Raw genomic sequence first — 115,343 nt, 5'->3', positions numbered from 1 at the left:
AGCCGAGTACGTAGCGGCTTGCTGGACGGCGACCGAGGATCGAATGATTGAAATGATAGGAACGTCAGGCGCAGAGAGCTGGCCCCGCAAATTCGGACAGTAGCTTGAGTGGATTTTCTGCCTGACAGCGGCGAGGATTCTTGCTGCGAATCAGGAGCGAAGATGACGAAGAAGAGCCGCCGGACGCATTCTCCGGCATTCAAGGCGAAGGTTGCTTTGGCTGCGGTCAAAGGCGACAAGACCCTGGCGGAGCTGGCGCAACTGTTTGATGTTCATCCGAACCAGATCACGATCTGGAAAAACCAGCTCCTGGAAGGCGCCGCCGGCGTGTTTGGGCATGACAAGACATCGGCCGAGACGCCGGTCGATTTGAAGGCGTTACATGCCAAGATCGGCGAGCTGGCGTTGGAAAACGATTTTTTGTCCGGCGCGCTCACCAAGGCGGGCCTGCTGAGCGCAAAGCGATGATCGACCGCGGTCATGATCTTTCTATCGTGCGCCAGGCGAAGGTCCTGAAGCTGGCTCGCAGCACGGTCTACTATGAACCTCGGCCAGTTTCGGCCGAGGACCTTGCCTTGATGCGTCGGCTCGATGAGCTGCATCTTGATTATCCCTTCGCGGGAGCGCGTATGCTGCGATCGTTGCTGCGGCGGGAGGGGGTATACGCCGGTCGCCGCCACATCGCGACGCTGATGAAGCGCATGGGGATCGAGGCGGTCTATCGTCGCCCGAACACGAGCAAGCCGGCTCCGGGTCACAAGATCTACCCGTACCTGTTGCGCGGATTGAAGATCGACCGGCCCGACCATGCGTGGGCAATGGACATCACCTACATTCCGATGCGGCGTGGCTTCGTCTATCTCGCGGCGGTCGTCGATGTGTTCAGCCGACGGGTCCTGGCCCATCGCGTCTCGATCACAATGGAGGCGGCCTTCTGCGTCGAAGCGGTCCAGGAGGCGTTGGCGAAGCACGGCAGGCCCGAGATTTTCAACACGGATCAGGGCAGCCAGTTCACCAGCCTCGAGTTCACCGATGTGCTGCTGGACGCGAAGATCGCCATCAGCATGGACGGCAAGGGCGCCTGGCGCGACAACGTGTTTGTCGAGCGGCTCTGGCGCACGGTCAAATACGAAGAAGTTTATCTCCGCGCCTACGACAGCGTGTCCGAGGCGCGAGCGTCAATTGCCAAGTATCTGGCCTTCTACAATCAGGGACGCCCTCACTCGAGCCTTGACGGGCGCACGCCCGACGAGGCTTACTTCGGCACGCAAGCTATGGTGATGGCCGCATGACCGTCGCCGACGATTTTGTCGTCGCTCTGGTCGGGCTACGCCCTCCCGACGCAACGACAAAATCGTAAAGCCCCGCGTTCAGCATAACCCGGCAGGAATCCACTTAAATCCAGCGGGGCGCTGTCCAAACAACCGGGGCCAGCTCTGCGCGACGTAAGGCGAGGGATCGGGCGCGGGAGGTGTCCAGCCGAATTCGTACTCGCTTGCCCGCCACGATCTGGTGGCCTCCGATTGTTGTGTATCGTCGAGCAATCCTGTGAGAGCTTCCAGGGCGACGCCGAACCTGCAATTGACGATCTCGCGGCCCTTCTGCCTGTGGCCTTCCTTGTCGTACATCCGCAATAGACGGTAGCGTTTCAGGCGGCGGCGGGTGTCGTGTTCGATCCTTCCTCCCTCGGAGACCCACACATAATAGAGGAGCACCCAATCGCCGATGCTCCCGTACCTGGTTCTGCGGAGCCGCTTTTCCTGCTGTCCTATATTAATGGTCGTGCCGATCTTGAGGACGCGATGGGATAACGAACCCGCGATGTAGACGTAGCCGGGAGAGTAGAATCTGTCGCGAAAATTGTCTGACCAGTCCATCGGCGTTCTCGGGATTGGGCGTCCGGAACCTACCACAGCTTCCGCGTGCATGTTTAGCCCGCCCGGCACACTCGATTTGGAGGAGATGTTCTCGTCCGACGGCCGTTTCCTTGTTGAAATGCCCGCTTCTTTGACCGTTCGGGAAGCTAACTCTTCATCGCGTCGAATAATGTTGCCGCAGCGGCTGCGAATGAGACCCATGTGAAACCTTCGGCGGCTACACGCTCCCGCAACCGAACGGAGCGAGCCATGACATCCAGCAGACGTACCGAATTCGCAGCCTTCGTGCTCGATCTCCTCGATTTCATGGAGGAGAAGATCAGCGAGGCGCTCGAGACCGAGACCTCGCGCAGGGGCGCGGTGGGCGAGGCCGCCGGCGCCATTCCCGTGCTGCGCGACCGCCTTCGCGAGAACGAGCCGGTGCAGGCTCAGTTCATTCTGGTCTTCGATGAGCAACTTTACGAGCCGCATGCGTCGCGGTGGTGGGGCGCTCTCGCCGGCGTGGATCGTCCTGAGTTCGAGACCCGGGCCGCCGAACTGAAGCGGATGCTCGCCGCGCTGCACGGGGCGGGTCCGTCGTCGCGGGGTTTCGACGCCCGGGGGCCGACTCGGATAGCCTGGCGCCGGACAGGGAAGCTTGGACCATGGCCGCCGAGCCGAAGCCGACGAGACCGGCGAAGAAGAAGCGACGGCGCCGGCCGCGCGAGGAAATCGTCGACTACGTCGTGGAGATCGACGGCTGGGACTGGGGCTATTCGTTCTCGCTCAACATGGAGCGGCAGCCGATCGATCCCTATCATGAATTCCGCCACCTCCAGGTCAAGGGGCGGCTGCTGCGGGCGGCGGGACTGAAGACCGACAGGGCTGAGATCTCGCTGCTGCCTTCGTCCGACCTGGAAGAGGAGCGGCGCAAGGACCTGGAGCCGATCGCGCTCGGCTCGCTCAATGCCACCCAGGATGCCATCCTGGGCAACATCGGTATCCCGTGGGACGCGCTGACGCCGATCCTGCAGATGCTGATCGCCGGCCAGTTCAAGTTCGTCCTGATGCGCGGCACCAGGTTTCGGCATCGTAGCGCCAAGGTGAACAGCCTGCGGCTCGAGACGAAGCTGACCGAAGACGACGTGCCGCTCGAAGAGGAGTCGGCGACCTGACGATCCGCTGCCGTAGCATCCCTTGCGTGCAGACGGCGAAGCCTTCTACTGGACTTGTCCCGGTGTCTGGCTACTTTGTCGCCGATAGCCACGGGATCATAGGAGATTTGTTTTGCGACGTTTCAGTATGTCGATAGCGCTGGTCGGGCTGCTTTTGGCGGCCACGTACGCGCCTTCGCGAGCGGGAGAGCTGGGCCCGGGTTTCGGCGATCTGTGGGACTACTTTTTCAAGGGCGAAGGACCGAAATCTCTCAGCGAAACGCAAGCGGAGAAGGAGGCCCGCTCCCAACGCATCTTCGAACGGCACCAGCAGGAGCGCCTCGACCGCATCGAGCGCAAGCATGGCGAAGAAGCCAGACTGCGCGAGGAGCAGCACATCGCACGCGAAAGGGAGAAGTTCGAAAGAACGCGCCGCGAAAAGGCGGAAGCGAAGACGCGGGAGGAAAATGCCAGAATAGCACGCGAGGGCGAACAAGAGCGCGCGAAATGGCTGAAGGAACGGCAGGCGGAAGATAAGGCTCGCGCGGCCAAGGCGAAGGCCGCCGAAGAGGCTCGCCAGCAGCAGATGGAGGCTGAACAGCGTGAAAAGGAGCGTCAGCAGAAGGCGCAGGCCGACGCCATCGCCAAAGCTGCCGAAGAGGCCAGGAGGGCCGACGAAGCGCGCCGGGCTCAGGAGGCCAGACAGGCCGCCGAAGACGCCAGACGCCAGGCGGCCGCAGACCGTTCGGACCGGGGCGTCGGTCCCGATCACGGCGGCAGAGAATCCAGCGCAGACCGGGGGCTTCAGGAGGGCGTCAACTTCATGGACCGGTTCATCGACTTCTGTCACAGACGCGATTGCTGAAGCCGGCACCCGTGCCGTCTCAAGCGTCCTATGGACTCAACTTGAGAGGGCCCCTTGCCTTCGTGGCAGGATCACAGCGCGCTGAGATCGTCCGGCACTTCGCCGAATTTTCGGATCACCTTGGCGTCGCCGAAGTCGCCGCTCGACGGGTCTCCCGTCCGCGAGAACGCGACCGCGCCCATGACTCCGGGCTTGCGGGACAGGGCCTCGGCGCGCATCACGGCGGCGTTCGCCGAGAGGCACTCCGTCGCCTCGCCGGCGGCAACACCGTCGTCGGCGGCCACGAAGGGCAGGGCGACGTAGTAGGTGACATCCATCGCGGTCACTCCTTGCGGTCGCGCGATCGATCGAACCGGCCTCGCGCATAGCCGGTGGAGACCGACGCTCGAAGAGCCTCGAGCTCGGCCTCGAGAAAACCGTTGGCCACCAGCAGCGCCTTCACCGCCTCCCGGGCGTCCCCGCCACAGGCTTCGATGGCCTGGTCGGCGGCGAGTTCGAGATCGCCCTCGGAGGGTGCGGCGGTGTCGGGTGCAGCGGGCATGTCAAATGTTCCCTTTTTGTTCTCACGGAGTCAAGGGCCAACCGCGGATTCCGGTGGCGGGGCGCCGTCTGTGAGGATGAAATCTCCGGACGGGCAGGAGCCTTGTCGGAACCAGGCTGCCACGTTCGTCTTGAATCCAAGCCGCCCTGAACTGGAGTTCTGCGTACATGGCCCCGCGCGCCAACTGGAAAGGCTTCCTGCGTCTGTCCCGTCACCTGTCCGGTCGCGCTGTATCCGGCGACCTCCGAGAGCGAGAAGATCTCGTTCAACCAGCTCAACCGGCAGACCGGCCACCGCGTCAAGTATCTGAAGGTCGACGCCGACACCGGCGACGAGGTGGCCAACGAGGACATCGTCAAGGGCTACATGCTCGACAAGGACCAGTTCATCGAGGTGACGAAGGAGGAACTCGAGGAGATCGCGCTGGAGTCCACGCGGACCATCGAGATCGACGAGTTCGTCGACAAGGCGGACATCGATCCGCGCTATCTGATTAGGCCGTACTACCTGCGGCCCGACGGCAAGGTCGGGCACGACGCCTTCGCGGTGATCCGCGAGACCATCCGCGAGATGGACAAGGTCGCGATCGGACGGGTGGTGTTGACCAATCGAGAGCACATCATCGCGCTCGAGCCGCGCGATAAGGGCTTGATCGGCACCCTGCTGCGCTATCCCTATGAAGTTCGCGATCCGGCGGAGTATTTCGACGAGATCCAAGATGTCAAAGTGACCAAGGACATGCTCGACCTGGCGAAGCACATCGTGAACCAGAAGGCGGGTACGTTCGACCCTGATAAGTTCGAGGATCACTACGAAAGCGCGCTGGTCGATCTCATCAATCAGAAACGTGCCGGCAAGACCATCCGTCCGAAGGAACGTCCGAAAGGCGAGAACGTCGTCGATCTGATGGAGGCGCTGCGTCGGAGCGTGGGAGGCGCTGGCGCGGAGACGAAAGCTCCGCCGAAGAAGATCGCGAAGAAGTCGCGCAACGCCGCGCCCGGCCAGAAGGAGATGCTGATGCCGATCGCAGGCAAGAAGCCGGCGAAGGAGGCTGCGGCGAAGAAGCCTGCCGTCCGCGCTCATCGAAAATCGGCCTAATCGTCTTCCGAAGCCCTTCCGAACGTAAGCTCGCGTACATACATCCTGCTGCCGCATCTCAACCTGGAATGGACGTTTCGTGCAGTCGGACGAATGGAATGGTCAGGTCGTGAAATTTCTGGAAGCACGGCTGTCGAATGAGCCTGCCTTCAGAAATTCGGTCATCCGCCTGTGGCAGAATCATCTTGCCCACGGGTTGGCGAATGCTCACTTCGTGAAGGAGTTTACGAACGGGAAGCAACAGACGTTCTCGCAACGCCTGTGGGAGATGCTTCTGGGTGCGCATCTGATCGCGCAAGGTTTCGATCTCCACTCGCCGGAGCACGGTCCTGACTTTCGCTTCGAATCTGGCGGGCTGACCATTTGGATTGAAGCCGTCTCGCCGGAGCCGAAGGGCTTACCGCCGGATTGGATGCGTGATCCGAAGCCCGGGGAATTCCAGACCGGGACCGTGCCGCACGATCAGATACTTCTGAGGTGGACCGCGGCGTTCAAGGAAAAGGCAGAGAAGCTCGCCCGATATCGCAAGGACGGCATCGTCAAGGACGGTGAAGCCTACGTAATAGCTATCGGCGGCGCTCAATTGGGGATGATGCCGCTCGATCACGGGATCTCGCGATTGCCGTACGTCGTCGAGGCGGTCCTGCCCGTCGGACCTTTGGCATTCGCGGTCGACCACGACACTGGCAAGATCGGGGATGGTCACGTCTCGGAACGGTTTGCCATTCGCAACGCCAACGGATCTCCCGTGGCCACGACACCGTTCGTGGATCCTGCCTACGCTCACGTCAGTGCCGCAATCGGATTTTCGCGCGATCGAGCGTCCGGACCGAACCTTCCGATGTACGCGGTTCACAATCCTCTTGCACATGCGAAGGTCGTCAGAGGTACGTTCGGGCCTACCGTCAAGGAATGGTGGGGCGTTCCGGTCGGTACGACCGGAGAATTCATGGATCTCGAACATTCGGTCACGCGGGACGTCTAGTCCGTGCCAGGCGCCGGTCACCGAGGCGGGCATTCCGGACAGGTGTCTCCGATGCCGTCGAGGACATCTTTAACGGCATTCTCGGCCTCCCCAGCGGAAAGGCCCTGCGGCGGGTCGGCGCGCGCGACGTCGAACGCCCGATCTCGGGCATGCGGGTCGGCGCGGTCATGCATCCACCCGTGCTCCTCGCATTCGTGGATCACATGGGCTTCCTGCAGCACCGATATCGCCCAACCGCGCAACGTCCTGGACGGTGGTCGTCGCTCTTTCATCGCCAGCACTGGAATGTCTCCTGCCGAGATGAATCCTTCGACGTCGGCCGCGTTCCCGGCGGTTAGCACGGGGCAGGGATTCCGAATTGCCGCGGCAGCGCTTGTCCATATGTTCCGCGACGCGACCGTCGGTCAAACAGTTCGTCGATCATCACTTCGATGAGCATCGGCGCGCGCCGGCCGATAGCCGAGGACTGCGACTGCTTGAGATCGGCGGGAGCGCTGACGCGTGTGGCCTCGAGCCCGAGCGACCGACGTGAAATCGACGGACGGATCCTGAAAGTCTATACCGACGAAGTGGTTGGTGCCATGAAAGTCCTGAAAGCGCTTCTTGATGATCCGGTATGCTTATTCCCTCCACGACGATGTATCGACTTTTATCGTTGTGTCAGCGAGGTCGAAGTCCGCTGGCGTCGTCGCCGGCGCCGAGGTCGTGCAATCGAAGGGAAAGCTTTCCTTGAAATCCACGGGGTCATGTTTGCCGCCGGCCATTAGCGTAACGCTGACCGATCCGGTGAAACGGCATCGGATCCTATCCGCGTCCAACGCCAATATCTCAGGATCGTCGATCAGGACGCCTCCGGTTTCGTATTTTTCTGAGATTTCATCGAGTTCACCGATGCTTTGATTTATGAATGCGCCGGTCGCGGCGCCGCTCAGCGCTCGCGATAAGGCAGTCGCAACACGATCTTTCATCTCGTCGATCGTTTCGAACAAATCGTCGAGCGCGACCAACGCGTTCTCCGCGAATTCTTCGATCTCTTCTTCTGACTTCAATTCAGTCTCTGGTCGGACATGGGTCCGCTTGTTCAGTTCCTGGAAGGCGGGGCCTAGACCCGAGTGAAGCGTTTCGGGTTTGATGCCGAGCTTGTCTTTGAGGAAGGCGTCGGTCAGCCCTCCACGGCAAGTGTACAGCGCACGCTGTCTTCGCGTAGGGCCTTCGACGTTCTCATCCTGCTTGAACCACTGGCAACGCATCACGTCCGCATCGGGTGCCATCAGTTCGAGCACGTGTGTCGTCAATTCGCGAAACGAACTTGCGGATTGGTTGGCGCGCGCGGGATTGTTCTCCTGAGTGAGCACCGCCAGCGCTCCGTCAAGCTGGCGTCTGGAAAAATCGTCAGGGAGGCGGCTTCTGACCTTGTCGATCAGCTCCTGGCTTGGCAACGCTTTGCTCCATCGTGGTCTTGCTTGGGGGCTTGCTGATACGCGAGTAGTGATGCCGGATTGGAGCCTCAACTCGCACGAATCTGGAAGTTTTCGAGACTTTCCCGGATGTCGAACTGAGTTGGCTCGCGCGCCTTATCCGGTGACTTCGCCCATAGGTAGGCGGAGCCTTCATCGAGTTTTACGGATTCCGCTTTAAAGCCGCCGCGCTCAACAAGGGAGACAAGATCATCGGGTGGAATAAGTCCGTAAAAGGAGTACCCGCGAAGAGAGTCCATCAAGAAGCCGTTGTCGTACGGCTTGCAATTGGGAAGCCTCTGCATTCGCGTGAAGTCCGAGTTGCGGTAGAGAGATACAAACAGACAGGAGCAACCCGGCTTCAGTTTTGTTCTCATCAACTGAACGATGCCCATCCTAACGCTTGCGGAAGGAATCACCGAAAGTACGTTGATGCAGAATCCGCGATCGTACTTCCGACTATGGGAAGCGAACTGGTTGACTGTGTATGCGTGGACCTGGTTTGACTTCCTGACGTAGTCGCGGATCGTTGTTGAGCGACCGCGGATCATCTGAGTCCTCGAAAGTTGGACTTCAGAGTCTACAAGCGCGAGTTCGTCGGTGGTCCTCGCAATTGCCCGCTCGTAGCGGAGCTTGCCGCAACCAAAGTCGAAGCTGCTGTGTACCGGCTTTAGCTGGGCGATCAGTTTGTTCAGGTAGGACGAACTCTGAGCCTCCGGTTTGGCCGCGTTTTCGCTTCGGATGACAATGTCTTTCCCGATCTTGTACCTCATTAAATTGCCTCGAATACCTGGCGGTTTGCGGCGTTCGCCTCGGCATCGCCGGCAATCTGCTGTACCTCCGGCTCAACCCTTCGTTCCAGCTTGGCGTAGCGGAAGTGCATGAACAGCAGAAATGCCCACCGAGACCGACCAAAATAGGATGAGTAGCCAGGCGGAAGCCGCGATGGCCGAGAACAAAGCGCAAGCGGTGAGTATGACGAGCCCCTCGAGCGCGACCCAAAAAAGAGTCCAAGACTCCAGCGCGCTTTCAATGTCGTGTTTGTCGACGAGCGCGTTCTCCTTTGTGCTCGAAGCATACTTGTAGAAGGTATCCCGCATCAGATGCGAACGATCTCGTTTGATGTTGGCGACCTGTCGAGCGGTCATCTTGGCACCTGACGTGAGGGCCAAGGGTAGAAGGATGTTCGCGTGATCAAATCGGGCTCGAATTCCGAAGAGATCAGAAAGGAGGTCGTGAAATCTCGTTGTGCGGCTAAACAGCATGGTCGCAAGAGCGATCACGACGTTTGCGACGCTCACCGTGGCCAAATCAACGGAAGTGATCTGCGGCAATTTCGCCAGCGCGGAGAACTCTTTGAGACCGGGTAGCTCCTCCAGGCGCTTGAAGACCCCATCAATCCACGGATCGTACCTAAGTAGAAACGTGCAAATAAGCGCCAACCAGAAGTCCGCGACCGCAATCTTCCAGAGCATTTCTTGGTAGTTCTTCGGGGCTCCGAAGAAAGGCGTCAGAACGCGAAAGAAAGAATCCATTTTTGTCCTGAGGTTGCGGAAACAGATCAATAAACGGGGTAATTGATTCAGTAAGCGTGAAATTGGTCAATTAGCAAGGGGTCGAATTTCCCCCGCTTCCTCTATCGGCCAGCTCAGCATGGGTTAGGTGGCTTCCCTCGCGAAGAACACCAGAGAGGCGAGTGCCCCCTCTCGCATTTTGCGGATTTGGCGCCGCCTGGTTAGGATTCCGGCCGGGAGCAGGGGAAGCAATCGTGGACGCCGAGGGCGCAGCGCTGGGAGCCAAGGGGACCGATTGGACGGCCGAGCAAGTCGCGATCGTGGTCGCCAACTATTTCCTGATGCTCGAGTGGGAGCGGGCCGGCGCCAAGATCAACAAGGCCGACCTGTACAGGAAGCTGGCGCCAGAGATTGGGCGGTCCGAGAAGTCGATCGAATGGAAGCTCCGCAACGTGTCGGCAGTCTTGGAAGAGCTTGGGATCGCCTGGATCCCAGGGCTCCTCCCGGCCCACAATTACCAGGACTCCTTGGTGGAGGCCGTCGAGGCCCAGTTGGAGCAGCATCCTAAGGTCCTGATCGAGCCGGTGTCGGTGAAGCCGCGCTTCACGTCGGGGGGAGGGCCGGTTCTGGTGCCGCCGCCGCCGTTTTTGAATTCGAACCCGCAGGATGATCAGCCGGCGCTGCGGCGCCTGATTGGCAAGTACGACCCGGCGACTAGGGACGAGCTCAACCGCTCGCTAGGGCGAGCCGGCGAGGAGATGGTGTTCGAGTTCGAGTACGACCGGCTTTGCCAGGCCGGTCGCAAAGACCTGGCGAAGGAGATGGACTGGCCTTCCGACCGCGGCGAGGATCACCGGGGCTACGACATCAGGTCCTTCGAGCCGGACAACGGCGAGGAGCGGCTGCTCGAGATCAAGACCACCAACGGGCATGCTCGCACGCGGTTCTGGTTGTCCCGCAACCAGGTTGAGACGGCGGCCCTGAACCCGTCGGCCTACCGCGTCCGGAGGGTTTTCCACTTCCGGAACGGCGCGGAGATGTTCGATATTAAGCCGCCGCTGGATGCCGGCCTGTGGCTGACGCCGGACAAGTACGTGGCCGTGCCGAGGTGAGCGCATTCTCGGTTTGTAGGCGAGATTGGGAATCGAAATTTTCGCCGCGAATCGTTCCCCAGACGACGCCTCTACGGCGGCGAGAAAAACTCGGATTGGCTCAACGAGCTAGGCGTGGGCCGTTTTCCGTCCTTGGTTTCCATTCGTCGCCGACCTTCTCGATGAGGACGAAATGTCGCGATGGGGCTGGAAACTCGGGAAGCTTGACGTTCAGCTTGTCCAGGTACCGGCTTGCACAGCGCTCTGGCGAGATAGCCTTGAAAACTAGGTTCTCGATGGATTTTCCGTTCACCAGGTTGGCCGAGCCAGACAAGACTTCGCACTGCTCGTCGTTCATCCCGATGAAGAACTTGGCATGGAAGTCCTGCTTTTTCGTGTCGGCGGCGACAAGCCTGCTTTCCAGGCCATATTCCTGCAGCACGGCCTTCAACGTCCTGCAGTAGCGATTTGAACGACGTAAACTCTTTGCTCCTTGTGATGAAGGCTGCCTTGTCCGGGTCCAGAAGGCCGAGAAGCCAATTCCAGATATCCATCTTTTCGGTGCGCGCCATCCACTGTCGCTGTGGAAACGGGAAGTGGAGGGCTTGGTTGGCTTGTTTATGGTGTCGGCTCGTGGAACGATTGGGCGTCAAAAACCCGTGTGAAGTGATCCATGAACGACCTTGTCGCCGTTCCGGAATGGACGCAGGTGCGCCAAAAGGGTGGCCTCGATCCGCTTGGCCTGCAGGCGCCGAGTATTCGGCTCTATCAGGCGCTGGTGCCGGGGATCAGTAACGTTACACTTCGGGCGCGCTATTACGGCCTCTATCCGTGGCTGAGCGAGGGATACGCCAGGCAAAATCACGACGCTGATTCCGAGGTCTGGAAGAAGACCGTGCGGCGCACTGAGGCTGCGTACGCGCTGATCGCTGCCAGGTCGAACATCGAGAACGAGCTCCAGGAAACCGGCGTCGCGGGCCTTCGGTGGGCCAGAGATACGCTGCGGGAGCACCAGGGCGGCTCGGTTGAGTTTGCCGCCCACGCCGATCCGGGTGGGGACGGGAAGCCATATCTGAAGCAGGCCTGGGGCGCGTTCGGCGCGGCCTATGAGAGCCAACTTCGCGAGGCTGGGGTGCTGGGGGACGCCGAGGCCCACTCGCTATCGGTGCCGACGGAGGATGTCGGCGATGAGTTTTCCAGGGTCTTCGCGAGAGCGGCCGGAGACCTGGGGCCGAAATTCCTGCGAGTCGTGAGGGCGGGCAAGGCGTCGCTTGCGGCCTTGGACGAGCTTGCGCCACTCTTGCCCTCGCGCATTCACGCGCAAAGTCAGGAGCGAGAGGCCTATGAGCGCATGCTTTTCGCGGAATATCCGGAAGCGACTGAGAACGACCTTTCTCGCCGCAAGACGCTCATTCTGGCACTGCGGCTGACCGAGCGCGTCGGCGGGAAGATCGACGCTCACGACGTTCGTTGGCTCCTCTATGCCGGGCACGACGGTGAGGGCGAGGCCATTCCGATCCCGGAGCCCGAGCTTGAAATGCAACGCCGACGGTGGTGGGCGTATCAGGCCGGCGATCTCGGGCGCATGGCCTATGAAGCGCTGCTCAAGTGGCTGCTCGATACGCTCGAATTGCACCAGTCGGGGCTAACGACCGACCAGCTTATCGAGGCAGGGCTAGAACGGCTCGAGATCTCGCAGGCGGGGTGGCCGAGCACCTGGTCGGGGATCGTCGCCGGGTTACCGAAAGCAAGTCATTGCCTGGCTTCCGATGAACCAACTTCGGAGTTGGCGCTGAATTTCGCCGTCCTGGAGGCAGGGACGGACGAGCATCAGGCTCCGGTGCGCAGTGCGCAAGCCGCGGTCGAGCTACTGGCCGTACTGAGCAGGCAATGCGCCGGCGACCGGAAGTTTTTTGCGGCCCAGCATGGTGGCGATCATCCGGATGCTCCCGGACGTTCTTTTGCCAGCGAACTCGCGTTCCTGGACGATCATGGCGACACACCGATCGCCGATCTCCTCAAGCTCATCTTCAAGAAGCGGATCCTGCAACGCTATCTTTGGGTCGCGATGCGGAAGTTGCAGTACCAGCGCGACTATACATTTCTGGTGGAGACCAACGATGGCAGGCTGCGTCTGCGGGCGAAGGATGGTCCCGTGCCGACCAATCCAAGGCTCGCGCCCGCTCTGACCTTCCTTCGGGATCTCCATCTGGTCGATAAAAGCGGGCTGACGAAGCGCGGCAGCCGGCTCGCGGGTGTCGAATGAAACTCTACGAAGCGTTTCAGGGCACGGGCTTCCACACCACGATCATGACGACGTTCTGCGTCGACTTCGACGCCTTCGAGTCGATCGTGCTGAGCCGTCTTCGGGGCTCGCAATGTCGGAACGTCATGCTTGTGTGCGACGCCAATATGGTAGGCCTCGCACTTGCGGACGGGGCTAATCCGCCGAAGTCAGCGGGCATTAACTACCTGCTCGCCAAGGCCAGGGTCGACGGCGTCTTCCATCCCAAGGTGATCGTCCAGATCGGCAAGAACCGGGGCAGGCTGATCGTAGTTTCCGCGAACGCTACCGCCTCGGGCCTCGCCGGTAACCTCGAGATATCCGCTGCCGTCGAGTGCGATGCGCAGGAAAGCCCGGAGCGCCAGCTCGTCCTTGCCGGCTGGCACTATGCGTTGCGGTTTCTAGATCGCCGGCAGCAGGCGGTCGAGGACAAGCTGCGTTGGGCGCGCGACCGCAGCCCGTGGTTGGCGATCGAGTCGAGCCCCGGTGTCATCGTCCAACTTTCTGATGGAACGAGCGCAGGATTCCTGGTGGCGAATGCGCAAGCCGGATTAGCGAGGCAGTTCGCCGAGCTGGTGGGGAGGCAGCAGCCGATCGACAGATTGGCTGTTCTGTCGCCTTACTGGGACGACGACCTGTCGGCCCTCGATACCCTCCGGTCCTTGCTCCGTCCCAAGAAGACGGTGCTTCTGATCGATGCCGAGGAAAAGGCCTTCCCGGCGGGCGCCGTCCCGCGAAAGGCGCCCATTCAAATTTCCGATCTGCGTGGGTTCAGTCGGACTCATCTGCCGGAAAAAAGCAGCCGCTTCGTCCACGCCAAGATGATCGTCGCCACGATCGGCCGTGTGGATCACGTGATGGAAGGCAGCGCGAACTGCACCTTCGCCGCATTGGGCGCGGTGAATCGGCCCGGCATCAATGCGGAGGCCTGCCTTTACAGACGATTGCCGGCTGGCGTCGTCTTCGATGCGCTGGAACTGGCGCCTCTGTTGAAGGCCAATCGGGCGATCAAGCCGAGCGACATCCCGAAGATGCGGGAGGTCGAGCGCTTGCCTCTGGAGGAGATGGAGGCCCGCGATCCCGGCACTTTCGAGCTGGTCTACGACACGTTGCATTGGTGGCCGTCTACCGATGCGATGAGGGGGGCCTATGATCGCGGCCGTTGCGTGATTGAGCTGCTCGATGCGAAGTGCCGGCCGATCGGCGCGAAGCTGGATCCATTGTCGAATTCGGAGGCGAATCCGAAATTCCGTCTTGCGCAGTGCGAAGCCGCGCCCGTCTTTGCGAGATTTCGCCATCGCGACGGCACGTTGTCCAGCCTCGCGGTGATCGCGCGAGTTCAGGAACTTCAGACGCAGACGAGGGACCCGTTGACCGCCGGCGCCGAGAGGGCGATCCGCGAGCTCGAGATGGACGACGACGAAGGCCTGTGGCTCCTGGACGTCATCCAGCGATTGTCGGTGCCCAAGGCTGAAGGATCGGTGGTGCCGAACGCGGCCCGCCTCGGAGCGCCCAAGAAGCCGGATAAGGCGAGACAGACGGGGCAGCTCGGCTATGACGACTTCATGCGGGGACGTCGCCGCGACATCAAACCGACGGAGGCGGAGCGCAACGCTCTATCCGGCAGCCACGCATCCTTCGTCCGCGCCGCGCTGAATCGCCTGCTCGGACTAGGTTCCTCGACGGAAGGCGCCGGCGAGATCAGCGAGGAGGAGGCCGCCGCCGCGCTCGACACCGGCGACGAGACGGCCGGCGATGCGGATGCGCTTGAGGGGGGCTTCGATCCCCGCGACCCAAAGCAATCGCCGAAGGCCGCGCTCGAATTGGCAAGGAGGCGACGAGAGGCGGATGTCGCTGCGATCGTCGCTGCCGTGGACGATTACACCGAGGACTTGCGTCAGCCGAACCGAAGGTTCGACGAAATCGACGTTCTCCGGCTACGCGCGATGATCATGATCATCGTGGTCGCTGGATGGCCCGGCCCGGGCGATGCATCCTACAAGCCGTCGCATGTCCAGGTGCTGCCCTGCCACCATCCAATCCAGGGGGAGACATGGCCGCGTCAGATCGGTCGCGTGCTGCTTCCGGTGTTCAGCGGTGCCGATCCGGCCTTCGGCCGGCTGGTGTTCGATCGTGGTCACGACAGGCTTACGGACGATCTTCTCGAAACGCTTGCATGCTGCGTATGGTCGGCAAACGCCGCAGCGACCGCAACGAAACTCAATCCGGCTTGCGCCAAGCTTTCGCCGATGCTGGCGGGCCTCGCTGCGAGGATCGCGGCATTCCTCGGGCTGTCCCGGGAGGAAATGTCTGCGCCGGCCTTTGCGGACGTTATCGAAAGCCTGGATCAGCGTTTTGGGAAGCGGCTGCAGATTCCGGCCTTGGCTGGCACGGTCATGGCCAGGCCAAGGGAGCCGGTCTCCGCGGCGTAGTGATCTAGGCCCGCCGTCGGCGCCTCCATGATTGCGGCTCACCGGACGGCCCACCAAGGCGTCTCTTCGATGTCGCGCCAAATGGTGGTGTTCAGCAGAGGGTCGTCGGCTGGAATCTCGTTCTCCGGGGACGTGATGTATCCGAGAAACCAGCCTAACGTCGGATCTTCATGGAGGTCCGCAGGGGAGAAGGCATCGGCCTTGTAGGCGAGTTGCGCGGTATCGTCGATGACGCCGCTCACGATGTAACAGGCCACGACGAGCGCCGAGCAGAAGTATGATCTCTGTTCGAGTTCCTCTTTGGTAAGGACCTTCCCGTAGTCGCGATCGAGAATCCCGAACAACTCCTCTTCTAGCTGTGTCCTTACTTCCCGGAAGGCGCGTATGCCGGCCAAGTCGTACTTGGTGCCGTTCCGAACCAGCGTCTCCGCGAATTCTCTCAACGCCCGCACGCGGCCATCCAGGAACGTGTTCTGACTGCGGAAGACGCCGATGATGTAACCTTCCTTGTCGCTGGTTGATAGCCGTCGAATTTCGACCTTCGGGTATCCCGCCTCGAGCAGTTCGTCGGCTCCGAGATAGATGCCGGCGTGCGTGTAGGGGCTGCCGGTGGTCCTCGAGACCCTTTTCGCGAGCGGATCGGGGTCGATGGCGCGAAATAGCAGGATGTCTCCGGGCAAGAGATCCGGAAAATCCAGGAGCAACCCGCCCAGGTGGGACGGGTGGTTGTCGGCGTCGGCGGTCTCGGGTTTCGTCTTATTCATTTCGGGTACTCCGTTGTTGCTAATGTTCTTGTAGGAGCTCCTGGGGATCCGGATTGCCGCTACCCAAATATATAGGCGAAATCGATTCTTGGCGGTGTCGGCCGGTGATCGTCGGGGGAAACGATGCCTACAGAGGTCGACGGAGAATTCGGGGCCTTCTCTTGACTTGGGTCACTGGGCTGCCCTGAGGGGCGTTAGCGTCGACGGCCGGCGGATTGAACGGCCTAGTATCGGCGAAACCTGCAGTCGCAGCGGCCCGGTATGGTTAACGAAAGATTCTCGCGCAGCGGACGGACGGATGGTTGGGAAAAGGAAGGAGCCGAAACGGGGAAAGCGAACCCCGATCGGGGACAGGGTTCAATTCCTGACGATGATGCATCCGGACGTGATCGCGGACATCAAGCAGGTCGCCATCGACGAGCATCTGGCCGCCTGGGACAGCATGGAGGAGGCGGCAAGGGAATTTCTTAGGCGAAGAAAGCCAAGGAAAAAGGAGACCTAGGTTCCTTTTCCATGCCGTTTCACAAGGTCAGCGACTACCATCGGTAAGCCAAGCGTTCGCTCCGCGAAACTCAGGTCTCGCTTTCCATGGAGGCCAGTTCGTCAGCGACGTGCTTCGAATTCTTCACCCAAACCGGCACGTCTGCCAGGTCCTTGTCCTGCTGCTTGATCGCTTTCAGCAGGCGCATCTCGTCCAATAGATAGAAGAGCAACGCCCGCCGTACGGTGACCACTGATAGACCCTGCTGCATTCCGTACTCCCGAGCGATGGTCGAGCGCTGGGTCGGAGACAGTCTTGGATGCGGTACGAATTCCACTCCGACCATATTTTGCCAGTCGCCGTCGAGTGTGGAAGGTACGGGAGCATGGTCCGGCAGGGAATGCGACGACAGTACACGGGAAAGGGAGAAGTCTATGAACCGCTTCCGAGAGAAATCGAAGGCGCGAACATGGTAACGACCCGAGGCCTTCACGACGGCGTGTGGGCACACGATGCGTTCGCTTGCTTCCGAGCTCGTCATCGATTGATATTTCAGGCGACAACTCGCGCGTAATTCTGTAGCGGCGAGGAGCGCTCTCACGTCGTCGGGTTCGATCCGATGTTCAGGAGTGGACAACACTACCAGGGAGAGGGGGTCGTCGGGTCGCGCGTCCGGAAATCTCGTGCGCCAGAGATCGTCCATGGAGCCGCGCGCGTCGAACACCGGGGTGAACGGTTCGGGGCGCAGATAGGTGCCTGGTCCCAGGCCGCCGGCGGCGGCAGGCCCCGGTTTTCTTTCCGGTGGAGGAGTGGCGGATAAGTAGCGATAGGTCTTTATATCTATTTTTGCTTGTACGTCGGATATGCCAAATTTGGAGGCATGATCGGCGAGTCGCAAAAACCCGAACCATTTCAATCGGTCGTCGACATGCTTGAGACGAGCCCTCAGGGCAGCGCCGCCTCGCAAGGATTCGAGTTCGGATAGTGACTTTACAGACATTCTATATTGAGTTCTAATATTCGAATGATGAGTAATCAAACAGAAACAGATTCGGAGGAAGACGTCGAGATCGCACTCCGCGTACTGAGCCGGGGATTCATCGATCTGCATCAGAGTGTCAGGGCCGGCGAGATCGTCGATCCCTATTCGCTGCCCCAGACCATGGGGGACGGCATGCGCATGCTGTCGAGGCTGTGCGTCAAAGCAGGCGCCGAAGATCTCGGGGATAGCATCCATTCTCTTTCGGACATCGCCCGCCGCCTGCCCGTGGGCGAGTGGGGCATTCCGCAGTTCTGCGCTCCGTTCCGTTTCGCCGAGGCAAAGCTCCTCACCGCTGAACCCGTAGCCCCCACCGAGGAATGCCGTGCGCTGGCCAGCAAAGGCGGGGCGGACGGCATTCTGGAAGGCGTTCATCATCTTCAGCTTCGCGAAATCGTGCAGCGGGTCCGGAGTCAGAGCCGGCTTCAAATCTATTCCGTGCTGCGCGAGCGGATCGTCCGCAGGCCGGTGTACGAGCGCCGGGAGCTGTCCGGCTTCCTCGAAGATGAGGGCATCGTCGCCGCCGACGAGGTCATGCGCCAGTGGTCGGTCGACATTCCGCTCGGCGCGTTGCGGCGCAACGGCTCGTTCGCAATCTGCGGCAACTGCGGCGGTCTTCTCTATCCTCACCGCGACACGAACCGCTTTCCGGATGGCCGATGCAAGATCGGACCCTGCCGGGAGGAAGCGCCATCGTCGACGGCGGGGCAGATCGTCGAAGACGTTGCCGGCTGGCGCGTCTTCAAGGACGACATCCTGGCCTATTGGGTCGGGCCCGGCCTAGCGGAGATCCGCTTGTACGACGAGCTCCGCAGGGGCGGTGTGGACGTGCAGCTCTATCCCCGCGACGATGCCGCCGACGTCGGCCGGACGAGCGAGCTCGGCATCGATGTGAAGAGCTACGCCTGCCCCCGGCTTCTCGGCGACACTTTGTCCGAGCGGCTCGGCGGCCTGACGACCTTCGACGAACGTTACGTCGCCATCCCGGACGCCATCGTGAACCGCCGGCCGGGCTATCTCGAGGATCTGCGCTACGCCTACCGAGGCTCGACCAGTGTCGTGTTCGGAAAGGTTAGCGAAATCGCCGCGAGGATTCTCGGATGAGGGTCGCTCCTGACGGCTTCAGACCGGCGCTGCGCGCCCAGTGGATGGCCTGCGTGATGCACGACATCCTCGGCCTGCGGTCGCTTGCCGGCGCGCCAGCCCTGTTTTCGGGGTATCGCTCGATCGTCACCCATCCCGCCTTGGCGGAGGCGCGCATCGCGCTGCGCAACCTTCGTCTTCTTGGCGTCAATATCGAATCCGAAGCGCACCTCCAGGAAGCGGTGACGGAGGCCCGTGCCTGGGAGGAAGATCACTCGTCCGCGGACGATTACGTCGAGCCGCCGTTCGAGATCTCGACCGATCCAGGTACCGGCTTTGCCCTCCGTGAGCGCGTCCGGCGGGACGATGCGCGTCGCGCCGGCATGCTCGCTTCCTTGTTGGGCGTGCTGCCTCACGACGTCCAAAAGATGCCGTCTGCCGATCACAACCGCCGTTTCCGCTTCCGCGTCGACGGGGACACCGGTCCGGACGTCATCTGCGACACGCGCGAGATCGCGACGCTGCCACCTCCGCCCGCGACCGCTCCGGTAATGCGGCAACGCGCGCCGATCAGTGTAACGATCGCCGAGCTGGAGGCCGTAGCCAGAGAGCTCGACGAGGAGGATGCGCGCGATCCGACGCGGGTGCCGCGCAATTTCTTCACGCGTTTGAGGTCGGAACAGGGGGAAGCCGTCTTTTCGGTGCTTTCAGCGCAAGGGGCGGGGCTCGCGCCGACGGACCGGATCGAACTAGACAACGTCAGCCATATGATCGGCCTTCCAGGCGCCGGCAAGTCGACCTTGATCTTCCTCCTGGTCGTGCTCCTGGCGCGGGAGGGCAGGCGCGTCACGCTGCTCGTTCCGTCGATCGAGTTCGCGCTCGCGCTTGATGCGGACCTCACACGATATTCGGTGCCGACGGCGCTGCTCGTCGGCCAGTCGCCCGATGCGCGCAGACGTCATGCCACACGGCTGGCGGAGCGCATCGCAACGCTCGACAGCGCCGGTTTCGGCCAGACGGCGCCGGGTGCGGAACTGCTAGGGACACGCTGTGCTCTGGCCGGTTTCGTGTCGGTGCCTCCGCCCGGGTTCGACTTCCCGCATGATCGCCCGCCTTGCAGGTCGCTGCGCCAGGCTGCGGTCAACAAGGACGGGAAGGAGGGCAAAGAAGGAAATCGACTGTGTCCGCTCGCCGTCGCCTGCGGACGGCAGCGTTCATCTCGACGGCTCGCCGACGCCACGGCACTCGTCCACATCGGGCACGTGATCTCGACCGAAGTCGTAGCATCGCCGCACTTCCATTCGGAGCGGATGCGGGAGTTCGAGATGCTCGCCCGCACCAGCGACCTCGTCATTATCGACGAGGTCGACGGCGCACAAGCCGCGCTGGACCAGAAGGGCTTCGCCGAGCTCGATCTCTTCGGGTCGTCCGACTCCTACGAATCCATCCTGCTAGACGACGTCTTCGATCCGGTCGCATCGGGCCGCGGCTTCGCGGTGTCGAATTCGATCGAGAACTACACGCTGGCCTCCAACAGGTTCATGCGCCTCAATCGCGGGCTGCGGGCGCACCTGCTCGAGCGCATGGTCGAGGAAGGTGGGGTCCTCTCGCGTTACAAGGATGCCTTCGTCACCGGCAATTCGATCCTCGCCAGCATGTACCTCGACTCCGAGGTCGACGAGGAGGAACACGGCAGCGCTAGGTTCGACCTGATCCGGCGCCTTTTCGAGCAGTTGGTCCGCTCCGTCCTGACGTCGGGCGTCGGAGGCGACGGCGAGGACGAGCTTTCGGATCTCGATCTCGAACGCGTCGCGAGGGATCTCGGCGTCGAACATGCGGCGCTGGTTGCGGCGGCCACGCGCTTCCGCGACGCGCTCTTCGCGCTGCTCAATGCCCGCCTGGTCGAGAGGTTCGCCGAGTATTACGACCAGATGCAGGAGGCATTCTTCGGAATCCTGCCGCCACGCGCGGAGTTGGATCCGCAGGAGGCGCGCATCCTGTTTCGCTTCCTCGTCGAAGTCACGACGGTCGTGCTGCAGTTCCTCGCGCTGGTGCCTGCGCAGTATGCGATGATCGCCGAAGGCGTGCATACTGAGCGCGTGTTCGGGCAGGGCATCTCGCTCGATATGCGCCGCCACCTGCCGGAATCGTTGATCGGGCGGCTGTCGGGCATCCGCTTCTCGTACGAAACCGATGAGCGCGGCAAGCGCAAACTCGCGCTGCAGTACCTGTCCTTCGCAGGCGTGCCCCGGCTTCTGCTGTACCACCTTTCGGAGATGCTGACTGAGGACGACATCAAGGGCCCGGCCGTGCTGCTGGCGTCGGCGACCAGCTACCTGAAGCCAAGTCCGAGCTATCACGTGTCGGTCCGCCCGAACTACGTTCTGCGCCGCGAAGGTGAGCGCGAAGCCTGGCGCGATAGCGTCTACGCCTTCAGGCCCGTCCGCGACCCGGACCGCCCGGGCGAGTTCGTAAGGGTCAGCGGCGCCGGCACCGAGCGCGATCGCAATCACGCTCTGCAGCTTCTTACCGATCAGTGGTTCGGCGGAGCGGATCCCTACGTGCGGCAGTTGCGGGAAGACCAGTTCGATCCGGGCCGCCGGACCGGCATCGTGGTGAATTCCTACGAGCAGGTGCGCTTCATGAAGGCGCACCTGAAGCGGACGTCGCCGTCGGCCCAACGCGTCATCGGCGTGACGTCAGACATCGCCAAGATACCGCTGCAGGAGCGTGCGGAATGGGTCTCCGCCAGCCAGGTCGAGATGCTCGGCACGCGCGACGACTGGGACGCCATCATCTTTCCGATGAAGGCCATCGGTCGCGGCGTGAACATCGTATTCCCTGACGGTGATCGCGTGCGCGACGCGGTCTTGGGTTCGGTCGCGTTTTTCGTCCGACCCCACCCGACCGCCGACAGCCTCGCGTTCACCGGCGGCTTGGCCGGTCAATTGGCCTTGCAGTTCGACCAGAGAGCCATTCCTCCCGGCGCCGATATCCCGCGGCTGGCCCGGGAATGGCGAAGCGCCCGCGACGACGCGCTCGACTCGCTGCGGCGGCTGCTGCGCCGGCCTCAACAGATGAGCCGGCTGGGACCCATGATCCGTCCGTTCGTCGCCGACGGTATGGTCGATCTGCTGCAGACGATCGGTCGCGCCATGCGCAACGGCTGCAAGGCGCGGGTCTTCTTCGTCGACGCATCTTTCGCGATGAATTCGACGCAGAACCGGCGGGACAGCCAACGCTCCAGCATGATCGTCGCGATGCGCGACGTTCTGCAGGAGCTCCTTTCCTCCGCCGACCCGGTCGAACGCGAGATCTATCGGCTTCTCTACGAGCCGTTCCTGCACCCGCTGCGGAGCTGCGCCAACGTGATCTTTCCGGAAATGGATCCCGAATGACCGACGAAGAGAGGCTTTTCGTCCGATCCTACGGGGACCAGAGCATCCTCGAGAGCGCGTTCGTCTGGCGCGGACTGCCTCCGTCGACAAATTCGCCCGTGCCGCCGCTGCGCTTCGGTTGGACCTCGACTACGAGGGATCTACTCAAGCGCATCGCGCGCAAGGCCGTCGAAACGAAGAAGGCCGAGGGGAAGGAGATTCCGTACTCCGACCTGAGGGCTGCGTTGCAGGCGCGGATCGGCGGACTGGTGCTTCTCGACAGCAGGTTTTCGCGGACCGACGAGGCCGCGCTGTTCGCCGCCACCGGCGACGCGACCGAGATCGAAGCCGCGGCGCACCGTTCCGTGGCGGCCTGGGTCCAACTGACGCTTCGGCCCTGGGCGGAAAATCTCGGCACGGACTGCTGTGACATCGATGCCCTTGAAGAGAAGGGGCGGCGTCGCGAGCTTTTCGCCAGACTTCCCTCGCCTCCGGTGCCGGAGCCGGCGAACGTTCCGGATGCTCTGCGATCCGATTTCCGACAATACGCCGACATCCTGCTCGCGATGGTGGCCTCGAGCCTCGAAGGCGTCGAGCTCTTCGAGGGGCGGGGGCCTGTCCACCGAGTTCTGGATCGCGAGTATGGAAATTCGATCGCCTTCGAGACGTGGCCGTCGGCCTTGCCGGGCGGCGACGACCTGTTCTCGATGGTGGCCATCGTCAGCGTCGAGACACGCCCGTCGTCGCGCCTGCCTTTTCTGGTCGTCAAGGCGGCGAAGCGCATCTGGTGCCGCGAATTTCCGCCAGCCAACCGGTTATATGGACGGCGGCGGATTTCGGTCCGCGTACTCGCCAGGAATTCGCCGGCTCGGGCGGTGACCTTCTCGGTCAGATTGGAGCAGGGGCTGCCGAAGACCCAGCTAAACGCCATCGTATACGAAGCAAGCCGCGAGTCCGGAGAATCCTTCGTCGAGGATCTGACGTCGTTGGTCGCATCGCGCGGGCGCGCGCCCGACCTTTTCGTCGGAGTGCCATTCCGGTACGGCTATAGGCCAGAACCGAAGATCGCTCCGGGCGTGACGCTGCAGGACCAGGTCGATCTCTTCCGGAAGGTTCAGGAGCGGATCGGCGCCTTCGGATTTGAGGAGCCTCGGCTCAGGGAAGTTAACGCGAAGATCAAGCGGCCGAATGAATCTCATGATCAGGCGACCCTGCACAACCTGATCAACCATCATTTCGGGCGAGTGGAAGAGCAGGATGTGCCGGCGCGCGTCCAGGAATTGTTCGGCGCTCCAGAGAAGAAGAGGCGGGGCCGCGAAGCTCCCGCTAAGACGGTACCTCTTGAACCGCTGGTGCTGGCGAACCGGGAGCGGCTCGACAAGGCCTTCGGCAATGACGTCCCGATCGATCTGATGTTCGTTTGCCGGCGCGAGGAGGAGGGACGCCTCTTCGCTTCCGTCGTCTCGTTGATCTTCGGAGATCGGGTGAACGTCGTGCGCCACGCGATGCCGGACGGGGTGCACGGCACCCGCCAGCAACTGGACGGCGACGTCAGGAATAGCAGGCTCAGGAGGGCCGCCGCCCGCAGGGAGGCGTGGCTGCCGCTCGCCGAGCGGATTCGCACCGAGTTTCCTGGGGCTCCCGTCATCGTTCAGGCGGCGCTCAAATACGACGGGAAGGACGAAGACGAGGTTAACAAGAGCGTTGGCCGGAACACGCTCACTACGGTCGCCGGCAGCAACGTTCAGTATCTGCTTCCGCCGGCGGCTGGCCATGCCGCCGAATACATGCACCGCATCCAGGCAGCCCTCTACGATCTGCTGTTCGGTCACGCGGGGCTCGGACCGGTCCCGGCGCCCATCGTCGAAGCCGCGTTCGTCGATGCTCCTCGGCCGCGCACGATCGTCGGCATTTCGATCGTGTCGCAGGCCGGCTCCCGGACCGGTCGCCCCGAGGGAGCGACGATCGCGGTCGCGATGAAGACCGACGTCGCCACGGGCCGGATATCCGGGAGGCTCGGATTTCTGCGCAATGGCACGATGGATACGGGGAAGTTCGAAGCGCTTTCGAAGACGCTGGTCGCTGTCGCTGCTTCCGGCATCACCTCTCTCGGAGACAAGCAGCCCGAGCGGCGCTCGAATTTTCTGGCCTTCGTGCGCCGGGTGGTGGACGAGGTCGCAGCCGCAGATCCTAACGCGTTGGTGCTCGTGGATTCCAGCTCCGCCCGGTCTCTGTGGTCCTGGCTTTCCGACGAGAACATCTCCTCGGACATCTATCTCGAGGACGTCGCCGCCTCGCCTCCGTCGACGTGGAAGGGACTGCGCTTCGTTCGCGTCAGAGAAGGGGCCGCCGGGCGGCTTTCCGTCCTGACCGAAAGAAAGTGGACGCCTGTCACGCGCGAGGGTTTGCCGGTCGCCAGCGATCCGATCGAGGAAGTCTACGCCACGGCCGCGGAGCGGTTGATCGAAAGTCTGCCCGAAGGCAACGCGCGGGCGCGCCACTATCTGACTGCTCACGGCTTCGACGTGCGCAATCGCGGAGCTCGGGGCCAGTCCGTCTACCGCAGCAAGTCCGGATTCCAGAAGGTCGGGGCACCGACTCCCGCGAACTCGCCCGTCGGGAAGAAGATCCTGATGCGGCCGGCGCAGGTCAAGCCGTGGGACGTGCCTTCGAGAATTCCCGTCACACTCGAAGTGACGGTGCTGCCGTCGCAGACGGGAGACGAAGACGCCATCGCGGCCTTGGTCGCGGGTCTTCGCAACGGTTACGCCCACACCGGCGACGGCACCTTCTTGCCGGCTCCGCTTTCGTTCAAGTCGAAGATCACCGACTACATGGATCGATACGGTACCGGCGCCGTCGAGGACGAGCCTGAACCGGATCCGGTCGAGGACGGCGACGATCGTCGGGACGAGGACGAAACGGTCGACGTCTCGGCCGACGTGATCGGCTACGCCGAAACGCGGCGCTGGTTCGAAGGCACTGTCGACGTCGACGAGGACGAGCTTCCGGACTTCGAACAGGAGCCTGAAGACCCCGTCGAGTCGAAACCACCGGTCCGCGCGCAAGCCCCGCCCACGATCTTGCGTCTTCCGAAAGCCCAGCCGCCCGCCTTCGCGCCGGTCGCGGACACGTCAATTAAGGCACCAACTATGCTCGAAGCGCCCAAATCAATGCCCGCCGCGGAAAGCCCTAAGCCGGACCAAGCCCCTATGGGATTGGAGGATCTGGTCACGTTGCTGCGCAGCCGGTCGGCGCCGTTGCCGGCGTTCGCGACCGAAGAGTTTCTTTCGAAGGCGATTCACATGGTGCCCCGAGACACGCGGCTCATGCACCAGGATCGCGAGTGGATACGCAAGACGACCGGCTATCCCTGGCCAGAGGAACGTCCCACCGTCGACGACATGCCTCGCCTCTACGAGGAGGCGTTGAGGTATCCCGCGTTCGCAATCGTCTTCCAGCACCAGTTCTTTCCGGACGACAACGGTCGCGGGTTGCCGATGAACCAGATCATCTTGAAGAACAGCGACGCCTGGAAACGGGTGCGGAAGGTGGGGGCCGTCCCGAAGGGCGTGAGTGGAGTGCCCTTTCTGCGCATTCTGCACTGTGTCCAGAACGGATGCGAAAAGGACCCCCAACTCGCCGAGGCCCTCGGTTTGCCGGGGCACGACGCGTGGGGCGCCAGATGCTCGACGGCGACGAACGGACTGGAGAAGCTGGAGGCGGAAGGAGGCGATTGGGCCGAGCTGGCCAAATATCTGCGGGCCGTGTTCGGTCCCTTCCGACAGTTTGGTCCGGACCGGACCATCGGGGAGATCATGGAAGAGGTCGTGATCCCCCAGGCGATGAAGCAGGTGCAGGTCGAAGCGCCTCCAACCGCGGAAGCGATCGAACCGGCAGGCTCCGCGGCCGTGCCCGAGGGGGAAATGCCGGTCGCGCACGAAGCCGCGGCATCCCGCGAGCCCGTCGACGATCTCTCAGCGATTGAAGATGCTTGGCGCTCGGAATGCGACAGGCTGGTGGCATTGACGGGCGCAGTTTCCTCCATCGGACCGCGGGGCGCCGGCGACAGCATCGACGCCATCAAGACAAGCTTGTCCGTCTTGGAAGACCTGAGAGGAAGGGCGGCGCGTCTGGCGCCCGTGAAAGTGTCGACCGTCGAGCTGCACCAGAACCTTCAACGTCTGACGGCCAAGGCAGCCGATGCCCTGAACTCGCTACTCGGCGAGTCGTTGACCGCTCCCCATCTTCTTTCGCGGCTCTTCCGATTGCCGAAGGAGGCGAGCGAGTCCGAACTAGCTGCGGCCGACGCCCTCCGCGTTCATGCCGATGCGGCGATGGCGGAAGCCGACGCGGGGGCGGAGGAGATCAACCGCCTCGAAGCGACGCTTCCCCTGAAGGTCGCTCGGGCTCAGGCCGTCGCCATCGACGAGGATAGGGAGCGGGCGTTGCAGCGCGTGCTCGAGTACGTCGGCGCGGCCATCGATGTCTTCCCGGACGGGACCGATGCCGAGACTTCGTTGCCGACGATTTCGGGCGAAGAACCGGTCGTAGAGGCTATCGAGATTGCTCCTGTTGCCGAAGAACCGCCTGCCGCCCCGGCCCCGGTCCTGCTGCAGCCGGCAGAAGTCGCAGCGCCGGGAGCCATGGAAGACCTCGGCGACGCAGGAATGCTCGATGTGAACGTCGTCGACGAGTTGCCGGCAGCATCGCCGGCACCGGCGGTTGCGATCGATGTAACGGAGGAAGTCGCGGAAGATCCGCTGCTGAAGGAGATTGTGGCGCGTTTGGACGCCCTCTTCGCCGCAGGCGAATTCGGCCTGGCGTACCATCTTCGGCGCTGCGCGAGATCGGTCCTGCCCCCGTCTCCGGAAATCTATACGGAGGATGAGATTCGGCTTGCCGCCGCCGACGGTCGTGCCATGGGGCTTTCCGGCCAGGACGTCCAGTACCTGACCTCTGCCAGAAGCGAGGCTCTGACGATTGCGCAATCTCTCGCCGGCCTCGACGACGATCGGTCGATCGCGCGACTGACGATGTTGCTCGCCGGCGCGATCCCTGCGGCACTCTTCCGTCCGGACGACGGATCTGCCGTGCCGCTGGTCGAGGCGATCACTTCGTTGAAGCCGTTCGAACACCTGCGCGGCGCCTACACGATCGTAGATGAGAATCGACGTTTCAACTTCCCGCTAACGGCGGCGAACCTCATGGCTGTCGAAGCCCACACGCGCGAAAGTTCGTTCGTCAGCGACGCCGTCGCCTCGATAAAGGATACGGTGGCCGGATTGCGATCGACCAAGTTCCGCTTCCAGTATGGCGAGCGGATCAAGGCTGCACTGCTGCAGCCGAAAGGCCCGCTGGGTCGTCTCCTGTCGAACTTGACTGACACGAGCCATGACGTCGCTCGCGAGGTCTCGGAACAACTCCGCAATCGAGAGGAGATCCTGCGGCTCATCGAGACCATCGACACGGACGGCTCGAGCCAGGAGATCGATCTGCAGGCGCGGGAGCGGATTTTCGCAGCGCTCTCCCGGGTCGGTCAGCAGTGTGCCGACCTGGTGAGGGCGCTCGAAGGGTTGGCTACCCTCCGCAAGTCCGCGCAGCGGCTGGATACGGTCAAACGGCTTCGCGATACGGCGCTTGCGGAGATCGATGCAGCGCTGGCGAGGCCGCGCGCGGACGCTCCACACTTGACAGCCGCGGCAGGCTCGCACTCCCTCGACATCCTGCGCTCCGTCCGGGACACGCTGAAGGGACACTCATCTTCGGACCGCAATGTTCCGCCTCTGGCTGTCGGACTCCACACGCCGCTGCTCTGGCTCCCGAACATGACCTGGACCGGCGGCTGGACGCCTTCTCCGTACAACGAAGAGCGGGTCCTGCAGGAAATCATGAACGCGAAGATCCCGCTGAAGGGCAGCGATCCCGGAGCGGCGATCGCGAGCGCGTTCGAAGCACGGCGGGGGGAGTCCGCTTTTGTGCCCGCATACATGCTTGTGAACATCGCGCATTGGTTCGGCGTGAGAGAAGCGACCACGGAAGCCTTGCGAGGCAAGCTGGACGCCGACCGCGAAACAAAGAAGAGCCAAGTCAAGTCGCGGTTGGCGGCAGCCGAGCGCATGATCGAACGTATGCGCCGTATGGCGGTCGGCTCGCTGGATCAGTCGGCCCGACTGAAGGAGGCGCTGTCGACGGTCAATCCGAACAATTTGCCGGCCGAATTGTCGCCTTCCTTCCTGCCTGAGGCCATGGCAGGTGACCGCGTCGAGGACTTCAATTCGGCGTTCGCCAGAATACGGGAAGTCGAGGTCGAAGCGCAGCGGGAATTCGACAAGACGGCCGCGGACTTCGCGGTCCGGATAGCCGTCCTCGACCAAGGAAACAAACTTGACCAGCAGACAGCCGTCGAGCTCCGCAATCTGCTGGAGCGGCGAGAGTTCACCACTCTGGCCGACTGGCTGAACATGCTGCGGACCGGGGCGCCGCGCCGCCAGAATCTACCGAGCGGCACCCTCAACGTGCGTCTGGCCGAATTCAACAGGTTGCTCCCGATGCAGCAACTGTCGGCGGTCGACGTGCTTCAGGCGGCACGAGCCATGGACGAAGGCCGTTCGTACGGTCCGCTCGATTACAGCCATCTGGAAGCCGAACAGAGACAGCAGGCGGCGAACATCGCCCGAAGCCTGTTGCCTGCGCTGAAGCGCCATATCAAGGCGGCCTCCGGTTCGCAGATGAGGGATACGCTCCAAACCGTCGTTTCGCAGTTACTCTTCGAAGTGACGAAGCTCGACCCCGACGAAGTGCTTACCAAGGTTAAGCAGCAGGTCTACGTGTTCGACGCGAAGGTCAAGTTGCCGTCGGTGGATTCCAAGTCTCTGCTGCTCCCGGAGTTCGGCAGCCTCACGCAGGGGTCCTGGCGGATCTGCGTGGCTACCTCGACCACGCCGCAGCCGGCTTTGCTGGACTTGGCAGAAGGCGCTGCGCCCCGCGGTGTTCTTCTGATCTATCTGGGCGTGCTGAACCAGGAGCGGCGCAAGAATCTGCGACTGGAACTGTTCAAGCGCAGGAAATCGATGCTGGTCGTCGACGAGGCTCTCGTCACAGTTGCGCTCGCGGACAAGTCGGACCATCGAAGGGCCGTTCTAGAGATCGCGCAAGGCTACTCCGGTGCCGATCCCTACCGGGACTACAATCGCTCGGCCGTTCCGCCGGAGATGTTCAAAGGCCGCTCGTGGGAGAGGAGCGCCATCGAGCACTCCTTCGGCTCCCATATCGTCTTCGGTGGCCGGCGGCTCGGCAAGACCGCACTATTGCGGCAGATTCACGCCACTCCGCCCGCGAACGCAATCTTCGCGTACGTCGACGTGGACTCCGTGGTGGACGCGTCGAATGCGTTCGAACAGATGTCCCGCCGCATTTCGATCTTCTCCGCGCCTGTCAGGAGCGAGGACGAGTTTATCGCCACGATTACGACCTGGCTCGACCAGGACGAACGGCGTCGACTGCTCCTGCTGATAGACGAGGCAGATAACTTCGTTCGCTCCGAAAGCGAGACCAATTTCCGCTGCATCCGCGCCCTGCTTCGCCTGATGGCCGACACCGGAAACCGTTTCAAGTTTGTTTTGGCAGGCTTACACAACGTCTCGCGCGCTGCGCGTACGGATAACTCTCCGCTCGTTCACATCTCCAACAATCCACTGAAGATCGGGCCGCTGCTGGACGAAGACGTTGACGACGCGGAATTCCTGGTCCGTGGCCCGCTTGCAGCTATGGGCTTCGAGTTCGAGAAGCGGGAGGACGCATGGCGCATCCTGAGCTTCACGAACTACTATCCGGTTCTCATCCAAGTCTTCTGTGAGCAACTGCTCAGGATCATTCACGGTCGCGTCGAACAGACGAACCGTCTGCCAGACCTGATTTCGACCACCCTGGTGGAGCAGGCGCTCGACTCCGCGGACGTCCGGGGCAAGTTGTTCGCGACCTTTGAGAAGACGATCAACTCTATCGAGGGCCGCTACGAACTCCTCACTTACATCCTGGCTGCACGCGAGGTGGTAGACCACGGATCCGGTATGTCCGCCGAAGGCATGACCCCGGCCGAAGTGGCCGAGCGCGCGACCGAATACTGGCCCGCAGCGTTTCCTCGCGGAAGCGAGCCGGTCGAGATCGAATACCTGCTCGAAGAAATGGAGGGGTTCGGGATCGCCCGGCATACGTATTCGGGTGGTTTCGCCCTACGATCGCGCAGCCTGCTCGAGTTGATGGCTTACGATGAAGCCGATCTGACGAGAAAGCTCGAGCAGTACCGCACCAAGCGGCGTCCGGATCGAGTTTTCGATCCGAAAAACAACCGGCGAATTCTCGCGAAGCCGCTTTCCACGGTCGACAGCAGCGGTCATCTGTCGCCTTTGACGAACGGTCAGGAGGCCGACCTCCTTTCGCCGTTCGCGCCCGCTGCGGGGGTGAAGCCCGACGGCTCGCCCATGCCGACGCGCGCTCACGGCATCGGTGTGGTCTTCGGCACCGAGTGCGCCGGCGTACGGTACGTCGAAGCCGCTCTAATGGATGCCGAGCGGACAAGAGACGCCCTGGTCGAGGTCGAGCCGCGCACCTACGAAAGCAAGAAGGTCCTCTTCGATGACGCAAAGCGCCCCTCGCGTTCCGGTCGGCCTCGCGTGCTCGTGGTGTCTTCGAAAACGCAATGGCGTTCCGACTGGATCCTCGAAGCGGAGCGACTCGGACGCGTGCGGAAGGGCGAGGTGAGGATCGTGTTCATCGGCGATCCGGTCCACGCGTCCGCCTGGTCCCAGGACACCGCCGTGCTGAAGCGCATCCAGCCGCAGATCAAGCTCGCCAAGCTACGTCCAGTGACGCGCTCGTATCTCGGATCACGTTTGGAGTCTCTTCAGCTATCCGGCGATCTGGTGGATCGCATCCTCCAGGCCACCGGTGGTTGGTCGGAGACGGTCGGCCCCTTGCTCAAAGCCATATCCGACCATCCTGGCCAGGCATCCGCATTGATCGATGCTGACAAGCAGACGCTGCTGGCGGCACCGGGACTGTACGATCGATTGGGCATCCCGACCGAACTCATCTCGTTCTTCCGCGAACTCGCCCAGTACGCAGATGGGTCGGTGATCACCTACAGGGATTTTCAGCACCTTTGCACGAGCGATGGTCGGAAGATCGCCCCAAGCGTTCTGGCGGTCTATTGCGACGTACTCGGGATCATCTCGTTCTCGCCGGATCAGTCGGGCAATCGCGGCCTTCACAAGGTCGACCTGAACCCGCTGGTCCACGCCGCTCTGCTGCGATCGGAGTGAGGCCATGGAACGCGAAGTCTTGTGGTGGTCGCAGGCCGGGCCGTCGAGTGTTCTCGGCAAGATCGCGCTCGCGGTCTCCCGAAAGGAGCGGGTCGTGTGCATTTCGACGCCGTCTCCCAGGATCTCCGGGTTGACGGCAGCGATCGAACGTAGGCTCCGGACCGAGCTTTCGCTCGACAGCGTGTCAATCAATTTGACGGCCGAGGATCAATCTCAACCGATCGCCCACCTGCTGGCCGGTTTCCTCGACGTCTCGGCTGTCGAAATCGGTGCTGTGGCCGACTTCGCCGTCCATCCGCGACTCGTCGACAGGGTGCTCGTCGTCGACGGTCTCGACCGCACCCAACTGCGTCGCTGGAGCCTGTTTCTGCGCCAACTCATGGCTGAACCAGCGGAGGAGACCGTGGTCGGACCGGTCATAATCGTCCTGTTGCCGACGGAACTCAACAGGGACGACCGGTCGGCGCTATGCGGCCCCGCAAACCTCATCTCGACCCTCGGCATCTGCGATCGGTACGACAGTGCGAGCTACGCTGCCGCGATCGGCGCCCGCCCCGCGCAGGGCCTGACCTCGCGCGTCGGGCATGCGGCGGCGATCGAGGTCGCGGCATGGTCGCGCGAGATGCTGGAAGAAATGGTGAAATGGGACGCGGCGGATCAGATCTCGCCGTTTCCGCTGCTCGAGCGGATCGCGGCAAAGAATAGGTATCCTTTCCCTTGTTGGGAAAACGGCCTGGTCGACTATTGGGACGACGAACCGGCTGCGCATGCGGCGGCGGCCGTGCAACATGGATACGCAGATCACATTCGGCGACGCGTCTGGAGCGCTCAGGCGAGCATTCTGCTGCCGTTCACTCAGCGGATCCTGAGGTCCCTCATCTCGAGGTACCAGCACGTACTTGCCAGGAAGGTCTCTCCCGCAAAGCCCTATATCAGGAAGATCCACGATCACGTAAAGACCATCGAAGACTTCCGGAAACTAGAGTTCTACGACTTGAAGGAGTTCACGAAGGACCTGCTCAGTCCCAACGAAGCCAGTCTGCTGAGCCAAGCGGGTTGGATACGCAATAAGGTCGCTCACTTCGACTTAATCGATCCGGAGGTCGTTTCACGCTTATCCGACTTCTACGAGGCGACGATCGGCGACGTCGACTTCGACATCCCGGGCTGGAACTGGCCGCGCTGCGGACAGAGCATGACGCTCACGGTCGGTCCTTCCGGAGCCGGGAAGTCCACCTGGTCGGCCGCGCAGGGGATCGAGGTGATCTCTTCAGACGAAATCAGAAAGGAACGGAGTCCGGACGGCGAAGTGCCGGGTGCGCAGTCCGAGATATTCCACGAAGTTCGCATGCGCAGCGCGAAGGTCCTCGGCAACGGTCGATCGGTCATCGTCGATGCGATGCACATCGAACCGGATGATCGACTTCGCCAGTTGGCGATAGCCCCCACTGACGTTTCGAAGAAGTACGCGCTCATCGACCGGCCCCTCGCCGACAAGCAGCGGGACGGCGGTTGGAGAGGACAAGAAGGTCTCGTCAACAAGTATCACCGCCTGTTCGCCGACCACGCGGGCGCTGCGCTGGCGGGGGACGGAAGAGGAGACGTCGAGGTCATCGACCTCCGGATGCAACAGAGCGAAGGAAGCACCGGTTAGCTGCAGGTGTCAGGCGAAGGCATTCCCTTGGCTAGTCGTCCGTTCTTTAATCGCGGGCACAGTGTCAACCCCGACAAACAAAAGTGATCCACTGCCGGGTTCATGGTTCTTTCCGCGGTCGTCTCGATGCAGGAGCGCCGCATGATGGCGTTCAAGAGGTGTGGCATCTCGATGTGAAGAGCGCGGTGCATGGAAGCCCGCAGGGACGACTTCGAGATTGCCCACACCTTCGTCCCGGCAGGGACGCTTGTTCCGCCGGAGGCGGATCTGGGTTGGTTTAAGACTTGTTCATGCGGTGCGCATCTCTGCCTGGAATTCGGTGCCATCGGTCCAGATGGCATGGAGGATCACAGCCATTTTGCGAGCGACGGCCACCTTGGCCCTCTTTGCGCCGATGCGTTTGGCCAGCTTGCTGCCCCAGCGCTTGAGCGCAGAACCTCGCCTGACAACGGTCAGCAGGACGTTCGCGGCCTCGAACAAATAAGTCCGCATCTGGTGGTTGCCACGCTTGGAGATGCGGCCAGTACGATCCATCTCACCGGATTGATAACGTCTTGGTGTCAGGCCGAGATAGGCGCCCACGTCGGCGGAATGTTTGAAGCGAGTGGGGTCGTCGATGGTAACGACGAAGGACAGGGCAGTCAGGGGACCGATACCGGGAACGGTCATCATTCGCCGAACAGTTTGGTCGCCTTTTGCCAATGCCATGAGTTGTCGATCGAACTTCTCAATTTGCTCAGTCAAACAGGATTGGGCAAGGAGCAGCGGTGCGAAAATATCTTGCAAATCCGGCGCTTCAGCAAGCACGGCATCGACTTTGCGAGCCAGGTTGGTCGAGCCGGCCTTGCCGAGCACTATTCCCAACCCCTTGCACAGACCGCGCATTTGGTTGTCAATATCTCGCCGCAGATTTACCAGCTTGGTTCGAGCCGCCAGCATCGAACGGGTTTTCCAGCTCTCCGCCCCCTTCACGGCAGCTTCCCGGTACCATCCCATGCGGGCCATTTCAGCCAACCCCTTGGCATCGTTCTGATCCGACTTGTTGATGCGCATCGATAGCGCCGCGTTGGCGTGACGCGCATCAAGGCAAATCACCGGAAAGCCCAGTGCCCTGAGTTGATGCCAGAGCCAATTGGATAGCGAGCCCGTTTCAAAAACGATCCGCTCAGCACTGCCGGCATGACGCCGTAGGAGCTTAGCGATCGCCTCCGGATTGGTCGGCGCACAACCTTCGAATGTCACGCCTCCGGCCTGGTCCAAAACGCAAATGCTGGTTTCTTCCATCGAGATGTCCAGACCAACGTACTGCTTCATAGCGCGGCTCCTCTTCGATTTGCTGACGCCGATCGTACCGATCCTCGTGTTCTCAAGAAGACGTCAGCCGCGATTACGCCATGTGAAGATTGGCTAAGCGCTTGAGCCAGAATCGCATTTGTCGATGTGGACTGTTTTTGGATTGCAAGGTTTTGATGCTTCGAGCCTCGGAACCTTGCAATTTCATTTTCAGGATTCCGTCGAATCGCCAGTCATGATTCCGTGGTCGCGTCGGAGGTGGCGATGCGACCGAAGAAGCACAGGACGACGGGATCGGGCGATCTGTTCCGGGCCAGACTGGACCAGATCATCAATATGAAGCACGAGCTGGTTCAGCTCGCCGGCAAGGTCGATTGGGACTGGATCGACGGCGAGATCGCGCCGCTCTACAGCGAGAACGGTCGGCCGGGCATCGCAACCCGCTTCGTGATCGGGCTGTTGCTGCTCAAGCACATTTACGGCCTGTCCGATGAGGGGGTGTGCGAGCGTTGGGTCCACGACCCGTATTTCCAGTACTTCACCGGCGAAGAGTTCTTTCAGCACGCGTTCCCGCACGAGCGCTCGGACCTGAGCCACTGGCGCAAGCGGCTCGGCGACAAGCTGGAGCTGCTGCTGGCCGAGAGCCTGCGGGTGGCGCACGAGGCCGGCGCGTTACGCGGCCAGGACCTCAAGCGGGTCACGGTCGATACCACCGTGCAGCCGAAGGCCATCACCTTCCCGACCGATGCCAAGCTGCTGCACGCGGCGATCAGGGGGCTCAACCGCCTGGCGAGGAAGCACGGGGTCAGGCTGCGGCAGTCCTATCTTCGCATTGCCAAGACCGCGGCCATGATGGCGGGGCGCTACGCCCATGCCAAGCAATTCAAACGGCATCAGCGGCAGTTGCGCATCCTGCGCAGCCGGTTGGGCCGGATCATCCGCGATATCCGCCGCAAGATCGAAGGTCAGGTCGTGCTCGAGAACGCCTTCGCCCTCCCGCTCGTCCGGGCCTCGCAGATCCGCTCGCAGCAGCAGCGCCAGCGCGGTTTCAAGCTCTATTCCTTCCACGCCCCGGAGGTGGAGTGCATCGGCAAGGGCAAAGCAGCCGCGCCTTACGAGTTCGGTGTCAAAGCCTCTATCGTCACCAACAACCGCCGTGCTCCCGGTGGCCTGTTCGTGCTGCACGCCAGGGCGCTACCCGATAACCCGTACGACGGTCACACCTTGCGGGACGTCATCGACCGCACCGAGACACTCACCGGCTGCGCGATCGAGCGGGCCTATGTCGACAAGGGATACCGCGGCCATGACGCGCAGAACCCGCGCCGCGTCTTCATCTCCGGCCAGAAGCGCGGCGTCTTCGGTGTCATCAAGCGCGAGCTGCGCCGCCGCTCCGCCATCGAACCCATCATCGGACACCTGAAGGCCGATGGTCACCTCGGCCGCTGCTACCTCAAAGGCCGCGCCGGCGATGCGGCCAACGTCATCCTCTCAGCAGTCGGCTACAACTTCCGCCGCATCCTCGCCTGGCTCAGAGAACTCTTGGCCACGTTCCTGGGGCTGCTATGGCGAACGCTCGCCTGTCCACCCCAGCTCAATCCGGCTTCTTAACGGACGACTGGCTATGACGAACGTGCTGGATGAAAAAGACCCCCCTCGCTTTTCTGGCGGCCAAAAATCGACGAAAAAAACGAGGCGAAATTCGTCAGGTGTTTCAGCGGGATGTGAGATCGAGTCGTTTTCAAAACGAAATCGAGTCGTTCTAAAAGGTGAAATCGAGTCGTTTTCAAAGTGTCCGCATACCGCATATCCTCGTTGGTGGGCCCGGCAGGACTCGAACCTGCAACCAGACCGTTATGAGCGGCCGGCTCTAACCGTTGAGCTACAGGCCCCGCCGAGCGGCCGCGCGCGGCAGGCAACGGTGCAACAATGATTCCAGTATATGCGGTGGAAACTCGCTAATTGAGGGAAAGCACAGATCGCGAATCACGCGGTAATTGCTTTCACCGACCGCGCAATTGCTTTCTTTCCGCAGGAAATTGCTTTCTTTCAGAGCCGGATCGCTCCAATTCCAGCTGGTCTCATCGCGATACTTCGGCGCTCCATTGAGTTGGCTTTCAGTGATGCCGGTAACGTAGCCGCCGAGGTTGGTATCGTACTTCAGTGATTGCCAGGGCAACGGGTAATGATCGTCGCCGATGCCGAGGAAGCCGCCGAAGCTCAAAACAGCGTAGGACACTTTCCCGCTGACCTTATCGATCATTACCGGTTCAATGCTGCCGATTTTCTGATTGTCGGCTCCATAAACTGACGTGCCCTCGACCTTGTCACTACCGATCAAGTTGCCCGTTTCGCGTGCTTCTAAAGCCATAATGGGCCTCCTCCACAATGATTGCATAGAAGCAATCAACAGCGCGAGGCTGCGGTTCCTCCGCGGCTATGGGAAATCGACGAAAACCTAATTCGCCGCGACCTGACGCCGGCCCAGCGGGCGAAGCTGATCGCGAAACGGAAGGCGGCTTATGAAGCCGTGCATCCGGAGACACGGAACGGGGCGGCGGGACGCGGCAGGCCAAAGGTTTCTCAAGTTGAGAAAGCTAACCGCTTCACGGTCGATACAGCGGCAAAGGCCGGGCGTTCTGTTGTATCCGTCGCTCGCGACGCGACCCGCGCCAAGGCGCTAGGCCCTGATCTGGACCGCGTCGCCGGGACGTCGCTGAACGAGGCGCGTGGGGAACTACGCAGGCCAAGTGTCGTTCTAGACGCGTGAGGGGCCGAATATCTTGCGCAACAGTCTGACCGACACTCCCGCGATCGAATGAAAGCTTGACAAGTTGGCGTCAGAAAGATCGCGCACGGCGCCAGCTGTATTGATGCCTTCGTCCGAGCATTCCGCAACCGCCGAAGAAGACCGACGTGCTCCAGAGGCGTGTCGTCTGGGATTTGATTGGTGGGCAATGCGTGGTGCTGCGTTTGGCTTATCGCTCCGTCAAGGTCGGCGCGCGGGAGCGCATTGATCCCGGACCGGCACGGACCGGCCAAGAATGATTTGGGACAGCCCTGCGCTCCAATTTAGGATATTCGAATTTAGACGACGCGCGATAGCCGAAGCGTCATATGATCCCCTGATGCAACGGAACCGCCAACTCACGCTCGCGATTGGCTTCTGCTTCGGTTTGACCACTTACGCCATAGTGGCCGCCTTGCAAGGCTGGCCCGCAATCGGCGATCCCCATCACAACGCCGCCGGAGCATTCATTGAGCGCTTCTGCGCGTACGCCTTTTTCGGATCCGGATTGTCATTCTTTCTACCCGGAAGGGTGTTGCGGGTTTGCGCTTTACTCGTCCTCTCCTCGCTCTCAATCGAGCTGTCGCAAGCTCTTCGCCCCGATCGTTATCCGAGCGTGTTTTACGCGGTACAGCAAATCATCGGCGGCATCGTGGGAGCAGTAATCGTACAAATCCTTCTCATGTTCTTGCCGCGTCCTCCATAGCGGTCGCCGATCAGGGCCCATCGCGCGTGCCCAGCAATTCGATCGTCGGGCAGTCTGCCGCGAAAGGGGCCCGTGAATTCCCAATTAGATCAAGCCGCGATCTCGCCGGACGATTAGGCGCCAGGTCGCGGCGATTGTTGCTAGCGCAACGCGCAAGGCAAGAACGAGCAGCGTAATTTGGAGCCAGATCAGTCCGCCAATTTCTCTGAAAACAAATTCGATCCGCGGTCCCCATGGAGACGGTATGGCATCACCTACAGTCTCGATGCCGTGTTGAAGAAGCCGCTGAGCCCCCGTCAGCATTTCAGGGCGTTCGTAAAACGCGCCAACTATCAGCGCCCACGCAAGAACCACAGTGATCGTGCGAAAAGAATGGACCTTTAAGTGATAGCCCCAGCTGGGTCGAGTGCTGCCATCTCGAAGCAGGTTCATCGCATTACCGCCTAGCGTTGGGATCAAACAATTCAGTTCAGCGCACGTTCCGACGGTGGCGACGCCTCGCGTCGCGCATCAATGAGTGAGAATGAGATAGAGGCAAGCAGCGACTAGCAGACCGATCAAGACAGTATTTGCGTTCGCCGAATGCATGTCCGGCACCTTATGCCAAGGACCCCACCCGCCGACGGGCTGAGGGTGATGGGACGACGGGCGAAGCCGCGCGGCTTCTCGCCAAGCCAACCGCGCACCGGCCAAACTATCGCCATAGGTCGAGGTTCCTCGCGGCTCCTTCAAGCAATGACGCCCGGCATTCAGGCCGCGACCGCCAAATACCCGCACCGCTGCCAAGACGCTTCGTTCAAGAGCTACTGCGTCGGCCGGCCGGCCAGCGCCGGTATCCGTCGTACCTGCGCACACTCCCAAGGAACCGGTTTGTATGATCGCTTGAACTTTGAAGGCATCATCTCCAAGCGCGTTGACGCCCCGTACGGATCGGAGCGTACCGAAGCCTGGTGAAGGGTGAAGACCGTCCAGCGCGAGAAATTCCCTGTGGTTGGCTTCATCAAAGATCCCGCCGGGGTCGCCGCGCTCTACCTCGGCAAGCAAGAGGGGAAAGAGCTGCGCTACATGGGCAAGGTCGGGACTGGTTGGAGCCGAACCACGTCGGCCAAAATCCGCAAGGCACTGGATACGGTCGTCAGCCCAAAGCAGAAGCTCACCAAACCGATCAAGAAGCCGAAGGCCACTTGGGTCGAACCGATGTTTTATGCCGAGGTGGAGTACCGGGACATCACGTCGGAAGGGCTCTTGCGCGCCAGCTCTTTTACGGGGCTCTCGAAGGGGACGCGGGGATCCTGAGAGCGTTCTCCCAAAAATCGGCGAAGGCAAAATGCGCAAAGCGTTGGCTAAGCTTGACGACACCGAACGGTATCAGCTGCTCTACTGGCTGATCTTGGCACCGCGCTATGCATGTCGGGTTTAGTAGCGTACTCCGCGCTGTTGGTGATCTGCTCTAAGCATGACCGTACCACGCCGTCTCTCGCGGATCAGCGTTTGGCCTTGGAGAGTTGAGCGGCCGCAGTGTGACCGCGCCGTTCCTTGGCATCGGTGCTGAGGCTCATAAGCGTAGTGACGACCGCTGCAAGTAAGGTGATCCAGCAAAAGGCCAACCTAATGCGGAACAAGCGTTGACCTGTTTCAGCGCCTGGCACCCCTCGAGGTCCAGCCTTTCAGTTGCTCGGCCTCGTTCTCCAACCGTATCCTGGCGGAATTGTTGCGATGATATCGACCTCTTTGTCGGCGGACTAGCGCCACCCCGAGACATACAGTCAACGTCAAGGTCGTCGCCAACAGCAGTACGGATAAGAATTGGCTCACGTCCGCACTCCGCAACCAATGTAAGTGAGCGAGCACGGCGAGCCGATTCGATAAATACAGATCGACTGTCCTAAGGCGCGTTTTCCCCAGGTTGTACATTGATAGATGGGCACCTGCGAGCAGATGGTCAGTGAACGGCCGCAGGCTACTGCAATTCGCAGCACCTGCTGCCTACGCTCCACCGTTCCGCACGATCGGTGCAGCGATCTTCAAGGTCAGCGAGCCGTATCCCATCACAACCGGAGGGCGAGGACGAAAGCGGATGAAGTTTTAGCCTAAATCCCTGTTGCCCAGGGGCGCCGATGTATCGGCCCTTTCAGATCTCCATGAACTTAAGTCCCCCGGAAGCACAACGGGGTCGCCCTCAGCTTGTTTGTTTCGGGTAAGCCCTAGGCCTATAAGTCCAGCCATCACCAGCGCGCTGCCAGCAACAATGAACCAGTGCGGCAATTCTAACGCGAGCATCGCAGCCTCCACCAAAATGAGCTGCCGGAAGCGAGAGCTAGTTACCTTTGACAATTGTATTATTGTCCTCCGGGCAGGCTGTGGCAAGGTCGCCCAGTCGGCGCGCAGGCAACGGAAATGGATGCCGCTATTGTTTCTCGGGCGATTCTGCTGGCGCTGCGGGTTCGGCGGCTGGTGCGCTGCCCCTGAGATCTGCGGCTGCTGTGCAATCGCCAGCCCAGATCTTGGTTCCCCTCACCATGCCGACTAGCTTGCATCCCATTGGAGCCTGCGGCTTGACCTGAACAGGCGGCTTTTTGGCCGCTTTCGGTGGAGCGGTTTGAGCAAACGCGCCAGTTGTAATTAGCAGCGCGATAAGTCCGATTAGTCGCATGGTCCATCCCCTCGACCGTTGAACGCGTTTATCTTCCCTTCGCCTTCAGCGCGAACCGACCGGTTGGTGGTGCCTATCGGTTCATTTTCGATTGGGCCGATCGCGTCGGATGTTCTGGAATTCCTCGGGCCCTTTGACGAGCCGACGCTTGCGGCTCACCTGGTCATCCGGACTGGCTTTGGTGTCTTTGAGCTTGTCGATCGTGTTGCCCGCCATTTCCCGAGCTCGCTCGGACGAGGCTTCGGCGGAGGAGGTAACCTTGGCTGGAACAGATTTGCCCAAGCCGATCTCGACCAGCCGGCGGATGGCTTCGGAGCGAGCTGGTTCATCGTCCTGTGCCCCCGCCCAGGCGTCGATGGCCGCCACCGTGCGTTCAGGCCACCGCGTGCCGATCTGCACGCCCTGACCAGTAGCCGGTCGGCCGCGCTGTTTTTTGGTACCATTTTTTCTTGCTGCTTTCATTTTATTATGGCACCAAAAAATCAGGCTGGCCTTGGCACACACTGCACATGCCGAGGAGAATAGTCCCAGTTACGCTTAGCCATGCGCGATGAATGGGGCTTTCGGATTTTCGTTTGCGTGGCCGGGTCCATACCCGTCATCGTTGTGGCAGTCTTGTTGTTCAAGCTATGAGGCCGCCTCAGTTGACGGCTTCCGCCGGTTCACCCTAGCCGGCCTTTGCAGACCCAGCAACTTGTGGCCAGGGAAGCTGTCACATTACTTTGACAGACGGGTGCCAATTTGGCAGGCGCTGGGATTTCAGAGCCCAGACCGGAATACGTGACGAACGCTGCCGAGCGAATATATTCCGCTTGTGCAGCGTTCAGCATTCTCTCAATTTCGGAGTTCGGCGTGTTTGATGCTGAAATGACCGCGCTGCTCAGGGCGGTGCTCGAGGAAGTTTGCGAGAATATTCCTGTGAGCGAGACGGGCGCCAGAGCGTATGTTGCTTCGAAGCTTCTCGATGCGGCGTCACATGGACAGATCTCAACCGACGCGTTGAAAGCGGCGGGTCGCAAGGCCCTGAACCCACCAACGATGTGGCGCTGATTATCCGCTCCACATCACTCGATCACGTCGTATTCGAACGCGATCACCGATCAAGATCGGATCCTCGAAAGGCCGCCGCCAGCCTGGCTTCATCCGGTGTGCTTCACGCTGTCCGCGATTGCGCGTTCAACTTCTGAGACAAGAACCATCAGGTGATCAGCCAGCTTCGTGAACAGCTCTCGTTTCTTCGGGGCGGGTCGCCAGATCGCGGATGAGAGCGCACTCGGCTGCATCCGTGCGGAGCTTCTCCAACTGAGCCTGCATGTCTTTCATTGTAGCTACTCCGTTCCCGGAGGGGAACCGGCGAACAGAGCGGAGTCCCGAATTTTCCTAGGCTCAAGTCGCCGGACGGACGCAGTCCGAGCACCTCCAACGGCCCCGACCCCACGCCCCCTTAAAAGCCCCCAAGGTCGGGGCCGTTTTTTAAGTCGCAAACGCGAGTTGCCCGCTAGCGGGCCTCATCCACCGATGCTGTGGTTCTTGGCGTGCAGCCTGGTCCGATTCCGGTTATCTGCTCGACATAATCGTCGATCGCGTCGATCAGTGGACCGACGTAGCGGTTCCTGACTCGAGCCACTCCTTCAACGAAGTGAACCTGATCGTCTCTTAGCAGACCTAAGGATTTTGCCAGCGCAACCTTTCCGATGGGGCCTCCGATATTGAGTCCGGAAACAAAGGACCGAAAGCCTTCGAGTCAGGAGAGGCGGGGATTGCGAGCGCTGCCGACAAAATCCCGAAAGCTGGCCTAGGAACGAGCAGAAATGAGATCATTCAGCATCGGCTCGATCACGGCATAGGCCCTCACCACGGCGATGAAGTCTGGCTCTTGAGCTATTGATGATATCTTGCCGGTGGGGATTTCTAAGTACTGTTCGGCAGCCGTGACGCTCTCGCGCACGCGATCAAGGTAATTGTCCCACCACGCATCGACCTGCTTCGATTCATGTTGGCTCAGCCGCAAAGATAGGAGCCGACTTCTCTGACTCTGCCATAAGTGATAATACCTATATCCCTCAGCCAATCCTTTCCAGATCGGCCAGGCACTTTTCGAGGTTGCCCTTGGCTTCGTTCAAGAGCCTTCTCGTTTCGCCCAGCCGCTTGAAGTCAGGTTTCACCGGTCCGGCACTCACCGCGCTTAGGTGGTGGCAGACAGTCGTGAGATCGTTCGACATGTCCTCGAGAACGAAAGCTATATTCTCGAGCGGCACCAGTTCCGAAAAAAAGGTCTTGGATACGGTGTCGTCCTGGCCGGTGGGTCCGTCGAACTTCACCTCGACGAGCGGGACTAGGACGTCTTGATTGTCACGCGCAGCTCTGCCCATACTCATAACCAGCGAGCTGAATGTCGTCGAAACGTAGGTGAGCCGGTCGACCAGAGCGCTTCCGTACAACATGACCGCGTCGGGATCGCTTTGCGGCTCATCTACGTTCAAAGCACCAAGATCTTCATTCGACATGTTCGGTCTCCTCTCCGTGCAGATGCAGCATCCCCACGGGGACTGAGGCGGGCTTGGGACTGCTCGCACCCTCGATAGTGTAGGAGCCGTGAGCTTCGGCCTTTTTTGTCTGCACGACCGTGACGGAAAACCCTTGGTAGGAATTTTTCGTCCTCGCCTTCATGTATCCGGGCGCGGCAGGTGCCGGCCCATGAAAATGGAGCAGATAGTCCTCCATCGCGCGTCGGACGCCGACGGTGCTCGCGTTCAGCGTCCCGGCTGTGTTGGAGTGCAACGAGCCATGCGTTGCCAAATCAAAAAAGCTACGAAGAACAGTGTCTGCATTCGCCGTTACGTGCAGCGGGTGGGCGGCTGGGGGAAATTTGTCTCGCCCCAGATGGGTTGGTCGGCCCCGCTCCTTCGCCTCGCGCTTTTCGCGCCTTTCCAGCTCGAGCAAGCCGTCACGCGTCAGGGCAAAGTGAGCGAATTTGCCCTGTGTTGTTCGTTCCACAAAGCGCGCATTCGTCATGAGACGAAGGATGCGGCTGAGATTGGCATCTCTTAGAGACAACCTCTTGGCGATGGCCGCCTTCTCCATCTGACCCGACGGTGTGTCGCGGAGCAACCGAAGTATTGCGACCACGTGCTGGCGATGCATGACCTCGCTCGGACGTGCGAGCTTGGAGGTGTTTATCGACATCTGCAAAAGATCGTAGAATGCTCTGAAGCGCTCCGCGTAGGCAGCATTCCTTGGCCCGAGCGTCGCGCTCATCCGTCGCAAAATATCGAACCATTCCCGTAACTCTGGGTCACGCCGGCGGCTCTCCAGGGCGTTCCAAACCCATGCTCCCAGAGTTGCATAGAGACGCTCCAGGCTTTGCTCGGACCCCTCCTTAAGGAATTCCGAAACAACGCGCCTGGCCTCATTCGCCGTCGCCTCGCCCGTCTCTATCTTTTCCAGTGCTACGTCCGACATGGGCTAGCCCTACATCACAACCGTTAAGAACATTTTACAACGCTTTACTCTGATTTTAGTCCCCGAATCTAGGTGTCAAGGGCACCATTTGTAGGCAGCCCAAACGGTTTTTTGGGCGAGTTCCTCAGCCGAAACTGAGTTCGGTACCTTCAATAATGGTAAAATAATACCTAATCGAAGATCGTTGAGGGCCGTTTGCGTTGGATGTTGCACCACGAAGCTCCGGGTGCCGAACCTCACCTCGACTTGAGCGGCGGTGGTCTGATGGCCCTGCATTGTGCGGTCGTTGCCCATCGAAGGAACCAGCATCACATCGACGTCGAGCTCGGTGAAGGGCGTCTCGCACACATCACAAAAATCCAGGCAAATGGCGATCCCGACTAAAGCGCCTTCGGTAGCAAGGACGCAGACCCGGTCGCCCGCGGCGATGTTTTCCGTTCCCCAACTATCGTCGGCGTACGGGGCGATCTTGTCGTAGATCAGGCGTTCCTCACCATAGCCGTCGTAGATCCGGGCCCGGTTCACGATCCCATGGTCGGTTGCCTCGTGCCAGGTTCCAGGAATCAGAATTTCGGGAGCTTCGCGTTCGTCTGCGACGTCACGGTTTCGAATGAGCTTGACGATGCTCTCGCGCAATTCCGGCGAGACGGTCAGCTCAGGCCACACGACTGCGATGCAGTTCTCCTTCAGAGCCTGAGTGATCTGCTCTGAAATGGCGTCACCGGCTGACGGCGCCTCTATACCGGCGATCCTGAAACGCTTATCGCCTCCTTGAGATGTAAACTCTGGCTTGAGCTCCAATGCCTTGAACAGGCAAGCGCCCATCTTCCATTTGCTCGCGTCCGGCGCTGCACTATGCAATGTGCGAGTATCCACGACCTGGACCGGGTAGCCCTGTATCAGTGAGGGCAGGATCCGATGAAACAGCAGGCCCCGCTTCGAATAGGCTTGCAGCCTTCGAGCCGGACGCAATGCACTCGCGCCCTGCCGCGGGATGAACCAGCATCCAAGCTGCTTGAGGTGCCACTCACTCGGCGCGATCGGCCACTGAGACCGTCGCTCAGCAAGCACCCGGTCGATCTCCCGTATGAGGCCGCCCATTCTCAACGCCGCCAGTTCGGGGGTCTCATCGGACAGCGTCCATGAGAGATGGCCGTCTCCTATTGAGCCGGTGAAGCTCTCCCGTGCCTCCTCGATTCGCTTCTCTGTAAGATTTCGATAGGCCTTGTGCACGCTTCCTGGAGCATTCCGAAACAGCGTATCAAGCTCGATCAGAGCTTTCCTGAGATCATCCCGGCTGGCATTCGTGATGAGCTCCTGACGCTCGGCAAGCTCCCGCGCCTCCTTCTTCCAGGCATCAAAGGCTGACGTTTCGGCTCGGCTATCCACGGGCCCAGGCAAAAGTTTTCGTCCAAATGACACGAGTAATATGTTCCATCGATAGGCGTGCGCCGACCAATTTGCAATCGACTCTGTTCGTTGCTCACACTTCTCCACCCGTGCCGAGCGGCCATGCCAAACAGGCTTCGGGAGAAGTGCACAGCCGCAGAGGAAAAGCTGCGCGAAGCCTGGCTAGGACAACGAAAAGCTGCATTGTGGTTACGATGCTATTGACGAACCAATGCGGACTGTTTTTCAATCTGGGCGGGAGATCCGCGCGTGCTGAGCGACGCGGACGGGGGCGGTCATATGTGGAATTTCAGCCGAGCCGCGGCTTGCGTTGGTATTTGCCTCGCCATGGGCGGGTGTACCAGTCTGTATTATATTCATGATCCGCAGACAGGCGTGATCACGGCCGGTGAGCTGCCGTATTTCCTCAAGTCGATCCGATGTGAGGTCGTGACCTTCTACCAGATCGAACGGGAGAGGCGGAAGGAATACCTGAAAATCTACAAGTCACGCCCTGAAGAGGCCTTCGACAGGTACGCTCATTTCGACATCGACCCGTTCCTGTATGGCACCTTTTTCCTGGAGTTGAAGGTGACCGATACGGGCGGGCTCGGATCCGGTACAGCGTTCGGTTACAAGCGGATTCTGAGCGCGACCAGTAGTGAGATCACCCATGTGGGTCCCACTGCTTCAGCACAGGACACCTATGACCTGATCTGGTCATTCCTGATGAAGCAGAACGCCCAGCTTGCGTCCGATACGACGCCGGCGGCGGAACCGGCAACGTATGAGCGCGGCTGCTATCATGGGACGGCTACGGATCTGATCGAGCTGGAAGGACTCGCCGAGAACAAGTACCCGGACCGCGCCGCCTATAAGCGCATCATTGTCGATGCGTCCAAGCCACTGGCGGCTTGGTTGCGGGACAACGCTATTCTCATCGCCGCTAACAATCTCACGCCGGCCATGCCTTCGGAGAGCGCGGAGCCGGCGCAGATGACTTACACGTTTTCGATCCAGGTTACCGGCGGCGTCGAGGCAAAGTACTCCCTCACGTCGTCGCGTTGGACGCCTGCTGCAGTTCAGGCGTCTGCCTCCGCTCAGCAGTTCAGTAATCTCGGAATCTACATCAACGGTCCGAACGCGGTGCTTGCCAACGGAGCCAAATCCGGGTCCGCCGGCTACGCGGCGAAGACGCCGCCGCTTGGATCAAAGGACAATCCAATTTACACAGCTCCCTCGCCGGGAGGAGAGAAGTCGCAGGAATTCCCGGGAGGCGCCGGACGCCGTACGGGCGGCGGACCCCGGACAAATGGTTTCATCGTGGCGCCGGTGCCTGTGTTCCCGCCGACCCCAACCCCGACGCATTAGGACAATGATTCGCCTCTGGTTACCCAGACTCGTTCTGCTGCTCGCGCTCTTGATCTCTTGGGGCGCGAATGCTCAGCCTGCGCTTCCTTCGGGCGTGTCCGAAATGGAGCTGTACGGCACGGTCATTCGCGGCTCGAAATGGGAGATCAAGGAAATCCCCGTCTGCTGGGAGAATCTGCAGCCGAAGGATCAAAAGTATGCCGACCTGGTTCGAAAAGCGGTTGCGGAGACTTGGGAGACTGCGGCGCAAGGCGGCGTGTGGTTTTCAAAGACGTGGGCCGCCTGCACCGAGGGCGCGCCCGGTGTGCACGTGCGGGTCGCTGACGAGGGCGCTCACACCGACCTCGTCGGCAAGTATCTCGACCGCAAGCCATCTGGCATGACTCTCAATTTCAGTTTCAATCATTGGAGCAAAGGCTGTCGCGATAAACGCGAGTTCTGCATCCGTGCGGTTGCGGTCCACGAATTCGGACATGCGCTTGGCTTCACGCATGAACAGAACCGCGACGATTCGCCGGAGCAGTGCCGCAACGAGAAAGCGTCCGGCTCAGTCGGCGATTATAAAGTCACCAAATACGACCCCAACTCCATCATGAACTATTGTAATCCAGCATGGAACGGAAACGGACAACTCAGCCCCCTCGATATCGCCGCTGTCAGAACATTCTATCCTTCCTGACATTTGGCCTGCCTCTATTCCTCTGCCCACCGGCGCAAGCGGACCGCGCGGCGGTGCAGATTGCTGCGCGGTACAACGTCAGGACGGTTCACGTCCAGTATGTTGGCGTCCTGTACAACGACAAGCAGGAGGTCGGCGGCGGCTCCGGGCTGCTCATCGGCGACAGCCTCGTGCTGACTAACAGCCACGTGGTCGGACGCGAGGAGAACTACAAGAGCTTCGAAGTCAATGCTCGTCTCGGATCGCGCAATGCGAACCCGATCAAAGTCACCGCGATTCATCGCGATGACGCCAGGGACCTGGCGCTCCTCGAATTGTCGCAGTCCGCCGGCAACAGCGGCGGTGCCTCGCGTTGCCCGATGCCGGTGATCGATGACAACCAGCAAGCCCCAATGGGGACTCAGCTGTATCTGCTCGGCTATCCCCTTGATCTGGATCTCAGCATATCGAGCGGTCTGATAAGCAACCAGGCCAGCCCCAACGGTCGCTGGCAGACCGACACGGTCATGAACGTCGGCAACAGCGGTGGACCCGCATTCAACGAGTTCGGCGCACTGCTAGGGATTGCGGTCGGCGGCATTATCAAGTGGAACGATGCGCAGGTTTCTGGCGTCAACTTCATCATTCCAGCCACTGTCATTACCGCAAGCCCGCTCTACAGCATGATCACGGCCATTCCCCAACCCTCTGTTTGCTGGACGAAGTGGGTCGACACGACGATTTCGTTTGAGAACTGGAGCAGGCTGAATTCCACGCACGTGCAGACGCAAGCCAACGCCGGCGTGAAAATCCCCGAAATTCTTGCCGGAGCGATTCACACTCTTCTGCCGGAGGACCGGCGACTGATCGTGAACGTTCCGGTATCGCAACTCGTCGAGCCAAAGCAGATTGAGCGGTCGTTTACGGTGGACAAGACCAAGGACGATCACCCAGTCGTGTTTGCAGAGCACTCGGCCGATTACGCTGAGACCTTCGCGGCTGAACCCGGGTACCGAATCACGGGGTGCTCATGGCACGTGGAGACCGCCAATGGTGCCGGCAATATTGCTTGCGCGATAAACGACGCCGGGGCGCAGGCTCGTTTCACCTACAAGCTCACCAGCGGACCTGCCGTCGACAGGTACCGCGGATGGCTGGGCGCGACTGTCAATCTTTCCCAGATTCTAGCTAAATAGGTGCCGGATCGATGGTCGTGCTCGCCCTGCCAACTCACGCTTCGAACCGGTTAGATCGGCTCCGCCACGCGTTCCAGCACGTTCGGACAGGGCTCGTTATCTTGTTCTGCGCGCTCGCCACCGGTTGCGCCCACCAAGGTCCGGTCTCACAGCCTGCCAAGCCGCATGTCCACAAAGCTCCGCAGAAACATGGGAGCGCGTTCAAGAGATTCGGCTATCGCTATGGCCCCGGGTATTACCATCATGTCCGTCACTATCATGGCTATCGGCCGTGGCGACCGACAACGGGTGAGGCGAGCCAGGAGGCGCCGCCTGACAAGAGCACCACCGGTGCCGAGGTTGTGGTCAACAAGTCGGCTATCAAGGGTCTGGTGCCGGTCTACTTCGCCACGAATCGCGTGGTGATGGGCGGGCCTGGTCTCGAATTGAGCCAGATATCCTATGCTCGTTCTGCCACCAACACCTTTGGTTACGTGACGGTCAGTATTCCCGTCGTTCACAGGATGGGCGAAGTGGAGACGCCGAAGATGAGCTGGTTTGGGCTACGCAAGGAGGCGGAAGACGACAGAAAGCATTTCCGAATCCAGAAGCTATATCATCTCTCTCGCGAAGAGTTCGCTTCCGCTATTGCAAATCCTGCCGACAGCATGATGCTCTTTGTGCATGGCTACAACGTCGGCTTTTCCGACGCTGCATTCAAGGCAGCGCAACTTGCGTTCGACGCGAACTACAAAGGTCGCGTCATGATGTATTCCTGGCCGTCCAAGGGCGGGCTGTTCGATTATGACTACGATCGCGAAAGCGCACTCTATGCGCCGGATGGCTTGTTCGATCTCCTGCAGCTCATCAAGAAGGAAGCGAGGGTTTCTAGAATCATTGTGATTGCGCACAGCTTGGGCAGCGAGGTGGTATTGGGAGCCTTGCAGCAAGCCGCGCTGAGCCAGACGACGCTAGGCATTACCGAGCTGATTTTTGCGGCGCCGGATGTTGATCGCGACCTTTATCTGGAGAGAGCTAACCAAATCAAATCAGCAGCAGGTGCGGTCACCCTATACGCCTCCTCGGCAGATCTCGCCTTGCTCGCCTCCATGAAGAAAGCGCAATCCACCTCGCGAATGGGGTTCGTGACCCAGAGCGGGCCAACTCTCGTGCCAGGTATCGAAACGATCGATGTTTCCGCCGTCGGAAGCGACATGTTTGCTCTGAACCACAGTACGTTTTCAACGAGCCGCGCGGTCCTTGATGATATCGGTCGGATTATTTCTTCTACCGCGCACCTTAAGCCCCCTCAGCGGACGCCGACTTTGCGTTCGATACCGGACGAGCTCAACACGACATACTGGATGTATCCTTATTGAGAATCGTGCGTGGACGATTGCCGCAAATGGCGATCCAGGCCGCATGTCGTTCGGGGATTCCCTATTTCCATCGTCCTTTTACCGCGAAACGGCGAACTCAGGCGTCGCGCCGAAAAGAGGCTTGTTGCTGAAAATGGCGGGAATGTTGCTTCGCATTTGAATAATGGTCGATGGCTGACCAAATGAGGTAGGGCCGCGGCTACGGCTCCACGTCACCGCGACCGAGCGGTGCTCCCGTGCTCATATCGCGCCATTGTCGCAAGGCGACCTCCACTCAATGTATGCGTTGTTGAGTTCAGGCCGCTGGAAACGACGCCGACCTGGCGATGAGGAACAGTTGTTTGCGCTTCCCATTACGCCGCTCGGCGAAGTTCACGGCCGTCCCACTGGTGACGACCCCATCAGCCCCGATGTGACAATTATCTGGAACATGGCGTCGCCGGGCTATTGGTCATCCTTGTGTTTCGGCATGGAACAGGGCCAGCGCCGATTGACAATTGGCCGCGTCGAAATAGGCGATGCGGCGTTCAAGCGGATTCAAAACGCTTATGTCTTGGATGCCGCGTTCGAGGTCTCAGGCGATCTATTTGAGCGTATGATCAGGCGATACCAGGTGGCTCAACGCTCATGGCGCAGTATATCTATTCGACCGCCGCGAACACCGGGAAGCGTTGCCAGGCGCTTGGTGGCGCCAAGAACCACATGATCGTGATGTCCGATGCCGATATGGATCAGGCGGTCGATGCGCTGATGGGCGCCGCTTATGGCTCCGCCGGCGAACGGCTGCATGGCGATCTCGGTCGCCGTGCCGGTCGGCGAGGCGACCGCGGATATGCTTATCTTCGCGCTCCAACCCAAGGTTCGAGGCCTGAAGGTCGGACCGGGTACCGACCGCGAAGCGGAGATGGGGCCACTAGTCACGAAGCGGCATCAGGAGAAAGCGAAGCTACATAGATGCCGCCGTCGCCGACGACACAAAGTTGTTGGTCGACGGACGCAAGTTCAGGATGCAAGGCTATGAGAGTGGGCGGCGCTGCGCGTGAATTCGCCCGTCAGATCAAAGTCGGAATGGTCGGCATCAATGCTCCAATTCCGGTGCCAATGACCTTTCACCCCTTCGGAAGGATGGTAAGTCGATCTTCGGCGACCAAATGAAGACGGTCACCAGCCGGAACTGGGCCGAATTCGTCATGCCGACCATGTCGTCACGGGCGCCCTGATACGCGTTTGTCTCTTCTCCCGCACTGCGAGGGCCATGAGCCCCGGCTCTTTTTTGTATGCCTTTTCGATGCAGCTGCTGGGACTCATCGAGGTCCGGCCTAAAGGAACCGGAGCGCCTTACGCCTGCCGTTGGCGCAACCGGACCTCGGCCTGCGTCACGTGACTTACCGGCGCGTCCGGGGATCTGTTTTGACGCAGATGGCCGCAGTTTCCTCCGACGGGAATGGCTTGCGGACGCCGGGAGCAGTCGCGGTCGGGCCAGCGGAGTCGCGCGTTCTCGCCGCAAGGGAGCAATCTCAGGGAACGACAGCTCTCAAATCGATCCTTCCGGCTTCCATAGCCGCGTGATCATTCCTTGCAAAGTGCGATTGACGCCGTCGGCCGCGTCGATACCGAAGCACTTGCGTGTCAGACCCTTGATCCGGGTTGAATCTGATTGTGACAGAGTTCCCGGACATGGATTTGATGCCGGAGATGCATCACGCGAAGCGTGGCGGCGGACCAATTCAAATGTCAGTCAAGAGGTGCCGGCGCCGGCCGGGATGGCGACCTTCAGCGGCGTGCGCCGGTTCGCGTGCAGTGGCGTAACTGGTCATCAGCGCACCGACGGTCCCGCCGTGTCGGTCACGCGTCATTTCAGGGCGTCACAGCCTAGGCTACGATTCGGACAGGGAGTGCGGAATAACCGTGCACGAAGTTCGATGCAACGCGCTCCGGCTCGCCAACGATTTCGACCTCGACGTGTTTATTCAGTATCTCCTCCCAGAGCACTTTCAGCTGCAGCTGCGCAAGATGTCGGCCCAGGCAACGATGGATGCCATAACCGAACGACAGATGTTGGCGCACGTTCTTGCGATCAATCGCAAATTTGTTAGCGTCCTCGATGACCTCATCGTCTCGGTTGCCAGAGATGTACCACATCACGACCTTGTCGCCTCGCCTGATTTGTTTTCCTCCCATGATGATGTCCGCGGTGGCGTTGCGGCGCATATGTGCGATGGGCGTTTGGTATCGAATAATCTCGGACACAGCGCTCGACACCAAGGCGGGGTTATCCCGTAACTTTCGTAGCTCGGATGGGTGCTGGTTCATGAACAGCAGGCCTCCGGTGATCGAATTCCGTGTGGTGTCGTTGCCGCCCACGATCAGTAGAATGAGATTGCCAAGAAACTCACGTGGCTCCATATGCCGTGTTTCGGACGAGTGAGCCATCATTGAAATGAGATCAAGTCGTGGCTCGGCATTTATCCGCTCCCGCCAAAGCCGCGTAAAATAGTCCAAACACTCGGACAGGATTGCGCTTCGCTTGTCCCAGCTGTCGATCGCCTGGCCAACTGTAGGCGCTGCAACGGCGACGTCCGACCAGTACGTCAGGAGGCGGCGATCCTCGAACGGAAAGTCGAAAAGCGTGGCCAGCATCTGCGTCGTCAACTCGATGGAGACCATGTCGACCCAGTTGAAGGCATCATTGCGCGGCAAGCCATCAAGGATCGTTCTGACGCGACTGCGGATCAATCCTTCGAGTTTCTCCAGATTGTCCGGTGCGACTATCGGACTTACGGTGTTGCGCTGCGCGGCATGTTGGGGCGGACCCATCTTGATGAAACTCGGAGTCCAATGTTCCTCCGGCACGTCAAGCATCGTGACACCTTGCTCTGACGAGAATATTTTATGATTTGTATCGACGGCCACGATATCGCGGTATTTCGTTATCGACCAAAATGGACCGTATGGGCTGTCTTGACAGTAGTGAACGGGATCTTCCCTTCGCAGCCGCTCGAAGCAAGGCCATAAGCTGTCATCTTGAAATCGTCTAGGTTCGCTTACATCCAATTTGCTCAACGGGATGCCGCGCGAATCGTCATCCCTGCGCACGTCAAAGAGCCTTTTCATGATCGTGTCCTTTGGTCTTCCTCTTTGGTGAGCACATGATCTCGACAGGTTCGCAACCGCATGGATTGCGTGCCGAGTGCTTCAGTTGGGAACAGCGTCTCGCCGAAGCGGCAAAGAATATTCAAAAAACTGAGCGGCCCCCCCTACCAGTTCCGGCTGGAGCGAGATCGCCACTACTTTGTCTATGCGAGCAGAATGCCGCCAGATGAGTCGGCCGCGTCTGTTTGCGGAGTACTCGCTTGTCAAGCCGCCCTTCAATTGTGTTTCCTCGTCCAGCTTCCACCGAACGCTCCACCAGCCGGATGGGGCGCTCGCGCCGCAGCCGGTGAAGGTCGTGGAGACGGCGCGAACCTGGCTGGGCACTGGACCGTGGTTGACCGGTGCCCCGATGGGGTCGCGGTCCTCCGAGGTCGCGCAGCGCCTGATGATGATGGTTGGCCGGGGCCCCAGCGTTTGCCGTGGCGTGCGGACGAGCCGGCCTCAGCCGATTGTCCAGCCCGCCATAACCACGTCCCAGCAGGATAGCGCCGGGACGTGGAGCATCGGTGCCGGTATCTCGTCAAATATGATCAGACCGGTTTTGCTTGGCCCCAGTCGAACAATGTTGCATCGATCCAGATGGTCGATCGAGAATGACGTCGATCGACCGGGCGAAGGCGCCTTCGCATTATTCATGCCGACCCGCTTGGCGAGCCTTATCGGCCTTGAGCTAGAGCCATTTCTGGCAAGCCGAAGAGTTGCCGCGTCGAACGACTGCGCCGGGCATAAGACCGGCAAAGTCGATACCGAAGAAGGTCAGAGCACCCGCAGCGGAGCGCACGCGGATCGGACTTGGTCTTCTCCTCGAACTGTGGCCTTCAAAAAGATTTCGGCTGTGACTCACCTCGTGCGATCATTCTGGTCGTCGCATCCGCTTGCTTCGGTTCGTATGGCGGCGGACGGCTTCCCGCGAAGCAATCTTCGTGCTGTCACCGGCGTCGACGATTGGGTCGTTCCGACGCATTCCCTGTTGCGGATAGGATTGTCTGCGATCGCAGATGGCGACGGATCGTGACGTTGCAGCCAGATCGTGAAGTCTAAGCCGCCGGATGACGCTGGCACAGTCCTTGCTCTTGAGATGCAGCAACCCTGGTGAAACTGAATTCATTCCCGCTGCAGCGGACTTAATGATGACCGACAGTCCACCGAAAAAAAAGCAAAGGCAGAGTTCCCCGGGCCAGCTCTCTGAGGACGAAGAACTCATTTCGAATTTCGCGGGCGCACTCGAGAGGCTGTATCCGGGGAGGTATCTCGATTATCCGCGAGCTCTTCGCAGGTTCAGCGAGTGGCTCAGTACCTCCAAAAAGAAGCCTATCACTGGCCGAATCGACGACGATGGGCTGACAGATGACGCTCAGCTGTTCAAACAGGAAACCGAAAGCAACATGATCAGCGGTGTACTGACGATGCTTCGGAGACTATCCCGTGCGCAAGCAGTTATGGGCGCAGGCGCAGGCGATTCGCAGCGGGTCGCCGGTACATCGTCGTCCGCCGGGGCTCAGTCGTCCCCAGCCCCCGATGGTCTTGAGGCGTTGCCGGCGGGCGGGCTTGATTTTGATCTGAATGCAGCCATGCCGGACGATTGGCTCATGTCCCACTTCGCAAGCGAAGCCTGGCACGCCGGTCGTGCCAACAGGTCGGTTGCGGAGTCATTGCGTGAACTGCGGCGCTTCAGCCATTGGCGTCTTCGAACCGGGAAGCCGGCAATGGCCAGTCAACTTGGCCTGCTCGCTGAGGATGCGAAAAGTTATGCGGCGAGTGAAAAAGTTGATCCCGACGCCTTTGCTATCCTCAAGAGGGCGTTGAAAGCGCTGCGGGAAGTCGTAGACGCAGAACCGCCGACTCAGAGCCCGGGGGGCACCGGCGTCTGGAGAAAGGCAGAGCATGCTGATGACAATGATCTCTTTCTCAGATTCAAAGCAGCAACAGACTTGAATCTGGATTCGCGTACCCCCGGTCTGTACGCAAGGAAACTTCGGGGGTTCAGTGACTGGCTCTATCACCAGAAAAAGCAGTCTGTGTCTCGTAGACTTTACTCCGATGAGCTGATGGAGGAGGCCAAACAGTACGAAGTTTTATTCAACAGAATGGCATGCACCGCGCTGAGGAAGCTTCGCGACTGGCTCCGTGGGCAACCGGGTTCGTCCGCCGTGGTTGGCGCACCGCTGGGCGGCCCGGAGCGAGTGCCCGCCCAGTCGCGAGCGGAACTGCTGTCCTCGGCTTTCGGCGGCAGAAGGGCCGTGGTGGACTATGGATATGCTGTCGGTATGGGCTGGCTGCACGGACGCCAACCGGCCCCAATGACGCTGATCGCCGAAATGCTGAAAAATGGCGAACTGCCGACGCCGTTCCAGTCAACAAACTTGTACATCCACGGTCAGCTCTACACGGCGAACTTGGTGTTTGGAATGGGGGGAGCGGCCCTAAGCAGTCCAGGAAGTGGTGGCGTCATCATGCTTATCCCGCAAATCGGGCCGGACCCCCGCGGGGTAGCGGGGGGGCGCATTGAACCCTTCCGGCGCTCTGCCGCAGGAGCATCGTCATCTGCCTGGGCTGGGGAGTCGTCCTCCACATACAGTGTTTCAGCGGCGCGCCACGGGCTCGGGGATTTCGGATTGATCGTCGGACCGGATTGGGATCACAGCCGGTGGGACAACGGCGGCCAGCAGATCCCTGATTATATGATCGCCGAACTGAACAATGGGGGCGAACTGCCGAGCCCACACCGGCCGACGACTGAATTCTACATCCATGGTGAGCGCTATACAGCTGAGTTGAGAGACGCGCAGAGGGATCCGAACAGGATCTTTGGCTCTCAGCGACGCTATGTCGTTTATCTGGTCCATCACTCGGATCGGCCCGGAACGGAGCTGCGTCTCGGTCGTTGATCGCGATCTTGAATGCGACCTCCATCTTGAGCAGGATAGGTTCCATGCCACCCTTCACCTTGGGCTGGATTTGAAACCGCGCGCGCGAATCCCATCAAGTTTCCTATCGCAAAGACACTTTCAGCTCGAGAGGTTGAGCCGGAAATAGCGCGCCGCCGGAAATCGTCGCATAACGGGTAGATGCGGCCAACTGGTCACCACGCGGTCGGCTATCAGTTTGATTGAGGTGGCTGGACATGCGCAATCGCACATTGATCTTCGCGCCCTCTCGGCGCTTTTCCTTCAGCGTCTGGAGAGAGGTTCACGTGTCGGCACCGCTGCCGCTCTAGACGCGCCAACACGCGTGCCGTCTTGCCCCCATCCAAACGCCCGTAGCCGTCGAGCTGCTGCACCACCGCGTCGTTCTTCTGTTCTACGAAAGCACCTGATTGTTCTCCTCGAGGCGCGGGACCGAGACACCTCGATCTTCTGCGCCCGGCATCCCGAACAACGAGGTCGTCCATGACGCGCTGTCGTTATCAAAATCGGTCCAGTGTGGCGAACATCAACCGCAAACGCAGCGGCAGGCTTCTCGGAACGTAGCTTCGAGGCTGAACGAAGCAATGTTCCTCGCTCAAAGCCTGGAGGGAATGAAGCGCGCCAGGCCGATTGGCATGAGGAAGGCAAAGTCATTCTCGCGCAATACATCCCCAGCGCCGCTATTGGAGCGGACACTGTGTACATTCGGTGCCTGCCGTGCACGGCCCAATTGAGCCAACGAGCAGGGTGATGGGAACCGTTGTCGGAGTGTTGGCGATCTCATGCTTGTCCCGCCAAATCGGCCCCCGCGCGCGGCGGCGGGCGGGCGTACCGCATACTTCCCGAGACCGCAGCCGCCATCGACAATGGCGGGCGGCCAATTGATCACTCACCTTACTTAAGTCAAATGCGCGGTGATGGCCAACGCGCCTGCCGAGCGACGTCTGACATGAGGTGCGCCAACGATGGAGCAGTAAACCTTGCACCAGATGCAGGTGCATGGCCCTTTACCTGAGAGAAAGTCTGCAGGAGGCCAATGCTTGAGCCAGCCACCAGACACCAACTTCTGTCATGTCGGGCTTGCGACATGCCGTCGGGGCCATGACACGTCCGATTGAGCAAAAGGTTTGACAAACCAAGCTATCGCACTTGGCACAAGGCTTGAAAGGGGGTGAAGGAGGAATGATCTGAAGTTGCACCTCAAGGAATGGTAGCGGTGGCTTACAAAATTGGTGCCTTTCACTTTGCTTTATGCGGCGGATGGCAAATTGGCTGTCCCAATGCCGCGATCCGTTGCAGTGCACGCTCGTGCATGGTTTTGTGTCCGTGATCAACGACTGGATCGCGGCTCGCGCCAACATCGATGCGCGCGCGCAGCTGGGCGCTGCGCCAGTGCCGGGCCCAGCACCTGCCGGCAGCAATATTCGTGAGGCGGCCGAATTCGAACGGCTCGAAGGCGAGGTGCGGCGCATGGACGTCGATGGGCCTGTTGCGGTTGATTGGCGGACAGTCAACGCGCTGTCGCTCGACATCCTGTCGAAGCAGTCAAAGGACATTTTGGTCTCCTGTTGGGCGACCTACGGCCTGTTTCGCACCGAAGGCTATCAGGGTCTCGCCGTCGGATTGGGCGTTCTGCGCGGCATGGTGAACGCGCATTGGGAAGGGCTGTTTCCGCCGATCAAGCGGCAACGTGCGCGGGTCGGCGCGGTCGATTGGCTCGTTGGTCGCATTGGGCCGGCATTGGCCGAGAATGCGCCGACTGACGCTGATTATCCGGCCGTGCTCGCCGCCTATGATGCCCTTGATGATCTCTCTCGCCAGCTCAGTCAGAATCTCATCGACGAGCAGGTTGCTTTGGAAGACTTGCTCAGGGCACTGAAACCGCATTACGAACAAGCCAAGCGCGCTATCGACGCCGCAGCACAGAGCGCGGCTGAGGCGGCCCAAGCTGCCGAGCAGACCGCTGCCGCGCCGGTGGACTCCACTGCGCCGGCCGAGGCTGCTGAACCGGCAGCGCCGGGTGAAGTTGTCTCGGTTGGCGCCGATGGCGACTGGGCCGGCTTGATCGACCGTTTGCCCGATATGCTGCGGCAAGCGGCGGCCGCCCGGCGCGTAACGTCGCCGGCAGACCCGAAAGTCTATCTGATCAATCGCCTTGGCTCGTGGATGCGCTTTGACGAAGTGCCGCCCGATAACGGGGGGCGCACGACGATATTTCCCCCCGCCGATCAAATTTCTGCATTGGAGGCAAAGGTTGCAGCCGGTCAGCACGCCGACGTCGTGAATATGGCCGAGGACATCGCCTGGACGCATCCGTGCTGGCTCGACGCTCACCGGCATGCCGCGAATGCTCTGGAGCAAATGGGGCCCTTGCTTGAGCCGGCGGCCAGGGCGGTGCACGCGGCGATCGCCTTGCTGGTGAGATGTTATCCGCGGATCCTGGGGTGCCATTTCAACGACGGCCGCCCTTTCGCTGACGAGGAAACGCGTGCCTGGGCCGTGGCGGAAGCAGACCGATCGATCGCCCCTGATCCTGTCGAAGCAATGGTTGCCGAGGCACACAGACTCATCGGCGCTGGACAGCCGCAGGCCGCATTCGAGAAGCTGTCGGATGCGTTAGATGGGGAGCGGTGCGAACGTGGCCGGTTCGTCGGCCGGCTTGCGCAAGCACGTTTTTGCATCGAGACCGGCTTCGTCACAACAGCCATTCCGCTGCTGGACCACCTGGATCAGGTTGTCGCCGAGCAAAAGCTTGAAAGCTGGGAGCCGGCGCTAGCGCTCGATGCTGCCGAATTGCGCTATCGAGCGATCACCCATCCGGAGGCACCACAGATCGTTGACGAGCCGCCTCGTCGCGCCGCGCTTGAACAGATAAGACGGCGCGTCGCACGCATCGATATCGCTCGCGCCAGCCAACTCGGCCGCAGCTGATTTGCAGGGGAATCTCATATGGCACAGGATAGCACCATTGCTCCCAAAGAGCGCATCAATATCCGATTCAAACCCGCAACCGGCAACCTCAAGGAGGATGTCGAATTGCCGCTGAAGTTATTGGTGTTGGCCGACTTCACCGGGCGAGCCGATGACCGGCCGATCGAGCAGCGTCAGCTCGTCAACATCGACAAGGACAATTTTGGCGAGGTTGTCAAAAGCCAGGAGCTGAGCCTGGATATCTGCGCCGAGAACAAACTCGACGAACAGCCAGGGGCCGGCAAATTGTCCGTTTCGCTGCATTTTGAGAGTTTGAAGGACTTTGATCCCGATCGTGTCGCACAACAAATCCCAGAACTGCGCATGTTGACCGAACTGCGCGCCGCGCTGGTCGCCCTGAAGAGCCCGCTCGGCAATGTGCCGGGTTTCCGCAAAGCCATCCAGAACGTGCTAGAAGACCACGGCGCCCGGCCGCAGCTCTTGAGCGAACTCACCAACACGTCCGAGTGAGCTGCAACGAGGTTTTTAGAGGAGCCAGGACGCTATGGCGGATACAAGCACGCAGCCATCGGCCGGAGTCGTCGCCACGACCACCGAGGTTTCGCTGCTGGATCAGATTCTCGTCCATACCAAGATTACCCCGTACGACGAGGGGTACGACCTCGCCCGCCGCGGTGTCGCAGCTTTCATCGCCGAGCTGATCAAGCCGGATAGGGCCAGTGAGCAAGTCAACAACGCCCTGATCGATCGGATGATCGCGGAGATCGACCGCAAAATCTCGGCGCAGCTCGACGCGGTCCTCCACACGGACGAATTCCAGCAGGTCGAGTCGGCCTGGCGCGGGCTTAAGTTCCTGGTCGACCGCACCGATTTCCGTCAGAACATCAAGGTGGAAATTCTCAGCGTCAGCAAGGACGAGCTGCTCATCGATTTCGAGGACAGCCCGGAGATCGTCAAGTGCGGCCTGTACAAACATGTTTACGCCGCAGAGTTCGGCCAGTTCGGAGGTGAGCCGGTCGCTGCCATGATATCAGCCTATGAGTTTGGCAGTGGTAGTCAAGACGTCAAGCTCATGCGCTATATGAGCGCGATGGCCGCCATGGCGCATGCGCCGGTCATCGCCTCCGCTTCGCCCGAAATGTTCGGCGTCGAACGGCACGAGGAGATCGCGGGTCTCAAGGACCTGCAATCCATCTTCGAGGGGCCGAAATACGCCAAGTGGAACTCGTTTCGGGAAAGCGAGGACGCTCGCTACTTCGGATTGACGTTACCGCGCTTCCTGCTGCGCTTGCCCTATGGTCCGGAGACGGTCCCGGTCAAAGCTTTCGACTATCAGGAAACCTCGAATGGTGAAACCAGTAACTATCTGTGGGGCAATGCGGCCTTTGCTTTCGCAACGCGCCTGACCGAAAGCTTCGCAAAGTATCGCTGGTGTCCGAACATCATCGGCCCGCAATCGGGCGGAGCGGTCGAAAACCTCAATCTACACACCTATGAAGCAATGGGGCAGTTGCAGAGCAAGGTCCCGACGGAGGTTCTCATCTCTGACCGGCGCGAGTTCGAACTCGCCGAACAAGGCTTCATTGCGTTGACCATGCGCAAGGGCTCGGACAATGCCGCCTTCTTCTCGGCAAATTCTGTTCAGAGGCCGAAATATTTCGGAAACACCCAAGAAGGCAAAGCCGCTGAGCTCAACTACAAGCTTGGCACCCAGCTGCCCTACATGTTCATGATCAATCGGTTCGCTCACTATATCAAGGTGCTGCAGCGCGAAAACATCGGCTCGTGGAAGAGCAGGGAAGAGCTTCAGAGCGAGCTTAACGACTGGATTCGTCAGTATGTCGCCGATCAGGAGAATCCGTCGGCAGAGGTTCGCTCCCGGCGACCCTTGCGCAAGGCGGAGATCACCGTTCAAGACGTCGAAGGCGAACCGGGCTGGTATCGCGTCGGTCTATCCCTCGTTCCACACTTGAAGTACATGGGCGCGGATTTTGCCTTGTCGTTGAAGGGTAAACTCGACAAGCAATAATGGTGTATGCAATGTTCGACCGCAGTCTCATGGAGCGCTTGGCAGACGCAGCAGCGACCATGGTCCCGTCGCAGAGTTCGTTCGATCGTTTCCGGACGAGCGTTCTGGAAAATCTGCGCCGGGTTCTGAACTCGCACCAGGGCTGCTGCGAAATAAGGCCTGACTTCGGCATGCCCGATCTCAACGACGCGATCGGGCAGGGGGCCGACGCGGTGGGCGCGGTCGCGCGTTCGATCAAGCAGCAGATCGAGATGTTTGAGCCGCGCTTGGGCAATGTTTCGATCCGGTTTCATGCCGATCGCCATAATCCGCTGCAACTGACGTTCCATGTCAACGCGACGCTCAATCATAACGACCGGGTGCGGTCGGTCTCCTTCGACGCGATCTTCGAAGAGCGCGTACGCGTGAAAGGCTGAAGCGGTGGCCCTCAATCCCTACTACGAGGATGAGCTGTCATATTTGCGCGAGCTCGGCTGTGACTTCGCGGCAGCCAATCCGAAGCTTGCGCCGTTTCTCGGCCGTGAGGCCACTGATCCCGACGTGGAACGGTTGTTGGAAGGTTTTGCCTTCCTTGTAGCGCGACTGCGCCAGAAGCTCGACGACGAGTTTCCCGAGTTCGTCCATGGCCTGTTACGGATGGTATGGCCGCACTACCTTCAGCCCCTGCCGCCCATCACAACGCTCTCCTTTGCTCTGAGCCAATCGGCGAGCGCCGCGAGCCTGAACGTTCCGGCCGGCACGAGAGTTCGCTCGCGTCCGATTGAGGGAACGAATTGTACGTTCGTCACCTGCTATTCCGTTAATGTGCTACCGCTGGAGATCAATGACGTTCAGCTCGAGAACCGGACGAGTTCGGCTCGCCTGACCTTGGATATCAAAGCAACCGGCCAGCAAAACCTCTCATGTCTTCAGAACGGCCGGCTACGTCTCTTCTTCTCAACCGAGCGAGAGCCACAAGTCGGGCGCTATCTATTGACTTGGCTGTGCCATCACGTCAGGCATGCAACAGTCACCGTGGCAGATCGGCAGGTCGCAGCAATCGGGTCAGCACAGATCGCGCCAAAAGGATGGAGGGACGACGAGGCAGTTTTGCCCTGGCCCCATAATGGCTTTGCCGGGTTCCGAATCATTCAGGAGTACCTGAGTTATCCTTCGAAATTTCTCTACGTCGAACTGTCTGGTCTCGAGCCCATTGGAACCCATGCGGAGACGGAGTGCAGGCTTAGCTTCGAGTTTCAACGCCCATTCCCAGCGCAATTGCGGTTGGGCAAAGGCCAGATTCGCTTGAACTGCACGCCGGCCATCAACGTCTTCAGCCACGAGGCCTCGCCGATCCGTCTGGAGCGGACAAAGACCGAATACCGCGTGCTTGCCTCCGGAGGGCCGAACTTCAGCATCCGTTCCGTCGATGGCGTGACCGGCTACGTGCAAGGCCGCCCCGAACGTGTCGAGTACGAGGCATTTGACCTGTTACGCCACGATCTGCCCGGTGCCGAGCCCAGCCGCGCCTATTTTCGCGAGCGTATCCGGCCCGCGGTGGTGGGCCGGGGCATCGACCACTATGTAAGTTTCGTTGATCGTCTCGACATCGGCCAGCATCCGCCGATCGATGTCGCATCCCTGCAGTTAACCTGCTCCAACGGGCCCATCGCCGACCGGTTGCCAGTCGGTGCAGTCGATTTGCCGACCTCCGACACGCCTCGGTCGGTCACGTTCTCCAATATAACGACGGTCGTTGCAGAGGTGCCACCACCGATTGATGATGGTCTGTTACGGCGGCTGACGGCCAATCTGGCGCGCAATTATGGCTCCTTAGTCAACGTAGACACGCTGCGGACCATTATTGCCTGCTACGATTTCCGTGCGGTCTACGACGTTCAGGCGCGCCGCCGCCTAGAGCTGTTGCTCGAGGGCCTTGACCGGTTCATGACCACCGACACTGATCACGTCTTGCGCGGCGCGCCGATCCGGATGCGCAACATCGAACTGGCCGTGGTCGACAGCAAGATTGGCGGTGAGGGAGAATTGTTCCTGTTGGGCTCGGTACTGGATGCCTTCTTCGCGACTTTCGCCGGCATCAATATGCTGCACCGGTTCTCCGTCCGCAGCACGGAAAGTAACGCACATTACACATGGCCAGCGAGAAGCGGATCGATCACTCCGTTCTGACCGCGCCCGAAGATCTCAATGAGCTCGCGTCTTGCGGGTTCCTCTCGCTCGCCGCGCTCCTGGAACGGCGTTTCAGCAATGCTCCCCCAATCGGATCCACCGTCGATCCCGAGCGCGAGGCGGTTCGCTTTCGCGCGGCGCCGATGCTCGGCTTTCCCGCTGAGGAGATTGCAGAAGTCAGGCAGGTCAACGCGGCTGCGGAGCGGGTGGAGGTGTACGTCAATTTCCTGGGGCTGCACGGCCCATCGTCGCCGCTGCCACCCTTCTACACCGAACGTATCATACACGCCGACGGCACAGGATCGCTCGGCGATTTTTTCGATTTTTTCAATCACCGCCTGATTAGCCTGCTGTTGCGAATTTGGCGGTACTATCGCCACCATCTGCGGTTTGAGGAGGGCGGAACCGACGCGATTTCGGTGTTAACCAGCGCGCTTTTCGGGCTCATGCCAGGAGATAACACTGCCGATGAACGGGAATGGCGGGCGCGGCTGCTGCCCCATGCAGGTGTCCTTGCATTGTGCAGCCGGTCGGCGCCGCTCGTGGCCGGCCTGATTTCCAGCCATCTCAAAATTCCCGCCCTTGTCGAGGAATTCATTTGGCGCGAGATCGATATTCCACCGGAAGCTCAGTGGCGCCTAGGTCGGCCCGGCCTTCAACTTGGCATTGACACCCTTGCTGGCGAAACCATGCCGGACGTAGCGGGCAAATTCCGGATTTGCCTCGGGCCACTCAACCAGCAGCAGTTTCGGTCCGTGCTCCCCGGCCGCGAGGCTCACCGCATCCTTTGTCGTCTTGTTAATGTCATCTTGCGCGAGCCGCTGGCGTACGATCTCCAATTACAACTGGCGCCCGGAGAGATCCCCGAATGGACTCTTGGCGAAGGAGAATTGGGCTGGACGACATCGATCGGGCTGCCGGAGGGAGCCGGGAGCTCAGTTCTATTGTGATTGGATCGAGATTCGCGTCTGTTCTTGAGGCCGGAGGGCGCTCGATCTAGTCGAAGCACCCCATCGGCGGTTGAGCCAGATCATGATACTTCACGAGTTCACGGCTCATTCAAATTCTCGGCCCGATTGCGTCATCACTTCCGGCAAGCAGAAGTTTGCGCCCTGGATAGAAGCCGCGTGGCTGCAGCGCCGGTCGAAGCAAAGATTCGCGTCGACGCTGACGTCTCGAACGATCTCACTACTGTACGCCTTCACTTGTGAGGCAAGTGGAGGTTATAGTGCTGGTCATAGCGTGGTCGCCGGTCCAGCGCTCCGACGCCGGATCATTTGAGGTGGACCGCCTGAAGACCAGCTGCCTTCAATTTCAGCCAATCCCTTCACGGGACCTTGGGAAGGACGTAGCCAATGTCGCCATCGCGCTCTGCAAGCGCTCAGCCATCATCGGCCTTCGGCAATCTTGAGCGAGCTGCGCCTCCCAGTTTGAGCGCCGCTTCGAGCAACTTGGATCTGCCATCCCAGTTGTCATACCCCGCGGTCGACATAAAGGCCACCGTGCCGGCGCAAGACTTCACACATGCAGAAGACTTCACACATATTGTCGGCTTGGCATGGGACCATAGTTGCCGATCGGCGCCCGATGCTCTGATCGGCTCACTGGCCAAAAAAGGCTGCCTGCCGGCGACACCGCTCCGGCCGCAGACACATTTTTACATCCACGGTCGGCCTTGGACGCCGAAGCTCGGGCAAGGGACAACGGAGCCGACCCCAAACAATCCGCGAGGACTTAACGTTACGCTCGTTCCTGGACATGGACCTCAATCTCGCGAGCCCGCAGGGGCGCACATCGAAGGCGATCCGAAATATGTCCCGGAAGGAGAGCTATCTTCAAGGACCAGGGCTGCGACGTCTGCGATGCCGACGAAGGAGGCCAAAGGCTGCGGAATGTGGTCGTGTCTTAAATCGGGGGTTGGCAAAGTCCTCCGAGGGAGTCATCGCGAGAAATCGTCCGGTCGTCTGGATCAACGGGATGGACAGGCCTCGGGATCCGCCGTCCCAGCGCGGCCTCCGCTGGTGCTCCTCGGCACGGATTGGCTGGAGGACCAGCATATCGCGGCGGATTACAGAATCCGGGAGCGGGAGTTGCATAGGAACAATCCGGATTTGGCTGCCCGCACGCGGTTCGTGTGGCCCGCGCAAGCTCTTGTGCTGCGCTTGGCCGGAGACGAGGACACCTTGCGGGGGATCGTCAACGACGAGGATGGTAACGATACCGCCGACTTCCTGTTCCTGCCAATAAACAATGCCCGTCCTGATTGCCGCGGCGATCATTGGTCGCTTCTGTTCGTTGATCGCAGCAACCGGGAAAGCCCGATTGCCTATCACTACGATTCCTACAAGAACCACAACGCGACCTCTGCAGCACAGCTCTCAGACCGGCTGCACGCCAGCCTGGAGCGCCCGCGCATGAAGCAGCAAAAGAACAGTTATGATTGCGGCGTCTTTATGCTGGATGCCACGCGGAAACTGGTTGACCGATTGGAGCAAACACAGCAGATCGATGCCGAACTGCTGAACCTTGACGAACTCGTCGCCGATCGGAAGGCACTCAAGCACCGGCTCAGGAAGATACCCTTGTAACGCCGAACAGGATGACAGCTCGGGCCGATGGAGCTGACTGGAGCGGCTCTTTCCCGCACCAAGACCGGCCAGAATAGTCGCCAGCCGCTGATCGTGCAGCTTCACCAATCAGCGCACGGACGACTGGCCAGGTACGAGGACATGAACGACGTGGGTACGGCTCGCGTATGATCCCGCTCCGCGCTTGATCGCGTTTTGCCGGGCTGTGACGCATAATATCGCACCCACCAGCTGACCGGACGCTTAGAGACCGTGCGAGATCTTGACCCAGGGAGCGACATGTCCGCCCCGGCAAACCCAATTGCGCGCGGTCGTGATGGGCGCGGATCGCCTCTCCGTCATACCTGGGCTCAGCCGAGGACAGCGCATTCCTACGCGACCGAGGCCGGCACCCGGCGACAGTTCTAGCTCCGTCGCAAAGCGAATTTCGCAGTCGTTGAGGAGCGCCGGCGCTTAGTTGCTTGGTCCGATGCCGTTTCGTTGCGCTAGTTGAGGCCAGGTCCCGCGAATCTCCTTGCTCGGAACAGCGGAAGTCGCGATGCACGGACTGGCGATCGCGCCGACAAAAATAAGCAAATATGGGGACGCGATCATAAAAACGCCTTTGCGCTAAGCGCTGTTGCACCGTCTTTTTAATTGCGGCGATAGCAAGTAACGTTCCGCCTCGAAACTGCGCCGATTTGGTCGGTGGAACGCGCTCAAGTCCTTTGACGAGAACTTCTCGAGCACATGACTGCTTGCCGAACGCTCCCTTGTGCTCAGCTGTACTGCCAACGAAATCTACGCCACCCACAATGCTTGGCTAGATCAAGCGCCGACGCGTGACGTATTGACACAATCCAGAGGTCGCCGAGCTGGTGATGAGTGAGCTCTGCAAGGATGGACGACGTTTGCGGGATGAAGCCGAGAACGTCATGAATTGGACCACGTCGACGCTTGTCCGGTTTCTGACAACAGCGCCGCTTTTGTTAAGTTGAGGACTCCTGCCGTCATCTGTCGAGCCTCAATTTAAAAACATACTCAGTAGCTTAAGCCTTTGGCATACCCGTTGCTATTGAGATGCAACAACCTGCGTGGGTGGCTGGTGGACGTTGATGCGTAAGACGAGCGATACTCTCCTTTACTTGGCCCCTGTGCCTCGTTGCGGAGAAAAAAGGCCAGCACGCCCTCTAATGCGCTTTGAGTCGCACGGAAAAGGCGTCTTCACTTTGCATCAGGCGTCTCAGCCAGCCGATCGGCTTCGCAAAGGTGCGGAACGGGCAGCAATGCGCCGCTGCAGGCACCTCTAGTGCGACGCTTGGATACTGACGCTGCTGATGAGCAAGGCTGAAAGGTGTGAGATGCATCTCATACTCGGAATTCTCGGCGAGAAGGCCGAATCATTGGGCCAGAACGCAAGGAAGGCGTTTGGACCGGAAGGTGGATCCGTGGGACGCGGGCTCGGCTGCAAGTGGCACCTTCCAGATCCAACCAACATGCTGTCAGCACGCCACGCATCGATCGCATTCAATGGCATCGGCTTCACGATCACCGATACGAGCACCAATGGCGTTTATATCAACACTGTGGACGCGCCGCTGGGTCGCGGAAACACAGCGCCGTTAGCCGATGGCGATACACTTTACATGGCCGGCTACATCATCTCAGTCATGATCGAGAACGATCCTGCCGAGGAACGGCAACGGCTCGGGGTGGCCGGCTCGAATGCCGAGCGCCTCGGCGGCACAATGCAGGCGCTGCCCTCGTCTTCACTCGTGAAGGAGCGCCCTAATGTACCTCTTCCGGGCGTTCGACCATTGACCAGAGATGCCGATCTTCGACACGACCCGCTGATGGCGATCGTCGGGCGACAGTCCTCTTATTCGCAAGCACAAGTGGGACCCCAGGCCATCGCTTCACCACAGGCACCCCATCCGTCGTGCTTTCCTAAAGACGTTATATTCGGCAACGAGGCGGGCTCAGTTGATCCGAATTTGCTGACGGATCTTCCTCGGCGACTGTCGAGCGCAAGCACCACGGAGAAGCCGTCCTCGTATGCGCTGTTGGGCGAAAAAGAGCCCCCACTTGTCGCATCATCCCATCGGCCGATACGCTCGGATGGTGGTGGTGCGCCGTTGAGTGGCCGTCCTGCGCCAACTATTCCTGATGACCTCGACCTTACCGGTCTGCTGCCGGAAAAAATTTCGCGCGGAGTGTCGCCGCGGCCATCGACGCCCCGCTTCGAGGCGCCGAACGAGACGATCCAGGTCGCGCATGACCCGCTCGGTCCCGCTCTGACCAATGATCTCTGGACGCTGCGAGGTCTCGGCAGATTGGCGTCACGACCCGGGGAATACGAGCTTGATCGCTTGGCAGGCCCGAAGGAGCCTGCCGCGCTGCGACCGGTTGGCGCTGCGGAGGTTGGCAGCGGGGTAACCATCGAAGCTCCGCTTTTGCCCGTGGCCTCTCCGCCTGATGCAGACGAACTGCAGGCGTTCTGGAACGTCCTCGGGTTCAATTCGAGCCTTGTGCTGCCAACGCAGCGCCGCGAGTTCTTTGCCGAACTGGCTCGCGCGCTCGCCGAAATGGCGAACGGCCTTCATTCGATACTAGCGGCATGGACCATGGTCAAGAATGAGTGCCAGATCGAGACGACGCGGATACGCGCTGATAACGACAATGCATTCAAGTTCATGAAGAGCAATCATGACGCACTGCGCGAGGCGCTGGCGACCGATCACGGAGTCCTGCGGCTTTCCCGGTCGGTGCGCGAAGGCTTTGATGACATCAAGGCGCATGAGGTTGCGGCCATAGCGGCGATGCGCGGGGCGGTCGGCAATGTGCTAACGCGTATGAGTCCCCAGCGCATCGAGAGCGACGGCGCAAATAACGGGCGTTTCGGCCCCCGCGTCGACAAGACCAAGCTATGGGACCGATTTGTTGAACTGCACGCATCGATGGTCAATGACATTGATCGGACCGCGCGCGCCTATATCGCGGAAGAGTTTACCCGAAGCTACGAGTCGCAGCACTCGACGTGTAACGAGGATGAAGGGAAGCCGACTGATGGTGGCGCCGCGAAACAAATTTCATCGGTTGGCCGTCGTTAGCGGAGCGTTGCTCGTGGTCACCGCCACGGTCAGTTGTTCGATTGATAAGAGCATGAAGACGACGCCAATCAAATTCGTGATCCAAGCCGACAATCTCGTCAATCCAAATGCGCGCGGCACGCCGTCGCCGGTTGTCGTTCGTATCTATGAGCTGAAGTCGGCGACCAATTTCACCCAAGCGCAGTTCTTCGAACTGTTTGATAATGACGCCAAACGCCTCGGTCCCGACCTGGTGGCTAAGCGCGAGATCGCGCTGACGCCCGGCGCCAAAGAGGCTTTCGAGCGCAACACGCCGGTTGAGACACGCTACATCGGTGTGATCGCCGGTTTCCGCATGGGCGACGAAGCGCAATGGCGCTCGACTGCCGAAATCAAACCCGACCGCGACAACACGATTCTGGTGAAACTTACGGCGCAGGCGGTCAACATTGAGGAGGAGGCCAGCCATAACTGGTGGAAGATCCTTTGACGACGCCTGTCATGATGGTGGCGGCGCGCCGGGCAGACGCAACCTATAGGAAATCAACGAACAGGCGACCAATACGATGTCCGTTGCAAGCAAACCGATCTGGTCAGAAGGCATGTTGGTGCGGCCGCAGCACTTGCAGCAATACGACCGCTGGGTTGAGCAATTGGTCGAGAACCGCGTTGGCGGTCTGGTCGGTTACGGCTGGGGTATTCGAAAATGTGCCTTTGATCGTCACCTGCTGACGCTTGGACAACTCGCCGTTACCGAACTTGAGGCCATCATGCCCGACGGTACGGCGCTTCGTTTGCCGGAATATGCCCGGCTTCCCGGAGCACGAGTGCCTCCGCCGGGGGCGAAGAACCTGCTGGTCAAGATAGCCCTTGGCACCGATAGGAGCAGCGGTAGCGACCTCTCTTCGGGGGAAGCGCCTGCGCGCCGCCATGCTCAGGAGGTCCTGCAGGTCCGGAATGTGACGGCCCCGCAGAAGCCTGCCGTCGATATTAGTGTTGCTGCGCTGATGCCGCACCTCGTTTTTGAAGGCGAGGAGCAGTGCGATCTCATCACGCTGCCTATCGGTCGTATCCTGGACGTCGATCCGGCCGGCGCGATCACATTGTCCGACAGCTACATCCCGCCGGCCATCGACATCCACGCGGTCCAGCCGCTAATCCTGCTGTTGAACGAGATCAGATCGCTGTTACGGACGCGCGCTGAGGCGCTTTCCGCGCGCGCCGATCCGGCGCGCTCGACCGCAGACGCAGCGGGACTGGTGGATCTTTTGACGTTATCCATCGTGAACGGCGCCGAAGCCGTTTTCGACCACTTCGCAACAACAGTTGGGCATCATCCTGAAACACTCTTCCGCGCACTGCTTGGCCTCGCAGGACAGCTGTCGAGCTTCGTCGATGATCGCCGCAAGCCACAAGATATGCATTCTTATCGACATGAGGATCTCGAGAGCGGCTTCGCGTCTTTAGCTGAGAGGTTGCGCAAGATCTTATCCGTCGTGATACAGAGCGCCGCTATATCGCTCCCGTTGCAGGATCGAGGGTATGGCATCATGACCGGCGTCATTACCGATCGCACATTGTTCCAGGACTCTCGCTTCGTTCTCCTCGCTGTGGCAAGCGTACCGACCGAGACGTTACGGAACCAGCTTCCAGCGCAGATGAAAGTAGGCTCGGTCGAGCAGATTCGCGATCTCGTCAACCTTCAGCTCCCGGGTATCCCCATCCGCGCCCTGGCCGTGGCGCCTCGCGAGGTGCCCTACATCCAGAATGCCGTCTATTTCGAGTTAGACCAGTCGGTGGAGCTGTGGCGCATCCTGCCGCGCGCGGCCGCCTTTGCTTTCCACGTCAGCGGTGACTACTCGAATCTGCATCTCGAATTCTGGGCCATCCGCGGGAAACGTGCGTGACAGGACCGAAAGACACGGATGAGCCGACAGTCCTTGGACGCAGACCTGCCGGTCCGACCCGTAACGATCACCGCGGGCAATTTTCCGCCGACGTTCCACCGAAGGTCGCCGCCCCGACGCTCGCTTACGCGCCGGCTACAGCATCGAAACCAGGCGAACTGCGGGCAACCCACCATACCGAAATCGTAGCGCACGGTCTCTTCGAGCCAAGGGCAGCGGAAGACACCTTGGTCGCGGCCGCTGCACCGCTCCTTTTGCTCGTCTCACAGCTTCGCTCCGTCAACGATGCCGATATAGGCGCGCTGCGGCGCGGGATTGTCGAGCATATCCGTGGCTTCGAGGAACGTGCCGCTAAAGCTCAAGCCGGCGGCGGCGATGTGAGAGCCGCCCGTTACGTGATGTGCGCGCTGATCGACGAGGCCGTGATGACCACGCGCTGGGGCGGTGAAAGCAACTGGAGTGACAATAGCCTGCTCAACCAGTTTTATAACGAGACTTGGGGCGGCGAGAAGGTCTTTCAGATGCTCGATCACGTCCAGGCGGAGCCAGCCAAATATCTCGCGTTGCTTAAGCTCATTAATATCTGCTTGTTGATGGGCTTCGAAGGCAAATATCGCGTGGTGGAAGGCGGCCGGGAACGGCTTGAAGACTTGCGCTCCGAGGTTCAGCGCCTTTTGCGGGAACATACGACCGCAGCGCCCACCGAACTATCGAGCCAATGGCGCGGCCTCAGCGTGCGCATGGGCGTGCGTAGTTACCTGCCGTTGTGGATCGTCTTCGCCGCCGCCGCTATTGTGGTGCTCATCGGCTATGGCTTGTTTCGGTGGCGTCTCTCGGGCGAACTTGCACCCGTCGAACACTTGCTCGACCTGATCGGCCGCTCCGCGCCGCACTAAAAGGAGGAGGTGCAGATGTTCGGCGCCCAATTCGCGGCAGTCTTCTCGGCTCGAGGCTTCATCACGCTGATCGGCTTGCTGGCGATCGGCATGCTCGTCTGGTTCGGGGGGCCTTATCTCGAGCTGTTCGGTCGATATCCGTTCTATTCGGTCACCGCTCGCGCCGCCACAATCGCTGGTCTCTTCGGGGCGGTGGTTGTCGTGATCTTTGTCCGATACTGGCTGGCGCGCCGCGCCAATCGCCGCGTCATCAAGTCACTGATGGAGAGCGAAGGCCTCATGGTGGCCTCCAACGATCGCCGCCTTGAGGAGATCGAACTGATCCGCAGCCGCTTCGAGGACGCGCTGAAGGTCCTGCGCGATACGGTGTTCGCCGGAAAGCGCGGACCAAGCTATCTGTTCGAGCTGCCCTGGTACATCATCATTGGTCCGCCGGGCGCCGGCAAGACAACGATCCTGCGCAATTCGGGCCTCGAATTTCCGCTGGCCGAACGGCTCGGCGTCGACCCGGTCGCGGGCGTCGGCGGCACGAGAAACTGCGACTGGTGGTTCACCGACGAAGCAGTCCTTATCGACACGGCAAGCCGTTATACGACGCAGGATAAGGATGCCGAGGTCGATCGCGCGGCTTGGAACGGCTTTCTCGATCTTCTCGCGACGCATCGGCGCCAGCGGCCGATCAATGGCGTCTTGGTCGCCATCAGCCTGACCGATCTCTTGCTGTGCGAGGAAGACCGGCGGCGGCGGCTCGTCGGTTCAGTTCGTTCGCGGATACAGGAGCTACTGAAGAAGTTTAGCATGCGCATTCCAGTCTATGTTCTGGTAACGAAATGCGATCTGGTACCTGGCTTCACCGAATACTTTGACGATCTCGACCATGAAGGCCGGGCACAGGTGTGGGGGAAAACCTTTGCCCTCGAGGGGCCGGGCGATCACATTAGTGACGTCGTAACGCTTGAGATCCAGGAGCTTGCTGAGCGGCTCGAGACCGAATTGGCCTTTCGCATGCAGGAGGAACGCAATCTTAGCCGCCGCGCAATCATGTATGCATTTCCTAAAGAATTCTGGAGCATCCGGACAGCAATCACCGGCTTCGTGAGCGAGGTGTTCCGGACGAGCCGATTCGAAGTGCCGCCGATGCTGCGCGGCGTCTACTTTACCAGCGGTACGCAGGAAGGGACGCCAATCGACGGGGTGAGCGGCGCAATCAGGTGGAATTTCGGTCTGCACTCCGCGCAGCGCTTGTCGTCAATTGGATCGGTGAAGACGTTCTTCATCAAGCGGTTGCTAACCGACGTGATCTTCGCTGAGCAGGGACTGGTCGGCCGCAATGCCAGAATCGAGCGTAAGCTCGCGCTGGTGCACGGCTGCGGCTATATCGCGGCCGTTACGCTGGCGGTGGCTGCATTGACCCAGTGCTACGGTGCCTTCACCCGAAGCGAAGTGCGCATTGCGGAAACCCGAATGGCCGCGCAGACGATGCAGGCCCACCTCCAGGAAATCCGCGCCCCCCTGGACCTGAAGAACCTCTTGCCGATCCTGAATGCCGCGCGCCGGCTGCCTCAGGCTGCCGGCGAGGGTAGTTGGTATGCTTGGCTTGAAGGCCTTGGCTCCCCGTCGCTCGCGCCGGCTGCGCAAGCGGCCTATGATCACATTCTGGTCGACCGTCTGCTGCCGGTTTTCGCCGGCAGGCTTGCAGTCCGCATCGAAGCATTATTGCGTACGGGTGACGACAGTTTCCCGGACCAGGCCAAGGACGTGTTCCGCACATATTTGATGCTGAGCAATCCAAGGCATTTCGACCGCGGCAAAGTCGAGCAGGCTGCGCGCACTGAAGTGGCACTCGCGTTCGCGCTCGATACGACATCAGCGGGCGAACTGAGGGAGCATTTTTCACGCTTGATTGAGTTGTTGCCGAAGCCGATCACGAATGACCAGAGATTCGTCGTTGAGGTTGGTTCGCGCCTGACGGAGCGTCCTCTCGTCGATCAGGTCTATGCCCGTCTGTTGCGCGAAGCAGCGCAGGAGACGCGGCTCCGCGCGATCGATCTGGTCAGTCTGCTGGGTTCCGGCGAGCTTGAGATGCGTGCTTCGCAGATTGTCGGTCCCGCCACTGTCCGGCAGGAGCCTGCCTATTTGAGCAATCGTGCGATAATCCCTGGCATCTTCACGCGCGACGGGTTCCTCGATTTCCTGCTGCACCGCCTGCCGCTCATCGTCCGAGAAGAGCAAAGCGACGACTGGGTCCTTGCCGGTAGCCCGTTTGACCCAACCGACGCACAGCAGGTCGTGCTCAAGGTCATTGACCGGTATGTTACTGATTATATCCGCATTTGGACAAACGTCCTAAGCAGTATTCGCGTCGTCAAGTTCGGCGACATGGAGCGCGGCTCAGCGGTCCTGCGCGGACTTGCCGGCTCGCAAAGCACGCTGCTGCAGATCATTTCCCTGGTCCGTGACAACACTTACCTGCCACCCCCCGGACAGCAGAGCTCAGGCGAGACCGGCGGTACCGCGGCCACCGCGTTCTCGGCGGCATTCGGCGATACGCCTTGGCCAGGAACGCGGATCACCGAAGCATTCCGACCTCTGTCTCAATTGGCCACAGCCGGATCCTCGGGACAGCCGGCCAGCATGGATCACATCCGCGATCTTTTCGGCGGCCTCTATGCGACAATGGTCAACATCGCGACAGCGCCGGATCCCGGCCGAGCCGCATTTCAGCTCGTCCAGCGGCATGTCAAAGACCCAAGCAACGATGCTTTCGGCGCCTTGCGCGCCGATTCGGCGCTGCGGCCGGACCTGGTCCGCACCACCATGAACGACATCACGTTCTCGACATGGAGCATCTTGCTCGACCAGGCGCACGACTACGTAAATGCTGTTTGGAAGCGCGAAGTGGTCCCGGTCTGCGAGGCTGTGATCTTCCAGCGCTATCCGGTGTATGCGACGGCGACGGAGGATATAACACTGAAGGATTTCAGCGATTTCTTCCGACCCGGCGGCGTTCTCGATGACTTTTTTCGAAAATACCTGTCGCCGCTGGTGGTCGAAGGACGGAACGGGCTTGCGCTCGCGACCATCGATGGGGCGACGGCGCCGATCCTGGCCGATGCTCTAGCCCAATTTCAGCGCGCGAGGGAGATGAGGAAGGCGTTTTTCAGCGGCGCAGGCTCCGCGCCCGCGATGAAGTTCAGCGTCAAGCCTGTCTATCTCGCCTCCAAACTGCTGCACGCGACGTTCGTCATGGATGGCAAGGAAATCGTCTATCGTCATGAGGCGCCACGTGCCTACGAGCTCGAATGGCCGACTCGATCCGATGCAAGCACGGCCTCCGTCACACTCGCCGCCGTGGATGGAACCGAGGAGAAGATTGAGAGATCGGGCCCTTGGGCGCTGTTCCGACTCGTGGATGCCTCGCGGCTGTCCTCGCGCGGCGCCTCCGATCGGTTCACCATCACGATCGGCAGACCTGACCGGCCGAAGGTGACCTACGAGCTGCGCGCGGAAAGCGTAAGCAATCCGTTCAGCTTGAGTGTCCTTCGTTCGTTCCGATGCCCGAATAACCTATGATAGCGTGCGCCGTGAGACCTCTTTCTAGAACTGTCGGGAAGAATGCGTCGGTGGCCGAGCTGGTCGACGCTCTGATCGCCCCAGTCCCGTATTGCCGTCTCGTGCAGGAGACAACCGACGATACCAATACGATTGTCGACCGCGTGGATGGGGCTGCACTGTGAGTCCGGTACCCTTGGGATGCGTGCTCGGCGGTCGTTTCGACCTGGTAGAGGTGATTAGCGAGGGTGGCACCAGTACCGTCTATCGTGCGATCGATCGGATCGGCCTATGGGCGCGTGAGCAAAATCCTGAAGTAGCGGTGAAGGTGATCCAACCACATTCGAAGATGCGTCAGAAATTAGTCCAGCTGCTGCATCGTGAGGCGCGCCTTGCACGCAACTTCCTGCACCGAAATTTGGTGCAGGTCTACGATTCCGATTACGACGGCAAGTACCACTACCTGGTCATGGAGCTCTTAAAGGGCCGTTCCCTGGCGCAGATCCTGGCCGATCGTCAGCGACTGCCGCTGTCACCGTCTGTATCCTTTCAGATCGTTCGCGCGGCCGGGCAGGGGCTCGCCCACATGCATTGTCTAGGTATCGTCCACGGCGACCTCAAGCCAAGCAACATCTTCATAACCTCGACGGGCGAAATCAAAATACTGGATTTTGGGACAGCTTTCATGCTTGACGTTTCGCCGCAACACGACGGAGCCACGGCCATGCTTGATCAGATCGGCCTCCTGACACCGGCTTATGCTTCGCCAGAGATGCTGATGGGTGAGGCTCGAGCGGAAAGCGACGATGTCTATTCGCTCGCTGTGGTAGCCTATTTGGCCCTGACCGGCGCGCACCCATATGCGCAGCAGCCAGCCAATGAGGCACTCAAGGCGAGGCTCACACCAGCACCGCCGCTGACCATTTCACCAGCGCAATGGCGGGTGCTCGCTTCAGGCCTTGCCCTCAACCGCCGCGACCGTATCGAGACCGTCGGCGAGTTCGTCCAGCGTCTCGGCCGCCCACCTTGGTTCTACCGGCTGTTCGGCCAGCGCGCACTGCCGTCGTAGAAACGAGTAGGCGCACCTAAAGCGACATTTCTCGATAGACAGCAGACTAAGGTCGAATGCGCGCTCATGGACAGCAGACAGGATCTCTCTCTTTGAGTGTTCGTCGAACCACTCACGAGCGACACTTCTCCACTCCACTCATCATTGTTTTCACCGCAGCTCGGGTCCCTCTCAAAGAAGTCGTTCACAATGCCTTGCAGATCTCTCAAATCTAATTTCCGGTCCCCCTTCGGCCTGTAGGGTTCACGGCGTATGTAAGTATGGCATCGGGATCTCCTGGGTCGGCAGAAGCCCGAACTCTTCCAGGACGCCGATCAGTTCGGGGCCGGCCACTCCGTTGCCGTGGCGGGCCAATGCGGACTCTCTCTTCGATATCGTGCAAATCAGGTCGCTCGTAACGTATCGCTGAATCGCTTACCGCGGGTACTGTTTCTCCTATCCACCTCATAGCGCCGCGCCTTGATAGGGGCCGGGCCCCTGGTTGGAGCCACCGCTGTTGCCACTGCTGCTGCCGCCCTTGCAATCCGGTGGTAACGACGATGTCCCACCTCCATCGAAACCCGTTAAACGGCGTAAATTCAGCGGTGGCCGAAGTGGCGGCGGTAATCGGATTCAACAAGAATGCGTCGATCGCAGATGAAGAAAGGTCTCATGCCGAGGGCTCACCGGGGTGAAAGCTTGTCCGCGTCTGGCAGCCGACAGGCGGTGTCATGTTCAGAACACCTGCCGTCGTTTGCCCAACCTGAACGTTTTCAAAACCTAATTTAATGGCTTAGATGAGGAGGACGCCATTGGCACGACCATTGCTATTGGGATGCAGCGACCCTGGTTGGCTGGGTGCATTGGAAGTCCTTCCCTTGAAGCTGCGAGCCTCGTTTTGAGAGAGAATCCCAACACATCGTCCACCGTACCTGAGAGCGCACGAAGAGATCTTCCTTTTCGACCCGTGCTGGCAAGCAAGGCTGAAGGATGCACCTCATGCTCGGTGTCCTCGGAGAGAACGATGGACACCTGGGCTGCAATGCAAGACAGGCGTTCGCTGCCAACAGGCGGCTACTTGAGACGCGGATCTAGTTGCCAGTCGCAACTTCCAGACAGAAACAATCCGCCACGCGCTGATCGCATTGTTCTGTGTCGGCTTCACGATCCTCGACGCGAGCACCAATGGCCCCTACATCAACGTTATGACGCACCGTTGGGAAGCGGCATCCCGGCGCGGTTAGCAGATCACGATGCAACGTGGCACTGGAAATCTCGCATCGGCGCCGCCACCCACTGTTTCGCCAGCACAATGTCTCGTGCTCGCTTCAAGGCTTACCCTCAATCGGGCGACCGCGTCGAGACTATCGGTGCGTGCGTCCAGCGCCTCGGTCGCCCGTACAGGCTTTACCGTTTCTGCGGAAGGCCCATGCCGCTGTCGTAAAACGAGTAAGGGAATGAGATATCATTTGAGCATTGAATGCTTCGGTATCGCACGGCTCGCGGTCGACCTCTCTCTCTCCGCCGCACTGGTGGCAAACGTGTTCGCACTGCCAAACTGTGACTTGGTGTAGCGATGGCCGACGACTCCAATCTCAGTATTAGCCTGGACATTCACAGCAAGCCCGATATTGAGCTCGACGTGCAAGGGTTCGAGGGCACAGAGTGCATTTCCATGCCGTTCAGTTATGTGATTTACGCGACCACGTCGAGCGATGTCGATACCAGCTATTTGATTGGTGAATGCGCCAAGCTGACCGTCAAAACCAGATGCGGGCGATGGATTGCCTCGGGCCTCTGTGCCCAGGTCGAGGAACTGGACCCGACGGTAACTGAACTACGGGTGCTCCAGTTCGTTCTGCGCCCGCGCTTTGCCGTCGCAGACCTCTCCGTCGCAAGCCGCATTTATGGCCCTGGTCAACCGATGGGTGTCGATGACATCGTCAAGGAGCAGCTGAGCAAGGCGTGCATCAGCATCCCCACCGAATACAATCTTGATCGCTACCCCAAGAAAAATTACGTCGTGCAGTACAATGAAAGTGATTTGACCTTCATTTCGCGCCTTTGCGAACGGAACGGAATTTTCTATTTCTTCAAGCAGGAAGATGGCGGTGAGATCGTCGTCTTTGGCGACAAGAATCTGGCCTTTCCCAAGGTCGAGTTCGGCGCCAACTCGGTGATTCTTTACGCGCACCAGCGCGACCGCCATCTGCCGCGGGGTGTTCACGAAAGCGCCGTTCTGTCATTCCGGCAGCGCCGGGTTCTCTCCACAGGGACCATTGCCTTCCGAGATTACGACGAAACCGTGGCTTCCGTCGTGTCCGCCGATCAACCTGTTGGACAAGGTAGCGGCTTTCTGGGCAGGGCCTCGCGATTCGGCGGCCATTTTACTAGCGAAGCAGAAGCGAACACGCTGGCCCGAATCCGTGCCGAGCAAGTCTGCGCCGGCCAGACAATGTACATCGCGCACAGTGACGCGCCACAGGTACGCGCTGGCGTCATTTATAAGTTGCAGGGTCATCCCCGTTTTGACGGTGAATATCTCGTCGTCGCCGCGGATCACTCGGCCTATCGCCCCGCGTCGACCGGGTTCCAAGCGTTTGGCCAGCACGGGCGAGCCTACCAAAACATGGTCCACTGCATCCGGTCGGACGTGCCTTACCGTCCGGTCGCTATGACGCCTGTGCCTTCGGGCCTCGGCCTCCATACGGCCACGGTCGACGGAGAAGCGTGGAACGGGCGGGCCGAGATCGACGACCAGGGGCGCTATAAGCTGCAGTTTGCGTTCGTCGACAACCAGGCGAAGGGCCGTGGTAGCCACTACGTGCGCAAGCTCGAGCCTTATGTAGGTCCGAATCAGACCGGCATGCATTGTCCATTAGTTCCAGGAACGGAAGTTGCGGTCGCCTACTTCAACGACGACATTGACCGACCGGTGATAGTCGGAGGGGTTCACAATCCTGCGATGAAGGGGGGAGTGACCTCGCAGGCGCACTTGTTCAATCGTATCAAAGCGCAGTCTGGGGCCTTGTTCGAGATTTACGACGGGCCTGCGTGACTATCTCACCCTATAACGCCTCATGACTGTCTGGAGGCCCGCAACTCACGAGATCGACCCGCTGTTGGAAGCGGTTGCTAACACGGCGCGGGCGAGCATCCTGCCGGCAGCGTCGATCAACATACCGCCGCCGTCGGCGGATGGCGTTCGTTCGCAACGGCTTCGTGACGGACGAGAATTGCGCCTCAAATTATCCTCGCAATACCTGGAGCAAGGACAACGAGGGTCTTGCACGGTGCTCGTCTACACGCTGCAGGGCAACGCCGTTGTTGATGACTGCATGGGTTACAGTGTGACGGCCCAAGCTGTGCTCGACGTTGCCACGCGTGCCTTTCTCAATGTCGAGTGTCGGTTGGTGCCAGTCGGCCCTGCTGTGCCGTGACAGATCACTACCCGACGGGGGGCGAAATCATCGCTTGATTCTGTCGGTGCGCGGAAATCTACGCACTGTCGTTGACCGTCAGATCCGGAAGGCCGGCACTAGCAGGCAGCGGATGCATACGGCTTTTGGCACGAATGTTGCGATACAGATCGTGCTGGTTGCGCCAGCGTATCACAAGGACCGAGAAACGAAAATGTCACTTGAATCCTATATGACGATCAAGGGGAAGAAGCAGGGCGACATCTCCAAAGATGCCTCCAAGCCGGACAGCATCGGGCAAGTCGCCAAGGGCGACTCTGGTAAGCAAGCGAAGATCACGGTCGTCGCATTCACCAGCGGTATTGCCGTTCCGTGCGACGTGACGAGCGGTATCGCCACCGGCGCTCGCAACCACAAGCCAGTGCTCTTCACCAAGTTCTTCGATCGCGCCTCGCCACTGCTGTGGCAGGCGCTGGCCACCAACGAAGTGCTCGAAGAGGTACTCTGCGAGTTCTACCGCACCGATCCCGGAGGCATGCCGCAGCCGCAGAACTTCTTCAAAATCACATGGAAGAATGCGACCTTAATTGAAGGCAAAGCGTATGTGCCGCTGACGATTAACCCTCAGAACAGCTTCTATCAGAACATGGAAGACTGGTCGTTCACCTACAAGGAAGTAAGGTGGGAGCACGTTCCCGGCAGCACCAGCGGCGAGGATAAATGGTGAAGCGGCCACGGCCTTTATGATACCGCCGTTCTGCGATTCCAACCCGTCACCTTTGATCTTGGAAAGACAAGCCGAGGACGCTGACTTGGTCCCAGACATTGTCGGGGTATATCGGCGCACATTGACGCTGGCGTCGCAGGACTGGCGGCGGCCATGCCGGGCGTGCTGAGCGGCCGCTGGAACCTCGAAAAGTCAACGCTCTTCAAACAGGCGTCTCTCGACAGATTGGCGGTCAAGCTCCGTCAGCTGGGCCTCCGGTGGCGATTGATGCGACCGCATAGCTTGACAGGTTCTGAAGGGTTGCTGGATGAGAGCGGACGTAGCAACCGCGCTTTCCGATCTCGCTGCCAAGATGAAAGCACGGGTGGAAAAATGGGCGCCCGCCTTTGAGCGCTCGGTCATCCAGCGCCTCGGTTACTTGCTTGATTTCGTCAAACACAGCCAGCCGGCCGAAGGATTCCACCCTCATCCGTAAAACGAAAAAACTGCTGCCCTGGGTCGAGTTCGATCCATCCAGACGTGCAGGCTAGATCCAAAACGCACCCGAACGTGACACGCGCTGGAACGCTCTGTCCGCCGCCGCCGGAGACGATCAATTTGGCCTGCCATGAACATCGTCGCGTGGAGCCAACACGCGCCAAGGCCGGCAGATCGAGACTACATCGCGAGCGCTCGTCGAAACCTTCAACGATGGCCATTTCAAGAAAGAGATAAGGTTCGGTTGAGGAGCGCCGTGCTGCAGGCTGCGGATGGGGCACGCCCCTCGGAGCGATACGGCCTCGGCTCACCTATTCGCATGAAGGTCGAGAATCGCCACGCACGAACGCGCCGCTTATGACAGCGACAAAAACGTTCGTCCGAGGTCAAAAATCCGTCGTTCAACGGCAAGGCGGAGTAATGGCACTCGATAGTTTCGCGGCCTCGACAAGGTTTTCGGGAGCTGCAACCGCGGCTTCAAACGACCTTGCGACCTGGGTGCCTGGCGAGGCGTGCTAGCACGTCGGCTCCGAACCATGTCTCCAACTCGGGACGAGCAGCCACGGCCTGTGCGCTGGCTTCGGATGGATCGCCCGAGAAGACCAAGATGCCGCGCGCATCTGGAAATTGCAGGCAATAGTGGTCGATGTCGTCTACGGCGTGGCTCGGTGCGGCCAGCAACATACCAGCGCACAAAATATGACCTCCGACGCGCACCTCATGAAGGGTCTACGTGATCCGGTCCACTGAGCCGCCGCGGTATAACACGCAAACCAAAACCTTCCGGAACTGCTCGTGGGTGCGCGCCGCTCAATCAATCATTGGTGCGCGCAGCAATGCCTCCAGTCGTCGCCGTCCTTCATCGATCACTCCAGCCCAGTCACCGTGCCGTTCCTGCACGACGACTTCGAATGAGGGGTACCACAATGGCTTTCCGCCGGCCTGGGCCCAATACCACGGATAGCCGCGCGGCACGAAGACCACGCCGGGGACGCCGAGCGCCCCGGCGACATGGATGGCGAAGCTGTCGGGCCCGACCACTGCATCGAGATTGGCGACTGCCGCGATCAGTTCCGCAGGGCACTCGATATGCGCACCAGCATCGATCGGACGGTTCCATCGCTTCATGTCATGCCGTTGCACGTCGGTCATCAAACTGACGGGCGTAACGGAGCGAGGAACCGCAGCTGCGATCTGCTCCATCGATAGGCCGAGAGCGCCGCCCTCCCATACGATTCCCACCAAAGGCCTTGCGAACGTGGCCAGGGCATCCCGCCATCCGGCGAAGAGCTTGGCCTCGGGTCGCAGATAGGGAATGCCATCGGCAACGTTCCCGGCGTTGGTCGGCAGAATGCCCAATAACGCTTGCAGGGGCGTGGCTGAGAGCTGAGGCCTCGGCTCGTCAGGAATGATCTGCTCGGCCAGGCCGGTAAGAAGAGCCTGGTAACGTGGCTCTGCGACGACGTGCACATTTTGTTGGCTGGACAGCCGACGCAAATGACGAACGAGCACTATGAATTCGAGGGCGTCCGTCGTCGGCGGCACGACTATGCGCCTAACCTGCGCCAAGTCGACGGGCTTGGGCGTCGGGAAGCGGCCAAGCGTCAATTCAAGGGTGGCCTCCAGAGCCTTCGCCGATTCGTCGTTAGGTCGCGTGCGCGCGAGGTGGCTGGCAAGCTTGAGAGCTTCATCAAAGCGGCCGACGAATTGCAGAATACTTGCCAAAGCAAGCGCCGCGGAGGGGAGCGTTTTGCGCGCGCGAACGAACTGTGTGAGCTCCGCAATTGCCCGATCCTCCTCGCCGGCGGCAATCATGACGCGGGCCAGGATTTCGCGGGCGCCAAGGTGCATCGGCGCATAGGCGAGCAACCTCCGGCAGGTGGTCTCCGCTTCCGCCCAAAGCCCCTTCGCCGCGCGGCAATAAGCCAGATGCGAGAGCCCGGCTATGTCGAGCGGCGCGCGCAGATGCGCGCGTTCCGCAACGTTGAGCGCTTCGTCGAAGTTGCCGCGATCAAGCAAGAGCACCGACAAATTGCGCAGCGTATCGGGATCGTTCGGGGCAACCTCCAGGGCACGAAGCAGGGCGGTCTCGGCCGACGAGTAATGGCGTAAGGCGAGATCAATGGTGCCGAGTTGAAGGAGGGCGCGCGGGTTGCCTGGCTCGTCTTGGACAACCGCCTCTGTAATCGCGCGGGCTTCCGCAACATCGCCGCGACTTTCCAGGGCGTGAGCCAGCGCGAGCTTGATCTCCTGGTTGCGCGGGGCGAGCCCCGCTGCGCGCTTGAGGCAAGTAACCGCCTCATCAAGGCGGCCGAGCATTTCATGGGCGATACCGAGGTTAGTAGCAAGGCCCGCGTGATCGGGATAACCGCTTGCAGCCTCCGCCAGCTGCTCGAACGCTAATTCAGTGCGATGTCGCGCAAGCGCTAGTGTAGCCTTTGCATTGAGCGTATCGGGATCGTTTGTGGCGACCACCTCCTCCAGCAGCGCCTCCGCTTCCTCGAGACGGCCGCTCGCAATAAATTCCTGCGCCGTTCTAAGCCGGTCTTGCCGGGTCGGAGCCGGCATGCCAGTGGTCAGCATGCGCGCTATGCAACCGTCACGCGTTTGCCGTCGAGGCGGAGATCTTCGCTCACCGAGATGACTTTGCTGTGAGCCATCTCGGAGGCGATGCCGGTGACCCTAACGGCTTGGGTTTGGGCCTGCAACGAGTCGATGCGTTCGATAACCGCGATGCGCTCGACTGCCTTTACCGTAAGCGAATCGGCGCTCGCTTCCTGGATGCGCGCCAAGCAACGGAAATGGTCCGCGATCAAAGTGTAGAGCTTGCCGATCCAGGTGCTTTTGTCCGCGAGCACGGCCAACAGCTTAGCCTGCAGATCGATGCTATCGGCACGCAAGGAAATGCGCCGGCGCGCGGCGATAGTGATAGTCTCGCCCTCGATCGACATGTTGCGATCCCCCGGTAGGCCGATCATGCCCCAACTGGAGCCCGTTCGCTCGAGCACGGTCACGACGAAGGTTTGCTCCGCCTCGCTGAAGAGCAGCACCGCGTCCTGTGGAATAGGCCGGACCAGGCAGCCAACGGCCACCGTCGCCGTGTGACGAGCGCCGGCGACTTCGACCACCACCGTCGCGCCATCGTCGCTGACTGACACAACACGGGCGGTGTGATGTCCAGGTCCAAGCAAGCGCTCGGTCATCGCCAAGATTTCGTTTGCGGCACGGAACGTCATAGTCATCTTTCCCTCCGGCCAGCTATACGAAGATTACTGACTTCTTTTGTATGACTTCCTCATTGCCGGTGCTGGACATGATGTCCGCTACTCGGCTCACAAGCTCGTGCCTTTCGGTGTTCACCTTTCCGCTTCTCAATTCTTCTTGTGATACGGACACGCTGGTCTTGCAGAGCTTGCTGTCGCGGCCGACCGACTTCAAGTCGTCAACGGGCGCGAGCTTGAAATCGCTTCTCCTGAGAATCTTGGTGTCACTATCAGCCGATTTGTAGTTGCGTCCTAAGACAGACTTCGCCGAATTGCCGTTCACTTGCTTGATGCCGTTTCCTTTGACGATATCGAGCTTGTTGCCGATCGTTACAGAGTTCATATCACTGAAATTGATTGAACATTCGCGGGATACCTTGAACGTCAAGGATTCTCCGAAGTGCATGCACAGGTTACGGGCCATAGTCAGCGTGGTGGCTGCGCCTCTCATGCAGGTGTATTTAGTCCCTTGGAAGAACTCGGTGGTGTTACCCATCGTCTGCCTTTCCGAGTCGCCGCCGTTGGTTTCCGACTTGGAGCCTTTATTGATTATCTTGAAGCGGTTCGAAGCCGTCAGGGTGATATCGGCGAACGTCCCGTTAGCGCCAGCAGTGAGTGATAGGCCATTTTCGGCGGAGATATCACAAGTGCCTTTCGGGACCATATGTTGGGAGTTGCCGTTCGTCACTTCCGTCGTCTGACCGCGACCGATTTTCATCAGCGCAACACCTTCGACATTGGCCTGGAAGTCCTTATTGGTGAAGGCAAGTATACCGGCATTGTCGGTTTCACGCTTACTGGTGACAGCAGGGTCTTCGTTAATGACCGCGGTGAGTCCAGTGACAATGTTTGCCTCTTCGCTCGAATAAGAGCCGAGGCGCAAATAGGTTGACTTCGTCAGCGGAGAGACCAGTGTTTCTGGAACGACTAGTCGCGTGTAGGCATCTGGCACAGTGGGCTCCTCAATCGTATCAGTCTATCGGCATCTTAGCGCAGCGCCATCAAGCGGGTTTGCGAGGGCGATATCGAAACTCCGAGCACATTCGGGCTGGCACCGTTCTGCTTGGTCGGCATCCCCATCTTGGTTGCCGGCGACCCGCCGATCGATAAATTGTCCGATCCGGCCTTGGCGCGGCCGGGACCCATGACAAGGCCAGACACGACGCCGAGGGCCACACCCGCGTTGTCACCCATCGATATCGCGCGCTCGGTCGTCATGTTGTGTGCAGGCATACACATGATAAAACAGCGAGACTGTGTGGGAATGGCCGTCATGTTCATGGTGGTGTTTGGGTAGGGAACGGGCACGAGGGCCGGACCGGTTGGCGTGTTGCAAACGTCGGGAAAGCCGTGATCCGCCGCCGGCATTGGGCCATTTGCATTGATGAAGGGCATCGTCTAGCTCGCTCCGTTGAAGGGGATGACGCGGCTTGCATCATAGAGTTCGGCGACAGCGCGTTCAGGCACGGTTTGCAGGGCGCGACCATCCTGTGCCACGAACAGGCTGCCTTCGGTCGACGCGCAATGAAAGTCAGTGCGCAGAAAGCGCGAGCCGGAAAAGTCGCTGCCATTGACCTTGGCATGGTGCATTAGTGCATAGGACATGTCGGCCCCGGCAAACGAGGCGGACTTGGCAGATGCACGCGTGAAAACGGCCATCCCCATTGTTGTGCCCGAGAGATCGCAGCCGTCGAGGCGCGCGTCTGCGAAGACGCATTGACTCAAATTGGCATTGCGCAGTGTTGCCGATCTCAGGTCAGCCCCGACAAATAGTGTGTTCGGTGCGACCGCGCTCGAGAGGTCGGCGCCGATGAGACTCGCGCCCGCCAGAATCGAGCTAGAGAGGTCGACGCCGGACAGGTTTGTGCGATCCAGCTTGGCACCGCTCAGGTTCGCTCGGGCAAGCATCAGGCCCCTGAGGTCCCGGTCCGACAGATCGCATTCGGAGAAAAGGATCGTGTCGCAACGCATTCCAGCGAACCGCGCACTGCGCAGATCGGCCTGTGTAATGGCGGCATTCGTAAGCGTGGCGCCATCGAACACGATATTGGAAAGCTCGCAATCCATAATGGCGCTTTGAGATATGGTGGCGCCGCGCAGGATGGTGTGGGTCAAGATGCAGCGCATCGCTGTCGTTTGGGTGAAGCGCGCCTCGCTGAAGTTGCTATGGCCGAAATCCGATGACGTGAACGTCGACTGGGCGAAGCGTGCTCGTCGCGAGTCGGAGGAGTCAGCGCGGCAACTGACGAAGGTGCATTCTTCAAAGCAAGCGTCTGCGAAGGAAGCGCCGCTGAAGTCGCAGTCCTGAAACATCATGCCACTCAAGGAGCCCCGCGCGAAGCTGCTGTTGCGAAAGGAAGAGCTCAGCACAACGCCATCGTTTAGGCTCAGTCCAGATAACTTCCCGCCATCGAGGTTGGCTTCACGTACCGGGAAACTATGGGCGATCGACTGCAGTAGCAGATCAATTGACATGGCGCGTGACCATCAGGACGGTGCGGTCAATGTTGGCGTTACTCAAATCGGCGGCGACCAAGGAAGCATCCATCAGGTCAGCACCATAGAGATTTGCATGGCGCAGACTGGCGCCGTTCAGGTCGGTGTGATTGAGATGGGCCTCCAGCAGATTGGCGGCATAAAAATCGGTTCCGCGCAGATCGTTGCCAGTGATTACCGCACCTTTCAGCGATGTCATTCGAAAGGTCGCGTGCGAAAGATCCGACTTGCCGAAATAGACGCCGTTGAGCCGAGCCATGGAGAAATCGGCGCCCCTGAGATCGGCAGCCTGAAAGGAGAGCGCCTCGGCGCTGCTGCGGCCGAAGCGGGCGTCGCGCAGATCAATGTCGCCGATGAAGCTGACTTGGTCGAATTGCGAGCTGCTGAAGTCGAGTTGCGGCGCTGCGACCCTAAGAAAGGAGGTTTGTTCCAGTCGCGCGCCGGCAAAGTCCGCGCCGGACAGCGATAGATCCATGAACTGCCCCCGCTGGAGGCTGGCGTTCTCCCAAACACTATTATCGAGGGTGGCTTGGATAAAGCAGCATTGATGCAGCTGTGCAGAGCGGAAGGTTGCCCCGATCATCGGCACCTGCAAAATCTGCAGCTCGATGAGACGCGCCTGGTCGAAGGATGCGCCCGCCATGCGCGCGCCGAGAAGATTGTTGCGCACAAGCAGGCTGCCGGCGAAGCGCGTTCCGCGGCAGTCGGCTTCACCAAAGTTGGCTTCGGTGAGGTCGGTCGCGCTTAGATCCGCGTTGACGAGCTCCGCGCCGGACAGTGCGGCTTTCCTTAGTTTAGCGCCAGCGAAATTGGTCCCGTTCAGCTTCGCGCGTTCAAGAAAGGCGCCGGAGAAGTCCGCGTTCGCGAATGGCCGCCCGGAGAGGTCGGCGCCGGCCAGATCGTGACCGGCAACCGTGCCGCCGCGCCGGAATTCCTCTTCCACCACATCCCCCAATGCGCGCGCGACGGCGGGCGCCAGCATCGTTTCAGGCCTGAGCGGCTTGGGTGATGCGAGCCTCGCCGCGGCTATGCCGGCTGCCAACTGGCCTTCCGCTTTGTCGATCTCGGTCTGCAGGACCGTGAATGCGTCCTGAGATTCCTTTTTGGCCGTGGCCATCACCGCTTCGGGCCCACATGCGATTACAGGATGATGGGGGGCGCTCAAGGCTTCGAACGGCGGGCAGTCGTCGGTGGTAAGCGAGGGGAGGGTCCTTCTGAGCGCCGCCTCAGCTTCGGCGAGGACCGTGCGCGCGCGTTCTGTGACGTCAGGCGGTGTGACGGGGCTGTCGATCTGCGCCAGTATCTCGTCAATGGTCAGGCTCGGCGCCTCTGGCGCGACGCACTGCGCTGCTTCCGGCAGTACAGGCATCGGAATGTCCGGAAGTGAAAAGGCGTCGTCCGATATGGCGTTACGTATCGGCTCCAGCGGTCGTCCAGCCGGCAGGTCAAAAAAACGAGCATGTGCAAGTTCGAATTGCATTTGCTCGTCCAGCGGTTGCGTTGCCTTGCCAAGGAGTTCGGCCCGCCAGTTTTTCGCCTGCGCGAGCTTGTCTTCGAAATGGCCCAGGAGAGGCGAACCAGCATCCGGCAACAGCTCAGAGAATGGCGGAGCTTGCTCAAACATTGCGTCGATCGATTGCGCGGCGTCCATGCTGTCGATCGCGGCAAGCACGGCGTCGATATCGCTTGATTCTGCGTTTCCGCTGGCAATCTTCTCATAGGCTGCGCGCAAGGGCCCATATTGAGCAGAGAGCCTTTCGACGTCGGATTCAGCCTTGGCCTGTACTGTCTCTAAAGCATCGAGTATCTCGGCCAAATCGATCTCTCCACTCTCGAGCTCCTCCGGCAACAGTTCCGGAATGGTCGACGGTTCAATCGGCGGTATCTCGATCGTGGGACGCTGCAAAGGCGGAAGGTCAATGCGCGCAAGTTCTTGATCGATCGTCCAGCGCATGGAGGCGAGCTGCCGCCCTGCGCGCTCGTCGGCCAATTCGCGCCGCCGCGCTGCGCGGTGCTCGCGTTCAGCGGCCGAAAGTTCTGGGGCGAGTTGATGTTCGGAAAAGGCATAGCGTGCGGCCGTCGCTCGGTCGAGTCGCAGCTGCCGGACGTTAAGGTAATGATCCAATGGACGCGCAAGCTCGCTCTGTCGCTCGTAGGCGACCATAATGTCGCCGACGTCGCTGCCATCTAATTCCTGCACGGCGATCGCGGTACGATAGATCATAACGCCGCGGCGGGCGCCGGCAAATAGCCACAGCGTATCGATTCGCGTCGGCAGTTCTGTGACCCCACGCGACAGATCACGCCAGCCGATAAAGCAGCGCACGCGTAAGGCCGGCAGGCAGCCTTCGATCAATGGATGTTCCTCGGAGAAGTTCTGTAGCGCGTAGGGTTCTCCGCCAGAGATAAAGCCTGCCATGCGCTGGTCCAGCGGCGCAAACATGAAAAGCCGCGGATCGGCGTCGCTCGCCAAAGCGGGGGCGAACGATTGCTGCCACGCAGCGTCATAGGTTCCCGCGTATTGCAGGCGCTTCCTGTCATCCAGCGCCATTGGTCCGAAACTTGCGGGCGGTGCGCTTGCGTCGATGAACTGAATCGCATGCTCAGGACTCTCCACATTGGGTAGGGCCACCAGCTCGCCAGCCATGCTGCGGCGAAGAGCCTCGTGGCCGGCGCCGACTGGGTTCGCTGCGTAGCCGGGGCCGCCGAACGCGCGTTGCCGCGTTAGCGGCATTTGCCGGAAAGGTTGAACGGCTGTCGGTCGCCAGCCGGCGGCTGTCATCTGCCAATAGCGATCGCCCGTCACCAAAAGGTGCTTCTGCATCGGTCCGATCGTCCAGCCCAACATCAAGCGCTCTGTCGGCCGCCCCTGAGGCGCCGCGGCATGTCCACCGATGAGCACTTCCGCTTCCGGCTTAGGCATTCCTATGTCGAGAGGGGTCCCGGACGGAAGCTCTTTTGCGGCCATGACCCAAAGGTCTTGCTCGCCTTCCAGACGGTCCGCGCCCGGGTGGGCGAGGTCGAACATCGCGAAGGCGGAAATGATGAGGCTTGCCCCGGGAGGACGACGCTCGCACTTGGACAGCAGACTCAGTGTGCGTGGCTTTATGAGGATGGGCATCTGACCCGTTGAGGCAGTTTTCGCGTCTTAGTCGTATTACTCGGGCGTGGCGGACTTGCGGTCCGCCTGCGCGGACGCGCTCTTGTGTCAATACCAGATTAGGTGGGCATGAAGATCAGCCACACTGCTGTACATAGCCGATCCGCGCTGGTGGTCGCCGACCACGCGTCCAAAACCGCGATGTGATTGACCTGCCAAAGTTCGCAAAGTAGCTAAGCCTTATTGCAGAGCCACCAGTAGCGTGGTTGCGGTCGCAAGGGCGAGATGTGATGCTTGGCCTGACGTACCACAATTACCGCAGGCAGAACGGCTCCATAGACGATATCCGCAAACCCGTCGAGGCTCGCTCCCATCTCTGCGACATCTGGATCGCGACTCTTCGTACGACCTGCCACAAACCCGTCGAGGTGGTCGACCACAGATAGCTCGAGGAGCTCGGAGAGAACAAGGAATAGGCTGGTGGAGGAAAAGAGAAGGCCTGTGATTGTTGTGGCGTTCGCTGGATCCCAAAGGTATTTTAGCATTGGACTCTCACCTAGTCTGCAAATTGCGTCTCGACGCGTTGACGTTCATTAAATTGCGTCTGGGCGTAGACGTTCATTCGGTCCCTGAAAATGCGCTCCGCAATTTGCAGATCCTCAGCACTATCAATTTCGTACCATCTGAGGCCATCGCATCGCGCCGCTGCGAGCTGTAGACCTCGTTTTTGTATCAGATAACCGAAAAGTTCTTCGGTGTAGGTCTGCCTAGCTCCGGCGGCGATGATATCGTCCAGCGCCGGAACGATCGTTGCCTTGAGTGTCGGCGCCGAAAGACGTAGTAGGTTCATCGTCTTGAATAGCTTTGGGCCATCCGCAACAAGATTTGACGCGGTTTGCTTCAATCGAAAGCCTGAGATGAGGCCGTTCTGCGACAACAGAACGGCTGACCCTTCCATTGAAACGTCGAAGGGGACGACTGCAGCCACGTCGGTCCCCGGGCAACTTATCAAGTAGCGCAACACATCCTCTTCGAAAAAGACGTCGCCCTCGAGAAGAAAGCAGTCTCCGGAGAGAAGAGCGTCGCGCGCCAGCCACAAAGAATAGGCGCTTCCGGTGCGGTCAAAAACAGTCGACTCGACATATTTGATTCTGAGCGCGCCAAAGCGGCTGCCGCAGGCATACTGAATGGCGTCTTTGCGGTAACCCACGACGATCGTCACCTCTTCCACGCCGACAATTTCCAGGTTGCGCAGAGCGTTGTGAAGAATCGAAGTGCCATTGACCTCGATGAGCGGCTTCGGCCTCAGATCTGTCAGAGGACGCAGGCGAGAGCCGCAGCCAGCGGCGAGAATGACGGCGTTCTTGGGAGCATCGGTCACCATTTAGTTCCTTTTCGTCGCTCCGCTAAGGTGAAACACCGACGAGTGTCTTCGGCCGCAACGTATGCTTGCTGAAGCGAAATCAAGCCTGCCGGAGCCTTGAAAATCAACTCCAAGGGTGAAGGCAGACAAATGGTCCTCGTCGGTCCTTTTCCAAAGAGGAGGGAGGCCATGGATCCGGTACCTCGAGCTGCTGCCCAGATGGAAAAATGCGAATTTCGGCCGAGTGAGGCGTGCTACGGCCATCTAAGGACATCTCGGTGCAACGAAAGCCATTTGAGATTGAAGTCGCACCTGGCCAGCTAGCAGGAAGTCCAGGACGGTGAGTCTTCGGCAACGAATATGCTCCTGTGTCGACGAAACCCTATTTGCGCAATTCAGCCTCGGGCCGCAGATATAACGCTTCCGCACGGGCGAGTTCGTCGTACTTCAAAAGTTCGAAGACTTCGTCGAGAGTAGCGATATTCGGCTCAACGCTCGCGGTGCTTTCCTCAGCGATGATGCGACGGCAGACTTGCCGCATTGCCGCTATTGCCGCTCGCATGGAGTGGTTGGCCCAGATCACCGTGGCGATGCGGGCTTTACGGTATACAGAGATCGGCGTTCGGTAGTATTTCGTCGGAACGATCACGACGGGCAATCTGTTCTGCCAAGCGCGCGCGAACGAAAGGATTTCGTCCGCAGTGCTCCTTCGCGAATGAATGAGGATCGCGTCGGCTCCCGCGTCGGCGTAGGCGTGAGCGCGCAAAAGTGCTTCGTCCATCTCATACCCAGCGATCAACGCCTCGATCCTTGCCACCAGAACCAAGTCGTCTGCGACCGTATCCTTCACTGCCCGGAGGCGGCCCGAGAATTCGTCAATATCGGCGAGGGGGTGCCGATCCCCAACAAACGAGTTCATCTTCGGAAAACAGCTGTCCTCCAGTGCGACGCCGGCAGCGCCGCGCTGGAGGAGCTTGCGCGCCAGCAGGCGAGCATTGTTGAAATTCCCGAAGCCTCCGTCGCCGTCAACCAGGACAGGAAGTTGGCTCGAATCAACGATCCGCTCAACGGCGTCGACAAGCTGGCTCCACGATGCTTCGTTCGCGTCGCGATAACCTAGAGAACAGGCAATCGACAGACCGGACGCCCAGAGCCCCTTGAATCCTGAGCACTGGGCGATTGTGGCGGATAGGCCGTCATGCGCCTCCATCAGAAACGAGAGCTCGCCATTCGAGCAGACCTGGGCACGAAGCATTTCGACAGGCGACGGCCGAGTGCATTGATGACCTGAGTTGGGCCGAGCGGATTGTGGTTTCATACAGAAGTCCTGGGAGGCCGGCCTTCGATTGGCGCAAACCGCACTGCTCATACCTTTTTGCTGTGATGCCGATCAATGACCAGCGTTGGTAGGTGATTGGGACGTAAAAGCTTGCATGATCGCCTTAGGATGGACGCCGAACGCCGGGCTGTTGTGATGGGTGGATCCGAGCCGACCCGCTTGAAAGGAAAGCTTTGGTGCAAATGAAGGATCTCGGCTCGCAAGCCGGGTGTTACGGCCCCTTCACAGAGCATTCACTCCTTGCGGGAGGACGCTTGGCGAAAAGGTGATATCCAGCTCACACAGATGTTGAGAAAATATCGACTGCTACGGTTGCCGTAGTCACTGCTGTTGCGTTTTCGACATATGTCGCAATCCCGTCGATAGGGCTGCACTTGGGTGGCAGTCTCCGCTGAAGTGAACCGGAAATCTCCCAAGATCTTGTCCTGCCGCGAGAGTTTGCGATGCACTGATTGGTATGGCGTTTGCTGATCTCATTCCACGTCCTCTCTGCTCCAGGAGAAACTCATGGCGGATGTGCAAGAGATTGTTTTGTCGGCGCGCGAAAGACAGTGCTTACGATGGGTCGAGGAGGGGAAGTCATCCTGGGCCATCGGAGTCATCCTGAAAGTGAGCGAGAACACCGTCAACTTTCATGTCAAAAATGCAATGCGAAAGCTGGAAACGACCACCCGTATCCAATGCGTCGTCAAGGCGCGGCGTCTGCGTCTTATTGAGTAACGGCCGCCATTCCGTTGCCGCTGATGCAGATCTAGCGAAATATAAGGGGCGACTATGGGGTGCTCCGGCGGAATGCGAAGCGAATTACGCGACCGCAGCTGTATAGCCATAATACAGGCGCTGTCGTGCTTTTATTTGGTCGCCGATCCTCAATGCGGGCGCCGCGAACCACTAGGCAAGGTGAGATCATCGACGCATAACGCTCTTGAAAGCTTGACGGCCGGTCGGAGCCCAGTGTCAACGTTGTGATCAATTGCGAGAATTGGTCGGTGACATCAATGGAACGATGGAACGCATCGCTGCGGATGAGATGGCGTTCGTTGGAGACCTGGCTTGCCTTTCAAATGCCACCGGAGTGCAAGCCTTGGGCATAAAGATGCCATTTGGGCGGCTGAGATTGATCGTCTGTGCGCTCCGACATCGTTCTTGCATCCCCCCGGGCCCTGTGATCCGACCAGCAAGTTCTGCTGGATGTCCAGCGTGGTCCGACAGCTGAGGCGGATGGGAATCGCAGTACAATCGTGTTCCACTGAATATCAGGCTGCGGTCGGCGTTCGACTCCTCAGGTGCTGTCAATGGGATGACGGTCCTGCTGCCGACCGCTTTAGCCGTACAAAAGGATACGCCGTTGCGGCCCAATTGGCGGGCGAGCTGGCGGTGAGGAAGACATGTGGCGAGGAGGGTGAACCTGCTCGGCTTTGCGGAATACCGCGATGAGGGAGAAAAGATGCTTGCCGCTCCGGGCGATGTGGTGGTCATCCAGCGAGGCGCGCTGCGCTCGGTCCTGATGCGCTGTCCGGACGGATGCGGTGAAACGCTCGTTGTGAATCTCGATCCATTTGTAGGAAGTCTTGGAGACTGGATATGCGGACCAACAAGCCAACGCTCTATCCGTCGTTTTGGCGAGACGGAGGATGCGGTAGTCATTTTATAATCTGGCGCGGCCAGCTCCTGTGGTGTGACCGCTTTGAAGAAGGTAAGTCGAGCCGAACTTCGACCTCGTCGCGCTCGGGCGGCGCGTTCTGAAGTCGCTGCGAAGGCGCGAACTGCGTAGCGCCGAGGAGATCGCTGCTGAAATCGACGAGATTGCATGGGAAGTCTGAAGGGCAGGACAGATGCTCCTGCGACGCAAATTGGCTATTTGTGGATCTGGTACACAGAAGGATTGGTTCGCTCTGGCGTAGGCTAGTACCCACTTTTCTTAGAACGTGAGTCGTGATTCAAGGTGTCGGGATGATACCCGAAGCAAGAGAAGTCCGCCTTTCGAAGATAGATCGCAAGGTGCTCGAGGCGTGTTGTCGCTCACCGGTGACGTTGCAGCGCGATTTGAAGCGGGCGCGGATAGTTCTTTTGGCGGCGGACGGGCGTAGCACCCGGTCGATTGCCAAGGAAGTTGGGGTCCAACCGCGGATTGTCAGCCTTTGGCGGCATCGCTATCCCGACCAAGGCCTTGAAGGGCTGCAAGACAAGCCGCGGCCTGGCAAGCAGCCGCTCTATACGAAGACGACCGACAAGCGGATTCTGAAGCTGCTGGATAAGCCGCCCCCGCAAGGGTTTGCGCGCTGGACCGGCCCTCTGCTGGCCAAGGCGCTAGGCGATGTTGACGTCCAATATGTCTGGCGGTTCCTGCGCAGCCACAAGATTGACCTCGCGGCTCGCAAGTCCTGGTGTGAGAGCAACGACCCGAACTTTACGGCCAAAGGTGCCGATGTTGTTGGCCTTTACGTCGCCCCACCTGCGAAGGCCGTTGTGCTATGCGTGGACGAGAAGCCCTCGATCCAGGCCTTGGAGCGAGCGCAGGGTTATCTGAAGCTGCCCAATGGCCGCGCCTTGACCGGTCAGAGCCACGATTACAAGCGGCATGGCACCACAACATTGTTTGCGGCGCTCGAAGTCGCCACCGGAAAGATCATCGCAACGCATTCAAAACGCCGTCGCCGCGTCGAGTTTCTCGACTTCATGAACAGCCTCACCGCCGCCTTTCCGAACCGCCAGCTACACGTCATCCTCGACAACCTCAACACCCACAAGAAGAACGAGGACTGGCTGAAGGCCCACCCCAACGTGCAATTTCATTTCACGCCGACAAGCGCGTCCTGGCTGAATCAGGTTGAGGTATGGTTTTCGATCTTGCAGGGGCAGTCACTTAGCGCCACCTCCTTTACAAGCCTCAAGCAGATTCAGGAACACATCGATGCCTACGGCAACGCGTACAACTACAAAGCCGAGCCCTTCGTCTGGACCAAGAAAAAAGTCCGTCAACGCCACTTCAAAGATCGCCGTATCACTCAGCTCTGATTCCGGATACTAGGCCCGCTACAAGGACAAGTCGTTGTTTAAATCCGCCGGCGGTTCCCCGGCTTTCCAGCATACCGAGTTGACGAAATGTGGATGTCGCGCTCAGTACCTTTCCGACTTCTTGCGCCCATCCAGCGATCCTGCTCGAGCGGAACGCGGGACCGGTTGTCCAGCGTGCCCCTTAATCGCCCGACCGCATCGCGTGGCTGACCGATGACCCGTCCGCGTTGCGACAATCGCAAGCTGACCAACCCGGGTATCGCCGGCGATCGGTTACCCACCGCCAGCTACACGGCGCAAGGGGAACGATTGATTCGTGACGGTGTGGCCTTTCCCAGGGGGAATTGCCTCAACTTCGCGTCACAAGAACCGAGAGGACGCAGAACGCCAGTCGCTAGCTCGCCTGTTCTTCGCCGAGAGTGCGGACTGATGAGGAGGCATAGGCAGCTGAGACGAGCTTGTAGCAACAGCATGCCTTTTCTTCGAGCGATTTGGAGTTGTCGATCTGCAAGACCCCGCGCATCTTGCGAATCAGCCCTTGCTCCTCGAAGCGGATCAAGGTTTCGGTCACCCCGGCGCGGCGCAGTCCCAGCACTGAGGAAAGGTAATCGTGGGTGACTGGCAGCACGCGGGCGTCAACAGCTTCACTAGCAAGACAAATCCAGCTCGCAAGGCGCTGCTCACGATGGTGCCGAACCCCGCACAATCCTGTCTGGACGCACTGAAATGTCAGCGCTTGCACGTACTCAAACAGATGGTCTCTGATCTCGGGATGCACCTTCATGATCCGACGAAGATCCTCGACGCGAATTCTGTGCGCGCTTCCAGGGAAGACGACGACAGATTGATGGGTTGAAAGATGTCCTCCCCACAAGAAAGAAGTGCCGACCACGCCCCGATAGCCTATGACTGCCGTTTCGAGCATACTGCCCGCGGCAACAACTCTGAGCGAGACGAGGCCGCTCTCTACAAAATAGACGTGCTCGACCGGCCTTTTTGGCTCTTGCAGAACCATCCGTTCTTTCAAGACGACCGGCTCGAGGCACTCCCCTATTGCCACAAGCTGTTGGATAGGAAGACGCGCCAAGATTACGTTCTTCACAAACGGCCGCTTCGCGGGACGCACCGGAAAAGAACGCTGATGCTCCTGTCGTGTGCCGGGCAGCTGCTTGAGAGCACGATCTTGAGAGCAGTCAAACACTTCGAGGACGGCGGGCACGCGGTCGGTCATGGTCCCTCCCCTGGCAGGAGGCTTTTGCTAGCCTGCGCCTGACCGTAACGAGAACGTGATTACGACTATAGCACCCTTTTCATCTTGATTGATGCAACGAGCAACTCAGCGGCGCCCAAATCCCGCGTTGATGGGCCTGTCTTCGACGAATTTCGACCAAGCGAATAAAGGCGCTCGCGCCTCAACGCGCCCCATTCTTGCTTTTGCACCTTGTCGCCAGCGATACGATGATGGCGTCCACGACATTGCCGTATGACCGGGCTCTATGTGCGTCTTCTCTTGCTATGCTGATTGCGATCCCAAAAAGCCCCCGGAGAGTGGAACGGTCAGGTCAACACCTCGATTGCGGGCGCGAGACGATCGCACGTATCGGTGCAATCAATCGTCTGGGGGAAGCTCAACCGGAACAGCAAATCCAACCTTTACGCGATCCAATATGACCATGCTCTTGAAGCCTTTGATGTCGCGAGTTTCGTAGAAGAAGCGCCGCGTGAACTCCTCGTACTCCTCCACGGACCGCGCGGTAATGTACAGGACGAAGTCGGCATCGCCCGTGACGTAAAAGCCGTTGACGACGTCGATTGATGATTTGATGGCTTTTTTAAACCTATCGATGATATCGGCGCTTTCCCGCTCCAAGGTCACCAGTGCAAGCACTTGAATAGGTCGTCCGACCGCCCTCGGCGATACAACCGACACGTCGGCCTGGATGATGCCCTCCGAGCGGAGCCTCTTTAACCGTCGTTGGCATGCGGTAGGAGAAAGCCCGGCCATCTCGCCAATCACATCTGAAGTCAGACGGTTATTCTTTTGCACGATCTCAAGAATGCGGGCATCTATCCGGTCGTACTGCATAGCCCACCTCCAGCCTGAGATGAATTTCGCCGCCAGATGACCACTCCGCGCAGGAAACCATCGAGGGTGAAAAATACGAGGAAATCTTCCGTGACAAAGGCCCAACTTGGATGGGTTTTGATCAAAGTAGGGATGAGGGGCCTTGCCGTCGGCATTCTGCGGCGCGGCAGGGAGCGAAGCCGCAAAGCCGGCCTATCGGATGAGATCCGGGCCTTCGTTTTCGACAAAGATGTGAACCAAAGCGGAGCCGAAACGCGATCGAGCCTTTTGTGCGTCGCCGCCTAAGACGACAACGCTCTGCGTGCACTCATCAAGTCGATGAAGCCAAACGTGGTCTTGCCTTAATCCGACATCTCGTCGCCTCATCCGCCACGACCGCCTCGAAGTCCTGGATGGATGCAGCAATCCGACCATTTTGCTCGACCGGTCAGCTTCTCGAAAGCTAGACCTGCCATCCTGACGTGGTGGAGACATCTCGGGGCTGATCTGCGACTGCATCGAACGGAAACATCGTCAAACGGAGTTACGTGATGGTTCGAATCCATGACACGCTCGACACCGCAACGTTGGATTCCAGCAGCACATCAGGCGCGACCCAGCAAGATGAAACCATAGGCCATGCGGCCTTTGACCAGCACCTGGACGAGAGACCGCAAGAGCAACAAGCTAGTGCAGGTCCTTCCGATCCTAGTGTATCGGACGAGGTGGAGGATCGCCTTGATGCCGTCAACCAGCAATCCGATTTGAAGCTTGTCGTCATTTCGAACCGCGTTGCACCCTTCGACCCCAATAAACCCAGACCGGCGGGCTCGCCGCGGCCCTCGAGCCGGTGGTGGAACGTTCCGGCGCGGTTTGGATAGGCTCTTCGGAGACCCGCGGCGACGGGATCGATCGGCCCCTGCCACTGGTGCCGACTGGTGCAGGCCACGTCGCCAGGCTCGATCTGCCGGTCGCGGACCATCCTGGCTACTTTCGGGGTTATTCGAATTCAACGCTGTGGCCAGCATTGCACTCCCTGCCGGACCGGATGTCGGGCTCGGACGAGGATTATGGCAGCTATCGAAGGATCAACGACTTCATCGCGCGCGCGGCTTTCGACGTACGAGATCGGGACGCATTCTGGGTGCATGATTATCATCTACTCCCGCTTGGGGCCGATCTGCATGACCTGGGCATTGAGCGGCCAACCGGCTTTTCCTCCATACGCCGTGGCCCACACCCGACATGATAGAGTGCGTACCCAACCATCGCGAACTGATGAAATCGATGCTGAAGTACGATCTCCTCGGCTTTCAGACGAACCGGGATCTGAACAATTTCCTGGCCTGCCTTCGAACCCATTTCGCGCTGGAGGGCAAGGATGGCATTGTGACCAAAGAACGTGGCCAAACGCGACTTCAAAAGTTCCCAATCGGTATCGATCCCGAGCAGTTCGCAGAGTATCTTGCGCAAGACCTCTCTCCCGCAGAGCAAGAAAAAGTCTCGTCACTATTGCAAAACTTCCAAGGCGCCAAGTTTGCCATCGGCGTAGACCGGCTCGACTACACGAAAGGCATCGATAAACGGGTCGAAGCGTTCAATCAGCTTTTAACGAAGGAGCCGCAGAGCATCTCGCTGTTGCAAATCGACCCGTCCTCACGCGCCGACGTCGAAGAGTACCAAAAATATAGAGACGACGTGCAGACCGCTATCAACCAGGTCAATACCGAGCATGGCACAGACGAGTGGAGCCCGATCCACTACAAGAACGATTCGTTCAGCCAGGCTGCGCTCGCACGTCTCTACCGCGCGGCGCATGTCGGCGTCGTGACACCGGAACGGGAACAATGCAGCCAACGCGTCGTTCCGTACCCGTAAACGGCGCTTCGGCAGTGTCTTCTTGGTAGTGTCTCAGACGTGTTCAGAGTGATGAGCCTGCGCGTCATTAAGCGCTTGCGCAGAAGGGTAAACGCATCGATCCGCGGTGTGAAAAACCTTAATCCGTAGTCAGTCCTCCGAAGGAGTCTCGACTGGTACGGCAAAGCCCGCTTTTATACGATCCAACACGACCATCGTCTTGAAGCCTTTTATGTCAGGGTTCACATAGAAAAATTTCCGAGTGAACTCCTCATAATCCTCCATGGTGCGGGCGGTAACGTAAAGGACAAAGTCCGCATCGCCGGTGACGTAGAAGCCGTTGACGACTTCAACTGACGATCTAACGGCCTTCTTGAATTTGTCGATTATATCGGCACGTTCCCGCTCCAGACTTACAAGCACAAGCATTTGAATAAGTCTGCCTACCGCCTTCGGCGAAACTATCGAGATATCGGCCTCGATGATGCGTTCAGAACGGAGCCTCTTTAGTCGCCGCTGACACGCTGTGGCAGAAAGCCCGACCAGCTCGCCGACTGCTTCGGACGTGAGACGGTTGTCTTTTTGCACGATCTCGAGGATGCGGGCATCTATCCGATCGTACTGCATAACCGGAACCCACCTGAGGTGAATTTAACCGCGAAATGGCCTCGGGCGCAGGAATTCGTCCAAGACTATCCCAGATTCAGGGATGTTTTCAACAAATGAACGGGAGGCTCTCCGGGAAAGACGAGGGCCATGAGTAGCCACGATGAACGCCGGCGCAACGGAGTAGGTGAGATCAGTCAACTCTTGCGCGACGCTGCGAGCGGCGCCCTCATCGCCCCGGGCGTTCGCCACATTCTCGACGGCTCGGTTGCGGCAAGCTCAAGGGCGCACACTGTGCGCAGCACGATCGGAGAGCCGCCATGCCAAGTGTCAGCGCAAAGTGCCTTTACTCCCAGGCGACGATCGGTTGTTCCAAATCGCTAACGCGGGTTGCGCTCCCAGCCAGAATCTCGCGGAACTGACAGATTAGGGCCGCTGTCGGGCGTAGATCAGGCTCCCCCGATGATGAAAGGGGATCACGCGCCGCTCGCTTTCGGGAATGGTGACGAAGTCGAAGGCGTCCTCACGTTCGATTGTATGAAGCGCAATGTGGAGGACGGAGGCGACCTCATGCGGGTTCGGCGCCATAGCGGCGCTATCAGCAACCCATACGACAACGGGCGTGATCAGATAGCCGGAGCGTGTCGGATAATCGTCGAGCATGCCGAGCACTGCATCACCCGCAAGCCCCAACCCGAGCTCCTCCTCAAGTTCTCGCCGTGCCGCCTCGACCGGCGTCTTGCCTTCGTCGCAGCGTCCGCCGGGCAGAGCTCACTGGCCGCGATGCGAGCGCAATCTTGACGCGCGCAATGTGAGGAGAAAGGCGATGTCGTGGCCCTCGCCAGAGGCGGTCAGCACGATTGCCACCGCTGTACGCGTGAGTCGGTTCGGTCCTGCACTCTGCGGCAGGCGCCTGAAGCTCGCGCACGCCGCCGCGATATTCCGTCTGGTAACATCGTCGAACGATTTCATATTGCACTGCGCTTTCCAATCAAGAGCGCAAATTCGATATCTTTTGTTCTTGCCGAGAGACGGCGAACCGCGTCGTGAGCGCGCTGAAAACAAACGATTTCTCGCATGACCGTCAGGAATAGTGCAGCGAATTTGAATGGTAAGCCTGAGCAGCGGCTGCGACTCTCGCTTCATCGGTGCATCGACGGACCTTTCACACGCAATCACGGTCTTGTCTTGCGTTGCGCTAAGTGACGCGGACCTAGTCCGCAATCGCTGCTCAGCGTAGGACTCCGCGGCGTGCTCATCGCCTTCGACTTTGCGTACCGCTCTCGCAATATACTGAGCCGTCGGGCGACGGCATTTTCGCTTCTCTCGAGTAGAATGGAAATCCGCTTTGCGGTTTCACGATTCGAAGCGAGCTTGAGAAGGCGTTTGTCGTCTTCTTTGCTCCATGGTCGGGATCGGTTCCTGAGCATACTTCAGTCAAATAGCTATCTGTTGAACCAGCTTTGCCAACCGGGGGCAGCGCTCTTAAGGCGAAACTTTCTGGATTACCACGACATCAAACATCCTCACGCCGAACCGTGTGTTTCGTGTGGGATTGCCTTGTACTCGTCGTTGGCGTAGGCGATCGCATCGTGAGCAACGCGTTGGAATCGGCGGATTGCATCGACCCCTTCTGCTATCGGCATGATGCTGAAGCACTCGGTACCGTTGTCCCGAATCTTATGAAGAGGCGATCCGTTTTTTAGCTTATAGAAGAAGTCCATAGGCGGATTTCGTGCGTTTCGAGGTGAGATTCTGGCGCCTGTTCCAAGCCAGGAATGTCTCGCAGCCAGGCTTTGTTGGTCTTCCGTGGTATCGTTCGCCCTAAATTGCGCCGTTCGAGATGTTCGTCACCTCCTGCTGTGAGCTGCAGGCCTGGTGGCGATCACCATCCCGAAGCTTTCGCACTCCTCGCAAAGAAGGGCGCCACGTCCCTGTGATGGCCAAGATCACAAGCGGACGGCCCGCAGCAGACCGGGCAAATCGAACACTTCTGGATGGCCCCCTCGAGCCTGGCTAGGCTCGCGCTGATGTGATCGACTATCATTCGTTTGCCTTAGCGGTTGGCGGATCCTTTTGTAAACGCGAGCCAGCTAGATTAGCGGTCTCCGACGCGCCAATCCGCGCCGTGAAGGCGCGTCATCTCGCGATGAGCGCGTTTGATAAAGGCGCGCTCGAACCAAAGGCCAGCACCGAATGACGCGGCGAGCGCGAGGATGCAGGCGAAATAAGTATTCAGGAAATCCCAGCTAGCGCTGCCGGCTGTGACTGCGAGGAAAGTTCCTACCATGACAGTATTGCGAATGCTTCTGACCATGTTGGTCCTGTGTAATTAGCAGGCCCAACTTTAGCATTACAGTCACGGCGATTATCGGCGCAAAGCAGCTGTCTCCTGCCGTCTTTCTGCTCAATCGGCTTTATGGTGAGCGAAGGTCCACTTGCGAACAGGTGGTCAGGTGGCAGGTAGTTGCGCCGACGAGCAGTATGCGCCTCGACCCGTGATAGTTACGCGCGCATGCCGCTTGTCTCGGGACCGACGTAAATTCAGCAGGAGGTGTGACTAGGAACTGTTCTCGGTTGGGACAGGCGCACTCAAAGTAGGGCATTTGCCCCGCTTCGAACGTTTACAGCGGCGCAAGAGCAGAGCGCATGGCGTGATCGTATCCATTTCCATAATTACCGCCATAATGGCTTTAACCGTCTTCAGGGCCATGCCAGCGAAACTCCGAGGCATAGCACGAGTCCGCATGATCATAGCCACGGTCTGCGATGGCGGACGTTAGTTGTTGGTTTCATGCATGGGACGGCTGGCTCTGCGGCACTGCCTGTTCTGGTCTCTCGAGCCCCCGAGCCATCGGACGGATTGCTCTACGTGCTTCCGTTCAGGCGAGCTTCAATGATTGGCCGTCTTGTCTTCAGTGATTGCGGCTCCGTTGGTCGTCAACAAGCCCCCTCAATTGCGTCAACCGCACCTTGCAGTTATCGACCTGCAAGCAGCGTCATGCCGGCGCCTCGCGCAAAGCGCGGACAGAGCTGGCACGCGCAGCGTCGCGAGGATGGCGGGAGGTGATGGGGCAGGAGCTTTTTCAGTCTTGCGTCAGCCCGAAGTCGCTCGCCAGGAACTGATCTTGTGTCCACTGCCTCAGCGCATCATCGTTGAGTGTCGAGTTGACTAGGGCATTCCACTTGTTACCTGCCTCTTTCCATTTCGTTTTCCGGTCCGGAAGGTCCCGCAGTAGCCGGAATGCGCTCGTTGCAATCTTGCTTGCCTCTTTACCTTCAGCAGCCTCGCGGATCACGTCCTTGAACATCTGCTCCGGAAAAATCCAGCCAGCGCTCGTGAAGCGGTCGGCAAACAGGTATTCGAATGAGGCCCGAAACGTGACGGCAGCTAAAGCATCCTCGTGTTCCGTGCCTGCACTACGCACGTCAAACCATTGCAGCAGCCTTCGAACAGCGGCAGCGGGAACAACCTGGCGATCACCGAGGGTCAGAGATACGAACATGTACGCGATGTCCGATTGAAGTTCTTTGTCCAGGGACACATACCAATCTTTGATCGCCTGAATAGGTGACATGAAAATGATCTCGAGAAAAGCCTGGGAGATAGCGGGTGCGCGATGTCGTATTCTTGTTCACGTACTACCACGGCTCTCAATGCAGCTTGATGGTCTCGTGAGATCCGTGCCTGACGCACCGCTCCGTCTTTGCCGTGCTGCATCGATGGTGGTGTCTCCGCAACCCGATCGCGCCTCGTTTGTCGCTGCAAAGCAACGGGCTCTGAACAGAGAAGATGAAGGCGGGAAAGAGGTGGTAAGTCCGACGGATGAAAACATTTCGAGCGGTTGTCCTCGCATCCGAGGGCGAAATCTTCTGACGATAGGTCTAATTTGCGCCACGGAGGACGGCGCCAAGGCACGCGCTGAGGATCTCTCCGAAGACGACCCTGTAGAACTTTGGGATAGCCAGCGCAGAGTAGCGCGCTTCGAATCGAAGTATTAGCCAAGTGTCTGCAACCGTCGCCACGGAATTGCCGAAAGCTATTGCTCGGGAACTGGATCGGTAAGGCGCTGGTCGGCCTGCCGCTCCAGCTGTTCTATGAGGCCGGAGAATAGGCCGAAATCCGGGCGCCGGCGCGGCTCAGCAAGTCGCGCCATTTGGGATGCAAACCTCGCGAGAGCGATTTTCAAATCTAAGTAGCTGCATTGCGAGAAGATCGAAAACTACCATATACGCGTGAATATATCCGCGCCCTTCAGCCTGCTAAGCTTACCTTTCTTATCAACGTAGAGCAGCGTCCAAGACGTTGGGATCTGAGACCCCTTAATTTTTCCAACCCAGCGGGTAAAGGAATTGCACTGGGAAAAAGTAACAACAAAATACAAGCCGGTCGGGCTAAGGGATCCCGATGCAGGATACGGGATGCCCTGGCACGCAAATCCTTGAGCATGGTTTGTGAAAATCCCTTGTATTGTCCCGCTATTGGCGGACCAAATATACAGTTCCGAACCTCGTTCATTTTTCCAGTATGAGGGAGCAGAAAGCCCTTGGGCCATGGCCTCAGCGGACAACAACAGGGATTGGACGAGCAGCAAAAGTCCCAAAAGTCTCTTCATATCGAAGCCCCAAAAGAGTCGCTTAAAGATCATGTAATTTTGTACAACTTGAGGTGACGTGCGCGGCTCTTATCTCGCATTCGTCAATGGAATCCGGCGCATATCCGCCAAGTCGCGTTGGATTGCGGCGCCTCGCACTCTCTCTTGCCCCCGATGCCGTTACCCGCGCATCAAATCCTACCCGTCAGCCGACGGCATGATGCACATGAGTGCATGGTTGATATGGGCGGCGCGGCGTTCAAGTGGGCAAAAGGCGGTTCAGGAGGTGCGAGATACGGCACAACTTCACCGCACCGTCTAGTGGCGATGAAGTCGGTGCGTAATTTTTCGAGCTTCGTACCACAGGCCTTTCGCGTTGCAGAACCGCATCTCAAAAGTTTCTGCAAGTGGCGTCGACACCAGCGAGCTTTTGGTCGTTCCCCACGCTGTCGGTGTCTGCTTGGCAACCAGTGTCGGGAAGCGGACATGGTGCTGCAGCCGGAGCAGCTGAAACTTGCGGCTCTTTAGCCGGCACGCTGTTTGCAGTGAGTGGTCCACAACATGGCGCAAGCTGCGCTATGTCATACGTTGCGTGCTTTCCGCCGCTGCTGCTTGACGCGCCAGGCGTGCGAGCGTGCCCGGCGATCTCATCGGGAGAAAGTCCATGAATACACCACCACTCTTCTCCGCGGTGTTGCCTTCGACTGCCAGCGCCACGTCCACGGCGCTTTCACAGGAGCGAACGACCTTGGCAACGACGAATGATCCATTCCTCTGGCTCGAGGACATCGAAGGACAAGGCGCATTGGCTTGGGCTCGCGCCGAGAACGAGAAGACGCTCAGGGTGCTACAGTCAGATCCTCGCTATCGGCACTTCTACGAACAGGCGCTCTCCATCCTGCAGGCCAAGGATCGGATCCCATATGTTTCATTGGAGCGGCGCGGTTTGGAGAATTTCTGGCAAGACGAGAACCAGGTGCGCGGCGTCTGGCGGCGCACCACGCTCGAGAGCTATCGTAGCCAAGACCCACAGTGGGAGACCATCCTCGACGTGGACGCCTTGGCCGTCACCGAGAACAGGAATTGGATTTTTCAAGGTGGCAGCTGCCTTCCGCCTGAAGGGCGTCTCTGCCTGATTAGTCTTTCCGATGGCGGCAAGGATGCCGCGTCCATACGAGAGTTCGACTGCGACGCCAAGACCTTCGTTGCGGACGGCTTTTATCTCCCAGAGGACAAGCAGCACGTGAGCTGGGTCGATGGTGACACACTCCTTGTTGCACGGGACTGGGGCGAGGGGACTTTGACACAGGCCGGCTACCCCTTTGTCGTGAAGGAGCTCAAACGCGCTCAGCCGCTCAGTGAGGCTCGCGAGATCTTTCGTGGCGAGCCCACCGACGTTGGGACGCAGCCCTTCGTGCTTCGTGACAGCGAGGGTCATATTCATGCGACCGGCGCGGCCCGCGGGATCAGCTCTTTCGAGTCCGAGTATGTGGTCTTCCGCCCCGATGGGCCCGTCAAGCTCAATCTGCCGAAGAAGGCCGCGATGATCGGAATAGTGGGTGATCGCCTGCTTGTGAAGCTTGATGAAGAATGGACGCCGCCCGGCGATATCAGCTTCGCCGCCGGATCGCTGATTTCTTATGACCTGGCTGAATGGAAACAGGACCCGCGGCGCGCCAAAGCCTCGCTTGTTTTCCAACCAGGGCCCCGCCAGGCCCTGAGCAGGGTAGGCGCCACAAAGAATTTGTTGATCATGACGATCCTCGAGAACGTTCAGAGCAGAGCGTTCGTTTGTAAGTACGATCAGGGAGCTTGGTCGGCGACGCCGATCCCGCTGCCGGAATATACAAATGTCAGCCTGTCAACCGTCTCCGATGAAGCGGACCAGGCCATGTTCGCTGTCTCGAGCTATCTCAGACCAACGTCAGTCTGGTATTTTGATGCCGAAGGCAAAAACCTCGAGGAATTGAAGAAGACACCTTCTGCCTTCGATGCGTCCAACCATGTCGTGGAGCAGCTCGAAGCCACTTCGCGTGATGGCACGTCAATTCCCTATTTTCTGGTGCGGCCGAAGAACGCAAGGTTTGACGGCACAATCCCGACACTTCTCTATGGCTATGGCGGGTTCCAGATTCCGCTTTTGCCCTCTTATCTGGGACCGGTGGGGCGGCTATGGCTCGAACAGGGCAATGCCTGGGTCGTTGCGAACCTGCGCGGGGGCGGCGAGTTTGGCCCACAATGGCATCAAGCGGCCCAGGCGGCAACGAAGCAGACGACCTGGGATGATTTCATTGCCGTTGCCGAGGACCTGATCCGCCGGAAAATCACAAGTCCGCGCCGGCTAGGCGCGATTGGCGGCAGCCAGGGCGGCCTGCTCGTTGGCGCCGCAATCACCCAACGTCCCGAGCTCTTCAACGCGGCGATCATCCAGGTGCCGCTGTTTGACATGCTTCGATACACCAAACTGGGCGCGGGCGCCTCCTGGATCGGCGAGTACGGTGACCCCGCGATTGCCGAGCAGCGTGCCTGGATCGAAGGCTACTCGCCCTACCAGAAGCTGATGGCGGGCAAGACCTATCCCGCTCCCTTAATTCTTACCTCCACCAAGGACGACCGCGTGCATCCAGCGCACGGCCGCAAGGCTGCCGCGAAGCTCGACGCGCTGGGCCAGCCTTACTTCTATTACGAAAACATCGATGGGGGACACAGCGCCGCGGCCAATCTCATGGAATATGCGCGTCAACTGGCCCTTGAATACACCTATGCATCGAAGCGGCTGTGTTCTGAGTAAATTCTGTGGACGGCTGATCGAAGCAGATAAAATAGAGACCATTGTTATCTCAACGTCTTCACGTTGCTCAGCTGAATTCATCGAACCCAAGGCGAGAGAGCTGACGAGCCGCCGGCGGGCGCGATGAAGCTCGTAAGATGCGCAAGTTAACCGGTTTGAACAGCCTCCACCGGTGGCGAGCGAGTTTCCTGGCTTCCCAAACGCAACATGAGGAGGGGGCGGTATGTTGCAAGATGCGCTTGCCTGAGGATTGTCTCGGCAGACCCCTGTTCGTCCGACATGGCCCGGCGTGCGGCTGACGTCCAAAAGCGTACGGCTAAAGTGCAGCCCTGCGACTGTCTTCGTGCTTGAGTCTCGTAGCTTCAATGCATGGCAGGGATTGATGATCCTGCTCCAGGCCGCGCGAAGGAGTTCACGGCCGCCCTGTTGTTCAACGTCGATCAATCCCATCCGCTCTAGCTTGGCTCCGGATGAGCGCGGCGTGTTCGAGGCTCTGCAATACTTCTGTAAGATAGCGCGCGACGAGTGAAGCGAAGGTCAAAACGTCATCCAGATCCTGAAGCCTCGAAGCGAAGTGTCGTCGACGTGAGGGCGCTTTCTGTCGTTTGCACAATGCGGCGGTAGCCAGAGCCACCGACAAAAAAAGAGCAGGTGACCAGCGCAGCGACGCCGGGCGACTCTTGCCGCCCATCTTGATTGCCGGGAAACTCTTCGCTAGATCACAAGGGTTCACTAAGGAGATGCCGCCGTGGCAATGGGTATTGTGAAGTGGTTCAATTCGACCAAGGGTTTTGGATTCATCAGGCCTGAGGACGGAGGTCCCGATGTCTTTGTGCACATCAGTGCCGTCGAAAAGGCCGGTTGCATCACCCTCGAAGAGGGGGCCCGGGTAAGTTATCAGCTCAAGGCCGGGCGTTCGGGCAAGATGTCAGCTGAGGATCTCCGGGTTGGCTGATCCGGTTCGCCTCCGGAAACTGATCTCTGCAAGGCGTGTTCTCGCACCTGTCCGGCGATGCCTTGTCAGGGCGCGCCGGGCGTTTGACCGTCTCTTCCTGCCATGAGGCTGTCTCGCAAACCGCACAGCCCTCGGAGGCACGGCACGTGTCTTCCAGCTGACGTTTCCTGAAAGTGCTGGCCGGCGACCCCGCCAGGCGGGCTTCCGTTGCGGAAGTCCGACGGGCCGTGGAGATCCTGATGAACAGCGCCATGACTGGGCCGACGCATGAAGCGGCTGCCGCCGCGCGCCGGATCTTAAAATCTTTTCGGCGAAGTGTGTCTTCCCGATGCTCTCGGCTGGGAAATTACAGAAGTGGGGCGGCAATTCCTCTTGCGCTCGAAAAGGCCGTCGCGGATCAAAGAGAGCTGCCTCGATCAATCATAGATCCCTCGTCCGGCGACGTCGCTGCGCAAGCGGTCACGGATGCGGCAAAATCAATTATTCCTCCCGCAGTCGCCCTCAGAGGCCGCGAAGACGGCGCAGGAAAGGCGGACCCAGTCGACGTACAGCATGAAGGGTGTCTTCGATTGTTATCGCACGCCGAGGTGCGCGTCGCTTGACCTTGGTAAGAAAGATATCGTTCTTGCGCAGCATCGATCAAATTTGCGGTTGTTGATGGGTTCGGAATGATTATCAATTTTTCGGCCGGCGAAAGTGCCTGCGTAATCCATCGCTAGATAACGCTGTGATCCGATGTAGCCCATGTCACTGTGCTGTGCGTGCGAGGCATCATAGGGAAGGGACGTAGCTTGACGGGCCGGCTCTTCATCGCCCCTTGCTGAATGGTTCACGGCAGATCGTTCCGCCGAACGTGTCAAACGCTATCCGGAACTGCCTCCCGCATCGCCTCATTAAAAATGTTACCGGACAACTTCCCTGTCGTGCCTGGGGCGGAGCTGCCGAATCGGCAGGAAAGATCAGCATGCGCGCAAAGCGCGAGATCACATCAGCGCTGGCGGAACGTTACCGGGCGTGCCGCGGCGCCGGACCTACGGTGCTTCCATTCGGGTTGGAGGACGCCGACGGCGGGCAGGCGTTTCATGGTCATCCGGGTCATCAAGCAGTTTTTCCGCAATCACATAGATCGTCGGGAGTGTGATCGACAATCCATTGGAGCCCGGCCCTCCCTGTTGCCCCGCCTGGGATTCTGAATCTCGCCGTGCTCGTGCGCGGAATCGATGGAGGCGCAGGCGGGCAAGGCGTCCGAGGTGGTGATGGCGGCCATGCCAGAAACGGAAAAGAAGGCGCAACTGGTCCGTTTGATCGCCACGACGGACCCGGGCTTGCAGGAGATGGTGGCACTGCGGGCCGAGGAGGGCGTGGCGGCAACGGCGGTGCCGGTGCGACACTCGTATTCGTATCGCTTAAGCGGGGAACTGATACGTTCAGCTACGCTCGCGTCAACAACCAGGGTGGTTCGGGTGGGACTGCCGGTCGAGGTGGAGCGCCGGGCATTCCCAAAGGCGGCGGCTCCGGCGCGCGTCGAAATTTTTAAACGCACAGAGCAGGGCCGCCTAAGCGGCCGGCCGCCGTCCGCTGCGCGGCCAGTTGCGCCACCAGCTTGTCGGGCAGGGCCCTGCCGGGCTCGCCCTCGGACGCCTCCGGCTCGGCCTCTCGTCGCTGGGAAATGGGGCGCCTCATCCTCCTTGCGCATGAACCCGTGCTCCAGCCCTACGCCACCCTCATAGCCGAGCGACGCGAACGCACCGCCCGCCGCCATATCTGCCGGGTCGTAGACCGGTTCATCCTCAAGGCGTCCATCTCCGCCTCCAATTGATTGAAGCGAACCTGCATCGCCCTGCAGGCGCCGGGGCCGCCCCTTAGTTGTTTCGTACGCGCGCGGAACGCGTGCGGCTTCGATCCAAATGCTTAGCATGCTGCGGAAATGCCGTTTGAGGCTTCCAATTTCCTTCACAATCTTGTCGCGGGTGTGCGCAACCGTTGTTAACTTTGGGACGATAATAACTCGATCGTTGACGATATCATTTCGGATATGCGGAAGTTGCGGCTTCTTCAGGTTCTGCATCACGCATGAAGGCAACAGCCAGCCCGATGCCGATAAGACCAATTAGGATCGATGCCGCAGCCAGGGACGTGACGCCGCTAGTCTCGACAAGGATGCCGCCGAGAAAAGCCCCAATGGCGATCCCCGCGAAGGTGGTCGAGCTGTTCATTGCCAGCACCAGCTTCGACCTATCTCCGGCCAGACCGAGAAGCCGGTGGTGGATCGGGACCAGATACATGTAACTCACGTTACCCCAAAAGAAGGCGATGAGCACGGTGAGGGCGCCATGCTGTCCGAACGCAACCAAACCTACGAGCAGGATGAGTTGTGCGCCTACAACCGCGATGAGAACTTTATACGGGCCAAAACGGTCAGTCAGAACGCCGCACGCAGCGTTTCCCGTCACGGCTCCGAAACCGTAGGCAAAGAGTGCGGCTGAGAGCAGCGGCACCCCGGCAAGCAGAGAACCGATGATGAAGACGCTCACATAGGAGTAAACGATGAACTCGGAAACGACGATGAATAGCGTCACGGAAAGGATACCGTAGATGGTCTTGGAGAGGCCTTTCGAGATTGGGCCGTCTCCGCGCTCCGGCGCCTTGGTAGCTATTCCGGACATCATCGGGGCGAAGATTATCAATGCGAGAAGCCCGGCAATGACGACGAAACCGAATGAGAAGCGCCAGCCGATAGCATCTGCGATCCAGCTTGTGGCAGGAACGCCCGCAACCTGTGAAACAGTCATGCCGCCAAAGATGAGAGACAACGCGAACCCTTTGCGGGCTGGCGGCAGGAGCTCCACGGCCAGCGCGGTAGCCGACGGGGTGAACATCGCCGCGCCGTAGGCCGAAATGACGCGGCCTGCAGCTAGGGTTAGGAAGTTCGGAGCGATCGCGCAGATCAGGTTACCGATGATGAAGATCGAAACGGACAGAATCTGAACATTATGGCCGCTCATGGCCTTGAACATCCAGGCATTCAGCGGCGCGAAGACGGCGTAGCAGAGCGCGTAAATCGAGATCAGCCGACCCGCCGCGCCGGTTGAAATCGCAAAATCACGCGAGATTACATCGAGCGCTCCAATGATGACAAACGTGTCCAGGCCGATAGCGAACGCAGCGATCGTCAGAGCAGCAATGACAAGTTTCGTTCGCGCGTCAGGAGGGGGTGAGGTCATGACGGTGCTCGTTCATGTTGTAGTGATATGTTCAAGGCAGCACGCCATGCAGCTCAGGATAGAGGCTGGCGATGATCGTACCTGAGTAGCGGGGACGTGGGCCGTATAGCAGCCACGTCGTCACCACCTCACCGATTTTCTGCAGATCTCGAGCTTGTGGGATGTTCGAGCGCCGCTCTGCTGTAAGCAACCCCCGCATCATACACGCCTTCAAGGAGTTTTTTCCCGCCAACCGGCTTTGTTGTTTCGAAATTCAGCTTATTCCATGCCTTTGGGTCGATATACCCCACCGTCGGCTCGGGGAGTCCCCAGCGTCCGAGGCTCCTTCCGGGCGCGGCATATCTTCTGGCAAGCTCTGTGATTTCTGGCTCTTGTGGATGCGGCGTGAGCTGAAGTGCATCAAGGTAGTCCGGATCATGAAGGGTTCTCAAGACTGACACCACCTCGTCTGCGACGTTTTCAGAGGGCGAGACAAATTGGACGCCGGATGAGCCCTCCAATCCGGTCCGGATCTCGTGGAGTCGATCCTCCACTTCCCTTGAGGGCTTAATCGTTCCCGCCGCATTGGCGATAAGGCCCCAGGGCTCGATGGCGCCGGAGTCATGTGTACGGTTAGCCAGGCCACGGAGCTTTCCGTCTTCTCCGCTCTCCAGCCGATGTGAAACCCATGCTTTCATAGAAGTGTTGCAGTTACGGCGAGTTCGTCGGTGAGTTGATGGCCAGCTACACATTTCGCTACACGACGAGGCCACGATGCTGCCGCTTATCTGCTGTCTTCCTCATTGAACACGGTACCTCGGATTGCGCGCTTCAGCTATCTTTGCCCTCGCTGACGCGATCTTATCGCTACGGTCGCGTTCGCATCATCGGGGCCATGACTAGCGTTAGCACGTTCTCACACACCAACGCACCGCTCAAAAATGGTGAGAGCATTCTGGCGGACGCCGGCAAGATCTTCTCTTTATTGAGCGCTGCCATACTGAGCACTGCTATGGACGTGGTTGCGGCTCTGGCTGTCTTGTTCAAGACGTCGGTGGTTTCAGGCGCGACAACAGGGACGCCTGCAACCAGGTGCTGCGGGAAAGTCTACATCGTTTCTTCATAAAACCGTTCAAGCGGCATTGGCTGCTTGGAGATGTGATGATACCACTTGTGACCATGATGCTCGTTCGGCACCCGATCCAGGTGTTCAGATGAACTTGCCCGCGCTGTTTGCCGCGCTCGATGTCGCTTCCGCTTTGTCATTGGCAAATGCTACAAGCGCCATCGGGCGGTCGAGTTCTTGAAGTTACTCAAAGAGATCGACGCTCAAATCCCTGAGGGGTTCGCTGTCCATATCGTCATGGACATGTGTGGACGCCCCCGTTGGTGCAAGAAGAATCTTTCGAAGAGTGCGGAGCGTGGTCGGGTGCTGACATGTGTCCGGCCTTTTGTTGCGGCTGTCACATGCCGCTGGCCCGTATGGGAGTTCGCGGAACGGGTCCAATTCAACTTCGCGTGCTCGAGGCGCGTATCCATGATCTGGTTTTCCCATTCCTGTCTCGTGACCGTGCGCCATACTCTCCGGTTGACCTTCTCACACTATCACGGTCCCTGCCGCGGAACTACTTCGCCGCAGCCGGAGCCCGATAGGTTCCGCCTCTCGCCATCAATGCCCAGACGATGCGCGCCATCTTGTTAGCGAGGGCGACGATCACCAGCATGGGCGGCTTGAGGGCAAGCATGCGCGCAAGCCAAGGATCCGCTGTCGAGCCTTTGCGCATTGCCCAGCGCACGGCCGCGCTCGCGCCGATGATCAGCAGTCGTCGTAGGGTTCGTTCGCCCATTCGTGACGTCTTGCCGAGCTTCTGCTTGCCTCCGGTGGAGCGCTGCAGCGGGGTAAGCCCCAGCCATGCCGCAAAGTCGCGTCCCCTCTTGAAGGCCTGGGCTGTCGGCGCCAGGGCAACGAGCGCCGTAGCCGTGATCGGCCCAATTCCTGGGATCGTCATTAGCCGCTTCGCTTCGGCATCCTCCTTGGCGCGGCGGGCGAGCTCTCGGTCGAGCAGCGCCACCTTCTCGTTCAGGGATCGCAACTGCTCGACGAGCAGCCGTAGGATCGGTCTAGCCAACTCAGGAATGTCGGTATCATGGCCGATGATCGCGGAAACGAGTTTGGCAACATGGAAGGGACCTTGCGCCGCTACCACCCCAAATTCGGTCAGATGGCCGCGGAGCGCATTGATGGTTTGGGTGCGCTGACGCACCAGGAGGTCGCGGGCGCGGAACACAATGGCCGCGGCCTGTTGCTCCTCGCTCTTCACCGCCACGAAACGCATCGTCGGCCGCTGGGCGGCTTCGCAGATTGCTTCCGCATCCGCGGCATCATTCTTCTGCCGCTTTACGAAAGGCTTTACATAGTCTGGCGCAATGAGTCGCACCGCATGCCCTAATCTCCCGATCTCGCGCCCCCAGTAGTGGCTGCTGGCGCAGGCCTCCATGGCGACCGTGCACGTCGGCTGCGCGGCAAGACATTTAAGCACCTGCTCCCGGCGCAGCTTCTTGCGGAAGAGCACCGTTCCTGATCCATCCGCGCCGTGCATCTGGAACACATTCTTCGCCAGATCCAACCCGATTATGCTAACTTCCGACATAGACGCCTCCGTTCAAGTGATAGTCAACGATACCACTTTGGCACAGCGATGCCGTGAGGGGGCGTCCACCCCATCAACTAGCCACCCACAAGACACCCAAGATCAAAGCGTGGCTCGCTCGCCGGCCGCACTAATGTCCACTTCACGCCGACTTCCGCGTCATGGATCAATCAGATCGCCGGATCGGGGTCGACTTCACACGCGAAATGGAAAAGCTTTGGTTACATCCCAGCCGTTGTGTCGGGATTCCCACCCCGTTCGTCGTCGACCGTGACGGCCGCATCGCCTTTGTCGGTTTGACGATGCAACTCGATGACGCTCTACCCAAAGTTCTGACCGGCAGCTGGCGCACCAGCGATGAAGCTAAAGCCGCCGAGACACAGCGGATCGCCCGAGACAAGCGCATAAGGGGCGAAACGGCGCGCAAGAGCTGATACCACGCATCGTGATCCCGGTTTGGATCCGCCACTGGTCCGTCCGCGCCACGTTTGTGCTCAACAGGTTTTATCGGGCCAACGGCGGCCGAGCCGTCCCTACCCGCAGCCTTACCGCCAAGTACGGCGGCTTGCGCGACGAGAACGGCTCGGTAACCATGGCTTGATCGACCAGGCGGGCAAGGTCGCAATTGCGTCGCGCCTCACATCCGATCCTTCACGGCCTCGCTCCTGCATTCGCCAGGAGCACTCTTCTCTGAAGAGATTCGAGCTATCAATAATGTGACGAACTTGCGTTCCAGATGACTAGCTAGCACTACTTTGGGTGCGCCGGGAGACCGGCAAGGAATAGATGGTGGAAGTCCATTGCGATGAAGGTGTAGCGAACCACATCGGCCCCGAGCCGTGCGCAGGCGTCCGCGAGGGTGTCGGCGAAGCGTCGGTAGGGGAGCATGCAGGCCAGCCATTGAGCCGCGAAACAGTGTTATCTCGGGAGCCGACGCTGTCCAAAGAGCGGAAGGCAATATGGGCGAGTGCGCAAACGCGAGCACCCGTCCAACCCGGCGTGGTCGTAGACCCTGGCATGTATGGAAGCTCCTTGTACGGGAACCGGGATATCTCCGGGTCGGCCATCTTCCTTCTCGGAGGAGATGGTCCGCAGCGGGAAGGCGAGGAGCTGTAGCCGCTGATGCACGACACGGAGAAGTCTGACTCTGGCATAGTAGCTGAGAAGCCAACGAACAAAGCCGGATTACTGGCGGCGGAGTGGGCGGAGCCAAGGCCGGGGACCAAGGGAAACGCGGAACAGCAGCGCATGCACCGGACACAGGGCCGTGCTCGCATGACCCAGTCGCTGGACCGCGTA

The 115,343-nt window shown here is 59.8% G+C and carries 85 protein-coding genes, 1 tRNA gene and 6 pseudogenes (1 of these 92 cut by a window edge); 53 read left to right on the top strand and 39 right to left on the bottom strand.

The genetic code is table 11. The features are described from left to right. Window positions 1–162: 162 nt before the first annotated feature. A protein-coding gene (locus tag ACVWW6_RS44785; protein WP_456679960.1) for an IS3-like element ISRj2 family transposase occupies window positions 163–1,292 on the top strand; the annotation gives its coding sequence in 2 pieces (ribosomal slippage) (window positions 163–415 and window positions 415–1,292; 1,131 coding nt in all). Window positions 1,293–1,370: 78 nt separating this feature from the next. Here the strand turns inward: ACVWW6_RS44785 and ACVWW6_RS44780 are convergent. Beyond that, the gene (locus ACVWW6_RS44780; RefSeq protein ID WP_456683062.1) at window positions 1,371–2,441 is read right to left on the bottom strand and encodes a hypothetical protein; all 1,071 of its coding nucleotides are present in this window, start codon (window positions 2,439–2,441) and stop codon (window positions 1,371–1,373) included. A gap of 80 nt (window positions 2,442–2,521) precedes the next feature. Here ACVWW6_RS44780 and ACVWW6_RS44775 point away from each other — a divergent pair, with 80 nt between their 5' ends. Together ACVWW6_RS44775 and ACVWW6_RS44770 are read left to right on the top strand one after the other, a co-directional pair. Next, window positions 2,522–3,031 (top strand): hypothetical protein, encoded by a 510-nt coding sequence (locus ACVWW6_RS44775; RefSeq protein WP_456683061.1) that lies wholly within the window; start codon window positions 2,522–2,524, stop codon window positions 3,029–3,031. Between the two features lie 112 nt (window positions 3,032–3,143). Continuing rightward, window positions 3,144–3,875 (top strand): hypothetical protein, encoded by a 732-nt coding sequence (locus tag ACVWW6_RS44770; RefSeq protein ID WP_456683060.1) that lies wholly within the window; start codon window positions 3,144–3,146, stop codon window positions 3,873–3,875. 71 nt (window positions 3,876–3,946) lie between these two features. Here the strand turns inward: ACVWW6_RS44770 and ACVWW6_RS44765 are convergent, their stop codons facing one another. Further along, window positions 3,947–4,192 (bottom strand): hypothetical protein, encoded by a 246-nt coding sequence (locus ACVWW6_RS44765; RefSeq protein ID WP_456683059.1) that lies wholly within the window; start codon window positions 4,190–4,192, stop codon window positions 3,947–3,949. Between the two features lie 5 nt (window positions 4,193–4,197). After that, window positions 4,198–4,416, bottom strand: coding sequence for a hypothetical protein (locus ACVWW6_RS44760; RefSeq protein ID WP_456683058.1), 219 nt, complete (start codon window positions 4,414–4,416; stop codon window positions 4,198–4,200). 167 nt (window positions 4,417–4,583) lie between these two features. Here ACVWW6_RS44760 and ku point away from each other — a divergent pair. Further along, window positions 4,584–5,514 (top strand): annotated as a pseudogene (ku, locus tag ACVWW6_RS44755) (non-homologous end joining protein Ku). A 79-nt stretch (window positions 5,515–5,593) separates the two neighbouring features. Further along, entirely contained in the window at window positions 5,594–6,499 is a 906-nt protein-coding gene (locus ACVWW6_RS44750; protein ID WP_456683057.1) for a hypothetical protein, read from the top strand. Window positions 6,500–6,516: 17 nt separating this feature from the next. Here ACVWW6_RS44750 and ACVWW6_RS44745 read toward each other — a convergent pair whose 3' ends face one another. The 4 genes from ACVWW6_RS44745 to ACVWW6_RS44730 all read right to left on the bottom strand — a co-directional run bounded on the left by ACVWW6_RS44745 (window position 6,517) and on the right by ACVWW6_RS44730 (window position 9,491). After that, window positions 6,517–6,780 (bottom strand): hypothetical protein, encoded by a 264-nt coding sequence (locus ACVWW6_RS44745; protein WP_456683056.1) that lies wholly within the window; start codon window positions 6,778–6,780, stop codon window positions 6,517–6,519. 339 nt (window positions 6,781–7,119) lie between these two features. Next, a complete protein-coding gene (locus ACVWW6_RS44740; protein WP_456683055.1) occupies window positions 7,120–7,938 on the bottom strand; it encodes a pPIWI-associating nuclease domain-containing protein in 819 nt (272 codons plus the stop codon). A gap of 68 nt (window positions 7,939–8,006) precedes the next feature. Then, on the bottom strand, window positions 8,007–8,729 hold the full coding sequence (locus ACVWW6_RS44735) for a hypothetical protein (RefSeq protein ID WP_456683054.1): 723 nt from the start codon (window positions 8,727–8,729) through the stop codon (window positions 8,007–8,009). A gap of 72 nt (window positions 8,730–8,801) precedes the next feature. Continuing rightward, on the bottom strand, window positions 8,802–9,491 hold the full coding sequence (locus ACVWW6_RS44730) for a hypothetical protein (RefSeq protein WP_456683053.1): 690 nt from the start codon (window positions 9,489–9,491) through the stop codon (window positions 8,802–8,804). Window positions 9,492–9,724: 233 nt separating this feature from the next. On the opposite strand from ACVWW6_RS44730, the gene ACVWW6_RS44725 reads away from it, so the two are divergent. Then, window positions 9,725–10,582: a DUF3883 domain-containing protein gene (locus ACVWW6_RS44725; protein WP_456683052.1), complete on the top strand. Its 858-nt coding sequence runs from the start codon at window positions 9,725–9,727 to the stop codon at window positions 10,580–10,582. Between the two features lie 100 nt (window positions 10,583–10,682). Here ACVWW6_RS44725 and ACVWW6_RS44720 read toward each other — a convergent pair whose 3' ends face one another. Further along, window positions 10,683–11,003: a hypothetical protein gene (locus ACVWW6_RS44720; RefSeq protein ID WP_456683051.1), complete on the bottom strand. Its 321-nt coding sequence runs from the start codon at window positions 11,001–11,003 to the stop codon at window positions 10,683–10,685. 231 nt (window positions 11,004–11,234) lie between these two features. On the opposite strand from ACVWW6_RS44720, the gene ACVWW6_RS44715 reads away from it, so the two are divergent. Further along, a complete protein-coding gene (locus ACVWW6_RS44715; protein ID WP_456683050.1) occupies window positions 11,235–12,827 on the top strand; it encodes a hypothetical protein in 1,593 nt (530 codons plus the stop codon). Next, a complete protein-coding gene (locus ACVWW6_RS44710; protein ID WP_456683049.1) occupies window positions 12,824–15,277 on the top strand; it encodes a hypothetical protein in 2,454 nt (817 codons plus the stop codon). Before ACVWW6_RS44715 ends, ACVWW6_RS44710 begins: the two co-directional genes overlap by 4 nt. 38 nt (window positions 15,278–15,315) lie before the next feature. Here the strand turns inward: ACVWW6_RS44710 and ACVWW6_RS44705 are convergent, their stop codons facing one another. Further along, the gene (locus ACVWW6_RS44705) at window positions 15,316–16,041 is read right to left on the bottom strand and encodes a hypothetical protein (protein WP_456683048.1); all 726 of its coding nucleotides are present in this window, start codon (window positions 16,039–16,041) and stop codon (window positions 15,316–15,318) included. Window positions 16,042–16,411: 370 nt separating this feature from the next. On the opposite strand from ACVWW6_RS44705, the gene ACVWW6_RS44700 reads away from it, so the two are divergent. Further along, a complete protein-coding gene (locus ACVWW6_RS44700) occupies window positions 16,412–16,543 on the top strand; it encodes a hypothetical protein (RefSeq protein WP_456683047.1) in 132 nt (43 codons plus the stop codon). Window positions 16,544–16,613: 70 nt separating this feature from the next. Here ACVWW6_RS44700 and ACVWW6_RS44695 read toward each other — a convergent pair whose 3' ends face one another. Continuing rightward, window positions 16,614–17,522 carry a WYL domain-containing protein gene (locus tag ACVWW6_RS44695; protein WP_456683046.1) on the bottom strand — a complete coding sequence of 303 codons (909 nt, stop codon included), beginning with the start codon at window positions 17,520–17,522 and terminating at the stop codon, window positions 16,614–16,616. 27 nt (window positions 17,523–17,549) lie between these two features. Between ACVWW6_RS44695 and ACVWW6_RS44690 the strand changes: the two genes are divergently transcribed. The 4 genes from ACVWW6_RS44690 to ACVWW6_RS44675 are packed head-to-tail and all read left to right on the top strand — an operon-like array spanning window position 17,550 to window position 32,998. Continuing rightward, window positions 17,550–18,665 (top strand): restriction endonuclease-related protein, encoded by a 1,116-nt coding sequence (locus ACVWW6_RS44690; RefSeq protein ID WP_456683045.1) that lies wholly within the window; start codon window positions 17,550–17,552, stop codon window positions 18,663–18,665. Continuing rightward, window positions 18,662–22,042, top strand: coding sequence for a hypothetical protein (locus ACVWW6_RS44685; RefSeq protein ID WP_456683044.1), 3,381 nt, complete (start codon window positions 18,662–18,664; stop codon window positions 22,040–22,042). Before ACVWW6_RS44690 ends, ACVWW6_RS44685 begins: the two co-directional genes overlap by 4 nt. Beyond that, the gene (locus ACVWW6_RS44680; protein WP_456683043.1) at window positions 22,039–31,344 is read left to right on the top strand and encodes an RNaseH domain-containing protein; all 9,306 of its coding nucleotides are present in this window, start codon (window positions 22,039–22,041) and stop codon (window positions 31,342–31,344) included. Before ACVWW6_RS44685 ends, ACVWW6_RS44680 begins: the two co-directional genes overlap by 4 nt. Before the next feature lie 4 nt (window positions 31,345–31,348). Continuing rightward, window positions 31,349–32,998: an AAA family ATPase gene (locus ACVWW6_RS44675; RefSeq protein WP_456683042.1), complete on the top strand. Its 1,650-nt coding sequence runs from the start codon at window positions 31,349–31,351 to the stop codon at window positions 32,996–32,998. 288 nt (window positions 32,999–33,286) lie between these two features. Here the strand turns inward: ACVWW6_RS44675 and ACVWW6_RS44670 are convergent, their stop codons facing one another. Beyond that, window positions 33,287–34,312 (bottom strand): IS110 family RNA-guided transposase, encoded by a 1,026-nt coding sequence (locus ACVWW6_RS44670; RefSeq protein WP_271612171.1) that lies wholly within the window; start codon window positions 34,310–34,312, stop codon window positions 33,287–33,289. A gap of 243 nt (window positions 34,313–34,555) precedes the next feature. Here ACVWW6_RS44670 and ACVWW6_RS44665 point away from each other — a divergent pair, with 243 nt between their 5' ends. After that, window positions 34,556–35,902 carry an IS5 family transposase gene (locus ACVWW6_RS44665; RefSeq protein WP_456683041.1) on the top strand — a complete coding sequence of 449 codons (1,347 nt, stop codon included), beginning with the start codon at window positions 34,556–34,558 and terminating at the stop codon, window positions 35,900–35,902. A gap of 205 nt (window positions 35,903–36,107) precedes the next feature. Here ACVWW6_RS44665 and ACVWW6_RS44660 read toward each other — a convergent pair. Further along, window positions 36,108–36,183 (bottom strand) — tRNA-Ile (locus ACVWW6_RS44660). Between the two features lie 161 nt (window positions 36,184–36,344). After that, window positions 36,345–36,662, bottom strand: a pseudogene (locus ACVWW6_RS44655) (PRC-barrel domain-containing protein); the annotation flags it as partial. 757 nt (window positions 36,663–37,419) lie between these two features. On the opposite strand from ACVWW6_RS44655, the gene ACVWW6_RS44650 reads away from it, so the two are divergent. Next, window positions 37,420–37,785 (top strand): VanZ family protein, encoded by a 366-nt coding sequence (locus ACVWW6_RS44650; RefSeq protein WP_456683040.1) that lies wholly within the window; start codon window positions 37,420–37,422, stop codon window positions 37,783–37,785. Between the two features lie 84 nt (window positions 37,786–37,869). Here the strand turns inward: ACVWW6_RS44650 and ACVWW6_RS44645 are convergent, their stop codons facing one another. After that, on the bottom strand, window positions 37,870–38,217 hold the full coding sequence (locus tag ACVWW6_RS44645) for a hypothetical protein (protein ID WP_456683039.1): 348 nt from the start codon (window positions 38,215–38,217) through the stop codon (window positions 37,870–37,872). Window positions 38,218–38,742: 525 nt separating this feature from the next. Here ACVWW6_RS44645 and ACVWW6_RS44640 point away from each other — a divergent pair. Continuing rightward, window positions 38,743–39,081, top strand: a complete 339-nt coding sequence (locus tag ACVWW6_RS44640; RefSeq protein WP_456683038.1) for an ATP dependent DNA ligase — start codon at window positions 38,743–38,745, stop codon at window positions 39,079–39,081. A 1,438-nt stretch (window positions 39,082–40,519) separates the two neighbouring features. Here the strand turns inward: ACVWW6_RS44640 and ACVWW6_RS44635 are convergent. Beyond that, complete coding sequence (locus tag ACVWW6_RS44635; protein ID WP_456683037.1) at window positions 40,520–40,900, bottom strand: hypothetical protein; 381 nt, start codon at window positions 40,898–40,900, stop codon at window positions 40,520–40,522. Between the two features lie 390 nt (window positions 40,901–41,290). Between ACVWW6_RS44635 and ACVWW6_RS44630 the strand changes: the two genes are divergently transcribed. After that, window positions 41,291–41,488 carry a hypothetical protein gene (locus tag ACVWW6_RS44630; RefSeq protein WP_456683036.1) on the top strand — a complete coding sequence of 66 codons (198 nt, stop codon included), beginning with the start codon at window positions 41,291–41,293 and terminating at the stop codon, window positions 41,486–41,488. 89 nt (window positions 41,489–41,577) lie between these two features. Here ACVWW6_RS44630 and ACVWW6_RS44625 read toward each other — a convergent pair. From ACVWW6_RS44625 to ACVWW6_RS44605, 5 genes and pseudogenes are all read right to left on the bottom strand, one after another. Further along, window positions 41,578–41,761, bottom strand: a pseudogene (locus ACVWW6_RS44625) (hypothetical protein). 472 nt (window positions 41,762–42,233) lie between these two features. Further along, a complete protein-coding gene (locus ACVWW6_RS44620; protein ID WP_456683035.1) occupies window positions 42,234–42,449 on the bottom strand; it encodes a hypothetical protein in 216 nt (71 codons plus the stop codon). A 52-nt stretch (window positions 42,450–42,501) separates the two neighbouring features. Then, on the bottom strand, window positions 42,502–42,945 hold the full coding sequence (locus ACVWW6_RS44615) for a hypothetical protein (RefSeq protein WP_143279422.1): 444 nt from the start codon (window positions 42,943–42,945) through the stop codon (window positions 42,502–42,504). Then, entirely contained in the window at window positions 42,935–43,900 is a 966-nt protein-coding gene (locus ACVWW6_RS44610; RefSeq protein ID WP_097669901.1) for a helix-turn-helix domain-containing protein, read from the bottom strand. Before ACVWW6_RS44610 ends, ACVWW6_RS44615 begins: the two co-directional genes overlap by 11 nt. A gap of 75 nt (window positions 43,901–43,975) precedes the next feature. Continuing rightward, window positions 43,976–45,289: a hypothetical protein gene (locus tag ACVWW6_RS44605; RefSeq protein ID WP_456683034.1), complete on the bottom strand. Its 1,314-nt coding sequence runs from the start codon at window positions 45,287–45,289 to the stop codon at window positions 43,976–43,978. A gap of 270 nt (window positions 45,290–45,559) precedes the next feature. Here ACVWW6_RS44605 and ACVWW6_RS44600 point away from each other — a divergent pair, with 270 nt between their 5' ends. From ACVWW6_RS44600 to ACVWW6_RS44580, 5 genes and pseudogenes are all read left to right on the top strand, one after another. Further along, window positions 45,560–46,660 (top strand): hypothetical protein, encoded by a 1,101-nt coding sequence (locus tag ACVWW6_RS44600; RefSeq protein WP_456683033.1) that lies wholly within the window; start codon window positions 45,560–45,562, stop codon window positions 46,658–46,660. A gap of 4 nt (window positions 46,661–46,664) precedes the next feature. After that, a complete protein-coding gene (locus ACVWW6_RS44595) occupies window positions 46,665–47,339 on the top strand; it encodes a M12 family metallopeptidase (protein WP_456683032.1) in 675 nt (224 codons plus the stop codon). Between the two features lie 53 nt (window positions 47,340–47,392). After that, window positions 47,393–48,514, top strand: a complete 1,122-nt coding sequence (locus ACVWW6_RS44590) for a S1 family peptidase (protein ID WP_456683031.1) — start codon at window positions 47,393–47,395, stop codon at window positions 48,512–48,514. Between the two features lie 11 nt (window positions 48,515–48,525). After that, a complete protein-coding gene (locus tag ACVWW6_RS44585) occupies window positions 48,526–49,872 on the top strand; it encodes an alpha/beta hydrolase (protein ID WP_456683030.1) in 1,347 nt (448 codons plus the stop codon). Between the two features lie 615 nt (window positions 49,873–50,487). Then, window positions 50,488–51,092, top strand: a pseudogene (locus ACVWW6_RS44580) (aldehyde dehydrogenase family protein); the annotation flags it as partial. A 652-nt stretch (window positions 51,093–51,744) separates the two neighbouring features. Here ACVWW6_RS44580 and ACVWW6_RS44575 read toward each other — a convergent pair. Next, a complete protein-coding gene (locus tag ACVWW6_RS44575) occupies window positions 51,745–52,986 on the bottom strand; it encodes a cytochrome P450 (RefSeq protein WP_271566340.1) in 1,242 nt (413 codons plus the stop codon). A gap of 601 nt (window positions 52,987–53,587) precedes the next feature. Here ACVWW6_RS44575 and ACVWW6_RS44570 point away from each other — a divergent pair. From ACVWW6_RS44570 to ACVWW6_RS44480, 19 genes are all read left to right on the top strand, one after another. After that, the gene (locus ACVWW6_RS44570; RefSeq protein WP_456683029.1) at window positions 53,588–54,040 is read left to right on the top strand and encodes a hypothetical protein; all 453 of its coding nucleotides are present in this window, start codon (window positions 53,588–53,590) and stop codon (window positions 54,038–54,040) included. Between the two features lie 112 nt (window positions 54,041–54,152). Then, window positions 54,153–55,913, top strand: coding sequence for a hypothetical protein (locus tag ACVWW6_RS44565; protein WP_456683028.1), 1,761 nt, complete (start codon window positions 54,153–54,155; stop codon window positions 55,911–55,913). 1,278 nt (window positions 55,914–57,191) lie between these two features. Continuing rightward, the gene (gene tssA / locus ACVWW6_RS44560) at window positions 57,192–58,862 is read left to right on the top strand and encodes a type VI secretion system protein TssA (protein ID WP_456683027.1); all 1,671 of its coding nucleotides are present in this window, start codon (window positions 57,192–57,194) and stop codon (window positions 58,860–58,862) included. 18 nt (window positions 58,863–58,880) lie between these two features. After that, entirely contained in the window at window positions 58,881–59,372 is a 492-nt protein-coding gene (gene tssB, locus ACVWW6_RS44555; RefSeq protein ID WP_456683026.1) for a type VI secretion system contractile sheath small subunit, read from the top strand. Between the two features lie 34 nt (window positions 59,373–59,406). Further along, complete coding sequence (gene tssC, locus ACVWW6_RS44550) at window positions 59,407–60,891, top strand: type VI secretion system contractile sheath large subunit (RefSeq protein ID WP_456683025.1); 1,485 nt, start codon at window positions 59,407–59,409, stop codon at window positions 60,889–60,891. An 11-nt stretch (window positions 60,892–60,902) separates the two neighbouring features. Continuing rightward, window positions 60,903–61,307 (top strand): type VI secretion system baseplate subunit TssE, encoded by a 405-nt coding sequence (gene tssE / locus ACVWW6_RS44545; RefSeq protein ID WP_456683024.1) that lies wholly within the window; start codon window positions 60,903–60,905, stop codon window positions 61,305–61,307. 4 nt (window positions 61,308–61,311) lie between these two features. After that, window positions 61,312–63,060, top strand: a complete 1,749-nt coding sequence (tssF, locus tag ACVWW6_RS44540; protein WP_456683023.1) for a type VI secretion system baseplate subunit TssF — start codon at window positions 61,312–61,314, stop codon at window positions 63,058–63,060. After that, window positions 63,024–64,010 (top strand): type VI secretion system baseplate subunit TssG, encoded by a 987-nt coding sequence (gene tssG, locus ACVWW6_RS44535; protein WP_456683022.1) that lies wholly within the window; start codon window positions 63,024–63,026, stop codon window positions 64,008–64,010. The genes tssF and tssG overlap by 37 nt, the downstream gene beginning before the upstream one ends. Before the next feature lie 1,071 nt (window positions 64,011–65,081). Further along, on the top strand, window positions 65,082–65,648 hold the full coding sequence (locus tag ACVWW6_RS44530) for a Ulp1 family isopeptidase (protein ID WP_456683021.1): 567 nt from the start codon (window positions 65,082–65,084) through the stop codon (window positions 65,646–65,648). Window positions 65,649–66,964: 1,316 nt separating this feature from the next. Then, window positions 66,965–68,737 (top strand): type VI secretion system-associated FHA domain protein, encoded by a 1,773-nt coding sequence (locus ACVWW6_RS44525; RefSeq protein ID WP_456683020.1) that lies wholly within the window; start codon window positions 66,965–66,967, stop codon window positions 68,735–68,737. Window positions 68,738–68,750: 13 nt separating this feature from the next. After that, complete coding sequence (gene tssJ / locus ACVWW6_RS44520) at window positions 68,751–69,206, top strand: type VI secretion system lipoprotein TssJ (protein ID WP_271566348.1); 456 nt, start codon at window positions 68,751–68,753, stop codon at window positions 69,204–69,206. A 76-nt stretch (window positions 69,207–69,282) separates the two neighbouring features. Next, entirely contained in the window at window positions 69,283–70,623 is a 1,341-nt protein-coding gene (tssK, locus tag ACVWW6_RS44515; protein ID WP_456683019.1) for a type VI secretion system baseplate subunit TssK, read from the top strand. Then, complete coding sequence (gene icmH, locus ACVWW6_RS44510) at window positions 70,620–71,519, top strand: type IVB secretion system protein IcmH/DotU (protein WP_456683018.1); 900 nt, start codon at window positions 70,620–70,622, stop codon at window positions 71,517–71,519. Before tssK ends, icmH begins: the two co-directional genes overlap by 4 nt. Window positions 71,520–71,534: 15 nt before the next feature. Further along, entirely contained in the window at window positions 71,535–75,092 is a 3,558-nt protein-coding gene (tssM, locus tag ACVWW6_RS44505) for a type VI secretion system membrane subunit TssM (RefSeq protein ID WP_456683017.1), read from the top strand. Between the two features lie 184 nt (window positions 75,093–75,276). Beyond that, complete coding sequence (locus ACVWW6_RS44500; RefSeq protein ID WP_456683251.1) at window positions 75,277–76,140, top strand: serine/threonine-protein kinase; 864 nt, start codon at window positions 75,277–75,279, stop codon at window positions 76,138–76,140. Between the two features lie 1,555 nt (window positions 76,141–77,695). After that, complete coding sequence (locus tag ACVWW6_RS44495) at window positions 77,696–79,177, top strand: type VI secretion system Vgr family protein (protein ID WP_456683016.1); 1,482 nt, start codon at window positions 77,696–77,698, stop codon at window positions 79,175–79,177. 22 nt (window positions 79,178–79,199) lie between these two features. After that, complete coding sequence (locus ACVWW6_RS44490; RefSeq protein ID WP_456683015.1) at window positions 79,200–79,559, top strand: hypothetical protein; 360 nt, start codon at window positions 79,200–79,202, stop codon at window positions 79,557–79,559. A gap of 34 nt (window positions 79,560–79,593) precedes the next feature. Then, window positions 79,594–80,265: an Hcp family type VI secretion system effector gene (locus tag ACVWW6_RS44485; protein WP_456683014.1), complete on the top strand. Its 672-nt coding sequence runs from the start codon at window positions 79,594–79,596 to the stop codon at window positions 80,263–80,265. A gap of 307 nt (window positions 80,266–80,572) precedes the next feature. Next, the gene (locus ACVWW6_RS44480; RefSeq protein ID WP_456683013.1) at window positions 80,573–80,740 is read left to right on the top strand and encodes a hypothetical protein; all 168 of its coding nucleotides are present in this window, start codon (window positions 80,573–80,575) and stop codon (window positions 80,738–80,740) included. 812 nt (window positions 80,741–81,552) lie between these two features. On the opposite strand, the gene ACVWW6_RS44475 is transcribed toward ACVWW6_RS44480, so the two are convergent. The 8 genes from ACVWW6_RS44475 to aepX all read right to left on the bottom strand — a co-directional run bounded on the left by ACVWW6_RS44475 (window position 81,553) and on the right by aepX (window position 92,219). Continuing rightward, window positions 81,553–83,325 carry a tetratricopeptide repeat protein gene (locus ACVWW6_RS44475; RefSeq protein ID WP_456683012.1) on the bottom strand — a complete coding sequence of 591 codons (1,773 nt, stop codon included), beginning with the start codon at window positions 83,323–83,325 and terminating at the stop codon, window positions 81,553–81,555. Window positions 83,326–83,330: 5 nt separating this feature from the next. Then, window positions 83,331–83,984 carry a DUF3540 domain-containing protein gene (locus ACVWW6_RS44470; protein ID WP_456683011.1) on the bottom strand — a complete coding sequence of 218 codons (654 nt, stop codon included), beginning with the start codon at window positions 83,982–83,984 and terminating at the stop codon, window positions 83,331–83,333. A 16-nt stretch (window positions 83,985–84,000) separates the two neighbouring features. Then, a complete protein-coding gene (locus ACVWW6_RS44465; protein WP_456683010.1) occupies window positions 84,001–84,957 on the bottom strand; it encodes a hypothetical protein in 957 nt (318 codons plus the stop codon). A 35-nt stretch (window positions 84,958–84,992) separates the two neighbouring features. Next, window positions 84,993–85,400 (bottom strand): DUF4150 domain-containing protein, encoded by a 408-nt coding sequence (locus ACVWW6_RS44460; RefSeq protein WP_097669399.1) that lies wholly within the window; start codon window positions 85,398–85,400, stop codon window positions 84,993–84,995. 3 nt (window positions 85,401–85,403) lie between these two features. Continuing rightward, window positions 85,404–86,480 carry a pentapeptide repeat-containing protein gene (locus ACVWW6_RS44455; protein WP_456683009.1) on the bottom strand — a complete coding sequence of 359 codons (1,077 nt, stop codon included), beginning with the start codon at window positions 86,478–86,480 and terminating at the stop codon, window positions 85,404–85,406. Then, window positions 86,470–89,622 (bottom strand): DUF2169 family type VI secretion system accessory protein, encoded by a 3,153-nt coding sequence (locus ACVWW6_RS44450; protein WP_456683008.1) that lies wholly within the window; start codon window positions 89,620–89,622, stop codon window positions 86,470–86,472. The genes ACVWW6_RS44455 and ACVWW6_RS44450 overlap by 11 nt, the downstream gene beginning before the upstream one ends. 535 nt (window positions 89,623–90,157) lie before the next feature. Further along, window positions 90,158–90,985: a phosphocholine cytidylyltransferase family protein gene (locus tag ACVWW6_RS44445; protein ID WP_456683007.1), complete on the bottom strand. Its 828-nt coding sequence runs from the start codon at window positions 90,983–90,985 to the stop codon at window positions 90,158–90,160. 361 nt (window positions 90,986–91,346) lie between these two features. Next, complete coding sequence (aepX, locus tag ACVWW6_RS44440; protein ID WP_097669395.1) at window positions 91,347–92,219, bottom strand: phosphoenolpyruvate mutase; 873 nt, start codon at window positions 92,217–92,219, stop codon at window positions 91,347–91,349. 591 nt (window positions 92,220–92,810) lie between these two features. On the opposite strand from aepX, the gene ACVWW6_RS44435 reads away from it, so the two are divergent. From ACVWW6_RS44435 to ACVWW6_RS44420, 4 genes are all read left to right on the top strand, one after another. After that, window positions 92,811–93,023: a response regulator transcription factor gene (locus tag ACVWW6_RS44435; protein WP_057030437.1), complete on the top strand. Its 213-nt coding sequence runs from the start codon at window positions 92,811–92,813 to the stop codon at window positions 93,021–93,023. Between the two features lie 682 nt (window positions 93,024–93,705). Next, on the top strand, window positions 93,706–93,957 hold the full coding sequence (locus ACVWW6_RS44430) for a hypothetical protein (protein WP_456683263.1): 252 nt from the start codon (window positions 93,706–93,708) through the stop codon (window positions 93,955–93,957). Beyond that, entirely contained in the window at window positions 93,888–94,049 is a 162-nt protein-coding gene (locus ACVWW6_RS44425; protein WP_442869546.1) for a DUF6527 family protein, read from the top strand. The genes ACVWW6_RS44430 and ACVWW6_RS44425 overlap by 70 nt, the downstream gene beginning before the upstream one ends. 207 nt (window positions 94,050–94,256) lie before the next feature. Further along, window positions 94,257–95,321 carry an IS630 family transposase gene (locus ACVWW6_RS44420; RefSeq protein ID WP_456683250.1) on the top strand — a complete coding sequence of 355 codons (1,065 nt, stop codon included), beginning with the start codon at window positions 94,257–94,259 and terminating at the stop codon, window positions 95,319–95,321. A 394-nt stretch (window positions 95,322–95,715) separates the two neighbouring features. On the opposite strand, the gene ACVWW6_RS44415 is transcribed toward ACVWW6_RS44420, so the two are convergent. Together ACVWW6_RS44415 and ACVWW6_RS44410 are read right to left on the bottom strand one after the other, a co-directional pair. Next, a complete protein-coding gene (locus tag ACVWW6_RS44415; RefSeq protein ID WP_456683006.1) occupies window positions 95,716–96,552 on the bottom strand; it encodes a Crp/Fnr family transcriptional regulator in 837 nt (278 codons plus the stop codon). A gap of 378 nt (window positions 96,553–96,930) precedes the next feature. Next, window positions 96,931–97,407, bottom strand: coding sequence for an Lrp/AsnC family transcriptional regulator (locus ACVWW6_RS44410; protein WP_271566998.1), 477 nt, complete (start codon window positions 97,405–97,407; stop codon window positions 96,931–96,933). A gap of 530 nt (window positions 97,408–97,937) precedes the next feature. Between ACVWW6_RS44410 and ACVWW6_RS44405 the strand changes: the two genes are divergently transcribed. The 3 genes from ACVWW6_RS44405 to ACVWW6_RS44395 are packed head-to-tail and all read left to right on the top strand — an operon-like array spanning window position 97,938 to window position 99,264. Beyond that, entirely contained in the window at window positions 97,938–98,267 is a 330-nt protein-coding gene (locus tag ACVWW6_RS44405; RefSeq protein ID WP_456683005.1) for a hypothetical protein, read from the top strand. Then, on the top strand, window positions 98,240–98,635 hold the full coding sequence (locus tag ACVWW6_RS44400) for a trehalose-6-phosphate synthase (protein ID WP_456683004.1): 396 nt from the start codon (window positions 98,240–98,242) through the stop codon (window positions 98,633–98,635). The genes ACVWW6_RS44405 and ACVWW6_RS44400 overlap by 28 nt, the downstream gene beginning before the upstream one ends. Further along, the gene (locus ACVWW6_RS44395) at window positions 98,632–99,264 is read left to right on the top strand and encodes a trehalose-6-phosphate synthase (protein ID WP_456683003.1); all 633 of its coding nucleotides are present in this window, start codon (window positions 98,632–98,634) and stop codon (window positions 99,262–99,264) included. The genes ACVWW6_RS44400 and ACVWW6_RS44395 overlap by 4 nt, the downstream gene beginning before the upstream one ends. Before the next feature lie 129 nt (window positions 99,265–99,393). Here ACVWW6_RS44395 and ACVWW6_RS44390 read toward each other — a convergent pair whose 3' ends face one another. The 5 genes and pseudogenes from ACVWW6_RS44390 to ACVWW6_RS44370 all read right to left on the bottom strand — a co-directional run bounded on the left by ACVWW6_RS44390 (window position 99,394) and on the right by ACVWW6_RS44370 (window position 104,405). Then, window positions 99,394–99,870 (bottom strand): Lrp/AsnC family transcriptional regulator, encoded by a 477-nt coding sequence (locus tag ACVWW6_RS44390; protein ID WP_456683002.1) that lies wholly within the window; start codon window positions 99,868–99,870, stop codon window positions 99,394–99,396. 325 nt (window positions 99,871–100,195) lie between these two features. Beyond that, a pseudogene (locus tag ACVWW6_RS44385) lies at window positions 100,196–100,821 on the bottom strand (NUDIX hydrolase). Window positions 100,822–101,375: 554 nt separating this feature from the next. Continuing rightward, entirely contained in the window at window positions 101,376–101,573 is a 198-nt protein-coding gene (locus ACVWW6_RS44380; protein ID WP_271553179.1) for a hypothetical protein, read from the bottom strand. A gap of 1,362 nt (window positions 101,574–102,935) precedes the next feature. Next, window positions 102,936–103,427 (bottom strand): hypothetical protein, encoded by a 492-nt coding sequence (locus ACVWW6_RS44375; RefSeq protein ID WP_456683001.1) that lies wholly within the window; start codon window positions 103,425–103,427, stop codon window positions 102,936–102,938. Window positions 103,428–104,072: 645 nt separating this feature from the next. Further along, entirely contained in the window at window positions 104,073–104,405 is a 333-nt protein-coding gene (locus ACVWW6_RS44370; protein WP_245570262.1) for an avidin/streptavidin family protein, read from the bottom strand. A gap of 703 nt (window positions 104,406–105,108) precedes the next feature. Between ACVWW6_RS44370 and ACVWW6_RS44365 the strand changes: the two genes are divergently transcribed. Together ACVWW6_RS44365 and ACVWW6_RS44360 are read left to right on the top strand one after the other, a co-directional pair. Further along, window positions 105,109–107,235: a prolyl oligopeptidase family serine peptidase gene (locus ACVWW6_RS44365; protein ID WP_456683000.1), complete on the top strand. Its 2,127-nt coding sequence runs from the start codon at window positions 105,109–105,111 to the stop codon at window positions 107,233–107,235. Window positions 107,236–107,983: 748 nt separating this feature from the next. After that, complete coding sequence (locus ACVWW6_RS44360; RefSeq protein ID WP_161533394.1) at window positions 107,984–108,190, top strand: cold-shock protein; 207 nt, start codon at window positions 107,984–107,986, stop codon at window positions 108,188–108,190. A 2,024-nt stretch (window positions 108,191–110,214) separates the two neighbouring features. Here the strand turns inward: ACVWW6_RS44360 and ACVWW6_RS44355 are convergent. Both ACVWW6_RS44355 and ACVWW6_RS44350 read right to left on the bottom strand, forming a co-directional pair. Next, complete coding sequence (locus ACVWW6_RS44355; protein WP_456682999.1) at window positions 110,215–111,414, bottom strand: MFS transporter; 1,200 nt, start codon at window positions 111,412–111,414, stop codon at window positions 110,215–110,217. A 128-nt stretch (window positions 111,415–111,542) separates the two neighbouring features. Further along, the gene (locus ACVWW6_RS44350; protein ID WP_456682998.1) at window positions 111,543–112,091 is read right to left on the bottom strand and encodes a hypothetical protein; all 549 of its coding nucleotides are present in this window, start codon (window positions 112,089–112,091) and stop codon (window positions 111,543–111,545) included. A 528-nt stretch (window positions 112,092–112,619) separates the two neighbouring features. Between ACVWW6_RS44350 and ACVWW6_RS44345 the strand changes: the two are divergent. After that, window positions 112,620–112,762: pseudogene (locus ACVWW6_RS44345) on the top strand (IS630 family transposase); the annotation flags it as partial. A gap of 256 nt (window positions 112,763–113,018) precedes the next feature. On the opposite strand, the gene ACVWW6_RS44340 reads toward ACVWW6_RS44345, so the two are convergent. Continuing rightward, window positions 113,019–114,044, bottom strand: a complete 1,026-nt coding sequence (locus ACVWW6_RS44340) for an IS110 family RNA-guided transposase (protein ID WP_456682997.1) — start codon at window positions 114,042–114,044, stop codon at window positions 113,019–113,021. Between the two features lie 161 nt (window positions 114,045–114,205). On the opposite strand from ACVWW6_RS44340, the gene ACVWW6_RS44335 reads away from it, so the two are divergent. Then, entirely contained in the window at window positions 114,206–114,478 is a 273-nt protein-coding gene (locus ACVWW6_RS44335; protein WP_456683262.1) for a hypothetical protein, read from the top strand. An 841-nt stretch (window positions 114,479–115,319) separates the two neighbouring features. Next, window positions 115,320–115,343 carry the beginning of a reverse transcriptase domain-containing protein gene (locus ACVWW6_RS44330; protein ID WP_246740509.1) on the top strand. The gene runs 642 nt beyond the window's last position, so the window shows 24 of its 666 coding nt (coding positions 1–24); the start codon lies at window positions 115,320–115,322; its stop codon lies beyond the right edge, outside the window.

The organism is Bradyrhizobium sp. USDA 3311, assembly GCF_054062495.1.
The sequence above is the reverse complement of the archived record's forward strand: the minus strand, read 5'-3'. Positions and strand labels throughout refer to the sequence as shown.

What these genes read in the sequence shown, in the direction of transcription:
- ACVWW6_RS44775 (WP_456683061.1), top strand. Translation starts at nt 2,522, where the DNA reads ATGGCCGCCGAGCCGAAGCCGACGAGACCGGCGAAGAAGAAGCGACGG.
- ACVWW6_RS44765 (WP_456683059.1), bottom strand. Translation starts at nt 4,192, where the DNA reads ATGGATGTCACCTACTACGTCGCCCTGCCCTTCGTGGCCGCCGACGAC.
- ACVWW6_RS44760 (WP_456683058.1), bottom strand. Translation starts at nt 4,416, where the DNA reads ATGCCCGCTGCACCCGACACCGCCGCACCCTCCGAGGGCGATCTCGAA.
- ACVWW6_RS44735 (WP_456683054.1), bottom strand. Translation starts at nt 8,729, where the DNA reads ATGAGGTACAAGATCGGGAAAGACATTGTCATCCGAAGCGAAAACGCG.
- ACVWW6_RS44730 (WP_456683053.1), bottom strand. Translation starts at nt 9,491, where the DNA reads ATGGATTCTTTCTTTCGCGTTCTGACGCCTTTCTTCGGAGCCCCGAAG.
- ACVWW6_RS44715 (WP_456683050.1), top strand. Translation starts at nt 11,235, where the DNA reads ATGAACGACCTTGTCGCCGTTCCGGAATGGACGCAGGTGCGCCAAAAG.
- ACVWW6_RS44710 (WP_456683049.1), top strand. Translation starts at nt 12,824, where the DNA reads ATGAAACTCTACGAAGCGTTTCAGGGCACGGGCTTCCACACCACGATC.
- ACVWW6_RS44705 (WP_456683048.1), bottom strand. Translation starts at nt 16,041, where the DNA reads ATGAATAAGACGAAACCCGAGACCGCCGACGCCGACAACCACCCGTCC.
- ACVWW6_RS44700 (WP_456683047.1), top strand. Translation starts at nt 16,412, where the DNA reads ATGATGCATCCGGACGTGATCGCGGACATCAAGCAGGTCGCCATCGAC.
- ACVWW6_RS44695 (WP_456683046.1), bottom strand. Translation starts at nt 17,522, where the DNA reads ATGTCTGTAAAGTCACTATCCGAACTCGAATCCTTGCGAGGCGGCGCT.
- ACVWW6_RS44690 (WP_456683045.1), top strand. Translation starts at nt 17,550, where the DNA reads ATGAGTAATCAAACAGAAACAGATTCGGAGGAAGACGTCGAGATCGCA.
- ACVWW6_RS44685 (WP_456683044.1), top strand. Translation starts at nt 18,662, where the DNA reads ATGAGGGTCGCTCCTGACGGCTTCAGACCGGCGCTGCGCGCCCAGTGG.
- ACVWW6_RS44680 (WP_456683043.1), top strand. Translation starts at nt 22,039, where the DNA reads ATGACCGACGAAGAGAGGCTTTTCGTCCGATCCTACGGGGACCAGAGC.
- ACVWW6_RS44675 (WP_456683042.1), top strand. Translation starts at nt 31,349, where the DNA reads ATGGAACGCGAAGTCTTGTGGTGGTCGCAGGCCGGGCCGTCGAGTGTT.
- ACVWW6_RS44670 (WP_271612171.1), bottom strand. Translation starts at nt 34,312, where the DNA reads ATGAAGCAGTACGTTGGTCTGGACATCTCGATGGAAGAAACCAGCATT.
- ACVWW6_RS44665 (WP_456683041.1), top strand. Translation starts at nt 34,556, where the DNA reads ATGCGACCGAAGAAGCACAGGACGACGGGATCGGGCGATCTGTTCCGG.
- ACVWW6_RS44650 (WP_456683040.1), top strand. Translation starts at nt 37,420, where the DNA reads ATGCAACGGAACCGCCAACTCACGCTCGCGATTGGCTTCTGCTTCGGT.
- ACVWW6_RS44645 (WP_456683039.1), bottom strand. Translation starts at nt 38,217, where the DNA reads ATGAACCTGCTTCGAGATGGCAGCACTCGACCCAGCTGGGGCTATCAC.
- ACVWW6_RS44635 (WP_456683037.1), bottom strand. Translation starts at nt 40,900, where the DNA reads ATGAAAGCAGCAAGAAAAAATGGTACCAAAAAACAGCGCGGCCGACCG.
- ACVWW6_RS44615 (WP_143279422.1), bottom strand. Translation starts at nt 42,945, where the DNA reads ATGTCGAATGAAGATCTTGGTGCTTTGAACGTAGATGAGCCGCAAAGC.
- ACVWW6_RS44610 (WP_097669901.1), bottom strand. Translation starts at nt 43,900, where the DNA reads ATGTCGGACGTAGCACTGGAAAAGATAGAGACGGGCGAGGCGACGGCG.
- ACVWW6_RS44595 (WP_456683032.1), top strand. Translation starts at nt 46,665, where the DNA reads ATGATTCGCCTCTGGTTACCCAGACTCGTTCTGCTGCTCGCGCTCTTG.
- ACVWW6_RS44585 (WP_456683030.1), top strand. Translation starts at nt 48,526, where the DNA reads ATGGTCGTGCTCGCCCTGCCAACTCACGCTTCGAACCGGTTAGATCGG.
- ACVWW6_RS44575 (WP_271566340.1), bottom strand. Translation starts at nt 52,986, where the DNA reads ATGAAAAGGCTCTTTGACGTGCGCAGGGATGACGATTCGCGCGGCATC.
- ACVWW6_RS44570 (WP_456683029.1), top strand. Translation starts at nt 53,588, where the DNA reads ATGTTGCATCGATCCAGATGGTCGATCGAGAATGACGTCGATCGACCG.
- ACVWW6_RS44565 (WP_456683028.1), top strand. Translation starts at nt 54,153, where the DNA reads ATGATGACCGACAGTCCACCGAAAAAAAAGCAAAGGCAGAGTTCCCCG.
- tssA (WP_456683027.1), top strand. Translation starts at nt 57,192, where the DNA reads ATGGCAAATTGGCTGTCCCAATGCCGCGATCCGTTGCAGTGCACGCTC.
- tssB (WP_456683026.1), top strand. Translation starts at nt 58,881, where the DNA reads ATGGCACAGGATAGCACCATTGCTCCCAAAGAGCGCATCAATATCCGA.
- tssC (WP_456683025.1), top strand. Translation starts at nt 59,407, where the DNA reads ATGGCGGATACAAGCACGCAGCCATCGGCCGGAGTCGTCGCCACGACC.
- tssE (WP_456683024.1), top strand. Translation starts at nt 60,903, where the DNA reads ATGTTCGACCGCAGTCTCATGGAGCGCTTGGCAGACGCAGCAGCGACC.
- tssG (WP_456683022.1), top strand. Translation starts at nt 63,024, where the DNA reads ATGGCCAGCGAGAAGCGGATCGATCACTCCGTTCTGACCGCGCCCGAA.
- ACVWW6_RS44525 (WP_456683020.1), top strand. Translation starts at nt 66,965, where the DNA reads ATGAGCAAGGCTGAAAGGTGTGAGATGCATCTCATACTCGGAATTCTC.
- tssK (WP_456683019.1), top strand. Translation starts at nt 69,283, where the DNA reads ATGTCCGTTGCAAGCAAACCGATCTGGTCAGAAGGCATGTTGGTGCGG.
- tssM (WP_456683017.1), top strand. Translation starts at nt 71,535, where the DNA reads ATGTTCGGCGCCCAATTCGCGGCAGTCTTCTCGGCTCGAGGCTTCATC.
- ACVWW6_RS44495 (WP_456683016.1), top strand. Translation starts at nt 77,696, where the DNA reads ATGGCCGACGACTCCAATCTCAGTATTAGCCTGGACATTCACAGCAAG.
- ACVWW6_RS44490 (WP_456683015.1), top strand. Translation starts at nt 79,200, where the DNA reads ATGACTGTCTGGAGGCCCGCAACTCACGAGATCGACCCGCTGTTGGAA.
- ACVWW6_RS44480 (WP_456683013.1), top strand. Translation starts at nt 80,573, where the DNA reads ATGAGAGCGGACGTAGCAACCGCGCTTTCCGATCTCGCTGCCAAGATG.
- ACVWW6_RS44475 (WP_456683012.1), bottom strand. Translation starts at nt 83,325, where the DNA reads ATGCTGACCACTGGCATGCCGGCTCCGACCCGGCAAGACCGGCTTAGA.
- ACVWW6_RS44470 (WP_456683011.1), bottom strand. Translation starts at nt 83,984, where the DNA reads ATGACTATGACGTTCCGTGCCGCAAACGAAATCTTGGCGATGACCGAG.
- ACVWW6_RS44460 (WP_097669399.1), bottom strand. Translation starts at nt 85,400, where the DNA reads ATGCCCTTCATCAATGCAAATGGCCCAATGCCGGCGGCGGATCACGGC.
- ACVWW6_RS44455 (WP_456683009.1), bottom strand. Translation starts at nt 86,480, where the DNA reads ATGTCAATTGATCTGCTACTGCAGTCGATCGCCCATAGTTTCCCGGTA.
- ACVWW6_RS44450 (WP_456683008.1), bottom strand. Translation starts at nt 89,622, where the DNA reads ATGCCCATCCTCATAAAGCCACGCACACTGAGTCTGCTGTCCAAGTGC.
- ACVWW6_RS44445 (WP_456683007.1), bottom strand. Translation starts at nt 90,985, where the DNA reads ATGGTGACCGATGCTCCCAAGAACGCCGTCATTCTCGCCGCTGGCTGC.
- aepX (WP_097669395.1), bottom strand. Translation starts at nt 92,219, where the DNA reads ATGCTTCGTGCCCAGGTCTGCTCGAATGGCGAGCTCTCGTTTCTGATG.
- ACVWW6_RS44435 (WP_057030437.1), top strand. Translation starts at nt 92,811, where the DNA reads ATGGCGGATGTGCAAGAGATTGTTTTGTCGGCGCGCGAAAGACAGTGC.
- ACVWW6_RS44425 (WP_442869546.1), top strand. Translation starts at nt 93,888, where the DNA reads ATGCGGACCAACAAGCCAACGCTCTATCCGTCGTTTTGGCGAGACGGA.
- ACVWW6_RS44420 (WP_456683250.1), top strand. Translation starts at nt 94,257, where the DNA reads ATGATACCCGAAGCAAGAGAAGTCCGCCTTTCGAAGATAGATCGCAAG.
- ACVWW6_RS44415 (WP_456683006.1), bottom strand. Translation starts at nt 96,552, where the DNA reads ATGACCGACCGCGTGCCCGCCGTCCTCGAAGTGTTTGACTGCTCTCAA.
- ACVWW6_RS44410 (WP_271566998.1), bottom strand. Translation starts at nt 97,407, where the DNA reads ATGCAGTACGACCGGATAGATGCCCGCATTCTTGAGATCGTGCAAAAG.
- ACVWW6_RS44405 (WP_456683005.1), top strand. Translation starts at nt 97,938, where the DNA reads ATGGTTCGAATCCATGACACGCTCGACACCGCAACGTTGGATTCCAGC.
- ACVWW6_RS44395 (WP_456683003.1), top strand. Translation starts at nt 98,632, where the DNA reads ATGATAGAGTGCGTACCCAACCATCGCGAACTGATGAAATCGATGCTG.
- ACVWW6_RS44390 (WP_456683002.1), bottom strand. Translation starts at nt 99,870, where the DNA reads ATGCAGTACGATCGGATAGATGCCCGCATCCTCGAGATCGTGCAAAAA.
- ACVWW6_RS44380 (WP_271553179.1), bottom strand. Translation starts at nt 101,573, where the DNA reads ATGGACTTCTTCTATAAGCTAAAAAACGGATCGCCTCTTCATAAGATT.
- ACVWW6_RS44375 (WP_456683001.1), bottom strand. Translation starts at nt 103,427, where the DNA reads ATGTCACCTATTCAGGCGATCAAAGATTGGTATGTGTCCCTGGACAAA.
- ACVWW6_RS44370 (WP_245570262.1), bottom strand. Translation starts at nt 104,405, where the DNA reads ATGGCCCAAGGGCTTTCTGCTCCCTCATACTGGAAAAATGAACGAGGT.
- ACVWW6_RS44365 (WP_456683000.1), top strand. Translation starts at nt 105,109, where the DNA reads ATGAATACACCACCACTCTTCTCCGCGGTGTTGCCTTCGACTGCCAGC.
- ACVWW6_RS44355 (WP_456682999.1), bottom strand. Translation starts at nt 111,414, where the DNA reads ATGACCTCACCCCCTCCTGACGCGCGAACGAAACTTGTCATTGCTGCT.
- ACVWW6_RS44350 (WP_456682998.1), bottom strand. Translation starts at nt 112,091, where the DNA reads ATGAAAGCATGGGTTTCACATCGGCTGGAGAGCGGAGAAGACGGAAAG.
- ACVWW6_RS44340 (WP_456682997.1), bottom strand. Translation starts at nt 114,044, where the DNA reads ATGTCGGAAGTTAGCATAATCGGGTTGGATCTGGCGAAGAATGTGTTC.
- ACVWW6_RS44335 (WP_456683262.1), top strand. Translation starts at nt 114,206, where the DNA reads ATGGATCAATCAGATCGCCGGATCGGGGTCGACTTCACACGCGAAATG.